Genomic DNA, 112188 nt, shown 5'->3' with positions numbered 1-112188 from the left:
GTCGAACCAGGGCCCGTCGACCAGGTCCCGCCAGCCCAGGTGGTCGTACGTCCAGGCGTGGTCGAAGCCCCACTCGTCCGCCTGCGACCAGCGGCGACGCGAGTCGGACCAACGCTGGTCGGGAAGGATCACGATGCCAATCCGCATGATCGCCAGCCTAGGCCTCGCGGCGGGGGGCGGGGCGGGCCAGGCCGTCGCCGTCCGCACGGACCTTGACCATGTATCGATGATCTGAATATGGTGTCGCCCGTGACCGCGATGCGAGAGCCGACCTTCCTGATCCTCACCGCACTCGCCGGTGGCCCTCGGCACGGCTACGGCATCATCCGCGAGGTCACCGTCCTGTCCGCGCAGCGCGTCACCCTGCTGCCGGGCACCCTCTACGCCGCGCTCGACCGGTTGCACGCGCAGGGGCTCGTCGCGCCCGACCGCGAGGAGACCGTCGACGGCCGGCTCCGCCGCTACTACCGCCTCACCCCGGACGGGATCGGCGCCCTGGACGTCGAGACCGCCCGGCTGCGCCAGCTCGCGACCGCCGCCGAGACCCGGCTGCGCGCGCTCCGCCCCGGCACCGCCTGACCGTCCCGCTCACCCGCCCCCGCGCCACCGCCTCCGGGCAGCACGACCGCACCGCCGCACCCGCACCACGCTCCGGCACCACCGTCTGCCGCACCCCCCGGTGCGTACCGATCGGAAGGACAGTCATGCCGACGACCGGCGACCCGCTCGCCCGCCGCTACCGGCGGCTGCTGTTCTGCCACCCCCGCGCCTACCGGCGGGCCCGGGCCGAGGAGATGGTCGGGGTCCTGCTGGACGCGGCGCCGCCGGGCCGCACCCGGCCCACGCCGCGCGAGGCCGCCAACCTGATCCGGCACGGCCTGCGCTGCCGGCTGGGACGACCGGCCAGCCGCACCGTCGGCGTCTGGGCCGCCCTCACCGCCGTCGTCTGTGGCCTGTTCACCGCTGCCCTCGCCACCCGGGCCGCCTGGGAGACCTCTCCGCCGCAGCCCGATCGGGCCGAGACCGCCGCCGTCTTCGCCGCCGTGCTGCCCGGTCACGACCTCGGCGACGTCGACCTGGCGCCGGCGCTCTTCACCTTCTACAGCCAGCCGCTCACCGTCCGGGCGCTCGACAACCTGCTGCTCGGCGACGGCGGCGAATACCAGCAGAGCGCCGTCGTGGCCGGCACGACAGGCACACCCCCGATGCCCGCCGACGAGACGCTCGCGCTGGCGCAGCGACGCCTGCGCGAGACCGGCTGGCAGGTGTACGAGCCGATGGTCCGCAGCGACCCGGGCTGTGTCGACAAGACGTGCGCCCCGGTCATCACGATCACCGGCACCACCCTGCTCGCCCAGCGCGGCGACACGGTCCTCCAACTCCATGTCGTCTCCCCGCCCTCGCCCGACGGCAGCAGCCTGTCGCTGACCCTGAGCCGGACGGCCCCGCCGGCCGTGCTGCCGGCCGGCGTCGCCGGCAGCCTGTGGGGAGCGGTCCTCGGCTGGCTGGTCTTCGGGTGGGCCAGCCGGCGCACCGAGGCGGGACACCCCGCCCGGGGAGCGGTCAGCGTCCTGCTCGCGATCACCCTGTTCCTCTGGTGGACGCCCGTACTGCTGGCCGCCCCGAGCCTGCTCCGGCACCACCGCGGCGAGCCGCACCCGACCTGGCACCCGCTGTGGGAGTGGCTGGGCCAGCCGGCGGCCTCACTGCTGTTCGTGGTGGGCGCGGCGAGCGCGCTGCTGGGGCTGGCGCTGGCCGCCCTGCCCCGGCGCAGCCCACTGCCGACGACCGCCGTCGGCTGACCGCCGGGGCATCATCCGGCGGAGCGACCGCCGTCAGTCCCACCAGAACGACCAGGAGTGCATGCCGAGGAGTTCCTCGGCATAGGCGGTCAGCGAGCCGGCGCCCTGCCAGATGTTGTCCGGACAGAAGGCGAAGTGCTCGGCCGCGACCGCCAGGGCGTGCCCGGTGGACATCGGTGGGGCGGCGACGGTGAGGTTCAGGGTGGCGAACCCGACGCCGACCACCCGTACGCCGAACCGGTCCTCCCAGCTGCGCAGCACCGCCGAGATCTCCCCGGCGTCACCGGTGTGGTTCGTCGGTCCGGACCAACCCACCACGGCCAGGGTGTCCGCGCTGCGGGTGGCCGGCACGAGCCCGAGACGCGTCCGCCCGTCCGCCAGGAACTCCGCGCACTCGTCGGCGAGCTCGTCGGGCGCCTCCGTCAGGTCGCCGGGCCTGACGAGACCGGGCCAGTTCCGGCCGTACGGGGCCCTGGCGGCCGACGTCTCGTCCTCGTCGACCGTCGTGCAGCCGGCCCACCATCGGGCCAGTAGTTCCGTGACGTCGTGGCGCTCCGGCGACGACGTGTCGGCCGGACGGACCTCGCCGTCGGCCCACGGGCGGCTCTCGTCGCTCGACAACCCGCTCAGCAGCAGCGGCCACAGCCCGGACTCCGGATGCAGCGCCCGCATCCGCGCCCACAGTCCCGGTTCGGCGGGGGCGTCGCTGAGCCAGTAGGGCGGCGGTCCGCCGTCCTCCGGCTCGACCGTGCGGCCGGGCGGCAGTGCCCCGGGCGGTAGCGAATTCAGCAACTGGGAGAGGTCCGGAGTCACGGCGAGAGCGTAGGCGGCCCGTACGACCAATCCCGGCCCTCGCGCAAGGCCCCGGACCGACCGGGGCCCGTACGGCTCGCCGCGGGAACACCCGGTCGCCGTCGATGCTCGGCGTGAACGCGGCTCCCGCCGCCGTCCGGCCGGCGGTGAATTTCGGTGGCTCAGCCCTGCCCGCAGGGGTTAGAACTTGGTCATGACCGCCGACATGGACGCCGACGAGGTCCACGCCGTCCTGGCCGCTCTCACCGATGCCGGGTGCCGGGCCTGGGTCGGCGGTGGATGGGGCGTCGACGCGCTCGTCGGACACCAGACGCGTACGCACCGCGACCTGGACCTGGCCATCGCCGCGGAGCAGGAAGCCGCGGCGATGAGGGCTCTCGGCCGGCTCGGCTACGTCGTCGAGACCGACTGGCGGCCGGTCCGCGTCGAGGTCGTCGCCGACGGGCGGGGGCGGGTCGACCTGCATCCGCTCACGTTCGACGAGGTCGGCGACGGCCACCAGGCCGGCCTCGACGGCGGCAGCTTCCGCTGGCCGAAGGGCTGCTTCACCACCGGCGCCATCGCCGGTCGCCGGGTCGACTGCATCTCGGTCGCCCAGCAACTGCTGTTCCACAGCGGCTACGAGCCGCGCGACGTGGACCGCGCCGACCTCGCCTGGCTGCACCGCCTCGCCGCGCGCCCGGCACCCGGCGACGAGCGGAGACCCTGAGCCGGCGGCCCCTCCGGACCGTGGACTTCGCCGGACCGTCCGAGGTGGTCCACCGGCTGCCCCGGCTTCGGTGTCGGGGCTGGCCGGTGCGGCTCCAGCCCGGACCCCGGTCCGCACCCGGGACCATCGACGTCGCGGAGCGGTCTGGTGCTCAGGCCGGCGTCAGGATCAGCCATCCGAAGCCGACGACGTCGCGGTAGCCGGTGAGGTATTCGACGCGCCGCTCGTCGGCGAACGCGCGCGCCTCCGGCGTGCCGAGGCGTTCGATGCCCGCACGCCAGTCGGACTCGAAGTCGTCCCACTCGGCGAGGGTGGACACGGCGACGTGCAGCGGTCGGAACCCCGCGTCCACGGCGAGCTGGGCCAGGCCGGCCAGGTCGGGCATGTCGCCGAAGGTCTCGCGGACCTGCTCGCCGGGGCTGGCCTGGTAGAGACCGTCGGCGAACAGCAGTCTGCCGCCGGGCAGGGTGAGCCGGTGCAGCGCGGCGAGGGCTCGCGCGGCGTCGCCCCAGATGTGGCCGGCCCCGACATTGACGACGAGGTGGGCGGGCCGGTCCCAGGTGGCCGCGTCAGCGCTGTGGAACGTGACCTGGTCGGAGGCTCCCCGCTCCGTCGCCCGCAGCCGGGCCTGCTCGGCGTCGCGCTCCACGCCGTCGCCGGCGATGCCGTGGGCCGCGCACAGCCGCAGGAGCAGCTCGCCGTTGCCACAGCCCAGGTCCAGGGCTCGCCAACCCGCCCCGGTGGGGGCCAGTCGCCGGACCAGGTCCGCTACCCGCTCCTCGCCGAGCGGCGAATTGAAGGTCAAATTGGCCGCGGCGGCGGCCAGGTACGTACTGCGATCCTGGCTGTTCACCGGCACACGGTACGACAGTGGGCCCGTGCCCGAGGGGCACCGAACCCGACGGTCGGCGCTCCCGTCCTGGTCAGAGCCCTCGATGTGGAGGGGAGACGGAAATCGGACCCGCGTGTGCGGCTTGGACCGCCCATCGGTCGCGACCCGGGGAGCCGGTTGCCTGGCCTCAGCGGTACGGGAGCCGGCCGCTTTCGACCGCCGACCGGTGCGCGCTCGCCTGCGGCAACGCCCACCGGGACGCCGAAGGGCCCGGATCCGCATGGTTCCGGGCCCTCGCACGGCACCGTCTTCAGCTGGCCGTGATGGTGAACGAGGTGGTGTCGTCCGCCGGGTTCACGTCGGTCAGGCTGGTGATGAAGTCCGAGTGGAACGTGTACGAGCCCGTGCCCAGTTCACCCGCCGGCGTGCCGGCCGGCGCGGTGAGGATGACGTCGAACGTGCGCGCCTCGCCCGGCACGAACCGGCCGCCCGGCACGGTGAACCAGTCCCAGGAACTCGGCATGTCCTGCGGCTCGATGTGGTCCACCACCACGCCGGCCGGCAGGTCGGCGATGACGTTCAGCCCGAACGAGGGCGCGTCGTTGCCGTACCGGACGGTCAGCGGCATGCGGCCCAGGAGGCTCCCGTCGGACAGCCGGTCGAGCCTGACCGCGTTCGCGCTCAACGAGACGTCGGTCTGGGTCGCCTGCACGTACGGACGCGGATTGGTGATCTTGCCCTTCGTGGAGCGGAAGAGGGTCGTGAACGAGGCCCGCTCGACCGGGTCCTGATCGCCGTTCCCCACCACGCCGATCCAGCTGTCGCCGACGACCATCGGGTAGTCGCGCGGGGTCGTCCGGACGTGGAACCGGACGCTGTGCGCCCGACTGGCGCCGGGTGCCAGTTCGCCGCTCCCGTTGCCGCAGTTCTGCATGGTGCGGATGCCGACCGTACCCAGCCACACGCAGGCGTCCTCGGGATAGACGCGACCATCCGCGGCTCCGGCCGGTTCGAGAAAGGACAAGCTGTAGAAGCTGGCGGTCGGGCTGTTGTTGGTGACCGTGGCGTTGAGGGTGCCGACGTAGCCCTGGTCGGTCGGCTCCAGGACCAACTGCCCCGCCGTGATGGACAGCGTGCCGGTGCTGGACTTGTGCGGCGCGGCTGCGGCCGGGGCCGTGGTGCCGATCAGGGCGACGGCCAGGCCGACCGCGACCGCGGCGATGCGGCGTCCGGTGGACAGAGTGATGGACATGCTGAGACGTATCTTCCCCCGTGTTTCATCACGCGTCGTAGTGGACGCGCGCTGGATGAGCAACATAGCCAAGCCGGTTCCGGCTGCGCTGTCCCACGGGGCAAAACGGGCGCACTCGGCTCCCGGCCGCCGTTCCACCTGCCTGCCGTTCCTCCACTGCCCCGACCGTGGCCGGATCGGGCGGCGACGGAGCAGAGGCCGGACCTGCCCGTCGGGCGCCCGGTCTGGTTGCTGGACGTGGGTGGTTTCTCCACGTGAAGCGGCCGGGCTGGCGCGGGCCACCCCCGGAAGGCCTTCATGAGTCCGGCGTCGTGGTCGTCCGCTGGCGCCGGGCACGGCTGGCTCAGCGCATACGATCACGCCCGTGGAGGGTCTGGGAGCCCTCGGCGCGGTGCTCTGCGGCGCGCTGAGTTGCCTGTTCGCATGCCTGATGCTCTGTGCCGTCGCTGCGGCTTGGGCAGCTTGGCCCACGCGCCGGTAGTGGCCACGGCCCGCCACGGACGGTGGTTCACCTCCAGGAGTCGAACTGGGCAAAGGACGCCCGCGTGTTCGCGCCGGAAGGGAGCGTCTGGCCGGATCTGTGGCTGGGAGCCCTGTTTCTCGCCGGAGCGCTGTGGCAGCACCGTCGCACCCGGCGGGCCTCCGCCTTTCCGGCCGGCGGCAAGCGGTGACCGTGCCGTCGGCACGAAGGGGCGGCTCCACCGGCCGTGGTGCGCAAGAAGCCTGCGGCCGGTGGCCGGTCTGGTTGCGTCCCGTGCCCGCCCGTGACCGCTCAGCCCTCTGGCTACTGGTCCGTGGGTGGCCCATCGGACTCAGCCTGCCGCTCGGCTTGCCAGCGGGCGTGTCCCTTCAGCAGGTATCCGGTCCAGTAGATGGCGAACAGGATCAGGAAGCACGTGAAGAACACCCCCGAGACGATGCTCGCAATGACGAGTGCTTCCCTGCCGTCAGACAGCCCGTGTGCGGCGAATCCGGCGAGACCCAGGAAGAAGAAAATGACCATGTAGATAGGCAGCGTCGCGCTGTCAGCCGGGTGAGGAACGCGAGGCAGCCATGGGGCCTGAGGGTCTTTGTCGATCACGCCCGTGAGTATCGAGGACGCTCGCGGTGGGAGCTAGCGGATCTCCTCGTCGCCCTGGGCCGCCCGATGACCGACCGGAGGTCGCCGGCAGCTGGGGATGACCAGGGCTGATGGCACACGACATGATCGTTGGCTTCGGAACGCCGAAGGCCCTGGTCGGGGCTCGCGTCCTGACCAGGGCCTCTCGCGTGGAGCGGGTGACGGGAATCGAACCCGCACTGTCAGCTTGGGAAGCTGATGTTCTGCCATTGAACTACACCCGCAGGCGGCACCACTGTACCTGAGTCGTCACGCCGGTGCACCCAGGCACCCCTCCGACACCACCCGCGCCCCGATCTTGGCAGCAAACGGCCCCCATAGGGGCCCGAACTCACCAAGATCGCCGCGCCACCGCCGCGCCGCGCCACCGTTCTGGTCCGAACCGGGACCGCGAGCCGCGTTCGCCATCGCCGCACGTCGATCATGAAACGCGTACCGCCAGGAAAAAGTTCCACCGCGGCAACATATGGGCGTTTTCAAATACCTCGATCGGTTGTAACGTCTGCCCAACGTTCCAGCCACGGCGTGACACACCCCCTGTCGCGCCGCCAGAAAGAGGTGGGCCCATGGGACTCCGTCCCAACCTGCTGACCCGGCGTACGGCCGGTGTCGCGTCGACGACCCTCGCGCTGCTGCTCAGCACCGCCGCCGTGGGCGTCGTGCCGGCCGCTTCGGCCTTCTCCGCCGCCCCGACCGAGGTCTGCGTCGAGCCGGCCGACGTCCACTCGGACGCCCGCGTCAAGCCCGGCGGCGGCGCCGAGCACGAGCCGAACGAGCTGACCCTCGCGGAGACCCGCGAGCGCGAGGCCGACCTGGCCGCCGCCCTGCGCGAGCGGGCGCGGTTCCGCGCCGGCGCCGGCGCCTCCACGATGGCCGCCACCGTCACCATTCCCGTGGTGGTGCACGTGATCCAGGAGAACAGCACCCGGGCCGGCGGCAACATCCCCGACTCGCTGATCAACTCGCAGATCAGCGTGCTGAACCAGTCGTTCAGCGGGGCGACCGGCGGCGCGTCCACCGCGTTCAGCTTCCAGCTCCAGAAGATCAACCGGGTGACGAACCCGTCGTGGTACCCGATCGTGCAGGGTTCCTCGGCGGAGCGGTCGATGAAGACCTCGCTGCGCACGGGCGGCAAGAACACCCTCAACATCTACCTGGGCGAGCTGAGCGACAGCCTGCTCGGCTGGGCGACCTTCCCGACCCGGAAGCTCAGCAGCATGGACGGCGTCGTCGTGCTGAGCGAGTCGCTGCCGGGCGGCACCGCCACCAACTACAACCAGGGCGACACGGGCACCCACGAGGTCGGCCACTGGCTGAACCTCTACCACACCTTCCAGGGCGGCTGCTCCGGCTCGGGCGACAGCGTCAGCGACACCGCCGCCGAGGCGTCGCCGGCCTCCGGCTGCCCGACCGGGCGCGACACCTGCACCGCGCCCGGCGTCGACCCGATCACCAACTTCATGGACTACAGCTACGACTCCTGCATGTACCAGTTCACCGCCGGGCAGGCCAGCCGCATGCTGACCGCCTGGAACGCCTACCGCGCGGCGTAGTTCCGCCGTACGACCGCACCGGTGCCGGCCTCGCTCGACGGGGCCGGCACCGGTGTCTGTGCGGCCGGGCACACGGGGGCGCGGCGGTGGTCACGGTGCGGCGCCCCGGAGGGGGACGGCCCGGGGCGCCGCACCGCGTCTCAGGCGGCGGGGCGGGCGGCGTGGTCGCCGGCGCACCCCGACCTGGTCTCGGGCATGAGCGCGGTGCCGGTGGCTGCCGCGTGGGGGTCGAGCCACACCTGGACGGCGGGCCGGCCGTGTCCCTCGCCGGCGCCGCCCGCGACGCCGGACTCGCGGCGGGCCAGCATCGCCACGTCGACGGTGAACTCGAAGACCCGCCAGTCGACCTGCGGCGCGGCCCGGTGGCTGTGGGCCAGCCGGGCGACCCGGGCCGGATCGGTCACCGGTTGGGCGTGGCCGGCGACGTAGGCTTCGTCGTCGCTCTCCTCCGGCGGGAAGGAGTGCAGCGCGTAGCGGCCGTCGCGCTCCAGGTCGCGCCGCTTGGGCGAGTCGACGACGAAGCAGAAGAGCCCCTCGTCGGTGATCACCGGGGAGACCGGGTGCACCCGGGGACCGCCGTCGGCGCGGACGGTGGCCAGGTAGCCGAAGCCCGGCCCGTACTGCTGCATGAGAAGGCGGATCCCGTCGGCGAGGCGGGGCTCGTCGGCGGCGAATTCGGACCAGGAAGCCATGCGGGCATTCTATCGAACAAACGTTCGAACACGCACTCCGACACGCAGGTCACCCGTGTCGCTCGCTAAGGTGTGCGGATGCTGCTCTCCGACCGCGACCTGGCCTCCGAGATCGAGGCGGGCACGCTCGCGCTGGAGCCGTTCGAGCCCGCGCTGGTGCAACCGTCCAGCATCGACGTACGCCTGGACAAGCTCTTTCGGGTCTTCAACAACCACCTCTACACCCACATCGACCCCGCGCAGCAGCAGGACGACCTGACGTCGATGGTCGAGGTGCCGGAGGGCGAGCCGTACGTGCTGCATCCGGGCGAGTTCGTGCTCGCCTCGACGCTGGAGGTGATCACGCTCGGCGACCAGCTCGCCGGCCGCCTCGAAGGGAAGAGCTCCCTGGGCCGGCTCGGCCTGCTCACCCACTCCACGGCGGGCTTCATCGACCCGGGCTTCTCCGGTCACGTGACCCTCGAACTGTCCAACGTGGCCAACCTGCCGATCACCCTCTGGCCGGGCATGAAGATCGGGCAGCTCTGCATCTTCCGGCTCTCGTCGCCGGCGCAGCACCCGTACGGCTCGGCCGTCTACGGCTCGCGCTACCAGGGGCAGCGCGGGCCGACCCCGAGCCGTTCCTGGCAGCACTGGCGCACGTGGCCGACCCGCTGACCCGGACCTAGCGGGCCTGCGGAGGGCCCCCGCCGGGCAGGGCCCCCCGCGTGCCTCAGCCGGGTCGGCCGTAGCTGTGGATCGGGCCGTCGTCGACCTTCTTCATCTTGATCGGCACCCCGGCGCGGGAGGCGTGCACCACCCAGCCCCCGCCGACGTACATGCCGACGTGGTGCAGGTCGCTGTAGTAGAAGACGAGGTCACCCGGGCGCAACTCCCCCCGGCTGACGGTCGCGGTGGCCCGGCGCTGCTGCGCGGCGTTGTGCGGCAGCGAGACCCCGGCCTTGGCCCAGGCGGCGAGCATCAGGCCGGAGCAGTCGTACGAGTTCGGACCCTCGGCGCCCCAGACGTAGGGCTTGCCGATCTGCGCGCAGGCGAACTTCACGGCGGTGCCGGCCGCGCCGCCGGGATAGCTGGCGGGGCAGGGCGCGGGGCGCAGCGGCCCGCCACCGCCGTTGCCGTAGATCCGCAGCCGCAGCTTCTGCAACCGGTCGATCTCGGCGTTGATCTGCTTCTTCTTCGCCGCGAGCTGGGCCTCGGTGCGGCTGAGCTGGACGACCATCTCGTCCAGCGGCGCCTTCCGGGCGGCCAGCCGGTCGCGCAGCTCGGCGACCTGCCGCACGTCCTGCTGCTGGTGCTGGGCGAACCGGTCGAGCAGTTCGAGTTGCCCGACCATCTCGCTCGGTGAGCGGCTGCCCAGCAGGGCGTTGACGGCGGAGACGTTCTCGCCCTTGTAGGCGCGGGCGGCCAGCGCGCCCACCTTCTCCATCGCCTGGTCGACCTGCTTCTCCAGCGGCCCGATCTGCGCGGCGAGCGCGTCGGCCTGCTTCCGCCTGGCGGCCAGGTCCTGTCGGGTGGCGTTGTGCCGTTCGATGACCGGTTCGAGCTTGTTCCAGTCCTCGTCGATCTGCCGTTCGATCTCGGCGACCGTCGGTTCGGCGTGGGCCGCCGTGGCGCCGCCGGTCAGGACGACGGCGAACGCGGCCAGGGCGGCGAGGGCGGTGGTGCAGCGGTACCAGCGTGGGCGCGGCGCAGCCGTCACCGGGTCGGCGAGGGCCGACCGGGTCGACGGTGGCCGCGGGGCATGGTGTGCCACCGGGCTTCGTACTCCTTCTTCCGGACCGCCTACCGGGTTAGCTGACGGGTTCGGGCGGGAAGGGGCGCCCTACCGCAGGATCGCGGATTCACCCCGGGGAACCTGGGTCCCCGGCTCGCTCGGGAGCGACTCGGCGGTGTCGGACCGTCACCGCCCTGGTTGGACGGATTGTCACCGGCCGACGAATGACCAGAGTAGAGACGACCGTTATCGATCCGCAACCCTGCGGACGGTGACACTCCGTGCCCACCCGCGCCGGACGAATCCGCAACCCGGGCGACGAAGATTTCCTTCCTCATGAAGTGTCTGACGGAAAGGTATTGACCGGAGGCGGCGGACGGGGCGAAGGTGACCCCACCTTTGCCCGTCCGAACTGGGGGTCTGATGCACCTGTCAGCGACATCGAGGAGCAGACGCGTCCTGCTGGCCGCCGCCATGGCCGCCGCCATGGCCGCGACGCCGCTCACCGCCGCCGGATCCGCCGCCGCAGCAGCGCCGGTGGACGACCGGCAGCAGCAGTACGCGGCCGCGGCGGCCGAGTACGGCGTGCCGGAGAGCGTCCTGCTCGGGGTCTCCTACCTGCAGTCCCGCTGGGACACCAACGCCGGCACGCCCAGCACCAGCGGCGGCTACGGACCGATGCACCTCACCGACGCCGAACACGTCGCCGCCCTGTCCGGCGGCACGCACCACGACGAGGGCACCGAGGACCCGCGCGGCGACGACTCCCGCCCGTCCCTGGCCGAGGCCCACGAGCCGCCGGCCGCTCCGCCGCCCGCCGAGGCCGCACTGCGGACCGTCGACGCCGCCGCCGACCTGACCGGCGCCAGCGAGGAGTCGCTGCGGACGGACGTCACGGCGAACATCCGGGGCGGCGCGGCGCTGCTGGCCGCGTACCAGAAGGAGATCGGCGCCCCGGTCGGCGCCGACACCGACCCGGCGGCCTGGTACGGCGCGGTGGCCCGGTACTCCGGCGCGGACAGCGCCGACGCCGCGGCGGCCTTCGCCAACGAGGTGTACGCCACCATCGCCACGGGCGACAGCCGGGTGACCGACGACGGGCAGCGGGTCACGCTGGCCGGCCGCGCGATCCAGCCCGACCGCTCCTGGCTGGACCGGCTGCGCCTGCGCAAGCTCACCCGGCCGGACGGCCTTGAGTGCCCGAGCGACATCTCCTGCGAGTGGATCCCGGCCCCCTACCAGCAGTACGGCCCCACGGTGGGCGACTACGGCAACCACGACCTGGGGAACCGGCCCGCGCAGCAGAAGATCGAGTACATCGTCATCCACGACACCGAGGGCTACTTCGGTCCCAGCGTCAACCTGGTCAAGGACCCGAAGCGGGTGGGCTGGCACTACACCCTGCGCTCGGTGGACGGGCACATCGCCCAGCACATCAAGACCAAGAACGTCGGCTGGCACGCCGGCAACTGGTACGTGAACTCCAAGTCCATCGGCCTGGAGCACGAGGGCTTCGCCGGGCACGGCACCTGGTACACCGAGGCGATGTACCGCACCTCGGCCAAGCTGGTCCGCCACCTGGCGCGGGCGTACAACATCCCGCTGGACCGCAACCACATCATCGGTCACGACAACGTCCCCGGCACCGTCGCCGCGAACGTGCGCGGCATGCACTGGGACCCGGGACCGTACTGGAACTGGTCGCACTATTTCGACCTGCTCAAGGCGCCGTTCTTCTCGACCGGCACGCACCGCACCGGGCTGGTCACCATCGACCCGGACTTCGCCACCAACCAGCCGCCCTTCACCGGCTGCAACCGGCAGCCCCCGGGCGTGCCGAACCCGCCCCCGGCGACCGCCCCCTGCCCGCTGCGCGGCTCCTCGGCGCTGTTCCTGCACAACGCGCCGAGCCACGACGCGCCGCTGCTCAACGACATCGCGCTGCGACCCGACGGCACCCCGAACACCACGTACGTCTCCGACCACGGCGCCCGGGTCTCGGCCGGACAGACGTACGCGCTGGCCGAGGTGCAGGGCGACTGGACCGCGATCTGGTACCTCGGCCAGAAGGGGTGGTTCCACAACCCCGCCGCCAAGCCGACGGCGAAATGGTCCGTCGGGCTCGTGGTGACCCCGAAGGCCGGTAAGGCCACCATCCCGGTGTACGGCCGGGCCTACCCGGAGCAGGCCGCGTACCCGGAGGGCGTCCCGTACCAGACGATCTCGCCGCTGCAGTACACCCTCTCGGCCGGCCAGCGGTACGCCGTCGGCAACCTGCTCCCCGGCGAGTACTACCGGGCCACCACGTTCGACGGCTCCGCCCCCCACGACCGGACGGTCGTCCGGGGCGACAACAGGTACGTGCAGGTCCAGTTCGGTCACCGGATCATGTACGTCAACCTGGACGACGTGAACCTGGTGCCGTCCCCGCTGGGCGCGCCCCGCTGATCCCACCCGCACGACGAGGGCCCCCGGTCGGGATCGACCGGGGGCCCTCTCGTAGCGCCGTGCGGATCAGCCGGGCCTGCGGAACCCGGCCACCGGCATGGTGTTGATGCTGGAGACGTTGACCGGCTTGCCGGCCCGGGGCGCGTGCACCATCTTGTCGTTGCCGAGGTAGAGGCCGACGTGGCTCAGGTCCGCCTTGAAGAAGACCAGGTCGCCGGGGCGTGCCTCGGAGCGCGGGATGGCCTTGCCCTCGTTCCACTGCGCGCCCGTGAAGTGCGTCAGGTGGATACCCGCCGCCTTGTAGGCGTACTGGGTCAGGCCGGAGCAGTCGAACGAGTTCGGGCCGGTGGCACCCCAGACGTACGGGTCGCCGACCTGCGCGCAGGCGGTCCGGATCGCGGTCCGGGCCGCGTCGCTGACCACGCCGTTGATGGTCGGGCACTTCTCCGTCTTGACGGTCGTCACCGGCAGCGACGCCTCGAGCTTCTTGATGTCGGTGTCGATCTGCTTCTTCTTCGCCGCCAGGTCGTTCTGCTGCTTCGTCTGGGTGGTGATGAGCGTGTCGAGCTTCTGCTTCTCCGCGTCGTACTTCTCGCGGACCTTGGTCACGCCCTCGAGCTGCCTGCGCTCCTGCGCGGCCAGCCGGTCCAGCAGGGTCAGCTGCTCGGTCAGCGTGTCGGGCTTGGCGCTGACCAGCAGCGCGCCGATCTCGTGCGACGGGCCGGAGATGTAGTAGCGGGAGGCGAGGTCGCCGACCCGGTCCATCGCCAGCTCGCTCTCCAGCGCCAACGGCTGGATCTTCTTCTGGAGGTCCTCCGACTTCTTGCGGTTGACCTTCAGTTGCGCCCGCACCTTGTTGTACTGCTCGATGGTGGGCTCGAGCTGCTCCCACTTCTTGTCGATCGCGGCCTCGATCTCGTCGACCGAGGGCTCGGCGTGGGCGGGCGCGGCCAGCATGCCGGCGCCGACCGCCGCCGCGGCGACCAGGGTGAGCAGACGGTGGGCGACCCTACGCAGGCCACCCGGACGAGCAGACCGTCCCGGTGCGTGACGATGAGGGGGCATGGTTGCCACCGGCACCGACTCCTTTTGCAACCCGGCCGCTTGGCGCCTCGCGCGAGGGAAGAGGGGCGAGACAGACGACCCACAGCGGCCGGTGCCCAACATTAGGGAAGGCCGGCAGCGGAATCAAGGCGGCCGAGCGCCACTTCACGCCTGCGCAACCGCTTGCGTACCAAGGGTGTCGGCCCGCCTGCCAACGATCGCGGTCAGTACGTCGTCGAGCGTGACCACCCCGAGAGGGCGGCGGCCGTCGCTGACCAGCACATGTGCCACCGCCGGTCAGGGGCGGAAGATCTGCCCCGCTCGCCGGCCCCGGCTACCGTCGGGGCATGGCCCCACTCACGCTCGCTCACGAACTCGTCCTGCTCGGCTACGACGACGCGGGCGTCAACCGGCTCGGCCGGCCCACGCTCGACTACGGCCTGGCCGGTGCCCTGCTGCTGGAGCTGACGCTCGCCGGTCGGGTCGAGATCGCGGACGACCGGCTGGTGGTGACCGACCCGACCCCCGTCGGGCAGCGGCAGCTCGACGACGCGCTGACCCGGATCGCCACCGATCCGAAGCGGCGCAAGCCGAGCGACTGGATCAGCCGGCTCGCCAAGGACCTGCCCGAGCAGGTGCTGGACGGGCTGGTCACCGCCGGCGTGCTCCGTCGCGACTCGGACAAGGTGCTGTGGGTCTTCCCGCGTACCCGCTACCCGTCCGCCAGCGGCGCGGAGCCGGCGATGGAGACGCAGGCACGGCAGCGGATGGTCGCCGCCGTGGCCGCGGACGGGCCGGTGGACGGGCGGACGGCCGCGCTCATCGGCCTCGCCCGGGCCGTCGGCCTGGACCGCAAGCTCTTCGCGGAGCTGCCGAAGGAGCAGGTCAAGCGGCGACTGACCGAGATCGCGGCCGGCGACTGGGCGTCCGCCGCCACGCGGAAGGCCATCGAGGAGACCCAGGCCGCCGTGCTGATCGCCACCACCACGGCGGCCACGGCCGTCATCGTGACCACCACGAACTCCTGAACGACGACGGCGGCGGCACCGGAAGGTGCCGCCGCCGTCGGGCGTCGCAGGGGGTACGCGTCAGCCGGCGACCGGCAACCGCTCGGTGTCGGTGCCGCCCGGCGCCTGCTCGGGCTTGACCGACCGGAGCAGCACGCTGGCCACGTCGACGACCTCGACCTGCTCCCCGGCGCCCTTGCCGTTCACCCCGTCGTTGAGCATCGTCGAGCAGAACGGGCAGCCGACGGCGACCGTCTTCGCCCCGGTGGACATGGCCTCCTCGACCCGGTCCACGTTGATCCGCTTGCCGATCTTCTCCTCCATCCACATCCGGGCGCCGCCGGCGCCGCAGCAGAAGGAGCGCTCGCTGTTGCGGGGCATCTCGATGAGGCCGCTGGCGCGGCCTGCGCCGGATTCGACGGCTGCACCATCCTGACCAGCACCGGCTCCGCCGGAGATGGCGGACCCCAGCACCTCGCGCGGCGGGGCGAAGACCCGGTTGTGCCGGCCCAGGTAGCAGGGGTCGTGGTAGGTGACGCCGCCGTCGACCGGCTGCACCGGGGTGAGCTTGCCGGTGGCGACCAGGTGCGCCAGGAGCTGGGTGTGGTGGACCACCTCGAACTCGCCGCCGAGCTGGCCGTACTCGTTGCCGAGGGTGTTGAAGCAGTGCGGGCAGGTGGCGACGATCTTCCGCTTGCTCTTCTCCCGGCCCTCGAACGCCTCGTTGAGGGTCTCGACGTTCTGCTGGGCGAGCATCTGGAAGACGAACTCGTTGCCGATGCGGCGGGCCGGGTCGCCGGAGCAGGTCTCGCCCTCGCCGAGGATCGCGAACTTCACGCCGGCCTCGTTGAGCAGCGTGGCGACCGCCCGGGTGGTCTTCTTGGCCCGGTCCTCGAAGGCGCCGGCGCAGCCGACCCAGAAGAGGTACTCGAAGTCGTCGACCTCGCCGACCCGCGGCACCTCGAAGTCCAGGCCCTTGGTCCAGTCCTCGCGGGTGTTCTGCGGGGCGCCCCACGGGTTGCCCTTGTTCTCCAGGTTGCGCAGCATCACGCCGGCCTCCGACGGGAAGCTGGACTCGATGAGCACCTGGTAGCGGCGCATGTCGACGATGTGGTCGACGTGCTCGATGTCGACCGGGCACTGCTCGACGCAGGCACCGCAGGTGGTGCAGGACCAGAGCACGTCCGGGTCGATGATGCCGCCTTCCTCGGCGGTGCCGATCAGCGGCTTCTCGGCCTCGGCCAGCGCCAGCACGTCCATGTGGGCGAGCTGGGCGGCGGTGGCCTTCTCCTCGCCGGTCAGGTCCTTGCCGCCGCCGGCCAGCAGGTACGGCGCCTTCGCGTACGCGTGGTCGCGCAGGCTGAGCACCAGCAGCTTCGGCGACAACGGCTTGCCGGTGTTCCAGGCCGGGCACTGTGACTGGCAGCGGCCACACTCGGTGCAGGTGCTGAAGTCCAGCAGGCCCTTCCAGGTGAACTGCTCGACCTGGGCGACGCCGAACTGGTCGGACTCGGGGTCGGCCTCCTCGAAGTCCAGCGGCTTGCCCTGGCTCGTCATCGGGCGCAGGGCGCCGAGGCCGGAGACGTTGGCGCCCGGGTCACGCTTGAAGAAGATGTTGAAGAAGGCCAGGAAGCGGTGCCAGGCGACGCCCATGGTGACGTTCAGCGCGATCACGATGAGCCAGGTCATCGAGATGACGATCTTGACGAGCGCGGCGATGCTGACGCCGGCCTCCCAGTTCGGCAGCACCGCGCCGACGGCGTGGCTGAGCGGGGCGGCCCAGACCGGGTACTCGAAGTGGTCGGTGGCGACCTTGAAGCCTCGGATGACGAAGCCCATGACCAGTACGGCGAGGATGATGCCCTCGACGAAGTAGCCCTGCCACATGGTCGAGCCGGTGAACCGGGACTTCCCGCCCGGCCGGGTGGGCCGGTTGCGGAGCCGGATCGCGATCAGCACCAGGATGCTGACGAGGCCCAGGATCGCGAGCCACTCGGTGACCAGCCCGTAGATCGCCCAGTTGCCGACCAGGGGCAGCCCGCCGGTCGGGGAGACGACCTCGAAGTACGCCTCCAGCACCAGCAGCGACAGCACGATGAAGCCGACCATCACGAACCAGTGCGCCGCACCCACCACGCTCCAGCGGAGCATGCGGGTGTGGCCGGCGGTCTCGGCCAGCATCGTCTTCGCGCGGGTGCCCTTGTCGCCGAAACGGGTCGGGTCCGGCTGACCCAGCCGGATGACGGCCACCATCTTCATGACCGCGCGTACCGCAAGCCACACCGCCACGGCGGTGATGGCGAACGCGAGGATCGTGGTGACGATCTGGACGCTGCCCATCGAGTTGGCCTCCCCGGTCTGCTGCCTGTCGAGCGGGCTCGGCGACCGGGGCCCGGGTCAGGGCACGATCGGCGAGCCGCAGCCGCCGCACCCTCGACCGGACCGGTCGATGACCTCGCTCCGCTCGGTCATGCAGTGCAGCCTACGCGCAAGGTTACCCAGGAGTAACGTGAGTCATCTCGCACCGGGCCGCGCCGCCCTGCGCACACCTTAGGGCGAACGCACCGCGACCGCCGGGTAGGGGCTCCCCGAGTGACATGGATTGCCACGCCACCGGCCCACAGACCGAACGACGTCGACGGCAAACTGATGGCGCCTGGACACCCCGCCGCCGGGCCGACGGCGGGGCGCGGCGCTCAGCGCCGGCGGGAGAGCAGGACGCTCAGCGCCAGCGGGAGAGCAGGATGAGTGAGGCGACCATGGCGCCGAAGCCCACCGCGAGGTTCCAGTAACCCCACGCCATGACCGGGTACTCCTGCTCGGAGAGGTAGTAGACCACCAGCCAGCCGATGCCGAAAACGATGAGGGCGACCGCCGAGACCGGAAGCCACACCGGGCTAGGCTTGCGCGTCGCCGCCGTCGCCGTCGGACGGACGTCCGTCGGCGGGGTGTACACCTTCTTCTTGCGGACCTGAGACTTGGGCACGACGCTCTCCAGAGGGGTTACGACCTCGTCCGGCCTGACAACCGGGCGCGGGGGCGACGGTCCATGGCCAATAATGTTCGACAGCTAGCGTAGTCCCGAAGGCCCGTCCAATCCACGAATGGGGCGAGCCCAGTGCACGGAGTGACCGAAAAAGGCGGGACTGTTCGGGTCGCCGCGGCGGCTCGCGCCTGCGCGGGCTGAACCAGACGACGGGGAAGGAACGCTCCGTGGAGTACACATCCGGCGCGGCCTCCTGGCAGAAGGTGCTCCGGCGGGCGGTCGCCGGGCTGCTGCCTCGGCGCCCACGGCAGCGACGACCAGGCTGGTCGATCGGGGTGCCGCTGATCGCCGCCGCGGCCGGGCTGCTCTTCACCACCACGGCCACCACCGCCGGCGGCACCGCCCTGCGGGAGGACCGCCGACCCCAGCTCAACCAGTTGATCGAGGACCGGCGCGCGGAGGTGGCGGCCAGCGAGCGGCGGGCGGCAGACCTGCGCGACGAGGTCGAAGGCCGCACGAGCGCCCTGGCCAGCTCCGACGGCCCGATCAGGGAGCAGCAGGACCGGGCCGCCGCCAGCCGCGACGACGCCGGCTTCACCGCGCTCTCGGGGCCCGGGGTGACGGTGGAGCTCGACGACGCGCCCCGACGCAACGACGGCACGCTGCCCGCCGGGGCCACCAACGACGACCTGGTCGTCCACCAGGGGGACGTACAGGCGGTGGTGAACGCCCTCTGGGCGGGTGGCGCGGAGGCCATGTCCATCATGAACGTCCGCGTGCTGTCGACCAGCGCGGTACGCTGCGTGGGTAACACCCTGCTGCTGCACGGCCGGGTGTACTCCCCACCATTCAAGATCGTAGCAATCGGCGATCCCGCTGCCCTGCGGCAGGCCCTCGCCGACTCACAGGGAGTCCGGTTGTTCAGGGACCTGGTCGACGACTACAAGCTCGGTTACAAGGAGACCGTCTCCACGGTGACCGTGCCGGCGTTCGAGGACTCGACCACGCTGCGCTCGGCGACGGTGCCCCGGTGAGCCGCGTGCCGGACGACCGGCCCGAGGACCGCGACGGCCGTCACCGCGACGAGGACGACGGGCCGACCGCCTTCCTGCCCAAGGTCGACCGACCCGGGCCCGCCCCGGCCCGCCCCGCCGGCGCCTGGCCGGAGCCCACGCTCCCGCCCCGCTCCCCGGCTCCCCGTCCGCCCCACGGGCCCGATCCGGCCGGCGACGGTCGCACGCCCGCCGGCCCTTCCGCCGGATGGTCGCGCGCCGCGCCCGACCCCGCCCGCCCGACGCCGGAACCCGGCCGTCCTGCGAACCCCGGCCATTTCCCGCCGCGCGCCGACCAGGCCCGCTCCGCCGGCGGCCCGACCCGGCCCACCGAGCCCGGCCGCCCCGGTCCGGCAGACTTCGGCCGTCCCTGGCCCGCCAACTTCGGCCGCCCCGGCTCCGCCGACCCCGAGCGGCGCGGCCCTGCCGACGCCGGCCAGCCCGGTCCGGCAGACTTCGGCCGCGAGGCGCCCGCGGATTTCGGCCGCCCGAGGCCCGCCGGCTTCGACCGGCAGGGGTCCGACTTCGACCGGCAGGGGTCCGACTTCGACCGGCGTGGGTCCGGCGACCTCGACCGCCCGGCGCCCTCGGGCTTCGACCGCCCCGCCGACTTCGACCGTCCCGGACCCGCCGACTCCCGCCGTTCCCGGCCCGCCGACTCCGACCGCCCGGCGCCCCCCGGCTTCGGCCGCCCCGCCGACCTCGACCGTCCTGGCTCCGCCGACTTCGACCGGCGTGGAGCCGGTGACTCCCGCCGGGCCGGCCCTGCGGGCTTCGACCGGCCGGACCCCGCCGACCTCCGCCGCCCCGGCCCGGCCGACTCCGGCCCGGCCGCCCGGCCCGGTGCCGGTGGGTCGCCGCCGTGGCCCGGCGCCGGCCCGGTCCGGCCGGCCGCCCCACCGCATCCCGCGTCGTCGTCCGACGATCTCCGGCTGCCGGGCGCGACCGGGATCACCGGTCCCGCCGGCGGGCACTCGGTCCGTCCGCCGGTCGATCGGGCCGCCGCCCGGGAAGGCCGGCCGCCCGCCGACGCGCCGACCGCCTTCATCCCCAAGGTGGGCGCGTCGGCCAACGGTCCGTCGAGCCCGGTCTCCCCGGCCGGCCCGGGCCGCGACGTCGATGCCGGGGCCACCGCCCTGATCCCGGCCGTCCCCGGGCGTACGCCGACCGCCCCTGCCGCACTCGTCGAGTCGACCGCCCTGATGGGCGCGGTACCGCGTCCCCCGAAGACGGACGAGCCGGAGGGCCCGGCCAGTCCCGCCGAGCAGCCTCGGCCACGCCGGGGCGAGCGGGTGGTCCAGCTCCGCCCGGAGCAGACCGGCGAGGGCTACAAGAGCGTCTACTCGGAGCTCACCCGGCCGTCGCTGGGCTCCCGGCTGCGTACCGGCATCCGGGTCAGCGGCGAACTGCTGATCACCTTCGGCCTGGTGGTGCTGCTCTTCGCCGGCTACGAGGTCTGGGGCAAGTCGGCGATCGTCGACGCCCACCAGAACGACCTCAGCCAGCAACTGGCGCAGGCGTGGGGCCCCGAAGGCGACCCGACGGTGGCGCCGTCGGCCAGCGCGTCGACCAAGCCGAAGCCGCCCGTGCAGGGCAAGCCCATCGCCGGGCTCTACATCCCCAAGCTCGACAAGAACTGGGTCGTCGTCGAGGGCGTCACCCAGAAGGACATCCGGTACGCGCCGGGCCACTACCCCTCCAGCGCCCTGCCGGGCCAGGTCGGCAACTTCTCCGTCGCCGGGCACCGCAACCGGGCCACCTTCTGGCGGCTCGACGAGCTGAACGACGGGGACGCCATCGTGGTGGAGGGCAAGACCGACTGGCACGTCTACAAGGTGACCCAGAGCCGCATCGTGAAGCCCACCCAGGTCGAGGTCGTGGCGCCCGTGCCGGGCAAGCCCGGGCAGAAGCCGACCAAGTCGATGCTCACCCTGACCACCTGCAACCCGAAGTTCGACAACTACCAACGCCTGATCATCCACGCCGAGCTGGCACGCAGCCAGCCGAAGTCGGCGGGGCGCCCGGCGGAACTGGGGGCCTGACGGTGTACGGCTGGATCTGGCGCAAGCTCCCCTTCGGGCTGCCCGGCAAGCTCGTCGGCAGCCTGCTGATCACCAGCGCGATGGTGGCCCTGCTCTGGTACGTGGTGTTCCCCTGGGCCGAGCCCCTGCTGCCCTTCGACGACGTGCAGGTCACCCAGAATTCCGGCGACCCCGGCGGCGACTCGGTGCCGGGCGGCGGGGAGGGCGAGGACGCCCCGCCCGGCGACGAGCACGACCTGCCGTACGACACCGACGAGAACAACACCCCGCCTTCCTCCCCGGACGAGTGAGCCCCTGATGCGTGTCCTGGTGATCGACAACTACGACTCGTTCGTCTTCAACCTCGTGCAGTACCTCGGCCAGCTCGGCGTGGACTGCGAGGTCCGGCGCAACGACGAGATCGAGGTCGCCGAGGTGGGCAGGGTCGGCGCGGCCGGCGTACTGCTCTCACCCGGCCCCGGCAGCCCCGACCGCGCCGGCATCTGTCTCGACGTCGTCCGTGCGTACGCGGGCGAGCTGCCGATCTTCGGCGTCTGCCTGGGCCACCAGGCCATCGGCGAGGCCTTCGGCGCCACTGTGACCCGCGCCCCCGAGCTGCTGCACGGCAAGACCTCCGAGGTCCGCCACCGCGACGTCGGGGTCCTCGCCGGCCTGCCGGACCCGTTCACCGCCACCCGCTACCACTCGCTCGCCGTGCTGCCCGAGACGCTGCCCGAGGAGCTGGAGGTCACCGGCTGGACGGGTTCCGGGGTGGTGATGGCGATGCGGCACCGTACGCTGCCGATCGAGGGCGTCCAGTTCCACCCGGAGTCGGTGCTGACCGAGGGCGGTCACCTGATGCTGGCGAACTGGCTCGCCGCCTGCGGTCACCCTGAGGCGCTGGAGCGGGCCCCGGCGCTTGCCGCCGAGGTCGACGCGCGCCGCCGCGCCGCCTTCGCCACCGCCTGACGGCCTCGCGGTCGGATCGTCGTCAGCACTCGTCACGGAATGCCTGAGGCCGGCATGGGGGTCCTGCGCCCGCCCGCCGCGCGGTCAGCTCTTGAGGGCGTCCTGGATCGCCGGGTCCGCAGGCGAGCTGACCGCGGGCGGCCTGCCCCGGACCGCGTCCCATGCCGCCTTGCCGCTGGCGAAGTAGTCCCGGACGGCCTTGCCGACGAGCAGGGCGGTCCCGCAGCCGGAACAGCGGGCGGCCACCCCTTCGACGTCGAGGCCGAGGTGCCGGCACAGCGTCACCGCGCGGGACAGGTGGTAGGACTGGGTCACGATCAGGGCGCGCTCGACGCCGTACACGTCGCGCGCCCGGGCGCAGGTGTCGTAGGTGTCCAGGCCGAACGGGTCCGCCACCACTCGGCGCGCATCGACGCCGAGCCGCTCGGTCAGGTGGGCCGTCATCGCCGCCGTCTCGTCGCCGGACGCGCCGCCCCCGTCGCCCGACACGAGGACGACCCGGGCCCGCCCGCTGGTCACCAGCGCGGCGGCGGTCTCCAAGCGGCCGGTGAGCCGGTCACCCGGGTGACGGCCATCCGCCGCCACGGCGGTGCCCAGGACGATCACGACGTCGGCGGCCGGCGCCTCGGCCTCGCCGTACAGGTGGCCGCGGGCGGCGGTCGTCGTCCAGAGCCAGGGAAGGCTGGCCAGGAGCAGCGCCACCAGGCCCAGGGTCGCCGCGCGGATCAGGCGGCGCCGCCGCCGACTCGTCCGCTCCGCCGCGCCTGTCGCCGGCCGATCGTTGTCGTCGCCGGCAGCCCGAGAGCGCCGCCCGGCGGCAACAGTAGGACCCTGACCGGCGGCATCCGCAGGGCGCCGCCCGGCCGTGTCCCCCGCGCTCACGGGCGGGTCAGCGCTCGGGCAGCCGGATCGGCGGAGTGGTCGGCAGCGGGAAGCCCCCGCCGCCGCCGTCACCGGGGGTTGTCGGCGTGGTGCTGGGCGTCGGGCTTCCCGAGTCGGTGGGCGTCGGCTCGGCCTGCGGCACGGTGACCACAATCGTCACGGTCTTGCCCCTGGCGAGGTTGCTGCCGGCCTGCGGGGTCTGCGAGGTGACCCGGCCGGCCTCGTCCGGCGGCACCTCGCGGCCCTGCTTGACGTCGATCCGGTAGCCCGCCTCGTCCAGCTCCTCCTTGGCGTCGTCCTCGCTGGAGCCGACCACGTTGGGCACCTTGCCGACATTGCCCCTGGAGACGGTGAGGACGACCGTGCTCTCCGCGGCGACCTGCTTGCCCTCCTCGGGCGACACGTCAAGGACGATGCCCTCCTTCTCGGCGTCGTCCTTCAGCTTCCGCTCCACCTTGAAGCCGGCTTCCTCCAGCCGCTTCTTCGCGCCCTCATAGGTAGAGCCCTTGAGGTCCGACGGGATGGCCTTCATCTCCACGCCGCCGCAGACCCGGACGACGACCTCGCGGTTGGGCTCCAGCGCGGAGTTGGCGGGCGGGGCCTGGTCGACCACCTGGCCCTTCTGGCAATCCTTGTTGAAGACCGGGTCGCCCTCCTTGGGCACCAGGTTGGCCTGCTCGATCCGGGCGAACGCCTCCTGCTGGGTCAGGCCGGTCACCGTGGGGACCGTGGCCCGGTCGTCGCCGTCGCGCTGGCTCAGCAGGGCGGCGGCGAGGGCGATCACCGCGAGGACGCCCACCGCGGCGAACGTCGCGATCAGCCAGGAGGACGCCTTACGCCGGCGCGGGTCGCCGACCCGGGCCGGCATCTGCCGGGTCTGCGGGGCGCCGGGGGCGCCCGCATAACCGGCGCCGGCCGGGGCGAGCTGCGTCGTCTCCTCCTGCGGCAGCACGGGGGTCGCCATCACCGGGCGGCCGGCGGCCGCGCGGAGCAGGTCGGCCCGCATCTCGCCGGCGCTCTGGTAGCGGTTGAGGGGGTTCTTCGACAGCGCCTTGAGCACGATCGCGTCGACCGCGGGGTTGACGTCCGGGTTGATGTCGCTCGGGGTCGGGGGCGTCTCGCGTACGTGCTGGTAGGCCACGCTGACCGGGCTGTCGCCGACGAACGGCGGATGCCCGCAGACCAGCTCGAAGAGCACACAGCCGGCGGCGTAGACGTCGGAGCGGGCGTCGACCGCCTCGCCGCGCGCCTGCTCGGGCGAGAGGTACTGCGCCGTACCGATGACCGCGCTGGTCTGGGTCATGGTGGTGGCGCCGCTGGCCAACGCCCGCGCGATGCCGAAGTCCATCACCTTGACCTGGCCGGTCTGGGTGAGCATCACGTTGCCGGGCTTGATGTCGCGGTGGATGATGCCGTGCCGGTGGCTGAACTCCAGGGCCGCGCACATGTCGGCGCAGATCTCCAGCGCCCGGCGCGGCTGGAGCCGCCCCTCGACGCCCAGCACCTCCTTGAGGGTCCGCCCGTTGACGAACTCCATCACGATGAACGGCAGGGTCTCGCCGGTGGGCGCGGTCTCCTCGCCGGTGTCGTAGACGGCGACGATCGCCGGGTGGTTGAGGGACGCGGCGTTCTGCGCCTCCCTGCGGAACCGCATCTGGAAGGTGGCGTCCCGGGCGAGGTCGGTGCGGAGCATCTTGATCGCGACGTCCCGACCGAGCCGGAGATCGCGACCGCGGTGCACCTCGGCCATACCGCCGTAGCCGAGCAGCTCGCCGACCTGGTACCTGCCACCGAGCAGGCGGGCCTGCGCTGTCATCGCGTCTGTCGTCCTTCGCTCGTCGTCTCGTCGCTGCCCGACCGGGGCAGTTCCTGTCGACGGTACGACGTTCCGGTCGGATCGTCGCGTCCGTCGGGCCACAGCGCGCCGGACGTCACCGTCCGCGAGGTGGCCGCACCCGACTTCGTGCCCTCCCGCACGCTGTAGGAAATCACGCCGGAGCAGACGAGGACCAGTACGGCCACGAGGACGGCGAGAAACACCATCCCGGACCGGGACCGCTGTCCGCCCGGCTGGTGCGCCGGCGGGACGGCGTGTCCCGCGTACGGCATCGGGCGGGCCTGCGGCACGGGCGCCGCGCCGCGCGGGTAGCCGTTCGGCGCCATCTGCGGGCGGGGCGCGACCGTGGTGGGGCGGTGCGGCGTGGCGGCCGGCCGGGGGTTCGCCGCGGGCGGCCGGTGGGCCGTCATGGGCGGACGCGGCGGCTGCGCGGCGACGTTCGGCGGCCGGTGGGGCGACACCGGCGGACGCGGCGGCGGCACCTGGGCGCGGCCGGGCGGGGCGGCCGGCGACGCCGGGGCGGCGGAGATGGGCTGGCCGGCGGCCCGGGCCTGCTGGGAGAGCTGGGCCTTCAGCTGACGGGCCACCCCCGCCAGCGTGGCGGCGCTGGGCCAGCGTGCGGCCGGGTCCTTCGCCAGGGCCCGCTCGACCACCGCCCGGACCTGCGGCGGGATGTCGGCGGGCAGCGGGCGGGGCGCCTCCCGGACGTGCCGCATGGCGATCTCGAGGGGGTTGTCACCCTCGAACGGACGCCGGCCGGCAAGGCACTGGTAGGCCACCACGCCGAGCGCGTAGACGTCGGACGCGGGCGTGGCGACCCCGCCGGTGGCCTGCTCCGGGGAGATGTACGAGGCGGTGCCGAGCACCGAGCCGGCCGCGGTGAGCTGGGCGACCAGCTCCGAGCGGGCGATGCCGAAGTCGGTGAGCACCAGGGTGCCGTTGGGCCGGACCAGCAGGTTGCCGGGCTTCACGTCCCGGTGCACGATGCCCTTCACGTGCGCCGCGTGCAGCGCGTCGGCGGCCTGGGCGACGAGCGCCATCGTGCGCGCCGGGGTGAGCCGGCCGACCCGGGCCAACGTGGCCGACAGCGCGTCGCCCTCGACGTACTCCATCACCAGGAAGGCGATCTGCTGGTCGTTGCCGAAGTCGTAGACGTCGACCACACCGGGGTGGTTGATCGTGGCCATGGTGCGGGCCTCGCCCCGGAAGCGCTCGGCGAAGTCGGGGTCGTCGAGCAGCGCGGGGAGCAGGCTCTTGACGGCGACCGTACGGCCGAGCACCTGGTCGGTGCCGCGCCAGACGTCGCCCATGCCGCCGCTGGCGATCCGCTCGTCCAGGCGGTAACGGTTGCCGAGCTGCACCCCCGGGCTGAGCATGTCAGCGGCCCCCCGGGTCGGCGATGGCGGCGCGCATGATCTGCCCGGCGATCCGGGCCGCCTCGGCGCTGCCGCCGGGGCCGGCCTGCTCCAGCACCACGCAGACCGCAGAGACCGGCGTGCCGTTCTTGTCCAGGGCGAAGCCAATGAACCAGCCGTGGTCGGGCCGGTCCGGCGCGGACTGGGCGGTGCCGGTCTTGCCGCCGACCGTGTAGCCCCTGAGCTGCGCGTTCGTGCCGGAACCGTTCTCGACCACGCTGACCATCATGTCGCGCAGGTCGTTGGCGACCTGGCCGCTGACCGGCTGCCGCAGCTCCTTGGGCTTGGCGGTGTAGTAGCTGGTGGTGCGGTCGGGGGCGAGCAGCTGGCGGACCAGGTACGGCCGCATCTGGCTGCCGCCGTTGGCGACCGTCGCGGCGATCATGGCGCCCTGGAGCGGGGTCATCCGCACGTCGCGCTGCCCGATGGAGGACTGGGCCAGCGCGGCCGGGTCGGCCCCGCCGTCGGCGTTCTGCATGCTGCCGGTCCGGCTCGCCGCCACCGGGTGGCCGCCCTCGTTGAGGTGGCCGACGGTGAGGTCCTCCTGCTCGAAGCCGAACTGCCGGGCCTTCTCCTTGATCTTGTCGGGACCGAGCCGCACGCCGAGCTGCGCGAAGCCCGTGTTGCACGACTCGGTCACCGCGTTGATCAGGGTGACCTCGTCCTCGGGGCAGATCGACGGGGCCGCGTTGCGGATCGGCGTGCCCGAGGTCGGCGGGGTCCAGCTGGGCCCGGCCGGGATCCTCGTCTGCTGACCGACGCCGTTCTCCAGCGCCGCGGCGGCGACCACGATCTTGAAGGTGGAGCCCGGGGGCAGCACCTCGCCGAGGGCCCGGTTCTTCAGCGGGCCCTCGGCGTCCTGCTCCAGCTTGTTGTGCGCGGCCGTGGCCTCGTTGGTGTTGTGGCTGACCAGCGGGTTGGGGTCGAAGCTGGGCATCGAGACCAGCGCCTGCACCGCCCCGGTACGCGGGTCGACGGCGATCGCCGCGCCCTTGGAGGCGTCGACGCGGTTGTTCCGCAACTGCTCGAACGCGGCGTTCTGGGCGCCCTTGGAGACCGTGAGCAGCACGTTTCCGCCGCCGGACTGGTCACCGGTGAACATGTCCTTGACCCGGTTGGCGATGAGCTGGTCGCTGGTGCCGGCCAGGAAGTCGTTCTCGAACTTCTCGATGCCCGTCTCGGCGAGGTTGACCGGCTTGTAGCCGAGCACGTGCGCGTACCTCGCCCCGCCCGGGTAGGCGCGCTGGAACTTCAGCTCGCCGTCGGTCTCCTTGCTGAGCGCGAAGGCGGTGCCGCCGGCCTCGATGTTGCCGCGCCGGCGCTCGTACTCGGCGACCTGGACCCGGCCGTTGTAGTCGCTGGTGCGGTACTCGTCGGCCTTGTAGGCCTGGATCCAGTTCAGGTTCGCGAAGAGCAGACCGAAGAGAACCATGACGACGATGCCGACGCGGCGCAGGGGTGCGTTCACGGCCTGATCACCTCCGTGGGGGCACCGTGCAGCTGCTCCGGCGGGCCGCCGGACGGTCGGGCGGCCTTGCCGCCACTGCCGGTGACGGGCCGGCGGGCGCCGTCGGAAATCCGGAGCAGGACCGCGATGAGCAGCCAGTTGGCCATCAGCGAGGAACCACCGGCGGAGAGGAACGGGGTGGTCTGGCCGGTCAGCGGGATGAGCTTGCTGATCCCGCCGACGATCACGAAGACCTGGAGCCCGAGGGTGAAGGCCAGGCCGCCGGCCAGCAGCTTGCCGAACGAGTCCCGCACCGCCAGCGCCGCCCGCAGCCCCCGCTCGACGATCAGCAGGTAGACCACGAGCAGCGCGGACAGGCCGAAGAGCCCGATCTCCTCACCGATGCCGGCGAAGATGAAGTCGTTCTGCACCTCGGGCAGCAGGCCCGGCTGGCCACCACCGGGCCCCGCGCCGAACAGGCCGCCCGTGCCGAGCGCGAGCAGGCCCTGCACGAGCTGGTAGCCGTCGTTGTACGGGTCGGCGAACGGGTCCAGCCAGATCTGCGCGCGCAGGTAGAAGTTGGCGAACGGCCCGCCGACCACTTCCCCGAGCACGTACGCCAGGTAGACGCCGCCGAAGAAGAGCACCAGACCGATGAGCAACCAACTGACCCGTTCGGTGGCGATGTAGAGGGTCACCACGAACATGCCGAAGTAGAGCAGCGAGGTGCCGAGGTCCTTCTCGAAGACGAGGACCAGGACGCTGATCAGCCAGACCACGACCACCGGGCCGAGGTCGCGCCCGCGGGGGAAGTCGATGCCGAGGAACCGGCGGCTCGCCAGCGACAGCACCTCGCGCTTGCGCACCAGGTAGTAGGCGAAGAAGACCAGCAGGGCCAGCTTGGCGAACTCACCCGGCTGGATGGAGAAGCCCCCGACCCGGACCCACAGCTTCGCGCCGTTGATCTCGGAGAACCGGCTGGGCAGCACCGCCGGGATCATCACCAGCACGATGCCGGCCAGCCCCAGCGTGTACGCGTAGCGGGACACCGAGCGGTGGTCGCGCATGAGGGCGAGCAGGCCGGCCGCGAGGACGACCGAGGCGAGCGTCCAGGCGAGCTGCCGGCCGCCCGTCCCGGCGAAGATGGCCAGGTCCTCCCGCTCGGCGGGCGCCGCGCTGCCCAGGTCGAGCCGGCGCAGGAAGCCCACCCCGATCCCGTTGAGCAGGGCGACCGCCGGCAGCAGGGCCGGGTCGGCGAAGGGTGCCAGGAACCGGATCACCAGGTGCAGGCCGAGGAACACGGCCGTGAGCGCGGCGGCCGGCATCCAGAAGTCGGCCGTGACGGTGTCGAGCACCTTCGCCTCGACCATCGCCCCGTACGCGGCCACCAGCACCATGGCGACCAGCAGCAACGACAGCTCGGCGTTGCGCCGGGACCGGGCCAGGCGTACGCCGGGCTGCTCGCCCGTGGTGGCGGGCGAGGATGCCGGAATGGCCGCTGCGGTCACGGAACGTCCTCGGATCGAGCCGCGCCTACTCCGGCGACCGGCACGCGGCGGGGTCGAGCGCCGGCGAGTCGGTGTCGGAGGGCGGGGCGTCGGGCGTGGTGGTCGGCGCGGCCGGCATGCTCGGCCGGCCGCTGACCGGGGCGCTCGCACTTGCGCTGACGGTCGGAGCGGGCGACACCGGGGCGGGGGTCGGCGTCGGGGCGGTGGTGGCGGCCACGGCGCTCGGGCTCGGCGGGCAGATGGGCTTGAGGTTCGGGTTCATCGGGTCGTCGCTGGTCAGCTCGGCCAGTCGACGCTCGGCGTCGGGCTCGCTCTTGGCCGGGATGCCCTGCTTGACCTGCTCCTGGGCGGCCAGCGTCAGGTCCTCCAGGTCCGCCGGGCTGGTGGAGTGCACCGTCGACAGGTCCATGCCGGCGATCTCGCCCTGGATGCCCCGGAACACCGCGACCTGGCCGTTCTCGGTCGCGCCGACGTAGTACTGCCGCTGGGTGTAGCTCCAGCCGCCGAAGACCGCGCCGCCGACGAGCACCAGCAGCGCCACCGAGATCGCGGCGGCCCGTACCGGCCGACGCCGTGGGCGCTCCGACTCGTCGTCGGCACCGGCCGCCGGCTCCTCGGGAACGGGCGGGCGGGGCGCGGAGAGGGCGGACGCGCGGGCGGCCGGCGTGGACACGTCGGCGGAGGTCGCCATGCCCCGGTCCCGGGCGGCGGCGCCGCCGACGATCGGGCTCGCCTCGACGATGTCCTGGTCGGTGGCGTCCGCGATGATCACCGTGATGTTGTCCGGGCCGCCGCCGCGCAGGGCGAGCTGCACCAACCGCTCGACGCACTGCTGCGGGTCGGTGTACTCGCGCATCGTCTCGCCGATGGTGTCGGCGCTGACCACACCCGAGAGGCCGTCGCTGCAGATCAGGTAGCGGTCGCCGGGGAGCACCTGGCGGACGCTGTATTCCGGGTCGATGTCGCGGCCGTCGAGCGCCCGGGTGAGCAGCGAGCGCTGGGGGTGGCTGCTCGCCTCCTCGGCGCTGATGCGGCCCTCGTCGACGAGCATCTGGACGTACGTGTCGTCCTTGGTGATCTGCGCGAACTCGCCGTTGCGCAGGAGGTAGGCCCGCGAGTCACCGATGTGGACCATGCCCAGCTTGCTGCCGGAGAAGAGGGTCGCGGTGAGCGTGGTGCCCATCCCCTCCAGCTGGGGGTTGGCGTCCACGGTGTCGCGGAGCTGCTGGTTGGCGGTGCCCACGGCCGAACGCAACGCGTCGACGAGGGCGTCACCGGGGACGTCCTCGTCGAGCGGCGCCATGGCACCGATGACGATGTTGCTGGCGACGTCACCGGCGGCCATGCCGCCCATGCCGTCGGCGACGGCGAGAAGCCGCGGCCCGGCGTAGACGGAATCCTGATTACCGTCTCGGATCAGACCGCGGTCGCTGTGGGCCGCATAGCGCAGGGTCAGAGTCATGGCCGTAATTCGAGAGAAGTGCGGCCGATCCGGATCGGCACGCCGAGGGGGACGGGGGTTGGTCCGGTGACCTTAGCGCGATCCAGGTAGGTGCCGTTAGTCGAGCCGAGGTCCTCGACGAACCACTGGCCGTCGCGCGGCACCAGTCGGGCGTGCCGTGCCGAGGCGTAGTCGTCGGTGATGACGAGGGTGGAATCCTCCGCCCGGCCGATGGTGATCTGCGCTTCGCCGAGGGTGATCCGGGTCCCCGCCAGCTGGCCGGCGGTCACCACGAGCTGGTGCGCCGCCCTGCCCCGCTTCGCCTTCGTCGGCTTCGCCGCCTGCCCGAGCGAGGCGCCGACGGCCCGGGGGGCGGCCACCAGCCGGCCCGACCGGGCGCCCGCGAAGAGGTCCCGGCGGATCACGCCGACCACGGTGAACACGAAGATCCACAGCAGGATGAGGAACCCGAACCGGGCGACGGTGATGACCAGTTCCGGCAAGGCGGGTCAGCCGTCCACGCGGAAGGTCAGCGTCGTGGTGCCGAGCTGGATCATGTCGCCGGGGTTGAGGGCGACGGCGGAGACCCGCTGGCCGTTGACCATGGTGCCGTTGGTCGACCCGAGATCGGTCAGCACGACCTGACCGCCGTCGAAGTCCAGCCGGGCGTGTCGCCGCGAGATCCCCACGTCGGGCAGGCGCAGGTTGGCCTGGTCGCCGCGGCCGATCACCGTCGAGCCCATCTGGAGGGGGTAGGTGCGCCCGTCGCCGGAGACCAGCCGCACGTTGCGGCCGCCGCCGTGGCCGGGCGGAGGACCGTAGCCGCCACCCTGGTCGTACGCCGGATAGGCGGGCGGGCCCGCGTCGTAGCCGGGCGCCGAGACCGGGGCGACCTCGCCGCCGGTGTAGACCTCGGCGGTGACCCGGAACATCCCGGTGTCCAGCCCCTCGCCGCGTTCGATCTCGACGATCACGTCGCCGTAGACCGTCCAGGCCTGCTCGCCGATGAACTCCGCCTGCGACTGGGCCAGCTCCTGGGCCAGCGCGGCGGCGTACGGCGCCAGACGACTGTGGTCGTAGGGCGAGAGATCGATCACGTAGCGGTTGGGCACCAACGTGCGCCCACCGGCCAGGATCGCCTTGTGCGCCTCGGCCTCCCGCTGCATGGCGTTGAGGATCTCCACGGGGTGGACCACCCCTTTGAAGACCTTGGCGAAGGCCCCCTCGACCAGGCCTTCCAGACGCTTCTCGAAGCGTTGCAGCACGCTCACCGGCTCCTCCTCGGGTCCCGAGGACATGATGGTATCCGGCCGGCGCGCGCGCAGCTCACACGCCGCTCGGCCGTCTGACGGCGGCCCGTTCGGACGGGCCGATACTGCCGTGCTACTCTTTCGTCCGCCACGAACGGTAACCGCTCCTCGGACGGTAACCGATCGTCGCAACGACCACGGACCGGCTAGGATGTCCGGGACCCGCTGGAGACAGCAGGTCCGGCACAGACTACAGTCTTCGAGGTCAGGCCACGGGGAAGTGGCGGAATGGCAGACGCGCACGGTTCAGGTCCGTGTGCCCGAAAGGGCGTGGGGGTTCAACTCCCCCCTTCCCCACCAATACGCGAGGGCTCCGCAGCGATGCGGGGCCCTCGCGCCGTATCGGGGCGTGCCGTACGTCACGCTATGCTCCGATGGTTTCTGCCTCCGATGGACCAGGAGTGGCGTGTGAGTGTCGCGTTCGTGACCGGGTCGGGCGGTCTGATCGGCTCCGAGGCGGTCCGGCACTTCGCCGGCCTCGGTCTCGAGGTCGTCGGCATCGACAACGACATGCGGCAGGAGTTCTTCGGCGCGGAGGCGTCCACCGCGTGGAACGTCCGCCGGCTGACCGACGAGCTGGGGTCCGCGTACTCGCACCACAGCATCGACATCCGCGACCGGGCCGCGCTGGCCAAGCTGTTCAAGCGGTACGGCACCGACGTCGCCGTGGTGATCCACACCGCCGCCCAGCCGTCGCACGACTGGGCGGTGCGCGACCCGTTCACCGACTTCGACGTGAACGCCGCCGGCACGCTCAACGTCCTGCAGAACGTGCGCGAGCACTGCGTCGAGGCGCCGCTCATCCACTGCTCCACCAACAAGGTCTACGGCGACCGGCCGAACAGCCTGCCGCTGGTCGAGCTGGAGTCCCGCTGGGAGATCGAGCCGGGGCACCCGTACGAGCAGGGCATCCGTGAGGACATGTCGATCGACGCCTGCCTGCACTCGATCTTCGGCGCCTCGAAGGTGGCGGCCGACGTCATGGTGCAGGAGTACGGCCGCTACTTCGGCATGCGGACGGCCTGCTTCCGGGGCGGGACGCTGACCGGTCCGGCGCACTCCGCGACGGAGCTGCACGGCTTCCTCGGTTACGTGATGCGCGCCAACATGGAACGCCGCACCTACAAGATCTTCGGCTACCAGGGCAAGCAGGTCCGCGACGCCATCCACAGCTCGGACGTGGTCTCCGCGTTCGAGGCGTTCTTCCGCAACCCGCGCTCGGCGGCGGTCTACAACCTCGGTGGCGGCCGGCACTCGAACACCTCCAACCGCGAGGCGTTCGCGCTCGCCGAGCAGATCACCGGCCAGGAGATGCTCACCGAGTACGTCGAGGCCAACCGGATCGGCGACCACAAGTGGTGGATCGGCTCGAACGAGGCCTTCCAGGCCGACTACCCCGAGTGGAAGCAGGTCTACGACGTGCCCATGATCATGCGGGAGATCTACGAGGCCAACGTGGACAAGTGGGTGCCGGGCGCATGACCGGCAGGGGCAAGCGGAACGTCCTCGGCGTCCTGGTCGACGCCACCGACTACGCCGCGGCGACCGAGCAGGTGGTGGCGGCCGCGCAGGAGCGCCGCCCGCTGGCGCTGACGGCGCTGGCCGTGCACGGCGTGATGACCGGGGTGCTCGACCCGGCGCACAACGCCCGGCTGAACTCCTTCGACGTGGTCACCCCCGACGGTCAGCCGGTGCGCTGGGCGCTCAACCTGCTGCACGGCGCGGGGCTCACCGACCGGGTCTACGGCCCCACCCTGACCCTGCACGTGCTCTCCCGGTTCGCGGACGAGGGGCTGCCGGTCTACCTCTACGGGTCGACCGAGGAGACCCTGGCCAGGCTGATCCCGGCGCTGGAGCGGATGTTCCCGGCCCTGAAGATCGCCGGGGTGGAGCCGTCCAAGTTCCGGGCGGTGCAGCCGGGCGAGGACGTGGAGATCGCCGACCGGATCCGGTCCAGCGGGGCCCGGCTCGTGCTGGTCGGGCTGGGCTGCCCGCGCCAGGAGGTCTTCACGTACGCCATGCGACCGCTGCTGGACATGCCGATGATGGCGGTCGGGGCGGCCTTCGACTACCACGCGGGGCTGCTGCGCCAGCCGCCGCCGTGGATGCAGCGGGCCGGCCTGGAGTGGTTCTGGCGCCTCGGCCTGGAGCCGAAGCGGCTCTGGCGACGCTACGTGATCCTCAATCCGGCCTACCTGACCCGGCTCGCCGGGCAGAAGACGGGGCTGTGGAAGGCGCGACCGCCGGCCCCGGCAACGGAGCGACCGGCGACCTTCGCCGTCTGATTACCGACAGACGCCGAGAGGGCCCCTTCCCACGCACGAGGCGGTGGGAAGGGGCCCTCTGCACTGCGCTAGAGGGTGAGGGTCCAGGTGTTCAGGTAGCCGGTGTCGCCCGTGTAGACGTCCCGCACCCGAAGCTGCCAGGTGCCGTTCGCCGCCTCGCTCGACAGGTTCGCCGTGTAGGTGGCGTTGATGTTGTCCGCGCCGTCGAAGAAGCTGCTGTTCTTCAGCCGGTAGGACGAGCCGTCCGGGGCGACCAGGTCGATGACGACGTCACCACGGTAGGTGTGCACGATGTTCACCGCGACGGTGGAGGCCGACGAGGCGTTACGGGCACAGCCGGAGATCACGATCGAGCTGCTGGCCGTGACGCCCGTGTCCGGGATCGCGACGTCGGTGCCGTTGGTGCCGGAGCAGCCGCCGCCACCGGCGCCGGTGACCGTCAGCGAGTAGGTGGCGGTCCTGCTGCCCGAGGCCGCGGTGCCCGTCACGGTCACCGAGTAGGTGCCGGGCGGGGTGCTCGCCGAGGTGCTGATGGTCAGCGTCGAGGAACCGCCCGAGGTGACGGTGGCCGGGCTGAACGAGGCGGTGGCCCCGGACGGGAGTCCGCTGGCCGACAGGCTCACCGACTGGGCGGAGCCGTTGGTGGTGGCGGTGGCGACCGTGGCGGTCACCGAGCCGCCCGGCGCGGTCGAGCCCGAGGTCGGCGAGACCGAGACGGAGAAGTCGTTGGTCGGCGGGGTGTCGCCGTTGACGACGTAGAGCAGCTTGTTGGGCGAGCCGGTGCCCGGGTTGGTCACCACGTTGCTGGTGGCGTTGTTGACCAGGTAGTCGCGGACCTGCTGCGGCGTCCAGGCCGGGTTGGCGCTGGCCACCAGGGCCGCGGCGCCGACCACGTGCGGGGTCGCCATCGAGGTGCCGCTGATCGTGTTGGTCGAGGTGTCGCTCGTGTGCCACGCCGAGGTGATCGACGAGCCGGGCGCGAAGATGTCCAGGCAGGTGCCGATGTTGGAGAACGACGACCGGGCGTCCGTGTTGGTCGTCGACCCGACGGTGATGCCCTCGGCGGTGCGGGCGGGCGAGGTGTTGCAGGCGTTGCCGCCGGAGTCGTTGCCGGCCGCCAGGCCGTAGCTCACGCCGGAGTTGATGGAGTTGCGCACGGCGGTGTCGAGCGAGGTGTTCGCGCCGCCGCCGAGGCTCATGTTGGCCACGGCGGGCTTGACCGCGTTGGCGGTCACCCAGTCGACGCCGCCGATGACGCCGGCGTTCGTGCCGCTGCCCTGGCAGTTCAGCACCCGTACGCCGACCAGCTGGACGCCCTTGGCCACGCCGTACGCCGAACCGCCCACGGTGCCGGCGACGTGCGTGCCGTGCCCGTTGCAGTCGTCGGCCGAGCCGCCGTCGACGGCGTCGTAGCCGGAGACGGCCCGCCCGCCGAAGTCGCTGTGGCTGAACCGGATGCCGGTGTCGATGATGTAGGCGTGCACGTTGCTCGCCGTGTTCGGGTACGTGTAGGAGCTGTTCAGCGGCAGGGCGCGCTGGTCGATCCGGTCCAGGCCCCAGGAGGGCGGGTTGGTCTGGGTGCCGCTGATGGTCACCGTGTGGTTCTGCTCGACGTACGCCACGGCGGGGTCCGCGGCGATGCGGGCGGCGGCCCTGGCGTCGACCCGGACCTCGAAGCCGCGCAGGGCGGCGCCGTAGGTGCGGGCGACCGCGCCGCCGTGCCGGCCGACCAGCCGCTGCGCGGTGTCACCGACGCTGCTGCGGGCGACCGAGCTGTCCTTGAAGACGACGATGTAGCTGTCGGCCACGGCCGTGGCGCCGCCCGCGGCGCGGATCGTGCCCACCGGTTCGGCGGCCATGGCGGGCGTGGCGGTGGCCACCATGGCCAGCGCGGCCACCCCGACGAGTACGGACCTGCGTGGAAGACCCATCTTCTACTCCCTCCGACCGGCACCGACCGTCCAACTGTTCGAGACGAGTGAATCGATGAATGCCGATCAAGCTGAGGGTAGGGCGACGCAATCAGGAATTCAAACATGTCGACTTCCCCATAACACCGGGAAGATGCCCCCTAGGGGAGGCGGCTGCGGGACGAACCGGGGACCTGCCCGGATTCACGATCGTCGAAAACGGGCAAGGCTGTCCGTCATGGAGATTCACCTGACCGTGCTGCTGTCGCTGACCGCCGTCTGGCTCGTCGCCGGCTGGCTCGCGGACGGGCTGCCCCGGCTGGACCACGCCCGGGCCCTGCGCCGGCGTACCGGATGGGTGCTCGCCCTGACGCTGACCGGCCTGGGCCTGACGGCCGCCGTGCTGGCCGCGGGGCTCTCCAGCGCCGGCGCGACCCCGGCGGACCGGGCGGCCGCCGGTCTCACCCTCGCCGCCGCCCCCGCGCTCGTGGTCGCGGCCTGCACGGTACGCCGGGTACGCCGGCTGCGGGCGGGTGCGGGCGCCCTCTCGTCGGCCCCGGGCACCCCGGCGCCGCACGGCCTGCGGGCCTCGGCCGCGCACCCGCTGATCGGGCTCCCGGTGCAGGTGACCGGGCTGGCGATCCTGCCCGCGGTGGCTGCGGCGAGCGCCCCGGAACTACTCTCCGGGCCCGGCGTGGCCGGCCCGGCGGTCACCGTGGGCGTGCTGGGCGTCGCCGCCATCGGCGTACGCCACGCGCTGCGGCACAGCAGGCTCGTCGAGCGGGCCGTGCCGGCACGGCCCGTGTCACCGCGAGCGGCCGGGCCCCTGCACGTATAGCAGTTCCAGGATCGCCCGGGTCGCCTCGAACCAGCGGTCGAGCCAGCCGGGCGGCGGGACGCTGCCCTTCGGCGGCAACTCCATCAGCAGCCCGCGCAGCAGCGGGTGGTCGACCAGCGACTCGGCCGGCTCCGCCGACCAGTTCCCGGGCGGGAACGACGGCTCGGTCAGCGGGTTGGGGTCCAGCGAGGGCAGGGAGAGCGGCGGGCCGGGCTGCTCCGGCGGGGCCGCCGGGCTCTCCCGGCCACCCATCTCGGTGTCGGTCGACACCACCTCGGTGAGGACGGTGTCCCGCCGTGCCCCCCGGTACTTGCCCCCGAACCGTTCCGGCTTACCCGGCCCGTTGGTGAGGTTGTCTGACCCGATCGTCGTCATCCGTCTCGCCTGCCTCGCTCGGTTGCCGATCCCTGCGGCGGGTTGTCGACCAGCGCCGTACCGAGGGGTACAACGACACGGGACCCGATGTGGCGACGCCGACGGCGGGACGTCTTCGCGGCCGACCCGGCGGCGGGCACGGCGATGCCCCCGCCCGGCCTCGTCGCCGGACGGGGGCATCCCGTCACGTACCGGTCCGTCAGCCCTTGTCGAACACACCGCCCCTGGCGCCGGCGACGAAGGCGTGCCAGCCACCCGGGGCAAAGACCAGGGCCGGGCCCGTCTTGTCCTTCGAGTCCCGCACGCCGACCGCCCCCGTCACGTACGCCACCTCCACGCAGTTGTCACAGTTCGGCCCGCTCTTCGAGCTCTTGAACCACGTCGCCTGCGTCAGGTCCACGGGGAACCCATTGGTCGCCATTTCCACAACGGCTCCTCTGCCAGTTTCGCGATGTGTGCGATGGACTCCTCCGGACGTATGGCCGCCGCTCGGATGTGATCGAAGATGAAGCTGTACTTCTGCAGTTCGTCACTCTTCTCCAGGAAGAGCCCACCCGTGGCATTCTCCGCGTACACGACATCCGGATCACCGGGCTCAGGGAAGCTGAGGATCGTGAAGGTGCCGTCCATGCCGGCGTGCGCCCCTACCGTGAAAGGCAGGATCTGGAGCGTCACGTTCGGCAGTTCCGCCACCTCGACCAGGCGTTTGAGCTGGTCACGCATTACCTCGTCCCCGCCCACCGGACGGCTTACCACCGCCTCATCGAGCACCACCCACAGATCGACCGGATCATCCTGCGTCAACAACGACTGACGGCCCAGACGGACACGCACCCGTTGCCGCACCTGTTCGGGAGTGAAGTCGGGCCGGGCGGCCCGGATCATCGCGCCCGCGTAGTCCTCCGTCTCCAGCAGCCCGGGCACCACCTGCTGCTCGTACGCCCGGATCGAGCTGGCCGCCGCCTCCAGCCCGACGTACGCGCCGACCAGCACCGTGCTGTAGGGGTGCCACCAGCCCTTCTGCCGCGCCTCCCGGGCGATCTGCACCAGCTCGTCGCTCTCGGCACCCACCACGCCGTAGATCCGCAGCATGTCCCGCACGTCGCGTGGCGTCGCCGTGGTGTGGCCGGTCTCGATCCGCGAGACCTTCGACGCCGAGCACTCCAGCTGCTCGGCGACCGCCTCTATGGTGATGCCGGCCGTCTCCCGCTGCCGACGTAGTTCGGCGCCGAGGCGACGCCGCCGGATGGTGGGGCTGCGCCGCTCGCTCACGACACGACCCCGCCCGCTGGTCGGGACCACCGCCTGTCAGGCCTCACCCGGTCCACCTCCGCCTCGCCGTGCGCCACTGTCGTCACCCGCCAGGGGCGCGACCCTCGTACGGCGGGCGTCGTTCGCGGCGTGGGGTGGTGCCGGTCATCGGCCGGCCGCGACGGGCGAAACCGGCTCCCAGTGTGCCGGGCATACGTGAACGGCTTCAAGCGCTGCTTTGCACGAGCCGCTCACGTATCGGCAAAAGTCGACGTGCAACTTGCATGAAGCACGTCGCTGATGCACTCTGTCCGTATGGCACGGGTTACTCACCGTCTTCGTCCGCTTCCTCGCCGTGGTGACCCCACGGGCTGCGGGACGCGCGACGGTGGGACCGCCCGACAGTCGACAACCAGACCTGCCCCGGGTTGATGACCTCGCCGCTGCACGCCAGTTGGCTGCGGCGGCGGGAGCGGTACCCGGAGCAGCCGGGTGTTGGTCGGGTGGCGGTTCGCCACCAGCGGGTACGGCCCGACCATCACCGCCCGCACCACCGGTCCACGAGGCACGACCCCGCCACCGGGCCATCGACGTCCCCCGACCCACACCGCCGGCCCGTCGGCCGGCCGACCCTTCCCAGGAGCCCATGTGCTTCCCCGCTCCGGTGACGTACTGCACGTGACTCGCGCGGCGAGTGTCCAGTTCCTCAGGCCCATCATGTTCCGGGTCATCCGGGTGCTCGACTGGCCGACCTACGACGGCTGGATCTGGCTCGAAGGCTACGAGTTGAACGCATCGGGGGACGCGGTCAGCCGGCGGTCGATCTTCGTCCAGCGGGAGGGGCTGCGCCACCTGCGGTCGGCCCCCGAGCCGCGGCCGCACACCGTGCGCGCGCCGCGCCGGCCCGTCGCCCGCACCCCGGTCCGGGTGGGCTGACCTGCGCGATCGGCAGCCGGGGGGCGTGCCGTCGCCATAGGATGAGGTACGCCCACCCCGGCACGTTCCACCCCGCGCGTCCAGGACCCCGAACCTGGGATGGCCATGGTCAATCAGCCCGCCGCGCGGCGGCACCACCGCTCCCGTATCGCCTACGCCTTCGGACTACTGGCGCTGCTCGGCGCCGCCACCACGCTGGTGGTCGTGGTCCGCGATCCCGCCCTCTCGTCCACCACGCGGCTGACCACCCCGGTCCCGGCACCGGAGATCACCGTGGTGGACGAGGACCCGCCCGACGGCGACGACGGGCCGGACGCCCTCGACGCCCCGTACGCACTGGTCGGACCGGACGAACCGGACGCGCTCGGCGCCGCTGACGAGTCCGGGCCCGCCGCCGGGGCCGACGTTCCCGCGAACTCCCCGAGCGGCGCGGCACACGCCGCCCGCCCCGCGCCCGACGACGTCCGCCGTTCCCTCTTCTGGTCCGGCATCTTCGGACTGGCCATCTCGCTGGCCGGGCTCGGCATGGTCGGGACGAGACGACGCATGTGGTGACGCGGCGGCGCGGGTGGTGACGCGGCGGCGTCCCGGACGGCGGCGAGGTCAGCGGCTCACCGGGTGGCGGTCGGTTCGACCGACGGCGTGACGCCGCCGGTCGGCGAGGCCGCGTCGCGGGCCACCACCAGCGTGACCTCCTCGTCCTCCGGCACCAGCTCCCCCGCCTCCGGCTCGGTGCGGATCACCGTGCCGGCCGGCCGGTCCGACGTCTCGTACTCCACCCGGTGGTCCAGCCCGACGTCGTCCAGGATGGCCTGCGCCGTCTCCAGCGGCAGGTTCACCACCGGCGGCATCGGCAGTTCGGCCGGCACCGAGGGCGACGGGGAGGCCGAGGGCGACGAGCTGGTGGGGGCGGCCGAGGTCGGCGCGGCGGTGGTCGGCGACGCGCGGGTCACCGACGGCGACGGCGACGGCTCCGGCCCGCTGGGATCGTCGTCCGCCGACTGGAGGGCCAGCCACAGCCCGGCGCCGAGCAGGCCGAGCAGCAGCAGCACGAGCACGCCCCACAGGATCGGCAGCCACCAGCGCCGCGCGTCCTGCTCCTCGGCGTACCACTCGGCCTCCGGTTGGTCGGCCGGCCCGCCGGGGCGCACCTCCGCCCGGCCGGACCACGCCGCCGGCCCGGACCGCTCCGGCGGCCCGGCGGCCGTACGGTCCAGGGGAGCGGTGCCGTCGACGGGCATCGGTCGGGTGGCGTCGCCGGCGTCCGGGGCACTCCGGTCGGGGCGGGGCAGCGGCTGCGTACGGTCGGGTTCCGGCCCGGCCGGGGAGCCGCCCGGCGGAGGCAGCGGGCGGGTCCGGTCGTCGTGTTCCCCGGCGGGCGGTTCCTGGCGGTCGTCGCTCATGCCGGCACTCCGCTGCGCTGCGTGCCGACCTGAGACACCACCACACTGTGCCGACGATTCGCTCGCTGACGCTCACTCATGGCACGTCCTCTCCCGGCCCGGGGCGGGCGTCGCGGGCCCCTGACCGCCAACCTAGCGGTCCCGGAGGCCATCGGCCGGGATCAGCGTGCCGGACGCTCCGTCACGGCGTCGGGGAGGGCGAACCGTCGTCCTCCGGCGCGTCGCCGCACCAGATCGACACCTGGTCGTTCCACCGGCCCGCGCCGTCGCCGGCCGGGTCCTGGCGGCTGACCTTGCCGGTCTTGCCGGTCCGGTACTGCGGGTAGAAGCCCTCGTCGACGAGCTCGTCCGCCGCGTCGTCGCAGTCGTCGCCCACCACGTCCGGCACGGTGGCGGCCGGCGCCGGGCCGCTCACGTAGAGCGTCACGGTACGTCCGGGCTGCACCTCGGTACCCACCTCCGGGGAGGTGCGCTCCACCGTCGTTCCCGTGCCCCGACCGAAGACGAGCCGCCAGCCCAGCCGCTTCTCGCGCAGTTCGTCGCGGGCGTCCGTGAACTCCTCGCCGACGACCGCCGGGACCGTCAACCCGGCGGAGCGGCTCGGGGCGGTCGTCCGGGGAGCCTGTGGCGCGGACCGGCCCGGGGTCGGCCGGGCCGCGCCCGGGGTGCCGGTGGAGGGCAGACTTTCCGCCGCCGCCGTCGGCGGGGCCGGTGGGTCGTCCTCACCGGCCAGGAGCCAGCCGCCGGTCGCGCCGACGGCAGCGAGCAGCACGACGGCCAGCCCGCCCCTGAGCAGCAACGCCGACCGGTCCGGCCCGGCGTCGTCCCGCGCGCCCGTGTCCCCGTCCGTCATACGCCCACCCCGCCTCGATCACCGGCGACCGTACCCGCTCCCATCGACGCCGGCGTCATCGCGGTCGCCCCGGGCCGGACCGCCACGACTCGCCGCGCCGACCACGGGACGTTACGCTCCCCGGCATGGCCAGACGGGGCTGGGGAGGATCGATCGCGACCGCGGTCGGCGTCGCTGCCGGCGCGGGCGCGGCCCAACTGGGCTTCGGCTACGGGCTGGGCATCATCAACTGGGCACCGGCGGATGCGACCGCCGGCGCGACCGCCTGGGTGGCGGGCCTGATCTGGGCCACCTGGATCGCGGCCACCTCCACGGTCTTCGGCGCGGTCTGCGCGCAGCGGCTGCGCGACCGCGCCCAGGCACCGGACACCGACCCCGCCGACCCGGCGCCGGCCGGACCGGGTGGGGGCGCCCTCGGTTCCGTCGCGCTCGCCGTGGCCGCCGGGGTGGGCGCGCTGATCACCGTGCTGCTGGTGGCCGTACCGGCCCGGGAGGCGGTGACGGTGGCGGACACCGGCTCGCCCCGGAACGTCGCGGCGGCCTACGCGGCGGTCGGCGTGCTGGTCGGGGTGCTGACGGCGGTCTGGGCGCTGCGTTCGCGGGCCGTCGCGAACAACGTGATCGCCACCGTCGGCTGGCTCTGGCTGCTCGCCGTGATCGCCGTCGTGGACGGCGTACTGGCCGGGCGCGGTCTCACCAGCGCCCAGCTCGGCATCTGGCAGCTCGGCCCCGACGACGCGCGGTACTGGATCCGGGACTACTTCTACTGGCCGGGGGCGCTGCTGTCCCTCGGCTCCGCGCTGGTGATCGGTGCCCTCGCGGCCCGCCGGGACGCCCGAGATCCCGACCACCGGGTCGGGGCGACCGCCTCGGGTGCGGCCGGGCCGCTGCTCGTCGCGACCGCGTACTTCCTGGCGGTGCCGAGGCTGACCGCGATCAGCCCGGAGCAGGTGTCGGCGCACCTGATCGCGCCGTACGCGGTGATCATCGGGGTCGGCGGCGCCGTCCTGGTCACCGCCCTCGCCCAGCGGACCGCCCGACGGGCCGCGGCCCGGGGAACGGTGCGGGTGCCCCGCCAACGCACCGGCGAACCCGCCGACCACCCGGGCGCCCCCGCGCCGGGGCGGCACACCCCTCCGGTCGGCGGCCCCGACGGCGACGCCCGGGCGACGCCCGACGGCAGCGGCACCCTCACGACGCCGGGCGGTGGCGCCTTCCCAGGGCCGGGCGGCAGCTACACCTCCACCGCGCCGGACGGCGACGACACCTCCAGCACGCCGGGCGGCACCGCGCCGGACGGGGACGCCGTCGCGGCGGGCGGAGGAGCGCTCCCGGCTCCCCCCGCCGACCGCGAACCCGCGCCGGACCCGGCCGACCCCGAACCCACGCCGGTGCCCGCCGCCGCGAGGCCCGCGACCACGTCCGGCACACCGGCCGGGGAGCCGACCGCCCCGGCCACCGGGGACGGCACGCCGACGCCGGCGACGACCGGGGAGCCACCCGTGCCGGCAGCCGACGATCCGACGGAACCGCAGGCCACCGGCCGCCGACCCCGCTCCGGCCGCCGCACACGCTGAACCCTGCGGTGCCGCCGAGGCGACCCGCCCCGCTGGCGGTCGGCCGCGCCGAACGACGAGGAGTGACGCCGGCCGGGGCGCCACCGCCGCGGAGCACCCGGGATAGGACGGGTGCGACCGGAGCGTCAGGGGCCAGAAGCCCGGGCGGTCGCGTGCCGGGACTCGCGCCGGCCCGGATCGGCGCCGCCCCTGCGGAGCGCCGGACGCGGGTCAGCTGCGGAGCACCGGGACGCGGGTCAGTCGACGGGCCAGGTGTGCACGGGCTCGTTGCTGCGTTGCAGCTCGGCGTAGCGCTGCACCATGTGGTGCAGGGCGGCGTCCCGGTCCATGCCGCGGTGCCGCTCGGCCGCCCAGACCGCCTCGGTCTGCCAGACCGCGCCGTTGCGGCCCGTACGGCAGCGCTGCTCGATGATGCCGAGCAGCCGGTCGCGTTCGGCCGGGGACACCCCGAACCGGTCGAGCCCGGCGGCAGCCTTGGGCAGCAGGACGTCCAGGACCAGCTTGGTCACCGGCACCTCGCCGAGGCGGGGCCAGTGCAGGACGGCGTCCATGCCGCGCCGGGCGGCGGCGTGGAAGTTCTCCTCCGCCGAGCTGAAGGTGAGCTGGCTCCAGATGGGCCGGTCGGACTCCGCCAGCCCGCGCGCGAGCCCGAAGTAGAAGGCGGCGTTGGCCAGCATGTCGACCACGGTCGGGCCGGCCGGCAGGACGCGGTTCTCCACGCGCAGGTGCGGGCGGCCGTTCATGATGTCGTAGACCGGCCGGTTCCAGCGGTAGACGGTGCCGTTGTGCAGGCGCAGCTCGCCCAGCTCCGGTACGCCGCCGCTGTGCAGGACCTCGACCGGGTCCTCGTCCTCGCAGATCGGCAGCAGCGGCGGGAAGTAGCGGACGTTCTCCTCGAAGAGGTCGAAGATCGAGGTGATCCAGCGTTCGCCGAACCAGACCCGGGGTCGTACGCCCTGCGCCTTCAGCTCGTCCGGCCGGGTGTCGGTGGCCTGCTCGAACAGGGCGATGCGGGTCTCCGCCCAGAGCTGCCGCCCGTAGAGGAAGGGCGAGTTGGCCCCCACGGCCACCTGCACCCCGGCGATGGCCTGGGAGGCGTTCCAGTAGTCCGCGAAGCTGTCCGGGGCGACCTGGAGGTGGAACTGGAGGCTGGTGCAGGCGGCCTCGGGGGCGATCGAGTCGGTGTGGGTCTGGAGGCGTTCGACGCCTCGGATGTCGAGCTCGATGTCCTCGCCCCGGGCGCCGACGATCTGGTCGTTGAGCACCCGGTACCGCTCGTTGGTGGAGAGGTTGTCCTCGACCAGGTGCCGCTCGGTGAGGGTGGGCAGGATGCCGACCAGGACGATCTTCGCATCCGACTTGGCGGCCCGCTCGTCGGCGCGGGAGAGGCTGCCGCGCAGGTCCTGCTCGTAGTCGGCGAACCCGCTGCCCTCGATCAGCCGGGGCGGCGCGTTCAGCTCCAGGTTGAACTGGCCCAGCTCGGTCTGGAAGAGCGGATCGGCGATGTCGGCGAGGATCTGGTCGTTGCGCATCGCCGGCTCGGCCGCCGAGTCGACCAGGTTCAGCTCGATCTCCAGCCCGGTCATCGGCCGGTCGGCGTCGAAGCCGAAGTCGTCCAGCATCAGGGCGAAGACGTCCAGGCACCGCCGGACCTTCTGTCGGTAGCGGACCCGGTCCTCCCGGGAGAAGGCGCCCTGCTCGACGTCCCTGCCCATGTTTCCTCCCGGCGCGAGGCGCAGTCGGACCGTACCGGCCCGGTAAGCGCGTGGTGAACCCTCCACGTTAGGAGTGTCGGCATCGTCGGGACCAGAGGAGGTCGCGGCGATCCCACGGCCGGGACGACCGTACTCCGGTCGGCGGACGCGCTCCCGGCGGCATCTCTACCCAGCCGGTGCCGGCCAGCACCGGATCGAACCGCGAATGAGTCGTGACAAATCGCACCCGGCCGGACGCCCTCACCCTGCGTACGCGCGTCGGGCCCGCGCCGTGACGCGGCGCGGGCCCGGAAGCGGTACGGCGGATCAGGCCTGGCGGACGGCCTCGCCCTCGATCTCGATCTTGATCTTCTTGCCGACCAGCACGCCCCCGGTCTCCAGGGCGACGTTCCAGGTCAGGCCGAAGTCCTCGCGGTCGATCTCGGTGGACGCGGAGAAGCCGAAGATGTCCTGCCCGAACGGGCTGCGGCCGACGCCCTCGAACTCGACCTCCAGGTCGACCGGGCGGGTGACGCCCTTGATGGTCAGCTCGCCGGAGAGGACGAACTCGTTGCCGTCGCGGGACTTCACGGCCGTGCTGCGGAACTCCAGGGTCGGGAAGGCCTCGGCGTCGAGGAACTCGGGGCTGCGCAGGTGCGCGTCCCGGTCGGCCTGGTTGGTGTTGATGGTGGCCGCCTGGATGGTGGCGCTGACCGCGGACTGCATCGGGTCCTCGGCGACGGTGATGGTGGCGCTCGCGTCGGCGAACTCACCGCGTACCTTGCTGACCATCATGTGCCGGGCGACGAAGCCCACGCGCTTGTGCGCCGCGTCCAGCAGGTAGGTGCCGGCGGCCGGGATGGTGAGGCCGTCCCAGTCGCGGGTGACCGGTGCGGTGCTGCTGGTCATGAAGCTGCCCTCCGTGGGGAAAATTGTTTAGTAGCCCAACGACTGCCGCAGCAACTATAGGCATAGCAATATTCCTTGTGTCAAGTACTGCTACGATGGATGCGTGGACCAGAACGTGTTCGACGACCCCCGGATCACCGCCGTCGGCCTGCTCGTCGAGGCGCACGCCGGGCTCTCGGCCCGGTTCGCCGCCCAGTTCGAGGAGCACGGCCTCTCACCGGTCGAGTTCGAGGTGCTGACCAGACTCGCCCGCTCACCCGGCAACCAGTTGCGGATGACCGATCTCGCCGCCCAGACCTCGCTCTCGACGAGCGGCGTCACCCGTGTGGTGGACCGGATGGAACGCGACGGGCTGCTCACCCGCCGCGCCTGTCCCTCGGACCGGCGCAGTTCGTTCGCCGTGGTCACCGCCTCCGGCCTGCAACGCCTCGACGAGACCCTGCCCGGGCACCTACGGATCATCGAGCAGTGGTTCACCGGCCAGCTCGACCCGGAGGCCCTGGCCGCCCTGCTCGACGGGCTGCGCCGGGTCCGGGACGCGGTGCATCCCGGCGCCACCGCCGGAAGCACCGGGTCCGCTGCCGACTGTGACGGGACGCTCCCGCCCTCCTGACCCGTTCCCGGACCCGCCCGCCCGGCACCGGCAGAAAGAGCGGCAGAACTGCCGTACCCACGGGACGATAGGCGTTCAAACCGGACGGAGCCGCGTGCGGGCGGTGGCTAGTCTTCGGGCAGTGGGGACGCACCGGGGGGTGACGGCGCGGGCGACGAGCGAGGGGTAGCAAGAGGGGCTTCGTCGTCCGCGTCCCCCCGGTCGCTCTGCGGAACGCCCACCACGTCACGACCCTGACGCCGGCACGGCCGGTCTGCCCGGGTCACCCGCTCCGGCTCGCGGCCCACGGGCGCAACTGCTCCTCCTCGTGCGGCAGCAGCCGCACACCACTCTGCCGGAAGGCCCGGTCGAGGCGGTCCAGCACGGCGGGATCGCCCGAGCTGGCGGCCAATCCCACCAGCGCCTCCACCACGTCACGCCGGTCCTGACCGCCGGCACCGGCTTCCGCCGCCGCGGCGAACCACTCCGCCGCCAGCTCACGATCGCCCCGGTGCAGCGCCAGGTTCCCCTCGATCAGCGCGCAGATCCCGTCCTCCGGGCGCACCCCGGGCGTCGGCGCACCCGGCAGGCGCCCGGGCGACCAGACCTCCTCGGGGCGGGGCACCGGCGGCCCCGGGGGCGGGCGCAGCTCGGCCAGCACCTCGGCCGCCTCGGCGGACCGGCCCTCGCGGGCCAGCGCCAGCCCCACGGTGCCGAGCACCCGGCGACGGTGGCCCGGGTCGCCGAGGTCCGCCAGCGCCGCCACCACCCGCCGGCCCTGGTCGACGGCGTCCGCGTACCGGCCATCGAGGCGGGACACCTCGGCGAGGTTGGCCCGCGCGAGCACCCGCAGCCGCTGCTCCCCGCCCCGCGCGGCGAGCCGGTCGACCGTCGCCAGCCGGCGCCGGGCAGCCGCCAGGTCACCGACCCGGATGTCGTGCCAGGCGAGGTTGTTCTGCGCCACCGCCATGTCCCGGACCCGCCCGTGCCGGACGGCCAGCGCGAGCACCGCCTCGGCCTGCGTCCGCGCCTCGTCGTGCTCGCCGAGGGCGACCAGAAGCGCGCAGAGCACCGAACGCGCCTCCAACTCCCCGGTGATGTCGCCCGCGTCCCGGAACGCGGCCAGCGCCCTCCGCGCGGCCGGCAACTCCTCGGCCCCGGCGCCGTGCTCGGCGGCGAGCCGGGCCACCCCGAGGAACGCCCACGCGCGCAGCACCGGGTCGACATCGGCGGTACGCGGATCCGCCAGCAGGCGCCGGAGCCACTGCCTGCCGGGGACGTCGCGCCCCCGGAACCGCCACCACCGGGACAGCGCCGCGGCCAACCGCAGCGCGGTCAGCGGATCGTCGACGGCGGCGTGCGCCAGGGCGGAGCTGATGTCGCCGGTCACCTCGTCCAGGCGGTGCACCGCCGCCGGCAGGTTGGCCCCGGCCAGCTCGGGTGCGGTCCGCGCCACCAGCCGGGCCACGACCTGCGCGTGCCGGCGCCGGATCGCGGTCAGCTCGCCGGCGCCCGTCGCCTGCTCGGCGGCGAAGTCCCGCACGGCGTCGAGCAGGCGGAACCGGAACGGCCCGGCGCCCCGCACGCTCAACAGACCGAGTTCGACGAGCCGGTCGAGCAGCGGCACCGGGTCCACGACCACCGTTCCGTCCCGGTCGGCGGGGTCGGCGAGCATCTCCTCGGCCAGCTCGACCGACCAGCGGTTGCCGAACGCGGCGAGCCGGCGCAACGCGGCCCGCTCGTCGGGGGCGAGGAGGCGGTAGCTGACGGCCACCGCGTCCCGTAGGGTCTCCGCCACCGCCGCCCGCGGGCTCTCCGGACGACCCGGCTCCGTGCTGTCCCAGCCCGGCCGCCCGGCCGCCCCCGACGAGGTGGTCAAATCGAGGACGCGGTCGCCGTACCGGTCGAGCAGCTCGTTGAGATCGAGGATCCGGCCCCTGGCCGCCATCAGCTCGATGGCGAGCGGGAGCCCGCCCAGGCGCCGCACCAGGGCGGCGAGGGCGGGCAGCTCGGCGGGACCGGGCGGCTCCCGGCGGACCTGGGCGAGCCGGGCGGTGAAGAGGGCCACGGCGGGGTAGCCGGCCAGCGCCGTCGGGCCCTCCCGCCCGCTGCCCGGCGGCGGTACGTCGAGCGGGGCGACCGGCCACACCCGCTCCCCGGGCAGGCCGACCGGGTGCCGGCCGGTGACCAGCACCCGCAGCGACGGCACCGCCCCGGCGAGCCGGTGCACCGTCTCGGCGACCGCGTCGGGTGCCCGCTCGGCCGCGTCCACGAGCAGCAGCGCCGGCCGGCCGTCGAGGCGGGCGGTCAGCTCGGGCAGCCGGGCGACGCCGAAGACGGCGACCGAGGCGGAGAGCACGTCGGCCGCGTCCGAGCCCTCGCCGATGAGCACGCCGGCCGCCCCGCCGGGATGGTCGTCGGCGACCGCGTGGGCCACCGAGAGGGCCAGCGCGGTCTTGCCCACGCCGGCCAGCCCGACCAGGCTGACCAGCCGGGGCACGCGCCCGTCGGTGAGCAACCCGGCCAGCTCGGCCAGGTCGCGGTCCCGGCCGACCAGCGCGACCGGGGGCGGGAGCGCGGCGGGCGTACCGGCGTGGTGGTCGAGGTCGACGCGGGCCGGCGGGGCGCCTCCGGGGGCGACCGGCGGGGCGGCCGGGACCGGCCCCCGGGCGGCGGCCAGGAACGCCGACCGGACGGCTCCGGTCAGCTCCAGCGCGCCGGCGAGCAGCTCGACAGTGGTGCGCTGCGGCCGGGACGAGTGGCCCCGCTCCAGGTCGCGGACGGTCCGGACGCCCACGCCGGCCCGGCCCGCCAGCTCGGCCTGGGTCAGGCCGGCGGCGCGCCGGTGCCCGCGCAACAGCTCCGGCAGCCCGGTACGACCGCCCGGATGCGGCGAACGATCATGATCCGGCGTCATGGGCAGGAAGGGTACGGACGGGGTACGACCGCCGGCAGCCGAGCGTCGCCCTGCCGACGCCCCGGTGCGGATATCCGACAGCGGAACGGTCGGACGGCGACGCGGAACGGACCCGGCGGCACGAAACGGGCCGGCGACAGGAAACGGGCCGGTCACGCCGAGCGGGTCCGGCGGCGCGGAGGCGGCTGCCCCGACCCCACCGGACCCGTCGTCGTCACATGCCCAGATCGCGGGCGATGATCATGCGCTGCACCTCGGACGTGCCCTCGCCGATCTCCAGGATCTTGGAGTCGCGCCAGAACCGGGCCACCGGGTACTCGTTCATGAAGCCGTAGCCACCGTGGATCTGGGTGGCCTCGCGGGCGTTGTCCACCGCGATGGTGCTGGCGTGCAGCTTGGCGATGGCGGCCTGCCGCTTGAACGGCTCACCGGCGAGCATCCGCGCCGCCGCGTCGTAGTAGGCCAGCCGGGCGGTGTGGGCCTTCATCTCCATGTCGGCGATCTTGAACTGGATCGCCTGGTAGTTGCCGATCGGCTGGCCGAACGCCTGGCGCTCCTTCGCGTAGCTGACCGACTCGTCGACGCAGCCCTGCGCGAGGCCGACGGCCAGCGCGGCGATGGCGATCCGCCCCTCGTCGAGGATGCGCAGGAACTGGGCGAAGCCCCGGCCGCGCTCGCCGAGCAGGTTCGCCGCCGGCACCCGGCAGTCGTCGAAGGTCAGCTCGTGGGTGTCCGAGGCGTTCCAGCCGACCTTGGAGTAGCCCGGCGCGACGGTGAAGCCCGGCGTGCCCGAGGGGACGATGATGGTGGACAGCTCCTTGGCGCCGTCCGGGCGGGTGCCGGTGACCGCGGTGACGGTGACCAGCGCCGTGATGTCGGTACCCGAGTTGGTGATGAAGGCCTTGGAGCCGTTGATCACCCACTCGTCCGTGGACTCGTCGAGCACCGCGCGGGTCTGGGTGCCGCCGGCGTCCGAGCCGGTGCCCGGCTCGGTCAGCCCGAAGCCGGCCAGCGCCTCGCCGCTGAGCAGCTTCGGCAGCCACGTCGCCTTCTGCTCGTCGGTGCCGAAGCGGTAGATCGGCATGGCACCGAGCGAGACCGCCGCCTCCAGGGTGATGGCGACGCTCGAGTCGACCCGGGCCAGCTCCTCCAGCGCGAGGCAGAGCGCGAAGTAGTCGCCGCCCATGCCGCCGTGCTCCTCGGCGAAGGGCAGGCCGAACAGGCCCATCTTGCCCATCTGCCGGATCACCTCGTACGGGAAGGTGTGCTTCTCGTAGTGCTCCGCGATGACCGGGGCGACCACCTCGCGCGCGAATTCCCGCACGCTCTCCCGCAGCGCCTCTTGCTCCTCGGTGAGCCGGAAGTCCATGGAATCCTCCTGTGTGGATGGGCCGCCGGGCGCTCGTGACGCCGGGAACGGACGGGTCGCTGGGCCCGCGCCGGCCGGGTGGGCCGGCGGCGGGATCAGACCGGGGTGACGCCGTGCCGGCGCCGGGAGAAGTGCCGCTCCTTCGTGCGGGCGGCGGCGAACCGGCGGACCAGCTCGGCGCGCAGCTCGTGCGGCTCGACGATCGCGTCGATGACCAGCTCGCTGGCGAGCCGGACCACGTCGATGTCGCGCTCGTACTCCTCGCGCTTCGCGGCGACGAACGCGGCCCGCTCGGCCTCGTCCTCGATCGCGGCGATCTTGTTCGCGTAGACCGCGTTTACCGCCGCCTCCGCGCCCATCACGGCGATCTTTGCGGTGGGCAGCGCGATCGTGGCGTCCGGCTCGAAGCCGGGACCGGCCATCGCGTAGAGGCCGGCGCCGTACGCCTTGCGGACCACCACGCAGATCTTCGGTACGGTCGCCTCGGAGATCGCGGTGATCATCTTGGCGCCGTGCCGGATGATGCCCTGCTTCTCCACCGCGCTGCCGACCATGAACCCGGGCACGTCGGAGAGGAAGAGCAGCGGCACGTTGAACGCGTCGCAGAGCTGCACGAAGCGGGTCGCCTTGTCGGCCGAGTCGACGAAGAGCACGCCGCCCTTGAACATCGAGTTGTTGCCGACCACGCCGACGACCTCGCCGTTGAGCCGGCCGAAGCCGATGGTCAGCTCCTTGGCCCAGAGCGCCTGGATCTCGAAGAAGGAGCCGTCGTCGAGCAGGCCCTTGACGTACCGCCGCATGTCGAACGCCTGCCGCTCGCTCGCCGGCACCAGCGCGGCCAGGTCGGCCTTCTCCGGCGCCTCGACGGCGGGCGCGGCCGGCGGCTGCTGCGTCCAGTTCGCCGGCAGGTACGACAGGTAGCGACGCACCACGTCGAGCGCGTCGGCCTCGGTCTTGCAGAGGAAGTGCCCGACGCCCGACTCGGCGCAGTGCACCTTGGCGCCGCCCATCGCCTCCAGCGTGGTCTTCTCGCCGGTGACCATCTCGACCATCCGGTCGGAGCCGAGGTACATGCTGGCGTTGCCGTCGACCATGGCGACCACGTCGCAGAACGCCGGGATGTACGCCCCGCCGGCCGCGCTCGGCCCGAACAGCGCGCAGACCTGCGGGATGGAACCGGAGGCGCGGACCTGGTTCCAGAAGATCTTGCCGGCGCCGCGGCGGCCGGGGAAGAGGTCGACCTGGTCGGTGATCCGGGCGCCGGCCGAGTCGACCAGGTAGACCATCGGCACGCTGGTGGAGTAGGCCCGCTCGATGATCCGGATGATCTTCTCGACGGTGCGGGCGCCCCAGCTGCCGGCCTTGACCGTGGAGTCGTTCGCCATCAGGCAGACGGGTCGGCCGTCGATGGTGGCGGTGCCGGTCACCACGCCGTCGGCCGGGAGGCCCTCGGCCATCGCGTTGGCATAGAGGCCGTCCTCGACGAAGGAGCCCTCGTCGACCAGGAGCGCGACCCGCTCCCGGGCGAAGAGCTTGCCCTTGGCGGCGTTCGCCGCGTGGTACTTGTCCGCACCGCCGGCCCGGGCCCGCTTGCGCAGCTGCTCCAGTGCCTCACCGTCGAGCGTCACGCCGACTCCCTCGCCACCTGAGCCGGTCACCTCGCGGGCGGACCGACTGACCTGAACGATCGTTAGGCTAGCGCATCCCCCCGCCCCCCGGCGACCCACGGACGGCGGGGGCGGCATCACCCGCCCGCACCCCTCCGCAAGGCATTGAAAATCATGAATTTCTAGGGCTACGCTCCGGACACCCCTCCTTCCGGATTGGAGTCAGCGATGACCTCACGACTCAACCGGCTCGCGGTCGCGTTCGTCGCGACGGCACTCGCCACCCTCGGCGTCACGGTCGCCAACCCGACACCCGCCTCCGCCGCCATGACCATCTGCTACAACACCAGCCAGGCGGGGAGCTTCGCCGGCACCGCCAACCAGGCCGCCTCGATCTGGAACAACGCCACGTCGAACCTGACGCTCACGGCGAACTGCGGCTCCAACCTGCGCATCTACCAGATCACCGGCGGCGGCTCGTACGCCGTCCGGACCAGCCTCGGCAACGGGCGGGTCTACATCGACACCCAGCAGGCCCAGCAGTACAGCCCGCTGCGGATCATGACCCACGAGATCGGGCACATCCTCGGCCTGCCCGACAACTACAACGGCAACTGCGCGCTGCTGATGTCCGGCGGCAGCGCCGGCACCAGCTGCACCAACCCGTACCCGAGCACCACCGAGGCGAACCGGGTCACCAACCTCTTCGCCGGCACCCGCAGCACGGACCGCGCCGGGTCCGAGATCTTCCGCGACAGCTGGCCGAGCATGCTCACCACGGTGGGCTGACCGACCGGGCACGTCGGAGGGGCCGGCACGACGCCGGCCCCTCCCCGCGTCCGCGGAGCGCTCAGCCCGGCAGCGGCGTCAGCCGGGTACGCGGGCCCGCGCGGAGCACCCCCGACGGGAGCCGCTTGCCGACCAGTTCCTCGGCCAGCTCGGCCACCTCGACCAGGGCGTCCAGGTCGATGCCGGTGTCGACGCCCATGTCGTGCAGCATGTGCACCGCCTCCTCGGTGGCCAGGTTGCCGCTGGCCCCGGGCGCGTACGGGCAGCCGCCGAGGCCGCCGACGCTGGCGTCGAACTCGGTCACGCCCAGCTCCAGCGCGGTCAGCATGTTGGCCAGCGCGGTGCCCCGGGTGTTGTGGAAGTGCAGCAGCACGGGGACGTGCGCGTTGCGGTCGCGTACCGCCGTCAGCAGCTCGCGCACCCGCCGGGGCGTACCCATGCCGGTGGTGTCACCGAAGGCCACCCGGTCGGCGCCGTCGCGGACCACCCGATCCACGATGGCGGCCACCCGGGCCGGGTCGGTGTCCCCCTCGTACGGGCAGCCGAAGCTGGTCGCCACGATCACCTCGGCCTGCGCGCCGGCGCCGTGCAGCAGGTCGATCAGCTCGGCGATGTCGTCCAGCGACTCCTCGGTGGAGCGGTTCACGTTGCGCCGGTTGTGCGTGTCGCTGGCCGAGACCACCACCTCGATCTCGGTGAAGCCGGCGGCCAGGGCCCGCTGCGCGCCCCGGGTGTTCGGCACCAGCGCCGAGTAGCGCACGCCGTCGGCCTTCGCGGCCCGCTGCCACACCTCGTCGGCGTCGGCCATCTGCGGGATCGCCTTTGGGTGCACGAACGAGACGGCCTCGATCCGCTGCACGCCGGTGCCGGAGAGGGCGTCGAGCAGCCGCACCTTGGCCTCGGTCGGGATCGGGTCCTCGTTCTGGAGCCCGTCGCGCGGCCCGACCTCCCGGATCGACACGGAGTCCGGCATTTCCGCCATAAGGGGTCACCTCACTGTGACGCAGTGCTTGTGCTGGGTCCCCCCAGCCTCCCACCCACCCCGCCCGTTGCGCACCCAGCCGGGGGTGGGGCCGGTCAGCGCATGCGGGAGACGATGCCCGTGTCGTAGTCGCCCGAGAGGAACTCCTCGTTCTCCAGGAGTTCGGCGAAGAAGGGGAGGTTGTTCTTTGGCCCGACCAGCTCGAACGCGGCCACCGCCGCCCGCGCCCGCTCGACCGCCTCGGCCCGGGTCGCGCCGCTGACGATCAGCTTGGCCATCAGGCTGTCGTAGAACGGGGTGACGGTGTTGCCCTCGACGTAGCCCGAGTCCACCCGGACGCCCTCGCCGCCCGGCTCCACCCAGGTCCTGATCACGCCGGGGCCGGGCAGGAAGCGCTTCGGGTCCTCGGCGTTGATCCGCAGCTCGATGGCGTGCCCGCGCGGGGCGAGCGCGTCCGGGTCGAAGGTGGGCGCCAGGCCGGCGGCCACCCGCAACTGCTCCTCGACCAGGTCGACGCCGTAGACCAGCTCGGTGACCGGGTGCTCCACCTGGAGCCGCGTGTTCATCTCCAGGAAGAAGAACTCTTCGGAGTCGGGGCCGTCACCCCTGGCGTCCCGCTGGCGCGGGACCAGCAGACACTCGACCGTGCCCGCGTTGCGGTAGCCCACCGCCTCGCCGGCGCGCACGGCGGCGGCCAGAAAGCGCTCGCGCAGCTCCGGGGAGACCGCCGGCGACGGCGACTCCTCGACCAGCTTCTGGTTGCGCCGCTGCACCGAGCACTCCCGCTCGCCGAGGGCGACCACCCGGCCGTCGGCCAGGCCGAGGATCTGCACCTCGACGTGGCGCACCCGGGGGAAGTACCGCTCGATCAGCACCGAGCCGTCGCCGAACATCCGCTCGGCGAAGGAGCGCACCTTGTCGTACTCGGTGCGCAGCGCGGCCTCGTCGGTCGCGACGCCCATGCCCATGCCGCCGCCACCGGCCGCCGCCTTGACCATCACCGGGTAGCCGATCTCCGCCGCCGCGGCGACCGCCGCGTCGAGGTCGGCCGCCGGATCGGTCGTGCCGGGCGCGACCGGCACGCCGGCCGCCGCCATCAGGTTCCGGGCGTTGATCTTGTCGCCCATCGCGGTGATCGCGTCCGCGCCGGGCCCGACCCAGATCAGCCCGCTCGCCTCGACGGTACGGGCGAAGTCGGCGTTCTCCGACAGGAAGCCGTAGCCGGGGTGGATGGCCTGCGCACCGGTCGACTTGGCGGCGGCGAGCACGGCCTCGACGTTGCGGTAGCTCTGGGCCGGGTTGGCCGGTCCCACGCACACCGCCTCGTCGGCCTCGGTGACGAACGGCAGGCCGGCGTCGGCCTCCGAGTGCACCGCGATCGCGCGGACGCCGAGCCGCCTGGCGGTCCGGATGATCCGGCGGGCGATCTCGCCCCGGTTGGCGACCAGCAGCGACTCGATCATGTTTCCTCCCAGCGTCCAGGGTCGGGACGGTGCTAGGGAACCACGGCCGGGAGGTTACCGACGAGTTGGGGCCGGCGTCAGGATCCGGGGTGGGCCAGGAGGGCGGCCAGGGTGGCGGCGCGGAGCAGCTCGGCCCGGCGGCGTCGGTCCACCTCGCCGCCCAGGAACGGCGTCGAGTTCATCAGGCCGAACGCGGCGTGGGCCAGCACCCGCGCCTCGCCGTCCGGCATGCCCGGATGCAGCGTGGTCAGCACCGTCACCCACTGTTCGACGTAGAGCCGCTGGAGCCGGCGGATCCGGCGTCGGGGCTCGTCGGGGAGGCGGTCCAGCTCGTGCAGGTGCAGGGCGATCACCGCCGGGTTGGCCAGCGCGAAGTCGACGTGGAAGTCGATCAGCGACTCCAGCGCGCCGCGCGGGTCGTCGGGGTGGCCGGCGGAGCGCTCCTGGCCGCCGGCCAGCAGCTCCTCGCTGACCGGGATCAGCGCGGCGACCAGCATGGCCTCCTTGCCCGCGAAGTGGTGGTAGAGCGCCGGGCCGGTCACCCCGGCGGCCGCGCCGATGTCGTCCATCGAGACGCCGTGGTAGCCCCGGGAGGCGAAGAGGCCGACCGCGATCTCCAGGATCTCGTCCTTGCGGGACCGGCGCCGGCCCGCCCCCGCGGCACCGTTAGCCCTGCCCCGTGCCTGCTGCTCCACCGTCACCGGGCAAGCGTAGACCTCGACCGGCCCGGCGTGGAGCCTCCGCTACCCGTCGGTTGGCTCACGTCCGGACCGGTACCCGACACGTCGGGTACCGGTGTCCGACCCGTCCCGGCCCTTGACCCTCGACCCGGTCGAGCCCCGAGGGTCGCCGGCATGACCGCACCCCGGCTCGGCCGCGACTACCGGCTGCTCTGGTCCGCCGCCGTGTCCTCGCGGCTCGGCGACGCCGTGCGTACGCCGGCACTGGCGCTGCTGGCCGCGACGCTGACCCGCGACCCCCGGGTGATCGCGGCGGTGACCGTGGCCGGGCAGCTCCCGCCGCTGCTGTTCGGCCTGCTCGGCGGCGTGTACGCGGACCGCTGGGACCGCCGCCGGACGATGGCGGTGGTGGACGGGCTGCGCGCCGCCGTGGTCGGGGGGCTCGCCCTCGCGGTCGCCCTGGACCGGGCCGGCGTCGCCGCGCTGGTGACGGTGGCGTTCCTGCTCGCCGCGCTCGGCACCCTCTTCGACGCCGCCTCGTTCGCGATGCTGCCCTCCGTGGTGCCGCCGGCGGCGCTGGCCCGGGCCAACGGCCGCCTCCAGGCCGGCTCGGCGGTGGCGGGCGGCTTCGTCGGCGCTCCCGCCGCCGGCGTGCTCTTCGCCCTGGCCGCCCCGCTGCCGTTCGCCGTGGACGCCGTCACCTTCCTCTGCGCCGCCCCTGCTGACCCTCGCCCTCCGTACGGCCCCGCCGCGCCCCCGCTCCCACCCCGGGCGGCCGCGATCGGTGTGGCGGGAGGGCGTCGAGGGGGCGCGGTGGGTGCGCGGGGACGCGATGCTGTGGCGGCTTACCGTGGCGACAGCCGGGAGCAACCTGGCGATCAGCGGCCTGATGGCGGTGCTGGTGCTCTACGCGCTCGACGTGCTGCGGGTGCCACCGGCCGGGTACGGCCTCTTCGCCGCCGGGGCGGTCCTCGGCGGGCTGGCCGGTGGGCTCGGGGCGGGACGGTTGGCCGCCCGGCTCGGCACGGTGCCCGCGCTGCGTGTCGTGCTCGCCGGTCAGGCCGTCGCGCTGACCGGGCTCGCGCTCGCCCGGCACCCGGTGCCCGGCGGGCTGGCGCTGGCCGTGTTCGCGGCCGGCACCACGGTGTGGAACGGCCTGTGGGCCTCGTACGGGCAGCGCCACGTGCCGCCCGCCCTGCTCGGGCGGGTGGGTGCCGCCCAGCGGATGGTCGGCCTGCTCACCGCGCCGTTCGGGGCGGCCCTCGCGGGCGTGGCCGGAGCGGCGTACGGGGTGGGGCCGGTGGCGGCGGCGGTGGCCGGGGTCTTCGTGCTGGTCACCCTCGCGGCGTGGCGGGCGCTGCGACCGGCCGCGCCGGCACCGGCCGCCGGGCCCACCAGCGCCGGGACAGCAGGCCGGCCGGGGCGGCGCCCGTCGCGTTGAGCAGCACGCCACCCCAGTCACGCCGCACCTGGCCACCGGGGCAGCCTAGCCGCGCGGCCCGTCGCGCCGGTCCAGCCCGGAGAGGCGCATCGCGATCCGGTGCCGGGCCGGCGGCACGGCGTCGAGCAGGCGGAACAGCAGGTTGCGGGCCGGTCGGGCGGCCGGCGGCAGGGTGGCGAGCCGGGTCAGGCGGGCGGCGAGGGCCACCACCTCCTCGGCCATCGGCCGGCGCCGTGCCGCGTACCCGTCGAGCAGGGTGTCGGGCGCGCCGCCCAGCACGTCGGCGAGCGTCTCACCGAGGTCGACCGCGTCCACGATGCCCAGATTCATGCCCTGGCCGCCGGCGGGGCTGTGCACGTGCCCGGCGTCGCCGGCGAGCAGCACCCGGCCGCGGCGGAAGGTGTCGGCGATCCGGTGGTGGATCCGGAACCGGGAGCCCCAGAGCACCTCCACCACGCGGTCGGGGCGGCTCGCCGGCCCGCGCTCGTCGAGCAGCGCCTGGAGGTAGGCCCGGTCGGGGGCGGCGGGAGCCTCCGCCACCGCGGCGACCAGCCGGACCGCCCCGTCGGGCAGCGGCGCCCAGACCAGCGGGCCGGAGCGGGCCAGGAAGAGGGACACCCGGTCGCGGGGCAGCGCGCTCTCCACCCGGACGTCGGCCAGGGCGAACGACTCCCCGCCGCCGGCCGGGCCGGCGAAGCCGATCCCGGCGTGCTCCCGCACCGTGCTGTGCATCCCGTCGGCGCCGACGAGGTAGCGGGTCCGGACCGTCGCGCCGCCCGCGAAGGTGGCGAGCACGCCGGCCTCGTCGGCGGCCAGCCCGGTCAGCGCGTACGGACGCAGCACCGGGACGCCGAGCGCGGCGAGTTGCCCGGCGAGCACCTCCTCGGTGACCGCCTGGGACACCAGCAGCGCGTAGGCGTGCCGGGACGGCAACGCGCGGAACGGCACGGTGAGCAGCACCCGGTCGCGGTCGCGGACGGTGAAGCCCGGCGACCGCAGCCCGCGGGCCACCAGCGGGGCGCCGGCGCCGATCCGGTCCAGCGTCTCCAGGGTGTAGGCGTGCACGACCGCCGCCCGGGAGGTCTGCGGCGGCCGGTCCAGCCGGTCGACCACGGTCACGTCGATCCCGCGCCGGGCCAGGGTCAGCGCGGTGGTCAGCCCCGTCGGGCCGGCACCCACCACCAGGACGTCCGTGTTCGTGGGCAGCATCGCCGGCCTCCGTCCCGCAATGCCAACGGATGTTGGCAAACGCTTGTTGGCAACGTTAGGCCTGCCGGCAATGGAGTGTCAACAGGCGTTGGCATACGGTCGTGGGCATGACCGACGCCGCGCCGACCCGCGCCCGCCGCTCCGACACCACCCGGGCGGCGATCCTCAGGGCCGCCCGGGAACGCTTCGCCGCCGACGGCTACGACCGGGCGACCATCCGGGCCATCGCGGCCGACGCGCGGATCGACCCGTCGATGGTGATGCGCTACTACGGCAGCAAGGAGGGGCTCTTCGCGGCGGCGGCCGAGTTCGACCTGCGGCTGCCCGAGCTGGTCGACATGCCACCCGACCGGCTCGGCGAGCTGCTGGTCCGGCACTTCGTCGACCGGTGGGAGACCGACGGGACGATGGCCGCGCTGCTGCGTACCGCCGCCACGAATCCGGCGGCGGCAGAGCGGATGCGCGGCATCTTCGCCGACCAGCTCACGACGGCGGTGACCCGGGTCGTGCCCGACCCGGTGGAGGCCCCCCGGCGGGCCGGGCTGGTCGCCAGCCAGATGCTCGGCGTGGCGCTGACCCGGTACGTGCTCCGGCTGCCCCCGATGGTCGACGCCGACCCGGCCGAGCTGGTCGCCTGGGTCGCGCCGACCGTCCAGCGCTACCTGCGCGGCACGCCCGACGCCTGACCGCGCCGACCACCGGCCGCAGCATCCACGCCGGCCGCCGCCGCACCCGGCACCGCCGCTGCCCGGCACCGGCGCGGCGAGCAGCCGGCGACCCGCCCAACCTTTCCGGACCCCGGTGCGTCTACGTGGTGACGCGAACGCACGACGGCCAACCGGAGGGAGGGCGGATGGGACCGCCGACGATCGACGACGGGCGGGACGGCTACGTCACCTTCGTCGAGTGCCACCAGCACCGGCTGCTGCGCGCGGCCTATCTGTTCTGCGGCAACCGGCACCAGGCCGAGGATCTGCTCCAGGAGGCCCTGCTCAAGCTCGCCCTGCGCTGGCCCTCGGTGCGGCACGGCGACCCGGCCGCGTACGTGCGGACCATCCTCTACCGCGACGCCGTCTCCTGGTGGCGCCGACGCCGCCGGGAGTGGCTGAGCGCGTACCCGCCCGAGGGGACCACGAGCGAGGGCGACGGGGAACTGCGGCTCGCGCTGCGCGACGCCCTCGGGCACCTGCCGCCCCGGCAGCGGGCCGTGCTGGTGCTGCGCTACTTCGAGGACCTCACCGAGACCGCCACCGCCGAGGCGCTCGGCGTCACCGTGGGCACCGTCAAGAGCCAGTGCCACGCGGCGCTGCGCCGGCTGCGGGAGGTCGCGCCGGATCTGGGCCGCGACGAGGGACGACCAGACGGCGGCCTGGTCACCAGGATGGAGGTGAACCCGTGAGGGAAGAGGAACTGCACCGGCTGCTCACCGTCGCCGCCGAGGACGTCCGGCCGACACATCCGGCGGTGACTGGCTGGGAACGGGCCCGCCGGGTGCGTCGCACCCGCCGCGCCGCCGGCGCCACGGTGCTCGCGGTCGTCCTGCTCACCGGCGGTACGGCACTGGCGCTGCGCCCCGCCGCGCCGCCGCCACCGGCCACCACCGCGACGCCGGAGGAGAGCCGGGCCCCGCACCCCGTGCCCGTGCAGACGCCCCCGGCCGACCTGGCCTATCCCGGTCACCCGCTGGGCCGACTCGGCGACCCCGTCGGCGCGACGCTCTCCGACCGGCCGGTAGGCCGGGCGCTGGCGCTGCACCAGCCGATCGACCCGGCGACCGGCGTCGCCGGCCGGATCCGGGTGCTCGGCGACGACGGCCTCGTCCGGGACCTCGATGTGGTCACCCCCGCCCCGACCCGCGACGCCTGGGGCAACGAGGCGGTGCCGCTGAAGAGCGGGAGCCTCTCCCCGGACGGGCGGACGGCCGCCTTCGCCCAGACCGACGAGGTGATCGTGGTCGACCTGACCACCGCCGCCGTACGCCGCCACCCGCTCAAGGGCTACCTGGAGCAGGTCGTCTGGTCCGGCGACCGGCTGCTCGTCGGCGGCGACGACGCCACGTACGAGCTGGACCGGGCCACCGGCACCGCCCGGAAGGTGCCGGTGTCGCCCTGGGACGTGGTCACGCCCGACCCGACGGCCCCGCCGAACGTCCTGCTCGAACTGGGCGGCACGCCGCCGAACCTGACGGCGGTCCGGTGGAGCGACGACGAGACGCACCGCAGCTACGGCAAGGTCGACTTCCGCGCGCTACCGCCCGGTCACCGGGTCGACGAGTTATACGGGCGGGGCTGGCAGCGCGGCGACCGGGTGGCCCGCGCCGGCTGGATCACCACCGGCACCATGAGCGGGCTGGAGGGCGTCGCGCTGGTGAACGCCCGGACGCGCGTGGTGACCCACCTGCTCGACCTGGGCCGGGACCGCTGGAAGGGCTGCTGCGAGGTGCTCGGCTGGGACTCCGACGGCGCGGTGCTGCTGCGTCACAACCCGGGCGGGCTGCTGCGCTGGCGGCCGGAGACCCGCGAGGTCACGGGCGTGACGCGGAACCTCTTCGGGGCGGTGTCGCTCTCTGCAGGTTGAGTCGCCGCCGGTTGAGCGGGTCGGCCCTGCCGTCGTACCACCGCAGGGGCCGGTCCCCGCGCGACCGCTGCGGGCGCGCGGGACCGGCCGTCGCGTCAGCCCGCCAGGCCGCCGGGCTGGTCGCCCTTGACGACGGGGGCCCGGACCAGGTTGCCCCACTCGGTCCACGAGCCGTCGTAGTTGCGCACCTGCGGGTAGCCCAGCAGGTGCCGCAGCACGAACCAGGTGTGGCTCGACCGCTCGCCGATGCGGCAGTAGGCCACGATGTCGTCGTCCGGGCTGAGCCCGAGCTGGTCGGCGTAGATCGCGCGCAGCTCGTCCGCCGCCTTGAAGGTGCCGTCGTCGTTGGCGGCGGACTTCCACGGCTTGCTGACCGCGCCCGGGATGTGCCCGCCGCGCAGCGCGCCCTCCTGCGGATAGTCCGGCATGTGCAGCATCTCGCCGGTGTACTCGCCCGGCGACCGGACGTCCACCAGCGGGCGGCCCGCCGCCACGTGCGCCATCACCTGCTCGCGGTACGCCCGCACCGGCGCGTCGCTGCGCTGCGGCACCGGATAGTCGGCGTGCGGCCGGGCCGGCTTGTCCCGGGTCAGTTCGCGGCCCTCGGCGACCCACTTCTGCCGGCCGCCGTCGAGCAGCCGCACGTCCGGGTGGCCGAAGAGGGTGAACACCCACAGGGCGTACGCGGCCCACCAGTTGAAGTTGTCGCCGTAGAAGACGACGGTGTCGCCCCGGCCGATGCCCTTGGCGGCGCACAGCTCGGCGAAGCTCTTCGCGTCGAGGTAGTCGCGGGTCACCTGGTCGTTGAGTTCGGTGTGCCAGTCCACCTTGACGGCACCCGGGATGTGGCCGGTGTCGTAGAGCAGCACGTCCTCGTCGCACTCGACCACGACGAGGCCCTCGTCGCCCAGGTGCTCGGCCAGCCACCCGGTGGTGACCAACCGCTGCGGGTCCGCGTACGACTGGAGTCGGGGATCGGGATCGCTCGGCACAGACATGATCCCCAAGGTACGCCGCATCGCGGGCCGGCGGCCGGCCATCGGGAACGGCGTCACTGGACGGTCAGGCGCGGCGGTGGGCGATCCGGCCGGCGACCACGGTCACCAGGCAGACGCAGTCGGCGTCGAGGACCGCCAGGTCGGCGCGACCGCCGGGTGCCAGCGTCGGCCGGGCCGCGGCGGGCAGCACCAGCAGGTCGCTCCGCTCCACGGCGGCCCGCAGCGCCGGATCGGTCAGGTGGCCGGCCAGCACGGCGGTCACCCCGAGGCGCAGCAGCGCGTGCACCCGCTCGCGGGGAGTGTCGGCGGCCGGCAGCGGCCCGTCGTGCACCAGCCCCGGCCCGAGCGTGCCGGGCCAGCGGCGGATCCGGGCCCCGGCGTACGCCTCGGTCAGCTCGGCCAGCGGTCCGACCGCGACGATCCGGTCGGCCCGGACCGCGACGGCGGCCCCCGGGCTGGGCGGGGCGTCGGGCGCGGTCCGCAGCAGCGGCGCGGTGTGCAGGGTGAGCACGACTCAGCCGGCGCTCGGGCCGGGCGAGCCGGCCGACCCGGTCACACGCGGCACCGGTCGGGGCGGAGGACGGTTTCGCACAAACATGATCTCCACGGTACGCCGGGTCGCCACGTTCGGCGTCGGTGACGAAACCGGCCCACCACCCGTGTGCAGGTGGTGGGCCGGATCAGCGGGTCGTCAGCCCTGCACCACGAACCAGTGGTAGGTCACGTCCGACCGGTTGCCCGCCGCGTCCACGGCGAAGACCGAGAGCGGGTACCAGCGCGCCTCGGTGGGCGTCAGCGTGACCGAGGCCGTGCCGTCCGGACCCGCCGGCACGGTCACCTCCGGGCCGTTGTCGAACTGGTAGACGTACCTGTCCACGTTCGGCATGCGCGGGGTGAAGGTGAAGACGCCCGGCACACCCACCCCGCCGGAGGTCTCACCGTGCGGGTAGGTGTTCGAGCCGACCGTCGGCGAGGTGCTCACCGTGAAGACGTACGTCGCCGCCGGAGACAGCTCCCCGGACGCCGACCGGCTGCGCACCGTGAGGGTGTTCCGGAAGCCCCGGTCGGGGGTGACGGTCAGGTCGGCCGCCGTCCCGTCGGTCACGGCGACGGTCTGCTCCGGCCCGTCGTTGAGCTGGTAGACGAACTCCACCGTGCTCGGCAGCTCCGAGCTGAACCGGAAACCGCCCGGGACGCCGATGCCGCCCATCGGGTCGTACTCGTAGTACAGGTACGAGGTGATGGAGGGCTTCGGTTCCCGCACCGAGAAGCCGTACTCACGGTTCTGGGTGACCGTGCCGTCGCCGGTGACGCCCCGCACGGTCAGCTGGTGCCAGCCGGACCGGCTCGGGGTCCAGTCGATCGAGGCGGTGCCGTCCGGAGCCGCCGCGACGATCTTCTCCTCCTCGTCGCGGAAGGTGTAGTGGTAGGTCACCACGTCCGGCCGTTGCAGTCGGAAGGTGAAAACTCCGGGCGCGCCGGGCAAACCGCTGTTGGCCTCCCTCGGGTAGTCCGCCGACTCCACCAGCGGCGCGTCGTTCACCTCGAAGGTGTACGTCCGGACGGGCGACACCGTGCCGTCCGCGGAGACCTCCTTGGCGTCGAACTTCGCGAGTTCGATCACCGCACCCTGGTAGCGAGTGATGTCGAAGGTGAAGTAGGCCCGGGCGGTGTGCGGGCGTCCACGGTCGTCGGCCCAGGACCCGACCGGCACGTCGCCGGCCTGGTCGATGTAGACCTTCGTGGGCCGGTGCGTGTCGGTATACGCCCAGGAGATGTTCTTCTCGTACCGCACGTCGTACGCGGCGGCCGGTGCGGCGTCGACGGCGACCACTCCTGCGGCGACGTCATCGACAGCGCCGCAGCCAGCAGTGACCGCCCGGATCTTCTGGACCTTGTCGTACCAGGCATGAGGGCCATCCCTCATCCACCTTTCCCCATGTCCCCGCAACCCGTCGGCGGGGGCAGCGGATGCTATCCGGGAAGGCGGACACACGGCGATCCCGAAGCAGATATCGGGCACACCGGTCAACAGGCACGTCGCAGTGTCCAGGCACCCCGGCGGGCCCGGGGCGGCTGTCAGTCGGCGATCGGGCCGAGCAACGGACGCTTGGCGGTGACGGTGTCGCCGGAGGAGCGGCCGGTGAGCCGGCGCTTGATCCACGGCGCCAGGTGCCGCCCGGCCCAGCGCAGGTCGGCGGCGCGGGCGGCCAGCCAGGGCGTCGGCGCCGGGTGCGGCGGCACCATCAGCCATTCCTCGTCGCAGCCGACGCCCAGCGCGTTGAGCACCTGCGCGGCGACCCGCCGGTGCCCGGCGGCCGACAGGTGCAGCCGGTCGGTGCTCCAGAGCATCGGGTTGAGGTACGCGTCGTCGGCGTACAGGTCGACCAGGATGGCGCCGTGTCGCTCGGCGGTCTCGCCGACGGCCCGGTTGAGCAGTTGCACCCGGGGCGCGACGAGGCGCTGACCGGGCAGCCGGGCCATCACGTCGGCGAACCGGAAGAGGACCACGTCGGCGCCGCCGGAACGCAGCCTCCGCACCACGTCGTCGAAGCGGGTGACCAGGGCGTCCGGGTCGAAGGTGCGGCGGAGCACGTCGTTGCCGCCGGCCGCGAAGCTGATCAGGTCGGGCTTCATGGCGAGCGCGGCGGGCACCTGCTCGGCCACCACGCCAGGGAAGAGACGACCCCGGATGGCCAGGTTCGCGTACCGGAAGTCGGGGCCGGCCTCGGCGGCCAGCCGGGTCGCCACCAGGTCCGCCCAGCCCCGGTAGCTGCCGTCCGGGTACGCGTCGTCCATGCCCTCGGTGAAGCTGTCCCCGACCGCCACGAAACTGCGCCAGCGCACCTGATCATCCCTCCGACATGCGGCAGGAAAGGGCGCCTCGTCGTCGCTTCCGGTGGAGGAAGGGTCCCTTCCCGACGCGGGACAGTCTTCACCAGGAGGGCCGGCGGCGGGGGTGGCCGACGGACAAACGTGGCGGAGGTCATCGTGGACAGCCGGGGCCTGATCTTCGCTCCGCTCGGGGTCAAGGAGTTCGATGGCGCTGTCGGCCATCCGTCGGAGCGTTCCACTTGCGGGGACTGCCGGCCGGTCGACACGGTCCGGTCAGGTGGATGGCGACGCCAGCAGGTGCGCCGCGGCCCCCCGTGTGCGAGCCTCGTCCAAGCCCTTTTCACGAGGTCGTAACACCTGTCACCGCCGGGTCGCCCTCTGCTGAGCAGACGGCGACGCCGCCCGTAAGTTCTGGGAGAAACACCGTGCCGAACCTCGACATGGCACTGAAAACCGCGATGAGCATCGACGGCGCGATCGGCGCCGCACTCGTCGACTACAACAGCGGGATGACGCTGGGCGTGGCCGGAGGAACCGGGGAGATCGACCTCACCGTCGCCGCCGCCGGCAACACCGATGTCGTCCGCGCCAAGCTGCGCACCATCGAGATGCTCAAGCTGAACGACGAGATCGAGGACATCCTCATCACGCTCGGCACCCAGTACCACCTGATCCGCCCGGTGACCAGCCGCACCGGCAAGGGGCTCTTCCTCTACCTGATGGTGAGCAAGAGCCGCGCCAACCTGGCGATGGCACGCCACCAGCTGCGCAGCATCGAGGAGAGCCTGGAGTTGTGAGCGGGATCGACGACACCGAGACCCCCCTTCCCCGCCGCAGCGCACGTACGGGCACCCTGCCGCCACCCCGGCCGTTGCCCCCGTCGCTGGCCGGGAACACGTCGCTGCCGTACCCGGCGATCGGGCACGAGCTGTCGGAGCTGCGCCTCCAGATCCCGGGGGTGCACGGCTGCGTCCTCGGCGGCGTGGACGGCCTGCTCATCACCCACAACCTGCAGACCGACGTCGACCCGAACGACCTGGCGGCGCTCGCCGCCACCACGTACGGACTGGGCCGGCAGGTCGGGCTGCGGCTGGGGCAGGGCGCCTTCCAGCAGTCCACCGTCCGCAACGCCGGCGGCTACCTGAGCGTCTACGCGGTCAGCCCGCAGGCGCTGCTCGCGGTGGTCGGCGAGGACAGCATCAACGTGGCCCGGCTGCACCTGCACGCTCCGCCGGTGGCCGAGCGGCTCGCCGCCCTGCTGGATCAGTCCGTCCACGCCGGCCGAGAGTCCTGAGGGCAGGCCCTGTTCCGGTGGTGGACAGGGCTGCCGCCGCCGGGAGGGAACTCCCCGCCGACGGTCGGGCGGAACGCGGGTCCGCCCCGCTCCGCCCGACCGGCCCCGGCAGATCGTCGGCCGGGGTGCGGGCCGGGTCGACCGGTCAGGCCGCCGACGACCGCTGCCCCGCGCGAAGGCGGACGGCGAGCAGCGCCAGGGTGGCGCCGGCCAGCGCCGCCCCGGCCAGGAACGTGCCGCGCGTCGAGGTGGCCGCCTGGACCGACCCGAACAGCAGCGGTGAGACGAACAGGCCGGCGAAGGTGGCGCTGGCCAGCAGCGCGGTGGCCTGGCCGCGCCGGGCGGGCGGTGAGTGTTCGGCCACCAGCACGGTCAGCGCCGGCACGGCCAGCCCCATGCCGATCCCGAACACGGCCGGCGCGACGAGCATCAGCGCCGGCGAACCGGTCAGCCCGAGGGTGACCAGCGCGACCGCGAAGACGGCGAGGGTGACCGCGAGCAGCCGCGCCTGCCCCAGGCGGGCCCGGGCCCGCGCGTAGCCGAGACCGACGACGCTCATGGCCAGCGACGGGGCGCCCGTGAACAGCGCCACGGCGGCCGTCTGGGTGATGCCGACCTCGGCCAGCCGCTGCGGCAGGAACACCAGCACCCCGTACAGCAGCAGGCTGGTCACCGCCTGGAGGCCGTAGATCCCGACGAGCGCGGGATGGTCGCGGAGCAGGTTCCACAGCGATCCCGACCGGCCGGGTGGCGCGCCGGAGCCGGTGGCGGCGCAACGACCCGGGAGCACCCGGAGCGTGACCAGGCCGAGGGGTACCCCGACCAGGTAGACGCCGAAGGGGGCGTGCCAGGAGAGCCCGCCCAGCACGCCGCCCAGCAGCGGGAACAGCACCCCGCCGAGGCTGATCGCGGTGGACCGCCAGCCCATCGCCCGGTCGCGGGCCGCCCCCGCGTAGAGGTCGAGCAGCCCGAGCGTGGTCCCCGCGAAGACCAGTGCCGCGCCGACGCCGAACAGCAGGCGGGTGGCGATCAGCAGGGGATAGTTGTCGGTGACCAGACCCGCGCCGCCGGCGAGCCCGTACAGGGCCAGCCCGAGGGCCAGGGGGGTGCGCACCCCCCACCGGTCGATGGCGCGGCCGACCAGCGGGCCGGCGAGGGCGAGGGAGAGTCCGTGCGCGGTGAGGACGAGCCCGGCGGCGGTGCCGGTGAGCCGGAGTTCGCCCCGGATCAACTCGACCACCGGGGTCAGCACCGCGCCCGCGAGCACGGTCAGCAGGGAGCCGGCGAGCAGGACGGCCGCCGCCGCCCGGCGACCGGCGACGGAGGCCGTGGCGGCGGGAGCCGCGGCGACGCCGGTCACGAGTGGGCCGCCTGTTCCGCCCACCGCCGCATCGCGGCCAGGCTGCGTTCCTGGTGCGCTCCGGGGGTCGGGCGTTCCCCGGTGAGATCGGTGGGCAGGGACAGCCCGACGGCGGTACGCACTCCGGCGACCCGGACCTCCGCCAGCACCAGGCGCAGCGCCTCGACGGCCCGCCAGCCCCCGGTCACGCCGTACCCGACGAAGCCGGCCGCCTTGTGGTGCCACTCGGCGCACAGGTGGTCGATCGCGTTCCTGCCGGCGGCCGAGGCCACCGCCCTGCCCCGCCGTCCGGGGCGCGTCGGCCCCACGACGATTCCGATCCGTGTCGGCTCCATGACGCGAGTCTTCAACCTCGACCATGGTCGAGGTCAAGCCGTTAGCATGCCGACATGGCGATCCTCCCGCCCCACCACACCGAACTGACCGTCGGCCAGGTCGCGGCCCGCACCGGCGTCGCCGTCACGGCCCTGCACTTCTACGAGGCCAAGGGGCTGATCCACAGCCGACGCACCAGCGGTGGACAGCGCCGCTACCCCCGCGACGTGATCCGGCGGGTGTCCTTCATCCGGGTCGCCCAACGGGTCGGCATCCCGCTCCGGCTCGTCGCCGAGGCGTTGGCCGGTCTGCCGGACGGGCGTACCCCGACCCGGGAGGACTGGGCCTTGCTCTCCACCACCTGGCAGACCGAACTCGACCAGCGCATCGCCCAACTCCAGCACCTGCGCGACGACCTGACCGACTGCATCGGGTGCGGCTGCCTCTCCATCGACCGCTGCCTGCTACGCAATGCCGACGACCACCTCGGCGCGACCGGTCAGGGCCCGCGTCGCCTGCTCGGCCCCGTCCCGGCGACCCCGCCCGGCCCGGAACCCGGCTGACCGCCGTATCCGAAATGGATCGTCGCCCCGCCGCCGCCCGCCGTACGCTGCGCCAATGCTGCTACGCATGTCGACCCTGCTGCTCCGGACCCTGCGCGAGGACCCGGCGGACGCGGAGGTGCCGAGCCACCGGCTCCTGCTGCGCGCCGGCTACATCCGTCGCGCCGCACCGGGCGGCTACACCTGGCTGCCGCTGGGCAAGCTGGTGCTGGACCGGGTCACCAAGGTGGTCCGGCAGGAGATGACGGCGATCGGCGACCAGGAGGTGCACTTCCCGGCGCTGCTGCCGGCCGAGCCCTACCGGACCAGCGGCCGGTGGACGGAGTACGGCGACGACATCTTCACCCTCGCCGACCGGCGCGGCGCGGAGCACCTGCTCGCGCCCACCCACGAGGAACTGGCCGCACTGCTGGTCAAGGACCTGTTCAGCTCGTACCGGGACTTCCCGGTGACGCTCTTCCAGATCCAGACGAAGTTCCGGGACGAGGCCCGGCCGCGCGCCGGACTGCTGCGCGGGCGCGAGTTCCTGATGAAGGACGCCTACTCGTTCGACCTCGACGAGGCGGGCCTCGCGGCGGCGTACGAGCGGCACCGCGGGGCGTACCGGCGGATCTTCGACCGGCTCGGGCTGGAGCACACCGTCGTACGGGCGACCTCCGGGGCGATGGGCGGTTCGGCGTCGGAGGAGTTCCTGGCGGCGACGCCCGTCGGCGAGGACACGTTCGTCGGCTGCACCGCCTGCGACTACGCGGCCAACACCGAGGCGGTGACCACGCCCGCCCCGCGGGCCGGCGACCCGGACGCGCAGCCGGCGGCCGAGGTGCACGACACCCCCGACACCCCGACCATCGCCAGCCTGGTCGAGCTGGCCAACGCCCGACGCCTGGGCGGGCGGGACGACTGGACCGCCGCCGACACCCTGAAGAACGTGGTGCTCGCCCTGCGCCGCCCCGGCGCGGAAGAGGCCGAGCTGCTGGTGGTCGGGCTGCCCGGCGACCGCGAGGTCGACCTGAAGCGACTCGGCGCGGCGGTCGCCCCGGCCACCGTGGACGTCTTCGACGGCTGGGACGCCCACCCGGAGCTGGTCCGTGGCTACATCGGCCCGCAGGTCATGGCGAAGCTGGGCATCCGCTGCCTGGCCGATCCCCGGGTGGTGGCGGGCAGCGCGTGGCTGACCGGCGCCAACGAGCCGGGCCGGCACGCGACGGGGGTGGTCTGCGGCCGGGACTTCGTGCCGGACGGCACGGTCGAGGCCGCCGAGGTGCGGCCCGGTGACCCCTGCCCGGCCTGCGGCACGGGCGAGCTGACCATGCGGCGGGGCATCGAGATCGGACACATCTTCCAGCTCGGTCGCCGCTACACCGACGCCTTCGCCGTCGACGTGCTCGGCCCCGCCGGCAAGCCCGTCCGGCCCACCATGGGCTGCTACGGGATCGGGGTGTCCCGCGCGGTCGCCGCGATCGCCGAGCAGCACCACGACGAGCGGGGACTGGTCTGGCCGGAGGCGGTCGCGCCCTGCGACGTACACCTGGTGGCCGCCGGGAAGGGGCCGCAGCTGGACGCGGCGCTGGAGCTCGGCGGGCGGCTCGCCGCCGCCGGCCTGCGGGTGCTCGTCGACGACCGGACGCACGTCTCCGCCGGGGTGAAGTTCACCGACGCCGAGCTGATCGGCATCCCGCGCGCCGTCGTGGTCGGCCGCCGTCTCGCCGAGGGGTACGTGGAACTGCGCGACCGGGCGTCCGGCGAGCGCGTCGAACTGCCGGTCGACGGGGTGGCGGACCGGCTCGTCGAACGGGTACACCGGGAGCGCGGGAACGTGGTGTAGCGAATGTGTCACGGGGTACCGCAGTCCGATCGACTGAATGCGTTCTGGAGGCTCTCATGACCGGTTACCGGGTCAGCGACGTGATGACGAAGCAGGTCATCTACCTGCCCGCCGAGACCACCCTGGATGAGGCGGCCAGGGTGATGAAGGAGGCGGACATCGGCGACGTGGTGGTCACCGACGGCGCCACCCTCGCCGGCATGCTCACCGACCGCGACATCGTCGTCCGGGCGGTGGCCGAGCGCAGCGACCCGGCCACCACCACGATCGGCTCGATCATCACCCGCGAGGTGGTGATGATCGAGCAGCACTCGACCGCCGCCGAGGCGGCCGCCCTGATGCGGGAGCGGGGCATCCGGCGAGTGCTGGTCTGCGACGCCGAACGCAAGCTGGTCGGCATCGTCTCCCTCGGCGACCTCGCGATGCAGCTCGACCCCAACTCGGCGTTGAGCGAGATCAGCGAGCAGGCGCCCACCGTCTGAGATCCGCGGGAGGGCCCTTCCTGACGTCCGTGGCGCGGGAGGGGTCCCCCTCCGACGGCGGTAGCCTCGGAGTCATGTCATCCATGCCGGCCAGGCTTTCCGAGATCGTCGACGAGTTCGCCGCCGCGCCCCGCGACGTGGTGCTGGAGATGCTGCTGGAGTACGCCGACGTCATCCCGCCGCTGCCCGCCGACGCCGCCGGCCGGGAGGGCATGGAGCAGGTGCCGGAGTGCCAGACGGCGTTCTTCCTGCGCGCCCGGGTGACTCCGGAGAAGACGGTGGAGACGCTCTTCGACTGCCCGCCGGAGGCGCCCACCACGCGCGCGTTCGCCGGCATCCTCGCCGAGGGGCTGGCCGGGGCGAGCGCGGACGAGGTGCTCGCCGTGCCCGACGACCTCTACCAGCGGATGGGGCTGGCCCAGGCGATCAGCCCGCTGCGGGTGCGCGGCGGCACGGCCATCCTGGCCCGGCTCAAGCGGCAGGTCCGGGAACAGACCAGCTAGACGGAGGGTTGTCACCCGACATGGAGATCGAGATCTACGCCGACGTCGTGTGCCCCTGGTGCTACATCGGCAAGCGTCGGCTGGAGCAGGCCCTGGAGTCGTACGACGGCGAGGTGACCGTCCGCTACCGGCCGTTCCAGCTCGATCCGTCGCCGGTGCCGGAGCCGCGCCCGCTGGTCGACGCGATGGCCGCGAAGTTCGGCGGGCCGGACCGCGTGCGGCAGATGTTCGGTCAGGTGACGGAGGTGGCGGGCCAGGTCGGCCTGAAGCTCGACTTCGACCGCGCGGTCGCGGCGAACACCTTCGACGCGCACCGCCTGGTCGCCTGGGCCACCGACCGGGGACGCGCCGCCGAGATGGTCGACGCGCTCTACCGTGCCCACTTCACCGACGGCGTCGACGTCGGCTCCCGGGACGCGCTCGCCGCGCTCGCCGCCGAGGTGGGTCTGGACGCGGCCGAGGCGCGCCGCTTCCTCGACTCGGGCGAGCGGGTGACGGAACTCTCCGAGGAGCTGACCACCGCCCGGCAGATCGGGGTGACCAGCGTGCCCACCTTCGTGCTGGCCGGCAGGTACGCGGTCACCGGCGCCCAGGAGCCGGAGACGCTGCTCGCCGCCCTGGCCGAGGTGAACCGCCGCGAGGCCGAGGCCGACTGACCCGAGGGCCCGACGACGGCGGTGGGGCGGACCCTCCCGACGACGGACATCGATGGGCGTGATGTTTCACGTGCAACGGCATCGATATCCGTGATCGGTCAGGCCGGCCTGGCCAGCCCTTCCACCACGCGTGCGCCGGGCAACGCGCCGAGCGCCGGCCCGGGCAGCGCGATCTTGCTGTGCCGTACGCCCGAGCCGATGATCACGTGCGGGGCGGCGATCACCCGCGCGTCGACCAGGATCGGCCACTGCTCCGGCAGGCCGATCGGGGTGATGCCGCCGTACTCCATGCCGGTCAGCTCCACCGCGTCGGCCATCGGCGCGAAGCTCGCCTTCCGCACGTCGAGCGCACGGCGGGCCACCCCGTTGACGTCGACGCGGGTGGTGGCGAGCACGACGCAGGCCGCGTAGCGCACGACCCCCTCACGCTTGCCGGCCACCACCACGCAGTTGGCCGACTCGTCCAGCCCCACCTCGTACGCGGCACAGAAGGCGGCGGTGTCGGCGAGCCCGGCGTCGATCGGCGCCACCAGCACGTCGTCGACGTCCACCGGCGCCTCGGCAGGCCACTGCCCGACGGCGGCGGCGACCGGCGGAGCGAGCAGGTCGAGCCGACTGCGGGCGGGTTCGGTCTTCAGCGTCCCCATCACGCCTGCGATCCTCGCACCCGCCCACGCCCGGGGTTCCACCACACCACCAGCGACCCGAACCGTCGTCGACAGGGGTCACCCCTATCGATCCGGAGACGGGTCCCTGCGGCGTGTGGAAGCGGGTGATGCCGGGTACCGGCGATCGGCATGAGTGAACTTCCGCTGCACATCCTGACCGACGCAGGCTTCACCACCGACGAGGCGAACTCCATCGTCGATCACCTCCTCAAGGGTGTCGACACCCACGACGGGAGGAGCGAGACCGACCGGATCGACGTCGAGGCGCTCCCGGAGGAGAAGAAGGCGGCCATCGACAAGTTCAACCTGGCCGTGGCCGCCGACTTCTAGTCACCCGGACCACCGGTCCCGTCCCGGAGTATCGGTTCCGCCCCCGGACCGCCGGGACGGGCCGGCCGGGACGGGAGGCCCGGGGGACGGCCGGGACGGGACCGGTCAGTTGCCGGTGAGGAAGCCGTTGTCGCGGAGCAGCGCGCGGTCCCGGACGGAGGCCAGTTCCTCCGCGCGCTCGGCCTGGACCCGGCGCACCTCCATCTCCTCCAGGGCGTGGCGGATGGCGAGCCGGATCACGCCGTAGAGGAAGACGAAACCGGCGACGTACAGGATGACGGTGGCGACCATGGCGAACATGGCGTCACGGTAGGCCGGACGTGAATGCGCGGGCCGTTCATCTTGCGCCGGTTCCCCCGTACGTGTCGGCGAGGTGGTCGGCCCAGGTCCGGACGCCCCTCGGGGTCGCCCCGGTGACCAGGCCGCCCGAGCGCAGGGCGCGGCCGAGCCCGCCCGGTATCCGGACCGGGAGCAGCGGGCGACGGGATCGCCGGGCGGCCGTCCACGCGCGGGCCGCGTCGTCGAAGCGGAGCACCTCCGGGCCGCCGTACTCCTCGATGCCGCGCAGCGGGCCGGCGGTGAGCCGCCGGACGAGGCGGTCCGCGACCTCGCCCGGATCGACCGGCTGGGCGAGTACGGCCGGGTCGCCGATCACCGGACCGAGGCGGCTCGTCCCGCGCAGCATCCCGTCGAGGAACTCCGGGAACTGGGTCGCCCGCAGCACCGTCCACGGCACCGTCCCGGCCGCCACGACCTGCTCGGCGGCGAGCTTGTGCCGGTAGTAGGGGATCGGCACCCGGTCCACCCCGACGATCGAGACGTAGACCAGGTGCCGTACGCCCGCCCGGCCGGCGGCGACGACCAGCCGGCGGGTGCCGAGCACGTCGACCCGGTGGGTCTGCCGCCCCCGGTTCGGTGCCGAGGCCAGGTGCAGTACGGCGTCCACGCCGGCCACCGCCTCGACCACCCCCTCCCCGGTGGCCAGGTCGGCGACCGCCCACCGCACCTCCGAGCCGGTACGCGCCCGCCGGCTCGTCGCCCGGACGTCCCAGCCCTCGGCGCGCAGCCGGGGCAGCACCACCCACCCGAGCCGGCCGCTCGCCCCGGTGACCAGCACCCTCATGGTTCCCTCCCTCTCCGGCCGTCGCGCGCCCGCCGCGCGACAGTGGTGGTGACGGCGTCCGGCCCACGCGTGTGACCGGCTGTGCGTCGGCTCACCGGAGCAGGCCGGCCCACCGCGACAGGCGGGCCCACCGTGACAGGCCGGCTCACCGCAGCAGGTCGGCCGCCGTCAGGACCACGAAGAACCCGATGACGATCTCGCTGACCACCCAGGAGTGCCGTCCGGCCCAGTCCCGGATCCGGGGCAACACGGCCTCGGCCCGGTGACCGAGCAGCAGCAGCGCCAGCAGCGGCAGGGCCAGCAACGCCAGGGTGAGCAGGACGAACGGCAGCAGGTGCCACCAGGACAGGTCGTGCCGGGCGGCGCTCGCCCCGACGGTGAGCATGGTGATGTCGTCCGTCGGCATGGCCAGGAAGAGCAGCACGCCGAGCCGCAGCGCGTACGCCGGGCTCGCCCGCTGGAGGCCGCTCATCCACTTCGGCGGGCCGGCGGTGTGCCGGCGCAGGAGGACGACCACCGCCAGGACGACCAGCAACGCCAGCACGACCACGTCGATCCGGCTCTCGACCGCGCGCCGCCCGGGCCCGGCACCGACGTCGACCTTCACGGCCCGGGTGACCAGCCAACTCACCGTCACCCCGCCCGCCACCACGAGCCCCGCCCCGCTCAGGTAGCCCAGCGACGCGGCACGCGGCCGGTCCGCCGAGGCGAGGAAGACCGCCGCGACCAGCTGCGTCCCGGCGACCATCACCACGGCCATCGGCAGGATGGTCAGGAAGTTCATCGCCCGCCCATCCTCCCGGGCCGGCGGTCGCCACCGGACCGAATCGGCGCATCGCCGCCCGCCGGGCCGGAATCCCGGCGGCCGGTCAGCCGGGTCGGGGCCGGGCGGTCAGCCGGATTCGGGGCCCCGGCGGGCGGTCAGCCGGCGCGGATCCCGGTCGCGCCGGGCACCACCCGGCCGGCGAGCACGACACCCAGCAGGGCCAGCCCGCAGGCCACCGCGAGGGTGCCGGCGTAGCTGGCCGGTCCCGGGGCCGCACCGGCGGCGAGCACCGCGCCGGTGAGCGCCAGCACGGTCGCCGCGAAGAGCGAGTCGCCCAGTTGCAGCGAGGAGCTGTTGCGGCCCTGCTCACCGGGGGCGGACAGCTCCAGCGTGAGCACCGACAACGAGGGGTAGAGCAGCCCCATGCCGAGGCCCGCGCCGGCCCAGCCCAGCACGCCGACCCAGACCGGCACCGCCGGCGCGACCGCGAGCGTGACCACGGCCGTACCGGCGGCGATGCAGGTCAGCCCCGCCCTCGGCAGGGTGGCCCGGGAGCGCGGCGCCGGCATCCGCCCCTGCAACCAGGAGCCCGCCGACCAGGCGAGCGCGCCCGTGGTCAGGACCAGACCGGCGGCGGTCGGCGACAGTCCCCGCTCCCGGGAGAGCATCAGCGGGATCACCACCTCCGCGCCGACGAACGCGGCCGAGGCGAGACCGCGCAGCCCGACCACGGTGGGCAGGCCCCGGCCGGCGCGCAGGAACCCGGCCGGCAGCAGCCGGGGCGCGCAGACCAGCAGCCCGACCAGCGCCAGGGCCACCAGCCCGACGGCGGCGGCGCCGCGCTGCTGCCCCCCGATGTGCAACAGTGCGGCGCTCACCCCCGCCCCGCAGGCCCAGCCGATCCGGGCCGCCGCGCCGGACGGCAACCCGGTGACCGTGCCCGCGCCGATCGTCCGCAGGCCGGGGTGGATCAGCAGCACCGCCGGCACCGCCACCACCGGCACCGCCAGGAAGACCCAGCGCCAGCCGAGGTGCTCCACGATGAGGCCGGCCAGCGCCGGCCCGACCAGCGACGGTACGACCCACGCGGCGGCGAACGCCGCGAAGATCCGCCGGTGCAGCGCCTCCGGGTACGCCTGCCCGACGATCACGTAGAGCGCCACCGAGAGCAGGCCGGAGCCGAAGCCCTGCACGATCCGGCCCGCGACCAGGACGCCCATGGTGGTGGCACCGCCGGCGAGCACCAGCCCCAGCACGAACCAGCCGAGCCCGTGCCACATCGGCGCCCGGGGGCCCCGGGAGTCGCACCAGATGCCGGAGGCGACCATGGCCAGCACGCCGGCGGCGAACGGGCCCCCGAAGGCGATCCCGTAGAGGGCCAGTCCGTCGAGGCTGCGGGCGACGGTCGGCATGGCGGTGCCCACCGCCAGCGCCTCGAAGGCGAGCAGCGAGATCAGCGCGACGCTGCCCACCGTCATCGCGCGCAACCGCGGCGCGAAGAGCCCGGCCTCGTCGGCGACCGGGGCGGCCGGCGCCGCCGTCCCGGTCACCTCCGGTCCGCCGGGCGCGGCAGCCACAGCGGTCGGTGGCCGAGGCGGGCCCGTGGGTCGGACGGACCCGCCTCGTGGCGGAGCAGTTCGATCAGCATGCGACCAGCCTCGGACCTCAACCCGGATTGAGGTCAAGGGTGACCCGACTCTCTCCGGCCCACCCGGGGAACTTCCGCCGCTCGAAGCGCATGACGGACGATCAGCCGGGAAGGCAGGCCGCCGGAGCGCAGGCGTGGGAGGCGAGATGGCGTACGGCGGCAGCAGCGGCAGCGAGGGGCCTGACCGGCGCCCGTCCGGTCGTACGCCTCGATGATCTCGCTGGTCCGCACCGCCGGCCGGCTCCTTCCGCCGGTCACGGTGCCGCCGGTCGTCGGTGAGGCGTCCCGGAACGTCGGTGCCGTCGCGGCCCGGCTGGCGCGGGCGGCCGGGCTGAGCCGCCGCCGGGTCTGGTCCCGCCCCGGCCGGCACCACATCGAGGTGCTCGGGGTCTGCCAGGACGGCGGCGACGTCCTCGCGCGTCAGGTCGAGGCGGCGCTGGAGCGGATGCCCGGCGTCCAGTGGGCGCGGGTCAACGCCCCGTCCGGCCGGGTGGTCGTCGCCGTCGGTACGCCGGAGCCGGCCCTGCGGGACCTCATCGCGACCGTCGCCCGCACCGAACGCACCTGCCCGCACGAGCCGGACCCGCAGATCCCGCCGCCGCACCCGCCCGAGGAGGGGCCGCGCACGCCGCGCACCCTCGGCGCGTTGGCCTCCGACGCCCTCGGCCTGACCCTCTCCGCCGCCACCCGGGTCCTGCCGTTCACGCCGGTGCCCGGGGAGGTCGCCGGGCTGCTCGGCGCGGTCGACCTGCACCCGAGGCTGCACGCGCTGGCCGACCGGGGGCTACGCGCCGACCCCCGCGCCGATCTGCTGTTCCCGCTCGCCGAGGCGGTGGTGCAGGGCCTCACGGGCAGCTGGACCGGGCTCGTGCTCGACGGCGCGCACCGGGTGGTGCAGTGGGGCGAGGCGCGCGCCCAGCTCCGCGCGTGGGCAAAGGCCGAACCCCGGCTGACCGGACATCCGGAGCGGGCCGCCGCCCCCGCGCCGAAGATCGAGCGCCCCCGGCCGAAGCCGGACGGCCCCGTCGAGAAGTACGTGTCCCGGACGCTCGACGCGGGCGCCGTCGCGGTGGCCGCCGCGACGCCGGTCGTGGGTTGGAAGCGGGCCGCCGCGCTGGGTCTCTCCGCGCTGCCGAAGGCCCCCGGCAGCGGACGCGAGGGGTACGCCGCGCAGCTCGGCTGGATCCTCGCCCGGCGCGGGGTGATCGCGATGGACCGCAACGTGCTGCGCGAACTCGACCGGATCGACACCCTGGTGCTGGACGCCGCCGTGCTCGGCTCCGACCGGGGCGTGCTGGCGGACCTGGCGCCGCTGGCCGGGGCGGACACCGGGCGGGTGGCGGCGCGCGCCTTCGCCCTCTTCGACCCTGCCGCGCCCCGGGAGCTGCGGCACGCCGACGGCTGGCGGCTCGGGCCGCTGGACGCGCTGGACGTCGAGGACCCGGGCGACACCGCCGACAGCCGGCGGCTGCGCGACGCGGGCGGACCCCTGCTCGGCCTGGCCGACGGCGGCACCCTCGCCGCCGTACTGCGGGTCGAGCCGGAGCCGGCTCCGGGCGTCGACGCCCTGCCGGCCGCCGCCCGCCAGGCCGGTCTGCGGCTGGTCGTGGCCGGCGACGACGAGCGGCGGTACGACTTCGCCGACGCCCACCTGCCCGGGCGCGACCGGCTGGCCGGGTCGGTGCGGGAGCTGCAACGCGGCGGGGCCGTGGTGATGGTGGTCTCCGGGGACCGTGCCGCGCTCGGCGCCGCCGACTGCGGGCTGGGGCTCTCCGCCGACGAGGACCTGCCACCCTGGGGCGCGCACCTGCTGGTCGGCGCCGACCTGCGGGTGGCGGCGCTGGTGGTCGAGGCGGCCGGGGTGGCCCGCCGGATGGCACGGCAGAACATCGGCCTGGCCATGGCCGGCACCGGCCTCGGCGTCCTGGGGGCGCTCACCGCCTCGCCCGCGCGGCTGCCCGGCCGCGCCGTCGCGGCCGTCAACGGGGCGGCGGCGCTGGCCTTCGCCCACGGCGTCCTGCGGGCGCACCGGCTGCCCGGCCCGGCGGACTCCCCGGCGCCGGCCATCACCGCGTGGCACCTGATGCCGTCCTCGACCGTGCTGGACCAGCTCGACACCGGCCCGGACGGGCTCCCCACCGACGAGGCCGAGCGCCGCCGGGGCGACGGGAGCGTACGGCCCTCGGGGCCGACGGGGCTGCTCCGCGCCTTCGTCGACGAGCTGACCAACCCGCTCACCCCGGTGCTGGCCGCCGGGGCGGTGCTCTCCGCCACCCTCGGCTCGCCCGTCGACGCCGCCCTGGTCGGCGGCGTGGTCGGCGGGTCGGCGCTGCTCGGGGCGGTGCACCAGCACAACACCGAGCGGTCGCTCGCCGAGCTGCTGTCCCGCTCGGCGGTGACGGCCCGGGTACGCCGCGACGGCGCGGAGCGGATCCTGCCGGCCGAGGACCTGGTGCCCGGGGACGTCATCGTCCTCGAATCGGGGGACGCCGTGCCGGCCGACTGCCGGGTGCTGGAGTCGGCCGGGCTGGAGATGGACGAGTCCTCGCTCACCGGCGAGTCGCTGCCGGTCGGCAAGACCGATCAGCCGGTGGTCGCCGCCGCCGTCGCCGACCGGCGCTCGATGCTCTACGAGGGCACCAGCGTCGCCGCCGGCCACGGGACGGCGGTGGTGGTGGCGACCGGCGCGGGCACCGAGGCGGGGCGGAGCCTGGCGATGGCCCGGCAGGCCCCCCCGGCGAGCGGGGTGGAGGCGCGGCTGGGCGGATTGACCCGGGCGGCGATCCCGCTGGCCGCCGGCTCGGCGGTGGCGGTGGCCGGCGCGGGGCTGCTGCGGGGCGTACCCCTGGCCCAGACCGCCGCGACCGCCGCAAACCTGGCCGTCGCGTCCGTGCCGGAAGGGCTGCCCTTCCTGGTCAGCGCCGCACAGCTCGCCGCCGCGCGGCGGCTGGCGGAGCACGGCGCGCTGGTCCGCAACCCACGCACCATCGAGGCGCTCGGGCGGGTGGACGTGCTCTGCTTCGACAAGACCGGCACCCTAACCGAGGGGCAGCTGATGCTCGCCGGGGTCGGCGACGACGGCCGGTACGCACCGGTGGACCGCCTCGACGACGGCCTTCGGCTCACCCTCTCGACCGCGCTGCGCGCCACCCCGAGCGCCGACGGCCCCCACGACCTGGCCCAGCAGACCGACCGGGCGGTCCGGTCCGGCGCGCAGGCCGCCGGGGTCACCGAGCAGACCGGCGCCCAGGGATGGGAGCCGGTGGGTGGGCTGCCGTTCGAGCCGTCCCGTGGCTACCACGCCACCGTCGGCCGGGCCGGGGACCGGCTGCTGCTCAGCGTGAAGGGGGCACCGGAGTCGGTGCTGCCCCGGTGCTCGGGCTGGCGTACGCCGGGGGGACGCGACGAGCCGCTCGACGACTCGGGCCGCGACGGGCTGCACGCCATGCTCGCCGACCGGGCGGGGGCGGGACACCGGATCCTCGCCGTGGCAGAGTGCCGGGTCTCCTCTCCCGGCGTCACGGACGAGCAGGTGCACGACCTGACCTTCGTCGGCTTCCTGGCCCTCGCCGACGGGGTACGCGAGAGCGCCGCCCCCGCCGTGCGCCGGATCCGTCAGGCCGGCGTGCACACCATCATGATCACCGGTGACCATCCGGCGACCGCCGAGGCCATCGCGGCCACCATCAGCGACCACGAGGACCAGCGGGTGGTCACCGCGACGGAACTCGACCAGCTCGACGACGAGGCCCTCGCCGCGCGGCTCGCCGTCACGGACGTGGTGGCCCGGTGCACCCCGGCGCACAAGGTCCGGATCATCCAGGCGTTGCAGAGGTGCGGACGTACGGTGGCGATGACCGGCGACGGCGCCAACGACGCCGCGGCGATCCGGCTGGCCGACGTGGGCATCGCCCTCGGTCAGCGGGGCACCCCGGCGGCCCGGGCGGCGGCCGACCTGGTGGTCACCGACGACCGGCTGGAGACCATCATCGCCACCCTGGTCGAGGGCCGGGCGATGTGGTCCTCGGTACGCCACGCGCTCAGCATCCTGGTCGGCGGGAACCTCGGCGAGATCGCGTTCAGCGTGCTGACCGCCGCCGCGACCGGCCGATCGGCGCTCACCGGCCGGCAACTGCTCCTGGTCAACCTGCTCACCGACCTGGCGCCGGCGTTGGCGATCGCCGTCCGGCCGCCCGGCGCGGACCATGCCGACGGCCTGCTCAGGGAGGGCCCCGACACCTCGCTGGGCGAGACGATGACCCGGGAGATCGGGCTGCGCGCCGCCGCCACGACGCTGGGCGCCACCGCCGGCTGGACGTTGGCCCGCTACACCGGGCGACGCAGGCGGGCGGGCACCGTCGCGCTGGTCTCGCTGGTCGGCACCCAGCTCGGACAGACGGTGTTGGCCGGCGGCACCAGCCCGGCCGTACTGGCCTCCACCGCCGCGTCGCTCGGGGTGCTGGTGGTGGTCGTTCAGACGCCGGGGGTCAGCCACTTCTTCGGCTGCACGCCGCTCGGCCCGGTCGGCTGGACCATCGCGACGGGCTCCGCGCTCGGCGCCACCTTCGCGAACGGCGCGCTCACCCGCCTGGTGGAACGCCTGCCCCAGTCGGGGTCCCCGCCGGCGGACCGCCCGGACCCCGACGGGCGAACCTCGGCCGACGGGCCGGCGCGGGCGTGACCGCCGCCGATCGGCATGACCGTGCCGATCACGGGTACGGCTGCGGGCGGAGGTACGCATGTTGACGACGCAGCCGGAGGTCACGTTCATCGGCACCGCCACCACGGTGCTGCGGATCGGCGGGTTCACCCTGCTCACCGACCCGAACTTCCTGCACCGGGGCCAACGCGCGTACCTGGGCAAGGGGCTCTGGTCGCGGCGGCGCACCGACCCCGCGTTGCGGATCGCCCAACTGCCGTCGCTGGACGCGGTCGTCCTCTCCCACCTGCACGGCGACCACTTCGACCGCGTGGCCCGCCGGGAACTCGACCGGGAGCTGCCGATCGTCACCACTCCCGCCGCCGAACGGAAGCTGCGCCGCTGGGGCTTCCGGGCCGCCGAAGGGCTGCCCACCTGGAACTCCCGGGAGCTGCGCCGCGACGGCGAGACGCTGCGGCTGACCTCGATGCCGGGAAGGCACGGGCCGGGCGCGCTGGACGTGCTGATGCCCGACGTGATGGGCACGATGATCGACCTGGAACGCGGGGGCAGCCGCCAGTTCCGCCTCTACGTCACCGGCGACACGCTGAACCGGCCGATGCTCGCCGACATCCCCGAGCGGTACCCGGACATCGACGCGATGCTGATCCACCTCGGCGGCACCCGGATCGCCGGCATCCTGCTCACCATGGACGCGCGGCAGGGCGCCGACCTGGTGGAGCTGGTCCGGCCGAAGCTGACCGTGCCGATCCACTACGACGACTACCCGGTGTTCCGCTCGCCGCTGGGCCACTTCGTGGCGGAGGTGCGGCGGCGCGGCCTCGCCGGGAGCATCCGCACCATCGCCCGGGGCGAGACCGTCCCGCTGACGCCCCCGGACTGAGCCGCCACCCCGTCCGATCCCCGCCGGGCGCGGGCCCGCGTACGCCGATCGCCGCCTCCCGGCCGGAGCCGGAGGGCGGCGATCGGTCGTGACGTGCGGTCAGGCGCGCTCGGAGATGGCCTCGATGAGGTCGCCCACCGGGCGCTCGGGCAGGGAGCGGGCCACGTCGGCGACGGCCACGATGCCGACGAGCTCGTGCCCGTCGATCACCGGCAGCCGGCGCACCTTGTGCTGGCTCATGGTCCGCAGGATCTCCGCCGCGTCGTCGTCCGCGCCGATCGTCACCGCCTCGCCCTGGGCGAGTTCACCGGCGGTGACGCGGCCCGGGTCGCGGCCCTCGGCGAGGACCTTCACCACGATGTCACGGTCGGTCAGCATTCCCTTGAGCCGGTTGTCGTCCCCGCAGATCGGCAGCGAGCCGACGCCCAGCTGGGCCATCTGCTTGGCGGCCGTCTTGAGGTCGTCCTGCTCACGGATGCAGGTCACATCGTTCGTCATGATCTCGCGTGCGGTCGGCATTGGCTGACACCTCACTTCCAGGGGGTTGTTGACGTTTCTCCTACCCCCGTCCTCCCCGCCCATGCACCCGGAAGGTGGGACCGCCGACGCGCCGTCGCCGAGCTGGGCCGCGTCCCGTCGCCGAGCCGGGTGGCCGCCCCGCCCCCGCCTCACCCCGCCGGATGCCAGGTGGCGGCGGCGCGGCGCAGCCGGTCGTTGACCGCCCGGCCGACGCCCACCTCGGGCACCGGCTCGACGAGGATCTCGCCGACCCCGGCCGCGTCCAGCTCGTGCAGCGCGTCGAACAGCCGCGCGGCGGCCTCGGTCAGGTCGCCGGCGGCGGAGAGCACCTGCACGGCCGCCCAGTCGCCCGCCGGCCGGTCGCGGAAGGCCAGGAAGCCGCGCCGGACCCCGTCGGCCGCCGGCGGCTCGCCGCCCGGGACCAACCGCAGCGGCGTACGCGGGGCGTAGTGCGCCGCCAGCGTGCCGGGCGCGACGGGCTGCCCCGAGCTGCCCGGTCGTACGGTCACCGGGCCGGCCGCCTCCTCCAGCGCCTCGACCGGCAGCGCGCCGAGGCGCAGCACCACCGGCCGCCCGCCCCGGGCGTCCACGATGGTCGACTCGATGCCGCACCGCGTCGGCCCGCCGTCGAGCACCACGTCCACGGCGGCGCCCAGGCCCCGCACCACGTGCTCGGCCCGCGTCGGGCTGAGCTGGCCGAACCGGTTCGCGCTCGGCGCCGCCACCGGCACCCCGGCCTCGGCGATGAGCGCCCGCGCGTACGCGTTGTCCGGCACGCGGACCGCCATCGTCGCCAGTCCGGAGGTGACGATCGGCGGGATCGCCGCCGGCCGGTCCACGATCAGCGTGAGCGGCCCGGGCCAGAAGCGCCCGGCCAACGCCGCCACCGCCGCCGGCACCGCCCCGACCAGCTTCTCCAGCTCGGCCGCGTCCGTGAGGTGCGTGATCAGCGGGTCGAAGCTGGGCCGCGCCTTCGCCTCGAAGATCCGGGCGGCGGCCCGGGCGTCCAGCGCGTTCGCGCCGAGCCCGTAGACGGTCTCGGTGGGAAAGGCCACCAACCCGCCGGTACGCAGGACGGAGGCCGCCTCGGCGATGCCGCTGTCGGCCGGTAGCACGCGTGGGGATCCGGTGGTCACACCTGCGACGCTAACCTGCCCGGAACGGCGTCGGCTCCGCGGTGGCCCGGTTCCGATCTGTGCCGCGCGGCCTAGGATCGGGCCATGTCCCTGACGGCGGACGACGTCGAGCGGTTCGAGGCCGCCAGGCCCCGCCTGGAAGCCATCGCCTACCGTCTCCTCGGCTCCGCCACCGAGGCCGAGGACGCCGTGCAGGAGACGTTCCTGCGCTGGCAGGCCGCCGACGTCGAGCGCATCGGGGTCCCCGAGGCCTGGCTGACGAAGGTCCTCACCAACCTGTGCCTCAACCAGCTCGCCTCCGCACGGGCGCGCCGGGAGACCTACCCGGGCCAGTGGCTTCCCGAGCCGCTGCTCGCCGGGGACCCGATGCTCGGCCCGGCCGAAACCGCCGAGCAGCGCGAATCGGTCTCGTACGCGGTCCTCACCCTCCTGGAGCGTCTCTCCCCGGGCGAGCGGGCGGTGTACGTGCTGCGGGAGGCCTTCGACTACCCGCACCGCGAGATCGCCGCGATCCTCGACATCACCGAGGCCGCCAGCCAGCAGATCCTCCACCGCGCCAAGAAGCACGTCGCGGACGGCAGGGCCCGTGCCGAGATCGACGAGGCCGCCGCCCGGCGGGTCGTGGAGGAGTTCCTGGCGGCCGCCACCGGCGGCCGGATGGAGCCGCTCCTGCGCCTGCTCACCGAGGACGTCGTCGCGATCGGCGACGGCGGCGGGAAGGTCCCGGCCCGCGCCAAGGCGTTCGAGGGCGCGGTCGCGGTCGCGAAGTTCCTGTGGGGCCTGTTCAGGCCCGGCAAGGCCAAGCGCGCCCTGGTCGGTGGCACGCCCGAGGTCCACACCTGGACCGCCAACGGCCGCCCCGCCGTCGTGGCCGTCGTGGACGGCCGGGTCGTCGGCGTCATGTGCCTGGAGGTCACCGCCGAGGGCATCGCCGCGTTCCGTAGCCAGGGCAACCCGGACAAGCTCGAACGGGCGACGGTGCAGTGGGCTGCCACCGACCACGGCGAACCCCTGTTCCACGCCTTCTGACCGTCATGTGACGTGCTTCACGAGCGGTTCCTGTCAGGAAACGGCGGGCCACCCGGTTCAGGTGGCAACCCGCGCGAGACAGGAGCATGGACATGCAGCACCGCATCATCGTCCTCGGAGCCGGATACACCGGAGCCATCGCCGCCGGCCGCCTCGCCAGACGGCTCCACCGGGAGGATGTCTCCATCACCGTCGTCAACGAAGGGGCCGACTTCGTCGAACGCGTCCGCATGCACCAACTGGCGGCCGGTCAGGACCTCAAGCCCCGGCCGTTGCGGGAGATGTTCGCGGGCACCGGCGTCGGGCTGCGGCTCGCGAGGGTCACCGGCGTCGACGTCGACCGCAGGACCGTCGCCGTCGTCGACGCGAACGGCGCCGAGGAACTCGCCTACGACACGCTCGTCTACGCCCTCGGCAGCGGCTGGGACCCACGGGACGTCCCGGGGGCAGCCGAGTACGCCCACGAGATCTCCAGCCGCCCCGGAGCACTCCGGCTACGCGAGCGCCTGGCACGCCTCGACGCCGGGCAGACCGTGCTCGTCGTCGGGGGCGGCCTCACCGGCCTGGAGGCCGTGACCGAGATCGCCGAGGCCCGCCCGGACCTCGACGTCGCCCTCGCCGCCCGTGGCGGTCTCGGCGACTGGCTCTCCCCCAGGAGCCGCGAGCACCTGCGGAAGGTGTTCGACAAGCTCGGCATCACCGCGTACGAGCACACCACCGTCACCGGCGTCGAAGCCGACCGCGTCGCCACCGCCGAGGGCGGGACCATCCCGGCGGCGGTCACCGTGTGGACCACCGGCTTCGCGGTCCACCCGATCGCGCGGGCGACCGCTCTGGAGGTCACCGGCGCCGGCCAGATCGTGGTCGACGGGACCATGCGGTCGGTCTCGCACCCGGACGTGTACGCCGTCGGCGACGCCGCCATGGTGATGGGTCCCGGGGACAAGCCGCTACGGATGTCGTGCGCCTCGGGAGTGCCGACCGCCTGGCAGGCCGCCGACGCGATCGCGGCGCACCTGGCCGGGGGCAGGCTACCGGCCGGCCGGATCCGCTACTTCAACCAGTGCATCTCGCTCGGCCGCAGCGAGGGCCTGATCCAGTACGTCACCGCCGACGACCGCGCCGTGCGGGCCGCCCTGACCGGACGCCTCGCGGCCGTCTACAAGGAGTTGGTCTGCAGGGGTGCCGCCTGGGGCGTCGCCAACCCGACGCTCGGGCTGCCCACCCGGCGCCGCCGCGTCACGCGGACGACGGCGGACTCGACCGTCGACGCGCTGGCGTAGGGCAACCGTTCCGGGCAGCCCGACCACGGCGAGGGGTCCTGCGGTCACGATCACCGGGCCGCGGGGCCCTCTCGTTTCCCGTCCCGGTGCGCGAGGATGACGGGCATGCTTCGTACCCCTCGGGCTCTCCTGCTGGACTTCGGCGGCGTCCTGGCCGACGCGCCACCCCAACCGCCGGCCCCGCCGGGGCTGGTGCGGCGCCTCGCCGAACTCGTCGACGGCGCGGTGCCGGACGACCAGATCGCCCGGGACCTGGGCGAGGGCGCGCGGGCGTACGCCCTGTGGCGCGACGAGGTGGGCAGGGCGGGCGACCCGGTCGAGCTGCCGCACGGCCAGGTGTGGGCCGACTTCGTGACCCGGTCCTGGCCGCGGGAGACCCGCGCCGCCGTCGAGCGGGAGGCGACCCCGCTGGCGTACGCCTGGACCTGGCGCCAGGAGTGGGCCGTGCGCCCCGGCATCCCCGAGGCCCTGCGGCACGCCGCCGACGCCGGCCTGCCGATGGCGGTCGTCAGCAACACGCTCTGCGGCGCCGCCCACCGGGACTTCCTCGCCGCCGCGGGGCTCTCCGGGCTGTTCGGGGCCGAGTTCTACAGCGACGAGGCGGGGCCCCGGAAGCCGAACCCGGAACTGGCGCTGCTGGCGGCCCGCGCCGTCGCGGTGCCGATCGGTGACTGCTGGTTCGTCGGCGACACCGTGAATCGCGACGTCGTCTGCGCCCGCCGCGCCGGCACCGCCGCCGCGATCCTCATGCGCTCGCCCCGCACCGACCGGGAGGCGGCGCTGCCAGGGGTCGAACCGGACGCGCGGATCGAGGACGGCCACGGGCTCCTCGCGCTGCTGCGGGAGCACGCCCGCCCGTGACCGTCCGGACCGACTGGCAGGCGTGGCACGAGCCCTACGCCGACGCGAACTCCCCGCTGTCACGCCGGCTGCGGCTGGTGCAGCGGCACATCGCCTCGTGGCTCGACGAGCGCTCCGAGGAACGGCTGACGGTGGTCAGCGCCTGCGCGGGGCAGGGCCACGACCTCATCGGCGTCCTGGCCACACGACCCGACGCCCGACGCCTGCACGTGACCCTGATCGAGTACGACGCCGGCAACGTGGCCGCCGCGCGGGCCGCCGCCGACCTGGCCGGGCTCTCCCACCTCGTGATCAGGCAGGCGGACGCGGGCCGGCCCTCCTCCTACGCCGGGGCGGTTCCGGCGGATCTGGTGCTCATGGTCGGAGTCTTCGGCAACATCTCGGACGCCGACGTGGAGCGGACGGTCGCCGCCCTGCCCCAGTTCTGCGCAGCGGGTGCCACTGTGATCTGGACCCGGGCGCGGCGCACGCCGGACCTGACGCCGGCCGTACGGAGATGGCTGAGCGACGCCGGCTTCGTGGAGGAGGCGTTCCACGCTCCGGACGACGTGCGGTTCTCCGTCGGCGTCCACCGGTTCGAAGGCACCCCGCGACCCCTGGACGCCACGGGAACGCTCTTCACCTTCCTGCGCTGACCGGTGCCGCTGCTGCGTGCCGAGATCAACCGAAGGTGGTGTTGGTGGAGCCCAGGGGACTCGAACCCCTAACCCCTGCCTTGCAAAGGCAGTGCTCTGCCAGTTGAGCTAGGGCCCCCGGGGCGGACGACGCCGCCGGTGCCGGCAGTGCCAGCGGGATCAGCGCAGGTCGGGCGCGGTGGTCGCCTCGTGCCACAGGGCGCGCTCGTCGTTGGAAGCCTTGACCTTCCTGGCCACCACGGCTGCCACACCGACGACGCCGGCCAGGATCAGAAGCTTCTTGAACATGGGGCCTACCCTCGCGCTCGACTGCCGTCGGACGATGTGCGGTGGGGCTAGCTGGAATCGAACCAGCGACCTCAGAGTTATCAGCTCTGCGCTCTAACCGACTGAGCTATAGCCCCGCGTGGCGACGAGCAAGGTTAACCCATCCGTCCGTCCGGCCCCAAATCGGGGCCGCCGCCACGTCCGGGCGTTGCCGTCGCCTCTGAACCTACCGGAGGCTCCGCACCCGGCCCACCCGATTACGCCGCCCGTGCGGCCCCGGTGACCTGCCTCGACATGCACGGAAGCCGGGGCTCCGCGCTCGGCGGTGCCCCGGCTTCCGAGGTGGTTCAGTCGCGCTCGGCGAGGGTCAGCTCGATGCCGCCGACCAGGTCCGCGCAGACGTTGTAGACGAACGCCCCGAGCGTGGCGAGCGCCGTGAACAGCACGACGTTGACCAGGCCGATCAGCGCCGAGCTGAGGATCACGCCCTTGGCGGTGATCTGGAAGCCGCTGGTGCTCTGGCCGCCGCCCGCGCTGACCAGATCGGTCAGGCTGTCGTTGACGCTGGTGAACACGCCCATCGCGTCGAGGGCCAGGTAGAGCACCGAGGTGGCCACCACCACGACGATGAAGAGCACCACCGAGACCGCGAACGCGAACTTCATGACGGACCAGGGATCGATCCGCTTGAGGTTCAGCCGGGCCCGGCGCGGCCCGCGCGACGCGGCCGAACTGACCGACGTACGCGCGGCGCGTACCGCGTCACCCACGCGGGCCGCCCCGACGGCGGCGGCGCCGCTGATCCCCGGCGGCAGGCCGCCCCCGCTGGCGGGGCGGCCGGCGGCGGTCGGGCGCGCGCCGTCCGACTGCGGCTTCGCGGTGCCCGTGACGCGGGGCTGGGTGCCGGTGGCGCCCGTGATCCGCGGCTGTGTCCCGGTGGTGCCGGTCGACTGGCCCGCACCGACCTTCAGCGGCTGCGTCGTCGTCGGTGTGGCGGCGGCCGGCTTGGCGGCGGGGGCCGGCTTGTCGACCCCCACCGTCTCGGTCCGCTCCGGCGCGTCCCCGTCCTCCGAGGGCTTGTCCGGAGGCGGTGTCATTCCGGGAGCCCGGGTGAATTTCGGGGCAGGCGCGTCGGCGGGGACGGTGGCCCGACCCACGGCCGCGCGGCCGGTCGCTGGTGTGCCGCTCTTCGCGGCCTCCTCGTCGACCGGGGTGGCCGAGGTCCCCGTGTTCCCCGACTTCGCCTGTGTCTCCGTCATTCAACTAGTCCTGTTCGTCAGGCTCGTCGGCATTGCGAGCAATCGCCACGATAGTCACGCCATCCGGAAGGTCCATCAGCTTGACCCCCATTGTGTTCCGGTCACGCGTACGGCGTACAGGCTTCACCGGAGTCCGGATGACACCACCGTTGCTGGTGATCGCGAACAGCTCGTCGTCCGGGTCGATCACCACCGCGCCGACCAGACCACCGCGCCGCTCGGTGATCTTCGCAGTCAGCACGCCCTTACCTCCCCGGCCCTGCACGGGGTATTCCTCGATCGGGGTGCGTTTCGCGAATCCCCCGTTCGTGGCCACCAGGACGTCCAGCCCCTCGCGGACCACCTCCATGGCCAGCAGGACGTCGTCCTCGCTGAAGCGCATGCCGATGACGCCCGAGGTGGCCCGCCCCATCGGGCGCAGCGCCTCGTCGCTCGCGTTGAACCGGATCGCCTGCGCGTTCTTCGAGACCAGCAGCAGATCCTCCTCGGGCGCGACCAGCGCCGCCCCGACCAGCTCGTCCTCGTCGCGCAGGTTGATCGCGATGATGCCGCCGGACCGGGGGGAGTCGAACTCCTCGAGCCGAGTCTTCTTCACCAGGCCGTTCTTCGTGGCAAGTACCAGGTAGGGGGCCACCTGGTAGTTCGGAATCTCGATGATCTGCGCGATCTGCTCGTCGGGCTGGAACGCGAGCAGGTTGGCCACGTGCTGGCCCTTGGCCACCCTACTGGCCTCGGGAAGCTCGTACGCCTTCGCCCGGTAGACGCGCCCCTTGTTGGTGAAGAAGAGCATCCAGTCGTGCGTCGAGCATACGAAGAAGTGGCTGACGATGTCGTCCTGCCGGAGCGTCGCCCCGCTGACACCCTTGCCGCCGCGGCGCTGGGACCGGTAGAGGTCGACCTTGGTCCGCTTCGCGTAACCCGTGCGGGTGATCGTGACGACCACGTCCTCGCGGGCGATGAGGTCCTCCATGGAGACCTCGCCCTCGAACGGCACGATCTTGGTGCGCCGCTCGTCGCCCCACTTGGCGACGATCTCGCCAAGCTCCTCCGAGACGATCCTGCGCTGCCGCTCGGGCTTGGCGAGGATGTCCTTGAGGTCGGCGATCTCCAGCTCCAGCTTGGCCAGGTCGTCGAGGATCCGCTGCCGCTCCAGCGCGGCGAGCCGGCGCAGCTGCATGTCGAGGATCGCGGTCGCCTGGATCTCGTCGATCTCCAGCAGCCGGATCAGGCCCTGCCGGGCGTCCTCGACGGTGGGCGAGCGCCGGATCAGGGCGATCACCTCGTCGAGGGCGTCCAGTGCCTTGGACAGGCCGCGCAGGATGTGCGCCCGCTCCTCCGCCTTGCGCAGCCGGAACGCCGTCCGCCGGCGGATCACGTCGATCTGGTGCTCGACGTAGTAGCGGATGAACTGGGCCAGATTGAGCGTGCGCGGCACCCCGTCGACCAGCGCCAGCATGTTGGCGCCGAAGGTCTCCTGGAGCTGGGTGTGCTTGTAGAGGTTGTTCAGCACCACCTTGGCGACCGCGTCGCGCTTGAGTACGAGCACGATCCGCATGCCCGTACGCCCGGAGGACTCGTCGCGGATGTCGGCGATGCCGGCGAGCTTGCCCTCCTTGATCAGCTCGGCGATCCGCTCGGCCAGGTTGTCCGGGTTCACCTGGTAGGGCAGCTCGCTGACGACCAGGCAGGGGCGGCCCCGCTTGTCCTCCTCGACCTCCACCACGGCGCGCATCCGGATCGACCCGCGCCCGGTGCGGTACGCGTCCTGGATCGCCTGCGTGCCCACGATCAGGCCGTGGGTGGGGAAATCAGGCCCCTTGACGATCTCCAGCAGCGCGTCGAGGGTGGTGGCCTCGTCCTCCTCCGGGTGCTCCAGGCACCACTGCACGGCCGCGCCGATCTCGCGCAGGTTGTGCGGCGGGATCTTGGTGGCCATGCCGACCGCGATGCCCTCGGAGCCGTTGACGAGGAGGTTCGGGATCCTCGACGGCAGGATGGTGGGCTCCTTGGCCCGGCCGTCGTAGTTGTCCTGGAGATCGACGGTGTCCTCGTCGATGTCCCGCAGCATCTCCATGGCCAGCGGGTCGAGCTTGCACTCGGTGTTGTGGCTGACGAAGCCGTCCGAGACGAACGAGTGGTCGTCGGTGTCCACCCGGATGCTGTAGACCGGCCGGACCCCGGCGTCGGCGACGCTGGCGACCTCCGCGTAGTAGAACCGACCGTCGACCAGCGGCTCGACCACGTCGAGCACCTCGGTCTCGGTGATCCGCGCGGCGATCTCGTCGCGGTCCCGCTCCCAGCGCTCGATCCGGTCGACGTTGTGCCGGCGCAGCCAGTCCCGCTCGGTCCAGCGCGTCGCGCCGTGCTCCCGGATGAAGTCACTCACCAGCGGAACGTGGTCGCCGGAGAGCGCGGTGCTGGTCGCCGGGACCGACGCCAGCTCGGAGTCCAGCTTGGCCTGCTTGCGGCCGAGGAAGCCGACGTGGGCGGCGAAGATCCGCGCATCGCGGCGGTTGGTCACCACGACCTTGATCTCGCCGTTGTCGTACCGGCACTGCTTGCTGACCACGCCGAACTCCAGCAGCAGCTGCTGGACCTCGCGGGCCAGCCGCTCGCTGCGGGTCGAGTACGAGACCTGGATGCTGTTGCGCGGCAGCAGCGACGAGGAGCCGTCGCCCTCGAAGAGTGCCTGGAGGAAGGCCCGCTTGACCGCCGCAGGCCCCTGCCAGACGAACTCGGGCACGAACTTGGCGGCGCTGCGCGCCCCGACCAGCTCGCCGAGAAGGCTCTTCCGCAGGGCCGAGAGGTCCTGGACGTCGAGTTCGTGCAGCAGGCTGCCGGAGGCGATGGTGCGCTGGCTGACGTACCGCGGGCCGCCCACCGCCAGGTCGTAGGCAGCGAGGACCCGTACGAAGAACTCGCGGTCGACGTTGTTGAAGCCCGCCCGCCCCTCCGAGACCCAGCCTTCGCTGACGAAGGCGCCGGCCAGGACGGCCGCCTCGACGTGCTCCAGCATCGGGTAGCCGATCTCGTCGGGCACCGTGCGCTGGAGGACCACCCGGTCGCCCGGGGAGATCTCGGCGAGCAGCTTCCACAGCAGGGTCGGCACGCCGGCCACGTCCACCAGGCAGAGCACCGGGTGGTTGTGGGTGCCGGTCAGCTCGTACCCCTCGCGGGTGCGCAGCTTCAGCGTCGGGTGCTCGCCGGAGTGGAAGAACTTCGAGGCGCGGACCAGGTCGCCGTTGCGGTCGCGGACCTTGAGATCGATGTCCGTCTCGCTGCTCGGTGCCGCGCCGGGCACGATCTCACCGATCCGGACCGAACCATCGGCGGTACGGATCCGCGCGTCCCCGGTGAGGCAGTAGCGCATCGCGGCAGCAGGATCGTTGCCCGGCGAGCCGAAGTTGCCGTTGCCGTCGACCAGCGGGTAGCGCAGCGACCAGGGCTGCGCCATCCGGACCAGCGCGTCGTAGATCGCCGAGTCGCCGTGCGGGTGGAACTGGCCCATCACGTCGCCGACCACGCGGGAGCACTTCACGTAGCCCCGGTCCGGCCGGTAGCCGGAGTCGAACATGGCGTAGAGGATCTTGCGGTGGACCGGCTTGAGCCCGTCCCGGACGTCCGGCAGTGCCCGCCCGACGATGACGCTCATCGCGTAGTCGAGGTAGGAGCGCTGCATCTCCACCTCGAGCCCGACCGGTTCGATGCGGTCGTGCGCGACGACGGCGGCGACGGTCTCGGGGAGCTCGGGCTCGTTGGGTGTGGACTCGGGGATATCGGTCACTGTTAACCCTTATCAGACTCAGAGTCGTTTTCGTGCTGTGGATAACGGCTGTGGATACCGGCCGCTCTGTGGATAACTCTGTGGATCGGCGGGCTGGCCGGTGGACGACCGGCCAGCCCGCCGAAACCCGTCAGATGTCCAGGAACCGGACGTCCTTGGCGTTGCGCTGGATGAACGAGCGGCGCGCCTCGACGTCCTCACCCATCAGCACGCTGAACAACTCGTCGGCGGTGGCCGCGTCGTCGAGCGTGACCTGACGCAGCGTACGCGTCGCCGGGTTCATCGTGGTCTCCCACAATTCGGGGTAGTTCATCTCGCCGAGGCCCTTGAACCGCTGGATGTCGTCCGGCTTCGCGTTCGGCTTCTTCTGCTGGCGCAGCGCGATCAGGCCGTCCCGCTCGCGGTCCGAGTACGCGTACTGCGCGTCGTCGCCGCGCTTGTTCCACTTGATCTTGTAGAGCGGCGGGGCGGCCAGGTAGACGTGCCCCATCTCGACCAGCGGGCGCATGAAGCGGAAGAGCAGCGTCAGCAGCAGCGTCTGGATGTGCTGGCCGTCGACGTCGGCGTCGGCCATCAGCACCACCTTGTGGTAGCGCAGCTTCTCCATGTCGAAGTCGTCGTGGATGCCGGTGCCCAGCGCGGTGATCAGCGCCTGGACCTCGTTGTTCTTCAGCACCCGGTCGATCCGGGCCTTCTCCACGTTGAGGATCTTGCCGCGGATCGGCAGGATCGCCTGGGTCCGCGGGTCGCGGCCCTGCTTGGCCGAGCCGCCGGCCGAGTCGCCCTCGACGATGAAGACCTCGGACTCGCGCGGGTCGGTGGACTGGCAGTCGGCCAGCTTGCCCGGCATCGAGCCGGACTCCAGCAGGGACTTGCGCCGGGCCAGCTTGCGCGCCTGCTGCGCGGCGATCCGGGCCCGGGCGGCCTGGGACGCCTTCTGGATGATGATCTTCGCCTCGGCCGGGTTGCGGTCGAACCAGTCGACCAGCCACTCGTTGCAGACCCGCTGCACGAAGCTCTTCACCGGGGTGTTGCCCAGCTTGGTCTTGGTCTGGCCCTCGAACTGCGGGTTGGCCAGCTTGACCGAGATGATCGCGGCCAGGCCCTCGCGAATGTCCTCGCCGGAGAGCTTCTCGTCGCCCTTGAGTAGCTTCTTGTCGGTGCCGTACCGGTTGACGACGCTGGTCAGCGCGGCCCGGAAGCCCTCTTCGTGGGTGCCGCCCTCGTGCGTGTTGATGGTGTTGGCGAAGGTGTAGACCGACTCGCCGTACGACTCGTTCCACTGCATGGCGATCTCGACCGACATGCCCTCCTCCTCGGAGCCGAACTCGACCACGGTCTTGTGGATCGGGTTCTTCGAGGCGTTGAGGTGCCGGACGAAGTCGGCGATGCCGCCCTTGTAGCAGAAGGTGACCTCGCGCGGCTTGCCCTCCTCGCCCTCCGGGACCCGCTCGTCGAGCAGGTGGATGGTGAGGCCCCGGTTGAGGAAGGCCATCTCCTGGAGCCGCCGGTAGATGGTCTGGAAGTCGAAGTCGACCGTCTCGAACACGTCGGCGTCGGGCCAGAAGGCCACCGCGGAGCCGGTGCGGTCGGTGGACTCGCCCTTCTCCAGCGGGGTCGGCTTGGAGTTGTGGTACTCCTGCCGCCAGACGAAGCCGGACTTGTGGATCTCCACCGCCATCTTCGTGGAGAGGGCGTTCACCACGGAGACGCCGACACCGTGCAGACCGCCGGAAACCGCGTACGCCTTGCCGTCGAACTTGCCGCCCGCGTGCAGCACGGTCAGCGCCACCTCGACACCCGGCTTCTTCAGCTTCGGGTGCAGGTCGACCGGGAAACCCCGGCCGTTGTCGGTGACGCGGACCCCGCCGTCGGCGAGCAGCACCACGTCGATGGTGTCGCAGTGGCCGGCCAGCGCCTCGTCCACCGCGTTGTCGACGACCTCCCACACCAGGTGGTGCAGACCGCGCTCACCGGTCGACCCGATGTACATACCGGGGCGCTTCCGGACCGCCTCCAGCCCTTCGAGAACGGTGATCGATCCGGCGCCGTACTCCTGCTTGTCCTGCGCTGCCACCCTCGGCCACTTTCTCGCGCCGTCCGCACCTGGTGGCGCGTCGGGCGCGGGTTCGGCGGACAGGACGCGACGTCGACGCGCAGACCGGCACCGGGGACAATTCCGGGATACGGGTCGAACGCGCCGGTCGCCGCGGTTGCCCGCGGATCGCGATCGGCTCGACCCGACGTGGACAATGATCGCGGGCCCCGCTCCGGGCCCGTGTCTCGTCGCTCCGCACCGGGTCTTCGTCTCAGGGTCAATCTTACTGTGCGCGGACGACAGAACCACCACTCGGCACCCCTGCGAGGGGGCTGAGACCGACGTAGCCGGCCGAACCGCGCCGCCCGCGACTCCCCCTACACGCCAGGGGGCGATCGGGGGCGCCGCCGCCTGACGATCGGTGCCGGTCGGACGGCCGGGAAGCCACCGACGCCACGCCGTCGGCCCGGCCTTGATCTTTTCGAGCCGGAACCGGACGATCGAGCCGATACGAACTACCCGTGCTCTCGAAGAGGTGACGCCAGATGGGGCTGGACAACGTCGCGGTGCAGTGGCCGCGGACCGGCCGCTTCTACGATCCGGTCGCGCCGGCCGAGTTCGTCGACTTCGGCGACATCGTCGACATGCCCCGCATCTCCGCGCCGACCGCGGCGCTGGCCGAGCTGATCGCCAAGACCGGCACCGTGCGGGCGACCGCGTACACCGAACTGGTCGACCTCCTGCTCGGCCTGGAGGGTGTGCTCTACGCCACGGACGCGGCGGCCGAGGACGAGGATCCGGTGATCGATCCGGACGGCTGCGCCTGGGTCGCCGGCGGCATCGAGCGGTTCGTGGCGGGCCACCGCCCGTACGGCGAGGCCGTCACCTTCGACTCGGTGAGCCAGGTGCTGCGGTCGCTGCTCGCCGACGGACGGTTGGCCGAGCAGCAGCTGCGCTGGCTCGACAGCCGCCTGGACGCGCTGCGCGACGAGAGCGGCGAGCCGCCGCAGTGGAACTTCACCTGCGCCGAGCTGGCGGTGCTGGCGGCCTTCTACCGGCGCTGCGCCGACCGCGGCTTCGCCGTCTACGCCGACGCCTGACCCCGCTCGGCGGCGGACCCGCCCGCGCAGTTGGCGGCGTCGATGACGCGGGTCAGCACGGCGTGCAGGTGGCGCAGGTCCTCGACCGGCATGCCGAGCCGTTCGACGATCGCGGGCGGGATCTGCTCGGCCCTCTCCCGCAGGGCCCGGCCGGCGGCGGTCAGCGTCACCGCGAGGCTCCGTTCGTCGGCCGGGTCCCGCTCGCGCCGGACGTAGCCGGCCGCCTCCAGCCGCTTGAGCAGGGGCGACAGTGTGCCCGGGTCGAGCTGGAGCAGGCGGCTGAGGTCGCGTCCGGACGCCGAGCGGGAGGCCCGGCGCGAGGGTCGCTGACCGTCAGCCGTAGGTGTCCCGCGGGCCGCGGCCACGGACCCGGCGCGGGCCCTTCGACCAGGAGGGCGCGGCGGGGCCGTGGATGTGCAGCTTGCGCACCACGTTGTGGCCGACCTCGCTGGCGATCTGCTTGAGCAGCGAGCCGGCCAGCAGCCGCAGCTGGGTGGCCCACGCGGTCGAGCGGGCCTCCACGGTCAGCTCGCCGTCCTCCAGCTTCACCGGCCGGCTGTGCTGGGCCACCTCCGGACCCACCACCCGCTCCCAGGCCCCGAACACCGTCGCCTCGGCCGCCGGCTGCTGCCAGCCACGCGCCTTGACGAGCCGGTTGAGCACCGCGCCGAGCGGCTGCGGGTCGCGCGGGTCCGGCCCCGGGCCGGAGTAGCCGCGCAGGCGCCGCTGGCCGCCCTCGCCGTCGCCGCCACCCCCGCCGGCGGTACGCCGACGCGTGCGGGCCACCGACTCCCGGCGGGCCCGCGCCGCGTCCAGCACGGCCCGCGCCAGCTCCGGGCCGCTCGCCCCCGCCGCGTCGCCGCCCGCCGCGCTGCCGCCTGTCGTGCTGCCGGAGTCACCGCCGGTCGTTCCGCCGCCACGACCCGGGCCGAGCCGGGCCGGCGGGAGCTGCTCATCCGACACGTCGCACCGTCCCCTCGGCCACGGCGTACCGGGTGCCGCGCAGGGACACCGGCACGTCCTCGTCGACCGCGCAGGTCACCAGCAGCTGGCTCGCCCCGCCGACCAGCTCCGCCAGCCGCTCGCGCCGACCGGCGTCCAGCTCGGCGAAGACGTCGTCGAGCACCAGCACCGGCTCAATGCCGTCGGAGCGGAGCAGGTCGTAGCCGGCGAGCCGCAGCGCCAGGGCGTACGACCAGGACTCGCCGTGGCTCGCGTACCCCTTGGCGGGCAGCGGGCCCAGCGTGAGCGCCAGCTCGTCGCGGTGCGGGCCGACCAGGGTGGTGCCCCGCTCCACCTCGGCGGCCCGGGACTCGACGAGCGCGGCGGTCAGCGCCGCCGCCAGTGCCTCCCGGTCGGTGGTGGGCTCCGCCAGCTCCACCGACGGCCGGTACGCGATCCCGGCGGCCCCCCGTCCCGCCGCCACCGCGTCGTACGCCTTCGTCACGTGCGGGCCCAGCGCCGCGACCAGTTCCAGCCGGCCGGCGAGCAGTTCGGCGCCGTGTCGGGCCAGATGCGTGTCCCAGACCGCCAGGGTCGACAGGTCCCCGCCCCGGGACCCGCCCGTCTTGCGGGCCAGGTACGCGGTGCGCAGCAACGCGTTGCGCTGCTTGACCACCCGCTCGTAGTCGGCCCGCACCCCGGCGTACCGGGGCTGGCGGCTGACCAGCAGGTCGTCGAGGTAGCGGCGGCGCTCGGCCGGGTCGCCCCGGACGAGTTCCAGGTCCTCCGGGGCGAACAGCACGAGCCGCAGCGCGCCGAGCACGTCCCGCGCCCGGCGGGCCGGCGACCGCCCCAGGCGGGCCCGGTTGGCCTTGCCCGGGACGATCTCCAGCTCGATCAGTAGCTCGCGTCCCTCGTGCACGACCGCGCAGCGGATCACCGCCGAGGAGGCGCCCATCCGGACGAGGGGGGCATCCGTGGCGACCCGGTGCGAATCCAGGGTCGCCACGTAGCCCAGCGCCTCGACCAGGTTCGTCTTGCCGACGCCGTTGGCGCCGGTCAGGACGTTCGCCCCCGGCTCCAGGTCCACGCCGACCCGCTCGTACGAGCGGAAGTCGACCAGTTCGAGCCGGCGGACGTACACAGGCGCGTGGATTCCGGTCAGCGCTTGCGGACGGCGTGCCCACCGAACTGCTGGCGCAGCGCGGCGACGGCCTTCATGGCGGGCGAGTCGTCCTGGCGGGAGGCGAAGCGGGCGAAGAGCGAGGCGGTGATCACGTTCAGCGGCACGGCCAGCCGGACCGCCTCGTCGACCGTCCACCGGCCCTCGCCCGTGTCCTCGGTGTAGCCGCTCAGCTCGGCCAGCTCCGGGTCCTCGTCGAGGGCCCGGTCCAGCAGGTCGAGCAGCCAGGAACGGACCACGGTGCCCTCGCGCCAGGACTTGAACACCCCCGGCACGTTGGTGACCAGCTCGGACTTGGCCATCAGCTCGTAGCCCTCGGCGTAGGCGTGCATCAGGCCGTACTCGATGCCGTTGTGCACCATCTTGGCGTAGTGCCCGGCGCCGACCGGCCCGGCGTGCACGAAGCCGAACTCGCCCTCCGGCTTCAGCGAGTCGAAGATCGGCATGAGCCGGTCGACGTGCTCCTGGGCGCCGCCGACCATCAGCGCGTAGCCGTTCTGCCGACCCCAGACGCCGCCGGAGACGCCGGCGTCGAGGTAGCCGATGCCGCGCTCGTTGAGCCGCTCGGCGCGGGGCGCGTCGTCGCTGAAGCGGGAGTTGCCACCGTCGATGATGATGTCGCCCTCGCCGAGGACGTCGGCGAGCTCGTCGATGGTCGCGTCGGTGACGCCGGCGGGGACCATGACCCAGATCGCGCGGGGCGACTCCAGCTTCTCCGCCAGCTCCGCCAGGGTCGCGACATCGCTCAGCTCCGCGTTGTGGTCGAAGCCGACCACCTCGTGCCCGGCGGCGCGCAACCGCTCGCGCATGTTGCCGCCCATCCGGCCGAGCCCTACCAGGCCGAGCTGCATGTGTTCCTACCTCCGTGCGTCGGGGTCTTCTCGGGGTGCGATCAGCGGGAGACGCGGATCGGCATGATGAGGTACCGGTACCCGGGGATGACCTCGCCATCCTCACCGGCGGGCGAAATCACCGCGGGCTTGAAGGCATCGACGAACGAGAGCACGGCGAACTGGGCCCCCAGGTTGGTCAGGCCGTCGATCAGGTACTGGGGGTTGAAGCCGATGGTCAGCGGGTCGCCGGTGAAGGTGGCCTCCATGGCCTCGCTGGCCCGCGCCTCCTCGGTGCCCCCGGCCTCGACCACCAGGCCGTCGGTGCTGAAGCTGAGCAGCACCGGGGTGGTCCGCTCGGCCACCAGGGCGACCCGCTTCACGACCTCGATCAGGGTGCTGACGGGCACCCGCGCCTCGGCGTTGTGGGTGGCCGGGAAGAGCGAGCGCACCGGCGGGTAGTTCGCCCCGTCGAGCAGGCGGCTCGTGGTGCGCCGGGTGCCGCCGGCGAAGCCGATCATCCCCTCGCCGGCCGCGCCCTGGGAGAGCGCCATGATGACCTGGCCGCCGATCGGGCCGAGGGCCTTGGCGGTGTCGTGCAGGGTCCGGGCCGGCACGAGGGCGTTGACGCTCACCTCGGGGTCGTCCGGGTTCCACTCCATCTCGCGCAGGGCCAGCCGGTAGCGGTCGGTGGCGAGCATGGCCAGCGTGCCGCCGGAGAGCTCGATGCGTACGCCGGTCATCATCGGCAGCGTCTCGTCGCGCCCGGCGGCGACGGCGACCTGCGCCACCGCGGCGGCGAAGGCGGCGGCGTCGACGGTGCCGGTGCTCTCCGGCATCTCCGGCAGGGACGGGTAGTCCTCGACCGGCATGGTGGGCAGGGTGAACCGGGCGCTTCCGCAGACCAGTTCCAGGTGGGCGCCGACGGCGGCGATGTCCACCGGCTTGGCGGGCAGCGCCTTGGTGATCTCGGCCAGCAGCCGGCCGGAGACGAGGGCGGCGCCGTCGGCGTCCCCCTGCACCTCGACGGTCACCTGGCTGGAGACCTCGTAGTCGAAGCCCGAGACCTGCAGGTGGCCGTCGGTGACGCGCAGCATCACGCCGGCGAGCACCGGTACGGACGGCCGGTTGGGCAGGCTCTTCGCGGTCCAGGCCACGGCCTCGGCGAGCGCGTCGCGCTCCACTCGGAACTTCATCAATGCCTCCGCGTCGACGTCAGCGACAACTCTCTCATGCCGACCGCTGCCTACCGACCCGCCTGTCCGTGCGGGTACCCATCGCACCTTATGGCGCGCGGGCATCGGCCGTGCGTCCGACCCCGTGGATCCAGGTGCCGGGGCGACCGCCGACGGCGGCGCACGGCCCGATCCACAGGAAGTCCAACGGTGATGATTGGTTTTTGTTCTCTTAGAAGAGATAACTCGTCATCTTCATCGCACCTGTGCAAACTGTGGAGAACCCGCGTCTGCGCAGCTCAGACACGTTATCCACCGGTGGTTTACCTGTGGAGAACCCGGGGTACAACCAGTCTCCCGGTCCACAGGCGGTCGGCGCCCCCAGGTTGTCCACCGTTGTCCACCGGTTATCCACCGGTTATCCACCGACTTTCTCCCCAGACCTGTGGACAGGCGGAAGCCGTGCGGACGGCGTCATCCCCAGAACCTTCAACAGGTTTCCCACAGGGCGACCGTCGTCGGTGGACAACCACCGGGTTGTCCCCAGGCGTCCACAGGCTCGTCCCCAGGGTTTGTCCACAACCTGTGGGTAACCGGGAGGTGGGCGGACGGTAGTTTTCCACAGGCGGTGGACAACGAGATGTGGACAACGATCCGGGCGGTGGACGGTCACGGCTCAGATGCTGTGGCCTGGACCATGTCGAGGGTCAAGCCGGGCCGGCTGTGGAGAAGGAAAAGCGCCCGACCGATGGTCCGGTCGGGCGCGTCCGTCGTCCCTGTCCGCCGCGGGCGGCAGGCCGTACGCGACGACGACTTCAGTTCGGCGCGGACGACGCCGCGCTGCGAGCTGGAGCCGTCGCTCAGGTGTTCTGCTTGATCCGGTTGGTCAGCTCCGCGATCTGGTTGTACAGCGACCGGCGCTCGGCCATCTGCTGGCGGATCTTGCGGTCGGCGTGCATCACGGTCGTGTGGTCGCGGCCGCCGAAGGCCTGCCCGATCCGGGGCAGCGACAGGTCGGTCAGCTCCCGGCACAGGTACATGGCCACCTGGCGGGCGTTCACCAGCACCCGGGAGCGGGAGTGGCCACGCAGGTCCTCCAGGCTCACCCCGAAGTAGTCGGCGGTGGAGACCATGATCTGGTCGGCGGTGATCTCCGGCCCGGCGCCGTCCGGGATGAAGTCCCGCAGCACCTCCTCGGCCAGCGCCAGCTCGACGGTGGAGCGGGTCAGGCTGGCGAACGCCGTCACCCGGATCAGCGCGCCCTCCAATTCCCGGATCGAGTTCGACACCCGCGAGGCGATGAACTCCAGCACGTCCGGCGGGGCGTAGAGGCGCTCCTGCGCCGCCTTCTTCTGCAGGATCGCGATCCGGGTCTCCAGGTCCGGCGGCTGGATGTCGGCGAGCAGTCCCCACTCGAAGCGGGTACGCAGCCGGTCCTCCAGGGTCGCGAGCTGCTTCGGCGACCGGTCGGAGGTGATCACGATCTGCTTGTTGGCGTTGTGCAGCGTGTTGAACGTGTGGAAGAACTCCTCCTGCGTGCGCTCGCGGTTCTCCAGGAACTGGATGTCGTCGATCAGCAGGATGTCGACGTCGCGGTAGCGCCGCTGGAACGCACTGGTCTTGTCGTCCCGGAGCGAGTTGATGAAGTCGTTGGTGAACTCCTCGGTCGAGACGTACCGGACCGAGCGCGCGTTGCCCAGCGTCGTGGCGTAGTGCCCGATGGCGTGCAGCAGGTGCGTCTTGCCCAGCCCTGAGCTGCCGTAGATGAACAGCGGGTTGTACGCCTTCGCCGGCGACTCGGCGACCGCGACGCTCGCCGCGTGGGCGAAGCGGTTGGACGAGCCGATGACGAACGTCTCGAACATGTACTTCGGGTTGAGCCGGTTGCCCCCGCCGTCGGCGCCGGGCATGCGGCGGTCGTCCCGGCCACCGGGCCGGTGATCCGCGCCACTGCGCCCGGGCCCGTTGTCGGTGCCGGTGTCGCGGGGCAGGGCCCGGATCACGTGCTGGTCCCGGGGGGAGACGGCGTCCTCGCGGTAGCGCGGCTCGTACCCCCGGGTGTCGGCGGCCGGCGGGTCCAGCCGGGCGGCCTGCTCGTCGTAGCCCCGGCGCTCGGACGGGTGCCGCGGCGGCGCCGACCGGTCCGGTCGCGGCGGCTCGGCGAAGGCCGTGCTGAACAGGGCCTCCTGCCCGCCACGGTCGCCCGGCCGGTGCCCGTCGTCGCCCGGCATGGGCGACGACGCGTCGGGCCGGCGCTGGGGGTGCGCCTGCTCGGGGATGAGCGGATGCTGCCCGGTGTCGTGGGCTCCGCCGTCCCGCTGACCGGCCATCCCGTCGTAGCCGGCGTCGGCGTAGCCGCGCGGCCCGCCGTCGTGGTCGGCCGGCCCCGGCTCGGGAACACTGCGGTAGACGGTCCCCGCCGGGCGGCCGGAGCCGTCCTCGGGCAGGCGTACGGTCACCGCGACCTGGATCGGCCGACCGAGCCGTCGGGTGAGCGCCTCCGTGATCGCCGGGCGCAGGCGGGATTCGATCACGTCCCGGGTGAAGGCGTCCGGGACGGAGAGCAGCGCCGTGTCCTCGACGATGGCGCGCAGCCGGGTCAGCCGCAGGTACGCCCGCTGCTGCGCGGAGATGATCTCGTCGGCGAGTTCGTCGGTCGTCGCTGTCCACACCGCGGCAAGGTCGGTCGTACCGGTCACCGTCGTGCCACCCCCCTCGCCTCTGCTCCGCCGACGCCGCCGTCTTCTCCGGTCGGCCGTCCCGGGCCCGGCGCGTACGCGCGGGTAGGAACGACACCCACCGGACGGCCGACCGGTCCTCGTCCACAAGTTATCCACAGCCTGTGTACGCACCGATTGTGGCCGCCCGCCGGACGCGGGTCGGACCTGCCCCCTGCCTGAACGGGCGCTGAAGCGGGTTCACCGTGCCGAACGATCCACTACCTTGTCCGGTCTTGCCCGCCGGCGACGACCGGACCTTTCGACGCTGACCGCAATCGGGCACGGTAACAGCGTTGTCGGCGCGCCATCAACCGCCGACGCGCGGCGGCCCTTGTCGACATCAGCGAAAACCGTCGCTTCGGTCGCCGGGAGGGCCCGGTGTCCGCCCTGCTGAGGGTGTTTGACGGTGGTTGCCGCCCTGCGTAGGCTGGAATGGCTGCTCTCTCGCCCTCTGCTAGGGTGTTAGGTGCTTGCTGTCCGCGGTCGCTTCCCCGCATCGCCGAGGTTCCGCGCCGCCGGGCAGCACCGATCGGGGGCCACCGCCGAGGTGGCCTGGACCACCACACGATCCCGGCGACCCCTCGCCCGGGGCGTACGAAAACGGAGAGCCTGACGTGAGCAAGCGCACCTACCAGCCGAACAACCGCCGGCGCGCGAAGACCCACGGCTTCCGGCTGCGCATGCGCACCCGTGCCGGCCGCGCCATCCTTTCGACCCGTCGCTCCAAGGGCCGCGCCCGCCTGTCGGCCTGAGGGCCGACCGGTCAGGTCCGGGGGACGTGGGCAGTCGTGCTGGCGGCCGCACAGCGACTGCGGCGCAGCACTGACTTCGCCGCAGCGGTCCGGGGTGGTCGACGCGCCGGCCGTGGCGCGGTCGTCGTCCACCTGAGCCTGCCGACAACCCCCGACGCCCCGACAGCAACCTCGCCGGAGCCGGCGCGGAGCAGCGGTACGGAGCAACCCTCCGCACCTGCCCGCGCCGGCTTCGTCGTGTCCAAGGCCGTCGGGAACGCCGTGGTCCGCAACCGGGTCCGGCGTCGCCTGCGACACCTGGTCCGCGAGCGGCTGGCCGGTCTGCCCCCGGGAAGCACCCTGGTCGTACGCGCGCAGCCCACCGCGGCCGACGCCTCGTACCCGCGACTCGGCGCCGACCTGGACGCGGCGATCGTCGCCGCGACGGCGCCCCGCGGGCGGCGGTCCCGGTGACCACCGGACCGGCCGGGCCCCGGCCGCCGACGATCGGTGCCCGGGTGCTGAGCGGGCCCGTCATCGCGTACCGTCGGTGGATAAGTCCGGCTCTGCCGGCCCGCTGTCGGTTCTACCCGTCGTGCAGCGCCTACGCCCTGGAGGCGGTGGCGGTGCACGGCGCGATCCGGGGAGCTGGCCTGACGGCCCGGCGGCTGTTGCGCTGCCACCCCTTTCACCCAGGTGGACACGACCCGGTGCCGAAGCCGGGCGGCCGCCGCCGCGCCGATGTGACTGGAGCCTGAGAATTGAGTCTGGACTGGATCTACTACGCGATTTCGTGGATCCTGCTGGTCTGGCACGGGGCCTGGGACTTCGTCGGGGTGCCGGATCCGGCGGTGATCGGCACCAACTGGGCCTGGATCCTCGCCATCGTCTTCCTGGTGGTCACCGTCCGGGTGATCCTCTTCCCCGTCTTCGTCAAGCAGATCAAGTCGCAGCGGGCGATGCAGGCGCTCCAGCCGCAGGTGAAGGCCCTGCAGGAGAAGCACAAGGGTGACCGGGAGACGCTCCAGAAAGAGATGATGGAGCTCTACCGGAAGGAAAAGGCCAACCCGCTCATGGGCTGCCTTCCGATGTTCCTCCAGATCCCCGTCTTCCTGGGCCTCTTCCACGTGCTCCGGCGGCTCAACCCGGACAAGAGCGAGGCCGGGAAGACCCTCTACGGCTGGACGATCAGCCAGTTCGAGAGCGCCTCGTCCGCGAAGCTCTTCACCGCCCCGATCGCCGGCAAGTTCGGCTCCACCGCCGAGGAACTGGCGCGGCTCGGCGCCAACGGCACCACCGTGAAGATCATCGCCGGCATCCTCGTCCTGGTGATGATGGGCACCACGTACCTCACCAGCCGCCAGATGATCCTGAAGACCGGCTGGGCCGAGGACCCGCAGCAGCGGATGATCCAGAAGCTGATGCTCTACGGCATCCCGCTGTCGCTGCTCATCTCCGGTGCCATCTTCCCCATCGGTGTGATCATCTACTGGGTCACGAACAACCTCTTCACCCTCGCGCAGCAGCAGTGGGTGCTGCGCAAGTTCCCGCCGCCGCCCACCATGAGCAAGCCGGGCACCTCGGCTCGCAACCCGGTGCAGCCGGCGAAGACGGGCGGCCTGCTGGGTCGCGCCAAGTCGGCCCCGCCGGCCCCGGTCAAGCCGGCCGCGCCGAAGGTCGCCGGCCCCAAGCCGGGCGCCAAGCCGGTCAACCCCAAGAAGGGCCCCGCCAAGCGGCAGGGCTGAGGACGTCCGGGCCGCCGTCGGGAGACCGGCGGCGGCCCGTTCCGCACCGCGCAGCCGCCGTACGGCCGGCGCCGGGCGGAACCGCCGCGCGCGGCGCGGCCCACGGGCGAGACTGCCCGTACGACAGACGTGCCCGTGGGCACCGGCGACCTCCCGCCGGCCCCGGGAAACCAGCGGACCCGACGGTCCGGCCGAGCGAGTACGGAGATGAGACCGTGACCGACACCAGCACCCCCCGCGCCGACGAGTCCCTGGACGAGGAGGGGATCGAGCCGACCGCGGTGAACGGCGAGACCGAGGAGACCGACGAGGAGTCGGGCACCCGGGAGAAGAAGGCCGTCGGCGAGAGCGAGCTGTTCCGGCAGAGCGAGATCGCGGCCGACTACGTCGAGGGCCTGCTCGACATCCTCGACTACGACGGCGACATCGACGAGCTGGTCTCCGGCGGCCGCCCCGTCGTCGAGGTGGTCGGCGGCCGGCTGCAGAACCTCGTCGGCCAGCGCGGCGCCACCCTGGAGGCGCTCCAGGAGCTCGCCCGGCTGGCCGTCTTCCGGCAGACCGGCACCCCGAGCCGGCTGCTGCTCGACGTCGGCGGCTACCGGGCGACCCGTCGCAAGGAACTCGCCGCCGTCGCCAAGAACGCCGTGGAGAAGGTCAAGGAGTACGGCGAGCCCGTGCGCCTGGAGCCGATGTCCGCGTTCGAGCGCAAGTGCGTGCACGACGTGGTCAACGCGATGAGCGGCGTGGAGAGCGAGTCCGAGGGCGTCGAGCCGAACCGACGCATCATCGTCCGGCCGGCGGACTGACCGGGTGACCCACGACGACACCACGGCCGGTGCCGTGGACGGCCCGGGTGGCACGCCGCCCGGGCCGTCGCCTGTCCGGCCCGAGCCGACCGTGACCCCCGACGCCGCGCCGCCGACCGACGCTTCCGAGGACGCGCCGCCCTCGGCCGTTGCCCCCGAGGACGCGCCGTCACCGACCGACGCCTCCGAGGTTGCACCGCCGTCGGTCGGCGTCCCTGAGGGCGCGTCTGCGACCGTGGCGGTGCTGCCGCCGGAGTTGGCCGGTGCGGCCCGCACCCTCTTCGGCGACCGCCTCGACCTGGCCGCCGCGTACGCCGAACTGCTTGCCACCGACGGCGTGGTCCGCGGCCTGATCGGCCCGCGCGAGGCGCCCCGGATCTGGGATCGCCACCTGCTCAACTGCGCGGCGGTGGCCGAGCGCATTCCGGAGGGCGCGACGGTGCTCGACGTCGGCTCCGGGGCCGGCCTGCCCGGCCTGGTGCTGGCCATCGCCCGACCCGACCTGACGGTGACCCTGATCGAACCGCTCTCCCGGCGCACCTCCTTCCTCATCGAGGCGGTGCAGCACCTCGGGCTGGCGAAGATGGTCCGGGTGTTCCGGGGGCGCGCCGACGAGGCGGCGACCGGGGCGACGGGCATCGGTCCGTTGAGCGGGGACGTGGTCACCGCGCGCGCCGTCGCACCGCTGGACCGGCTCTCGACGTGGTGCCTGCCGCTGGCCGTGCCCGGCGGTCGGCTGATCGCCCTGAAGGGCGCGTCCGCCGCCGAGGAGATTGCCGAGCACGCGCAGATCGTGGCCCGGCTCGGCGGCGGTGAGCCCGAGGTGCACCGCTGTGGCGAGGGAGTGATCGATCCACCCACGACGGTGGTGGAGATCGTGCGGGAACGGGTGGTCGGGCCGGCCCGGCCGAAGGCCGCGAAGAGGTCGCGCGGCGGCCGGTCCCGGCGGCGTTGAGTCCAGCGCGGGTACCCGCGCGGGATGTCCGCTTACCGGCTTCCCGGCCGGCGGTTGGTTCGTTGAACCGGTACGGGTGGACGGAAGGATGAGAACCCGACGTGGACCGGCTGCGCCCGTGAGCCGTAGGCTGGCTGCGCGTCGATAGTGTGGAGCGGGCGGCAACGGGAGGTTCACCGGCCCCGCCGCTCCCGCCGGGCCGCACGCTCCGCGGTGCGATCGCGTGCGGCCAGTTGACGGGGTGCGGACCGACCATCCGAAGCGGGCAGGGATGACAGGTGCATGACGACGGAAGGTACGACGATCCACGCGTGACCGGGTCAGCGGGCGATCCCGTTTCACGTGAAACCGACTACCCGAGCTGGTCGCCCGAAGGGCCGTCGATCCGGCCGCCGGACCGGGACGCGGCCGTCCGGCCGGGCGGCGTCGGACCGGTCGTGCCGGAGCCTCCGGCGATCCGCGCCACCCCCGACGTGCCGCGCGCCGGCAACTCGGCCGTTGGTCGGGTGATTCCCATCCGGCGCAACGCCTCGGCCTCGGCCCGGTTCGAGTCCGCCGTGCCGCAGCAGCCCACCCCGGACTCCGTGCCGGACGCGACTCCCGAACCCGTTCCCGTCACCGACCCGTCCGCGCCCCCGGCCGGCTCCCCCGGAGCCGCTGCCGCCGAGGCCGCGTACGTTTCACGTGAAACCCCGACGCGCGAAGAGGATGACCCACCGTTGGCTATGGAGGCGATGCGCGCCGTGCAGATCCTTAATCCGAGTGGCGAGGTGACGATGCCTCGGCCGGAACGGACCCGGGTCATGTGCGTCGCGAACCAGAAGGGCGGCGTGGGAAAGACCACGACCACGGTGAACCTTGCGGTGGCGCTCGCCCTGCACGGCAACCGGGTGCTGGTGGTCGACCTGGACCCGCAGGGAAACGCCTCCACCGGGCTGAACGTCCCGCACCACACCGGTGTGCCGGATGTCTATGACTGCCTCATCAACAGCGTGCCGCTGGAGGAGGTCGCCCAGGGCGTGGAGGGCATCCCCAACCTCTGGTGCGTACCGGCGACGATCGATCTCGCCGGCGCGGAGATCGAGCTGGTGTCGGTGGTCGCCCGCGAGTCCCGGCTGGCCCGGGCGATCGCCGCCTACCCCGGCCACTTCGACTACGTCTTCATCGACTGCCCGCCCTCGCTCGGCCTGCTCACGGTCAACGCGCTCGTGGCCGCGCAGGAGGTGCTCATTCCGATCCAGTGCGAGTACTACGCGTTGGAGGGGCTGAACCAGCTCATCAACAACATCAACCTGGTCCGCCAGCACCTCAACCCGAAGCTCGACGTCTCCACCATCCTGCTCACCATGTACGACCGGCGCACCCGGCTGGCCGACGCCGTCGAGCAGGACGTGCGGAACCACTTCGGCGACAAGGTGCTCCAGGCGGTCATCCCCCGCAACGTCCGCGTCTCGGAGGCACCCAGCTACGGCCAGTCGGTGATGACCTACGATCCGGGATCGCGGGGGGCGACGAGCTACTTCGAAGCCGCCCAGGAGATCGCCGAGCGTGGCGTCAAGGAGCCGGTGGGCCGGAATGCGTAGTGCGGAACAGTCGCTGGGAGGCGTGGCATGAAGAACCGTCCTCGGGGCGGTCTGGGGCGAGGCCTGGGGGCGCTCATCCCGACCGGGCCGGCGCCGACCGCCGTAGTTGAGTCGGCCACGGCCGCCGAGCCGGTGGAGACGGCAGAGACGTCGAACGGTGCCGCCGCCGGTACGCCGACGGAGGCTCTGCCCGCCGCGGCGACTCCGCCCGTGGCGGCGCAGCCCGAGCCGCAGCCCGAACTCAGCCCCGTGCCGGGGGCCCGGTTCGCCGAGATCCCGGTCGACGCGATCGTGCCGAACCCCAAGCAGCCGCGCCAGGTTTTCGACGAGGACGCCCTGGAGGAGCTGAAGACCTCGATCCAGGAGGTCGGCTTCCTCCAGCCGATCGTCGTGCGGCAGCTCGACGAGGAAAAGTACGAGCTGGTCATGGGCGAGCGGCGCTGGCGGGCCGCACAGGCCGTCGGGCGGGAGAACATCCCGGCGATCGTCCGGGACACCCGCGACGACGCCATGCTGCGCGACGCGCTGCTGGAGAACATCCACCGGGCGAACCTGAACCCGCTGGAAGAGGCGGCCGCGTACCAGCAGCTGCTCGACGAGTTCGGCGCCACCCACGAGGAACTCGCCCGGCGCATCGGGCGGAGCAGGCCGCAGATCTCGAACACGATCCGGCTGCTCAACCTGCCCGCACCGGTGCAGAAGCGGGTCGCGGCCGGCGTTCTCTCCGCCGGGCACGCCCGGGCGCTGCTGAGCCTCGACGAGCCCGAGGCGCAGGAGCGCCTTGCGCTCCGGATCGTCGCCGAGGGCCTGTCGGTACGCGCGACCGAGGAGATCGTCGCGCTGGCCCTGAGCGACGGCACGAGTAGGAAGGAAGCCGCCAAGCGCCGCCCGAAGCCGCACGCCCCGGCTCTCACGGACCTGGCCGATCGGCTCTCCGACCGGTTCGACACCCGCGTGAAGGTGGACATCGGCCGGAGCAAGGGCAAGATCACTATCGAGTTCGCGACGGTCGACGACCTGGAGCGGATCGTCGGCCTCATCGGCGTCGGCCAGGAGGAGGAACCGGAGGCCTGACCCCGCTCGACGCGGCTCGGCTCTACGGCCGGTTCTAGCGCCGATGCGTACGGCACCACCGCCGGCCGCGTGATCCCCGGATCACGCGGCCGTTCCATGTGTGGCCGGGTCGAGACTCCGGCCATTGCCCGGACGACGCGTTCAAGCAACTGAGGCAAGCGGCGGTGTTTCACGTGAAACCCGAGGCCTGGATCGGCGCGTTTCTTAGTCGCCTTGGCCGTTTCACGTGAAACCCGGCCGGTCCATCCGATCTGCGATGCGGCGCGGGTCGGCCTCCTGAGACCGGAGGGGCCTGACCGTGTTCGGCCCCTTGCCCCGCCCTCTGGGAACGCCAGCGGTGGCGGGAAGCGCCGCCGAGGGGAACCACACCCGCGTCGTTGACGCCCTCAGTGCCCGTTGAGGGCTCTGGCGATGCGAGCGGTACCCGCAGGGGTGGGACGCGCTCGCTGGGACCGCTCAGCACCGCGAGAGGCCCCGCCCCGCCGCGCCGGCGCTACCGTCCCCGGCCCGCCGCTACCCGCTGACAAGAGGCGACGCCTTGGCCACGTTTCGACCAGGTGGCGTGCTCCTGGGCGCCCGGGCCGATCCGTCGCCCTAGCCGTCTTCTTTCCTCGGCCGTTCCGTGTCTCGGCCCGTCCCGTCGTTCCAGCCGTCCTGCTGTCCGGGGCGTCCCGTCGGTCCGGCCGTCCCGTTGTCTGGCCGTCCCGGCGTTCCAGCCGTTCCCTGCCTCGGCGATTCTGTGTCCAGTTACCGGGCGGCATGGCACAAGGGTTCGGCGGGTTTCGAACTGCGAAGCGATGGACTGACGGTCCCCGTGGTTCGCACGGCGACGACGTGGAACAGCGGAGGTTCGGGAACTGAAGCCGACGGCAATCACCGCTGATGACGATGGCTGACCACCGACATCCGGCGGCGGTGCGGACGGTCGCGGCGGCGACGGGGAGAGGACCACGGGAAGCGCGAGTGGTTCTCGGTGAAGACGCCTTCGACCTTGTCTGCCGTTCTCCCTTCCGGCGCGCCTCCCTAATCACGCGATCCCAGCCCTCGGCGGTCCCCACCTCCGGGCGGCTTGCGAGCGGCCGGAGGACTCCACCGGCGGTCATCGAACGGAGACGGAATCCGTCCTACGCCGCCTCCCGGTTTCACGTGGAACCGGCGACCCGCCTCCGCGAAGAAACCGGGATCGTGCCCGAAAGTTATCCACAGGGGTTATCCACAGGCGGCCCCGTTTCACGTGAAACCCCGCGTGGAACGGGGTGACAGCCTGTGGATGACGGGGTGTGTCCGGCGTCTCATCAGCCTGTGGATGGCTGTGGATGCCTGTGGACAGAGCCGCTCACGGCTCTCCCGTCGCGACCCGAGTGGGGCCGCCCGGTCGATCGTCCGGGTAGGGACAGCGGTGCCGGAACCGGTTAGTGTCAGCGTCGTGCAGGACACCCCTCCCTCCGTTCCGGACTTCACCCAGTGGCCGTCCTTTCCCTTCGAGGGCGACCTTCGTGTCAAGCAACTCGATGACCCGGTCCCGGTCGAGCCGCCGCGCAAGGGCGAGGGACACCGGGAATGCACCGCCTGCAACGCCCCCGACGACGCCTACATCTGGGTGGGTGAGCGATGGCGGGTACGCGCCATGGACCGCCCCACCGGGCTGCCGATGGTGCTGATTCTGGAATCCCGCTCGCATCTGGACCTCGGGGACCTGCCGAACCTGCTCGCCGCCGAACTGGGGGTGATGACCGTGCGGCTGGAGCGGGCCATCCGGTCCCTCGACGGGGTCGCCCGAGTGCACGTCAACCGCTGGGGCGACGGCTCGGCGCACCTGCACATGTGGTTCCTCGCCCGGCCCTACGGTCAGCTCCAGTTGCGGGGCACCTTCCTCTCCCTGTGGGATTCGATCCTGCCGCCCATCTCCGAGGCGCGATGGCGGGAGAACCTCGCCATGGTCGCCGCCTGGCTGGCGGAGTTCGGTGGCCGCCCGCTGGCCGAGCCCCCGCGTATCCAGTGGCAGGCGCCGTCCAGCTTCACGGGGCAGCCGCCGGCGGAAGTCGAACCGACGGAGGGCGAGGCGGTGTCCGTGATCGAGTCCGCCGAGGAGACCCCGCCGGCACAGGAGCCG

The 112188-nt window shown here is 73.1% G+C and carries 102 protein-coding genes, 4 tRNA genes, 2 pseudogenes and 1 riboswitch (2 of these 109 only partly in view); of the genes and pseudogenes, 49 read left to right on the top strand and 59 right to left on the bottom strand.

The genetic code is table 11. The features are described 5' to 3' along the window. On the bottom strand, nucleotides 1-147 hold the 5' portion of the coding sequence (locus ACFHW0_RS08125; RefSeq protein WP_416606557.1) for an LLM class flavin-dependent oxidoreductase. 735 nt of this gene lie to the left of the window's left edge; 147 of the gene's 882 nt are visible here — the first part of the coding sequence; its start codon is at nucleotides 145-147; its stop codon lies off the left edge, out of view. A 111-nt stretch (nucleotides 148-258) separates the two neighbouring features. Between ACFHW0_RS08125 and ACFHW0_RS08120 the strand changes: the two genes are divergently transcribed. Together ACFHW0_RS08120 and ACFHW0_RS08115 are read left to right on the top strand one after the other, a co-directional pair. Beyond that, on the top strand, nucleotides 259-579 hold the full coding sequence (locus ACFHW0_RS08120) for a PadR family transcriptional regulator (RefSeq protein WP_416606722.1): 321 nt from the start codon (nucleotides 259-261) through the stop codon (nucleotides 577-579). 125 nt (nucleotides 580-704) lie between these two features. Further along, on the top strand, nucleotides 705-1802 hold the full coding sequence (locus tag ACFHW0_RS08115) for a hypothetical protein (protein WP_416606555.1): 1098 nt from the start codon (nucleotides 705-707) through the stop codon (nucleotides 1800-1802). A 33-nt stretch (nucleotides 1803-1835) separates the two neighbouring features. Here the strand turns inward: ACFHW0_RS08115 and ACFHW0_RS08110 are convergent, their stop codons facing one another. Then, nucleotides 1836-2615 (bottom strand): DUF4253 domain-containing protein, encoded by a 780-nt coding sequence (locus ACFHW0_RS08110; RefSeq protein WP_416606552.1) that lies wholly within the window; start codon nucleotides 2613-2615, stop codon nucleotides 1836-1838. A 193-nt stretch (nucleotides 2616-2808) separates the two neighbouring features. Here ACFHW0_RS08110 and ACFHW0_RS08105 point away from each other — a divergent pair, with 193 nt between their 5' ends. After that, a complete protein-coding gene (locus ACFHW0_RS08105; protein ID WP_416606550.1) occupies nucleotides 2809-3324 on the top strand; it encodes a nucleotidyltransferase domain-containing protein in 516 nt (171 codons plus the stop codon). Between the two features lie 151 nt (nucleotides 3325-3475). Here the strand turns inward: ACFHW0_RS08105 and ACFHW0_RS08100 are convergent, their stop codons facing one another. The 4 genes from ACFHW0_RS08100 to ACFHW0_RS08085 form a co-directional block, all read right to left on the bottom strand. After that, nucleotides 3476-4177 (bottom strand): SAM-dependent methyltransferase, encoded by a 702-nt coding sequence (locus tag ACFHW0_RS08100; protein ID WP_416606547.1) that lies wholly within the window; start codon nucleotides 4175-4177, stop codon nucleotides 3476-3478. 289 nt (nucleotides 4178-4466) lie between these two features. Then, complete coding sequence (locus ACFHW0_RS08095) at nucleotides 4467-5408, bottom strand: hypothetical protein (RefSeq protein WP_416606544.1); 942 nt, start codon at nucleotides 5406-5408, stop codon at nucleotides 4467-4469. A gap of 784 nt (nucleotides 5409-6192) precedes the next feature. Further along, a complete protein-coding gene (locus tag ACFHW0_RS08090; RefSeq protein WP_416606542.1) occupies nucleotides 6193-6489 on the bottom strand; it encodes a hypothetical protein in 297 nt (98 codons plus the stop codon). A gap of 189 nt (nucleotides 6490-6678) precedes the next feature. Next, nucleotides 6679-6752 (bottom strand) — tRNA-Gly (locus tag ACFHW0_RS08085). A 342-nt stretch (nucleotides 6753-7094) separates the two neighbouring features. On the opposite strand from ACFHW0_RS08085, the gene ACFHW0_RS08080 reads away from it, so the two are divergent. Next, complete coding sequence (locus ACFHW0_RS08080; RefSeq protein ID WP_416606540.1) at nucleotides 7095-8081, top strand: zinc metalloprotease; 987 nt, start codon at nucleotides 7095-7097, stop codon at nucleotides 8079-8081. Between the two features lie 140 nt (nucleotides 8082-8221). Here the strand turns inward: ACFHW0_RS08080 and ACFHW0_RS08075 are convergent, their stop codons facing one another. Continuing rightward, nucleotides 8222-8773, bottom strand: a complete 552-nt coding sequence (locus ACFHW0_RS08075) for a pyridoxamine 5'-phosphate oxidase family protein (RefSeq protein WP_416606538.1) — start codon at nucleotides 8771-8773, stop codon at nucleotides 8222-8224. 78 nt (nucleotides 8774-8851) lie between these two features. Between ACFHW0_RS08075 and dcd the strand changes: the two genes are divergently transcribed. Beyond that, nucleotides 8852-9430 (top strand): dCTP deaminase, encoded by a 579-nt coding sequence (gene dcd, locus ACFHW0_RS08070; protein ID WP_121397319.1) that lies wholly within the window; start codon nucleotides 8852-8854, stop codon nucleotides 9428-9430. 55 nt (nucleotides 9431-9485) lie between these two features. On the opposite strand, the gene ACFHW0_RS08065 is transcribed toward dcd, so the two are convergent. Next, the gene (locus ACFHW0_RS08065) at nucleotides 9486-10526 is read right to left on the bottom strand and encodes an NlpC/P60 family protein (RefSeq protein ID WP_416606535.1); all 1041 of its coding nucleotides are present in this window, start codon (nucleotides 10524-10526) and stop codon (nucleotides 9486-9488) included. A gap of 12 nt (nucleotides 10527-10538) precedes the next feature. Beyond that, a riboswitch (cyclic di-AMP (ydaO/yuaA leader) is annotated at nucleotides 10539-10672 on the bottom strand. Between the two features lie 238 nt (nucleotides 10673-10910). Here ACFHW0_RS08065 and ACFHW0_RS08060 point away from each other — a divergent pair. Next, nucleotides 10911-12935: an N-acetylmuramoyl-L-alanine amidase gene (locus tag ACFHW0_RS08060; RefSeq protein ID WP_416606533.1), complete on the top strand. Its 2025-nt coding sequence runs from the start codon at nucleotides 10911-10913 to the stop codon at nucleotides 12933-12935. A 66-nt stretch (nucleotides 12936-13001) separates the two neighbouring features. On the opposite strand, the gene ACFHW0_RS08055 is transcribed toward ACFHW0_RS08060, so the two are convergent. Then, entirely contained in the window at nucleotides 13002-14000 is a 999-nt protein-coding gene (locus ACFHW0_RS08055; protein ID WP_416606530.1) for an NlpC/P60 family protein, read from the bottom strand. Between the two features lie 326 nt (nucleotides 14001-14326). Between ACFHW0_RS08055 and ACFHW0_RS08050 the strand changes: the two genes are divergently transcribed. Further along, complete coding sequence (locus ACFHW0_RS08050) at nucleotides 14327-15007, top strand: GOLPH3/VPS74 family protein (protein ID WP_416606528.1); 681 nt, start codon at nucleotides 14327-14329, stop codon at nucleotides 15005-15007. Nucleotides 15008-15067: 60 nt separating this feature from the next. Here the strand turns inward: ACFHW0_RS08050 and ACFHW0_RS08045 are convergent, their stop codons facing one another. Together ACFHW0_RS08045 and ACFHW0_RS08040 are read right to left on the bottom strand one after the other, a co-directional pair. Then, nucleotides 15068-17326 carry a (Fe-S)-binding protein gene (locus ACFHW0_RS08045; protein WP_416606526.1) on the bottom strand — a complete coding sequence of 753 codons (2259 nt, stop codon included), beginning with the start codon at nucleotides 17324-17326 and terminating at the stop codon, nucleotides 15068-15070. 382 nt (nucleotides 17327-17708) lie between these two features. Then, the gene (locus ACFHW0_RS08040; protein ID WP_089002723.1) at nucleotides 17709-17972 is read right to left on the bottom strand and encodes a cell division protein CrgA; all 264 of its coding nucleotides are present in this window, start codon (nucleotides 17970-17972) and stop codon (nucleotides 17709-17711) included. A gap of 227 nt (nucleotides 17973-18199) precedes the next feature. Here ACFHW0_RS08040 and ACFHW0_RS08035 point away from each other — a divergent pair, with 227 nt between their 5' ends. Genes ACFHW0_RS08035 through ACFHW0_RS08020 form a run of 4 tightly spaced genes read left to right on the top strand, consistent with a single transcriptional unit; the run spans nucleotide 18200 to nucleotide 22014 of the window. After that, entirely contained in the window at nucleotides 18200-19006 is an 807-nt protein-coding gene (locus tag ACFHW0_RS08035; RefSeq protein ID WP_416606524.1) for a DUF881 domain-containing protein, read from the top strand. Beyond that, nucleotides 19003-21066 (top strand): class E sortase, encoded by a 2064-nt coding sequence (locus ACFHW0_RS08030; RefSeq protein ID WP_416606523.1) that lies wholly within the window; start codon nucleotides 19003-19005, stop codon nucleotides 21064-21066. Before ACFHW0_RS08035 ends, ACFHW0_RS08030 begins: the two co-directional genes overlap by 4 nt. Nucleotides 21067-21068: 2 nt before the next feature. Beyond that, nucleotides 21069-21356, top strand: coding sequence for a hypothetical protein (locus ACFHW0_RS08025; protein ID WP_416606522.1), 288 nt, complete (start codon nucleotides 21069-21071; stop codon nucleotides 21354-21356). A gap of 7 nt (nucleotides 21357-21363) precedes the next feature. Beyond that, nucleotides 21364-22014 carry an aminodeoxychorismate/anthranilate synthase component II gene (locus ACFHW0_RS08020; protein ID WP_416606521.1) on the top strand — a complete coding sequence of 217 codons (651 nt, stop codon included), beginning with the start codon at nucleotides 21364-21366 and terminating at the stop codon, nucleotides 22012-22014. A gap of 84 nt (nucleotides 22015-22098) precedes the next feature. Here the strand turns inward: ACFHW0_RS08020 and ACFHW0_RS08015 are convergent, their stop codons facing one another. The 8 genes from ACFHW0_RS08015 to ACFHW0_RS07980 form a co-directional block, all read right to left on the bottom strand. Next, nucleotides 22099-22716, bottom strand: coding sequence for a SanA/YdcF family protein (locus tag ACFHW0_RS08015; protein ID WP_416606518.1), 618 nt, complete (start codon nucleotides 22714-22716; stop codon nucleotides 22099-22101). Nucleotides 22717-22903: 187 nt separating this feature from the next. Continuing rightward, nucleotides 22904-24712 carry a Stk1 family PASTA domain-containing Ser/Thr kinase gene (gene pknB / locus ACFHW0_RS08010; RefSeq protein ID WP_416606516.1) on the bottom strand — a complete coding sequence of 603 codons (1809 nt, stop codon included), beginning with the start codon at nucleotides 24710-24712 and terminating at the stop codon, nucleotides 22904-22906. Further along, the gene (locus tag ACFHW0_RS08005; RefSeq protein WP_416606515.1) at nucleotides 24709-26109 is read right to left on the bottom strand and encodes a serine/threonine-protein kinase; all 1401 of its coding nucleotides are present in this window, start codon (nucleotides 26107-26109) and stop codon (nucleotides 24709-24711) included. The genes pknB and ACFHW0_RS08005 overlap by 4 nt, the downstream gene beginning before the upstream one ends. 1 nt (nucleotide 26110) lies before the next feature. Next, nucleotides 26111-27616, bottom strand: coding sequence for a peptidoglycan D,D-transpeptidase FtsI family protein (locus ACFHW0_RS08000; RefSeq protein ID WP_416606512.1), 1506 nt, complete (start codon nucleotides 27614-27616; stop codon nucleotides 26111-26113). Then, entirely contained in the window at nucleotides 27613-29103 is a 1491-nt protein-coding gene (locus ACFHW0_RS07995) for an FtsW/RodA/SpoVE family cell cycle protein (protein WP_416606510.1), read from the bottom strand. Before ACFHW0_RS07995 ends, ACFHW0_RS08000 begins: the two co-directional genes overlap by 4 nt. Nucleotides 29104-29128: 25 nt before the next feature. Further along, nucleotides 29129-30565 carry a PP2C family protein-serine/threonine phosphatase gene (locus ACFHW0_RS07990; protein WP_416606509.1) on the bottom strand — a complete coding sequence of 479 codons (1437 nt, stop codon included), beginning with the start codon at nucleotides 30563-30565 and terminating at the stop codon, nucleotides 29129-29131. Then, nucleotides 30562-31047, bottom strand: a complete 486-nt coding sequence (locus tag ACFHW0_RS07985; protein ID WP_121397334.1) for an FHA domain-containing protein FhaB/FipA — start codon at nucleotides 31045-31047, stop codon at nucleotides 30562-30564. The genes ACFHW0_RS07990 and ACFHW0_RS07985 overlap by 4 nt, the downstream gene beginning before the upstream one ends. 6 nt (nucleotides 31048-31053) lie before the next feature. Continuing rightward, a complete protein-coding gene (locus tag ACFHW0_RS07980) occupies nucleotides 31054-31842 on the bottom strand; it encodes an FhaA domain-containing protein (RefSeq protein ID WP_088996759.1) in 789 nt (262 codons plus the stop codon). 226 nt (nucleotides 31843-32068) lie between these two features. Between ACFHW0_RS07980 and ACFHW0_RS07975 the strand changes: the two genes are divergently transcribed. The 3 genes from ACFHW0_RS07975 (at nucleotide 32069) to ACFHW0_RS07965 (ending at nucleotide 34139) form a co-directional block, all read left to right on the top strand. After that, nucleotides 32069-32154 (top strand) — tRNA-Leu (locus ACFHW0_RS07975). A gap of 66 nt (nucleotides 32155-32220) precedes the next feature. Then, on the top strand, nucleotides 32221-33336 hold the full coding sequence (locus ACFHW0_RS07970; protein ID WP_416606507.1) for an NAD-dependent epimerase/dehydratase family protein: 1116 nt from the start codon (nucleotides 32221-32223) through the stop codon (nucleotides 33334-33336). Further along, entirely contained in the window at nucleotides 33333-34139 is an 807-nt protein-coding gene (locus ACFHW0_RS07965; RefSeq protein ID WP_416606506.1) for a WecB/TagA/CpsF family glycosyltransferase, read from the top strand. Before ACFHW0_RS07970 ends, ACFHW0_RS07965 begins: the two co-directional genes overlap by 4 nt. Nucleotides 34140-34207: 68 nt before the next feature. Here ACFHW0_RS07965 and ACFHW0_RS07960 read toward each other — a convergent pair whose 3' ends face one another. Continuing rightward, nucleotides 34208-36070: a S8 family peptidase gene (locus ACFHW0_RS07960; protein ID WP_416606504.1), complete on the bottom strand. Its 1863-nt coding sequence runs from the start codon at nucleotides 36068-36070 to the stop codon at nucleotides 34208-34210. A gap of 217 nt (nucleotides 36071-36287) precedes the next feature. On the opposite strand from ACFHW0_RS07960, the gene ACFHW0_RS07955 reads away from it, so the two are divergent. Continuing rightward, nucleotides 36288-36887, top strand: coding sequence for a hypothetical protein (locus ACFHW0_RS07955; protein WP_416606501.1), 600 nt, complete (start codon nucleotides 36288-36290; stop codon nucleotides 36885-36887). Here the strand turns inward: ACFHW0_RS07955 and ACFHW0_RS07950 are convergent. From ACFHW0_RS07950 to ACFHW0_RS07940, 3 genes are all read right to left on the bottom strand, one after another. Then, on the bottom strand, nucleotides 36855-37262 hold the full coding sequence (locus ACFHW0_RS07950) for a hypothetical protein (RefSeq protein ID WP_416606499.1): 408 nt from the start codon (nucleotides 37260-37262) through the stop codon (nucleotides 36855-36857). The genes ACFHW0_RS07955 and ACFHW0_RS07950 overlap by 33 nt on opposite strands. A gap of 199 nt (nucleotides 37263-37461) precedes the next feature. Beyond that, nucleotides 37462-37683, bottom strand: coding sequence for a DUF397 domain-containing protein (locus ACFHW0_RS07945; RefSeq protein ID WP_121397338.1), 222 nt, complete (start codon nucleotides 37681-37683; stop codon nucleotides 37462-37464). Next, the gene (locus ACFHW0_RS07940) at nucleotides 37653-38534 is read right to left on the bottom strand and encodes a helix-turn-helix domain-containing protein (protein ID WP_416606496.1); all 882 of its coding nucleotides are present in this window, start codon (nucleotides 38532-38534) and stop codon (nucleotides 37653-37655) included. Before ACFHW0_RS07940 ends, ACFHW0_RS07945 begins: the two co-directional genes overlap by 31 nt. Before the next feature lie 627 nt (nucleotides 38535-39161). Between ACFHW0_RS07940 and ACFHW0_RS07935 the strand changes: the two genes are divergently transcribed. Together ACFHW0_RS07935 and ACFHW0_RS07930 are read left to right on the top strand one after the other, a co-directional pair. Continuing rightward, complete coding sequence (locus tag ACFHW0_RS07935; protein WP_089002741.1) at nucleotides 39162-39449, top strand: hypothetical protein; 288 nt, start codon at nucleotides 39162-39164, stop codon at nucleotides 39447-39449. A gap of 99 nt (nucleotides 39450-39548) precedes the next feature. Next, nucleotides 39549-40004, top strand: coding sequence for a hypothetical protein (locus ACFHW0_RS07930; protein ID WP_416606494.1), 456 nt, complete (start codon nucleotides 39549-39551; stop codon nucleotides 40002-40004). Nucleotides 40005-40060: 56 nt separating this feature from the next. Here ACFHW0_RS07930 and ACFHW0_RS07925 read toward each other — a convergent pair whose 3' ends face one another. Continuing rightward, complete coding sequence (locus tag ACFHW0_RS07925) at nucleotides 40061-40852, bottom strand: PASTA domain-containing protein (RefSeq protein WP_416606492.1); 792 nt, start codon at nucleotides 40850-40852, stop codon at nucleotides 40061-40063. 181 nt (nucleotides 40853-41033) lie between these two features. After that, nucleotides 41034-41705 carry a PASTA domain-containing protein gene (locus ACFHW0_RS07920; RefSeq protein WP_416606489.1) on the bottom strand — a complete coding sequence of 224 codons (672 nt, stop codon included), beginning with the start codon at nucleotides 41703-41705 and terminating at the stop codon, nucleotides 41034-41036. Nucleotides 41706-41830: 125 nt separating this feature from the next. Between ACFHW0_RS07920 and ACFHW0_RS07915 the strand changes: the two genes are divergently transcribed. Next, nucleotides 41831-43282 carry a hypothetical protein gene (locus ACFHW0_RS07915; protein WP_416606486.1) on the top strand — a complete coding sequence of 484 codons (1452 nt, stop codon included), beginning with the start codon at nucleotides 41831-41833 and terminating at the stop codon, nucleotides 43280-43282. A gap of 236 nt (nucleotides 43283-43518) precedes the next feature. Here ACFHW0_RS07915 and ACFHW0_RS07910 read toward each other — a convergent pair whose 3' ends face one another. After that, a complete protein-coding gene (locus tag ACFHW0_RS07910; protein ID WP_416606484.1) occupies nucleotides 43519-44997 on the bottom strand; it encodes a glutamate--cysteine ligase in 1479 nt (492 codons plus the stop codon). A gap of 306 nt (nucleotides 44998-45303) precedes the next feature. Beyond that, a complete protein-coding gene (locus ACFHW0_RS07905; RefSeq protein ID WP_416606481.1) occupies nucleotides 45304-45885 on the bottom strand; it encodes a YceI family protein in 582 nt (193 codons plus the stop codon). Nucleotides 45886-45988: 103 nt separating this feature from the next. Between ACFHW0_RS07905 and ACFHW0_RS07900 the strand changes: the two genes are divergently transcribed. After that, nucleotides 45989-46498, top strand: coding sequence for a MarR family winged helix-turn-helix transcriptional regulator (locus tag ACFHW0_RS07900; RefSeq protein WP_416606478.1), 510 nt, complete (start codon nucleotides 45989-45991; stop codon nucleotides 46496-46498). Nucleotides 46499-46760: 262 nt separating this feature from the next. Here the strand turns inward: ACFHW0_RS07900 and ACFHW0_RS07895 are convergent, their stop codons facing one another. The 3 genes from ACFHW0_RS07895 to ACFHW0_RS07885 form a co-directional block, all read right to left on the bottom strand. Beyond that, nucleotides 46761-49394: an ATP-binding protein gene (locus tag ACFHW0_RS07895; protein ID WP_416606476.1), complete on the bottom strand. Its 2634-nt coding sequence runs from the start codon at nucleotides 49392-49394 to the stop codon at nucleotides 46761-46763. A gap of 214 nt (nucleotides 49395-49608) precedes the next feature. Beyond that, nucleotides 49609-50763 (bottom strand): acyl-CoA dehydrogenase family protein, encoded by a 1155-nt coding sequence (locus ACFHW0_RS07890; RefSeq protein WP_416606473.1) that lies wholly within the window; start codon nucleotides 50761-50763, stop codon nucleotides 49609-49611. 95 nt (nucleotides 50764-50858) lie between these two features. Then, nucleotides 50859-52391 (bottom strand): acyl-CoA carboxylase subunit beta, encoded by a 1533-nt coding sequence (locus ACFHW0_RS07885; RefSeq protein WP_416606470.1) that lies wholly within the window; start codon nucleotides 52389-52391, stop codon nucleotides 50859-50861. 207 nt (nucleotides 52392-52598) lie between these two features. On the opposite strand from ACFHW0_RS07885, the gene ACFHW0_RS07880 reads away from it, so the two are divergent. Next, nucleotides 52599-53159 (top strand): snapalysin family zinc-dependent metalloprotease, encoded by a 561-nt coding sequence (locus ACFHW0_RS07880; RefSeq protein WP_416606467.1) that lies wholly within the window; start codon nucleotides 52599-52601, stop codon nucleotides 53157-53159. A gap of 61 nt (nucleotides 53160-53220) precedes the next feature. Here the strand turns inward: ACFHW0_RS07880 and ACFHW0_RS07875 are convergent, their stop codons facing one another. From ACFHW0_RS07875 to ACFHW0_RS07865, 3 genes are all read right to left on the bottom strand, one after another. Then, nucleotides 53221-54141 carry a hydroxymethylglutaryl-CoA lyase gene (locus ACFHW0_RS07875; RefSeq protein WP_416606464.1) on the bottom strand — a complete coding sequence of 307 codons (921 nt, stop codon included), beginning with the start codon at nucleotides 54139-54141 and terminating at the stop codon, nucleotides 53221-53223. 95 nt (nucleotides 54142-54236) lie between these two features. Continuing rightward, on the bottom strand, nucleotides 54237-55604 hold the full coding sequence (locus ACFHW0_RS07870) for an acetyl-CoA carboxylase biotin carboxylase subunit (protein ID WP_416606461.1): 1368 nt from the start codon (nucleotides 55602-55604) through the stop codon (nucleotides 54237-54239). 77 nt (nucleotides 55605-55681) lie between these two features. Further along, nucleotides 55682-56305, bottom strand: a complete 624-nt coding sequence (locus ACFHW0_RS07865) for a TetR/AcrR family transcriptional regulator (RefSeq protein ID WP_416606458.1) — start codon at nucleotides 56303-56305, stop codon at nucleotides 55682-55684. A gap of 153 nt (nucleotides 56306-56458) precedes the next feature. On the opposite strand from ACFHW0_RS07865, the pseudogene ACFHW0_RS07860 reads away from it, so the two are divergent. Continuing rightward, a pseudogene (locus ACFHW0_RS07860) lies at nucleotides 56459-56944 on the top strand (MFS transporter); the annotation flags it as partial. Nucleotides 56945-57068: 124 nt separating this feature from the next. Then, nucleotides 57069-57725, top strand: a complete 657-nt coding sequence (locus ACFHW0_RS07855; protein ID WP_416606455.1) for an MFS transporter — start codon at nucleotides 57069-57071, stop codon at nucleotides 57723-57725. A gap of 45 nt (nucleotides 57726-57770) precedes the next feature. On the opposite strand, the gene ACFHW0_RS07850 is transcribed toward ACFHW0_RS07855, so the two are convergent. Continuing rightward, nucleotides 57771-58934: an FAD-dependent oxidoreductase gene (locus ACFHW0_RS07850; RefSeq protein WP_416606453.1), complete on the bottom strand. Its 1164-nt coding sequence runs from the start codon at nucleotides 58932-58934 to the stop codon at nucleotides 57771-57773. Between the two features lie 107 nt (nucleotides 58935-59041). Between ACFHW0_RS07850 and ACFHW0_RS07845 the strand changes: the two genes are divergently transcribed. The 3 genes from ACFHW0_RS07845 to ACFHW0_RS07835 all read left to right on the top strand — a co-directional run bounded on the left by ACFHW0_RS07845 (nucleotide 59042) and on the right by ACFHW0_RS07835 (nucleotide 61511). Beyond that, nucleotides 59042-59620 carry a TetR family transcriptional regulator gene (locus ACFHW0_RS07845; protein WP_416606450.1) on the top strand — a complete coding sequence of 193 codons (579 nt, stop codon included), beginning with the start codon at nucleotides 59042-59044 and terminating at the stop codon, nucleotides 59618-59620. Between the two features lie 167 nt (nucleotides 59621-59787). Beyond that, nucleotides 59788-60333 carry a SigE family RNA polymerase sigma factor gene (locus ACFHW0_RS07840; RefSeq protein WP_416606447.1) on the top strand — a complete coding sequence of 182 codons (546 nt, stop codon included), beginning with the start codon at nucleotides 59788-59790 and terminating at the stop codon, nucleotides 60331-60333. Beyond that, nucleotides 60330-61511, top strand: a complete 1182-nt coding sequence (locus ACFHW0_RS07835; RefSeq protein ID WP_416606445.1) for a hypothetical protein — start codon at nucleotides 60330-60332, stop codon at nucleotides 61509-61511. The genes ACFHW0_RS07840 and ACFHW0_RS07835 overlap by 4 nt, the downstream gene beginning before the upstream one ends. A 95-nt stretch (nucleotides 61512-61606) precedes the next feature. Here the strand turns inward: ACFHW0_RS07835 and ACFHW0_RS07830 are convergent, their stop codons facing one another. The 4 genes from ACFHW0_RS07830 to ACFHW0_RS07815 all read right to left on the bottom strand — a co-directional run bounded on the left by ACFHW0_RS07830 (nucleotide 61607) and on the right by ACFHW0_RS07815 (nucleotide 65356). Further along, nucleotides 61607-62509: a sulfurtransferase gene (locus ACFHW0_RS07830; protein ID WP_416606443.1), complete on the bottom strand. Its 903-nt coding sequence runs from the start codon at nucleotides 62507-62509 to the stop codon at nucleotides 61607-61609. 64 nt (nucleotides 62510-62573) lie between these two features. Then, a complete protein-coding gene (locus ACFHW0_RS07825; RefSeq protein ID WP_416606441.1) occupies nucleotides 62574-63020 on the bottom strand; it encodes an imidazolonepropionase-like domain-containing protein in 447 nt (148 codons plus the stop codon). Between the two features lie 180 nt (nucleotides 63021-63200). Continuing rightward, on the bottom strand, nucleotides 63201-64436 hold the full coding sequence (locus ACFHW0_RS07820; RefSeq protein WP_416606440.1) for a hypothetical protein: 1236 nt from the start codon (nucleotides 64434-64436) through the stop codon (nucleotides 63201-63203). A gap of 152 nt (nucleotides 64437-64588) precedes the next feature. Further along, the gene (locus ACFHW0_RS07815; RefSeq protein WP_121397367.1) at nucleotides 64589-65356 is read right to left on the bottom strand and encodes an SGNH/GDSL hydrolase family protein; all 768 of its coding nucleotides are present in this window, start codon (nucleotides 65354-65356) and stop codon (nucleotides 64589-64591) included. Between the two features lie 413 nt (nucleotides 65357-65769). Between ACFHW0_RS07815 and ACFHW0_RS07810 the strand changes: the two genes are divergently transcribed. Together ACFHW0_RS07810 and ACFHW0_RS07805 are read left to right on the top strand one after the other, a co-directional pair. Further along, a complete protein-coding gene (locus tag ACFHW0_RS07810; RefSeq protein ID WP_121397368.1) occupies nucleotides 65770-66141 on the top strand; it encodes a hypothetical protein in 372 nt (123 codons plus the stop codon). Further along, the gene (locus ACFHW0_RS07805) at nucleotides 66138-66638 is read left to right on the top strand and encodes a roadblock/LC7 domain-containing protein (protein ID WP_416606437.1); all 501 of its coding nucleotides are present in this window, start codon (nucleotides 66138-66140) and stop codon (nucleotides 66636-66638) included. The genes ACFHW0_RS07810 and ACFHW0_RS07805 overlap by 4 nt, the downstream gene beginning before the upstream one ends. A gap of 145 nt (nucleotides 66639-66783) precedes the next feature. On the opposite strand, the gene ACFHW0_RS07800 is transcribed toward ACFHW0_RS07805, so the two are convergent. Next, nucleotides 66784-67998: an MFS transporter gene (locus tag ACFHW0_RS07800; protein ID WP_416606435.1), complete on the bottom strand. Its 1215-nt coding sequence runs from the start codon at nucleotides 67996-67998 to the stop codon at nucleotides 66784-66786. Next, a complete protein-coding gene (locus tag ACFHW0_RS07795; protein WP_416606433.1) occupies nucleotides 67995-68333 on the bottom strand; it encodes an NADPH-dependent FMN reductase in 339 nt (112 codons plus the stop codon). The genes ACFHW0_RS07800 and ACFHW0_RS07795 overlap by 4 nt, the downstream gene beginning before the upstream one ends. 54 nt (nucleotides 68334-68387) lie before the next feature. Here ACFHW0_RS07795 and soxR point away from each other — a divergent pair, with 54 nt between their 5' ends. From soxR to ACFHW0_RS07770, 5 genes are all read left to right on the top strand, one after another. After that, nucleotides 68388-68876, top strand: coding sequence for a redox-sensitive transcriptional activator SoxR (soxR, locus tag ACFHW0_RS07790; RefSeq protein WP_416606432.1), 489 nt, complete (start codon nucleotides 68388-68390; stop codon nucleotides 68874-68876). 55 nt (nucleotides 68877-68931) lie between these two features. Next, nucleotides 68932-70701, top strand: coding sequence for a proline--tRNA ligase (locus ACFHW0_RS07785; protein ID WP_416606430.1), 1770 nt, complete (start codon nucleotides 68932-68934; stop codon nucleotides 70699-70701). A 56-nt stretch (nucleotides 70702-70757) separates the two neighbouring features. Continuing rightward, complete coding sequence (locus tag ACFHW0_RS07780; RefSeq protein ID WP_121397374.1) at nucleotides 70758-71183, top strand: CBS domain-containing protein; 426 nt, start codon at nucleotides 70758-70760, stop codon at nucleotides 71181-71183. A 74-nt stretch (nucleotides 71184-71257) separates the two neighbouring features. Further along, a complete protein-coding gene (locus tag ACFHW0_RS07775; RefSeq protein WP_416606428.1) occupies nucleotides 71258-71686 on the top strand; it encodes a SufE family protein in 429 nt (142 codons plus the stop codon). 20 nt (nucleotides 71687-71706) lie between these two features. Further along, nucleotides 71707-72342, top strand: a complete 636-nt coding sequence (locus ACFHW0_RS07770) for a DsbA family oxidoreductase (RefSeq protein WP_416606427.1) — start codon at nucleotides 71707-71709, stop codon at nucleotides 72340-72342. 98 nt (nucleotides 72343-72440) lie between these two features. On the opposite strand, the gene ACFHW0_RS07765 is transcribed toward ACFHW0_RS07770, so the two are convergent. Next, nucleotides 72441-72989 (bottom strand): YbaK/EbsC family protein, encoded by a 549-nt coding sequence (locus ACFHW0_RS07765; RefSeq protein WP_416606720.1) that lies wholly within the window; start codon nucleotides 72987-72989, stop codon nucleotides 72441-72443. A 150-nt stretch (nucleotides 72990-73139) separates the two neighbouring features. On the opposite strand from ACFHW0_RS07765, the gene ACFHW0_RS07760 reads away from it, so the two are divergent. Then, entirely contained in the window at nucleotides 73140-73340 is a 201-nt protein-coding gene (locus ACFHW0_RS07760) for a hypothetical protein (RefSeq protein WP_416606425.1), read from the top strand. Nucleotides 73341-73445: 105 nt separating this feature from the next. Here the strand turns inward: ACFHW0_RS07760 and ACFHW0_RS07755 are convergent, their stop codons facing one another. The 4 genes from ACFHW0_RS07755 to ACFHW0_RS07740 all read right to left on the bottom strand — a co-directional run bounded on the left by ACFHW0_RS07755 (nucleotide 73446) and on the right by ACFHW0_RS07740 (nucleotide 76707). Continuing rightward, nucleotides 73446-73640: a hypothetical protein gene (locus tag ACFHW0_RS07755; protein WP_121397379.1), complete on the bottom strand. Its 195-nt coding sequence runs from the start codon at nucleotides 73638-73640 to the stop codon at nucleotides 73446-73448. Nucleotides 73641-73677: 37 nt separating this feature from the next. Continuing rightward, nucleotides 73678-74463, bottom strand: a complete 786-nt coding sequence (locus tag ACFHW0_RS07750; protein WP_416606424.1) for an SDR family oxidoreductase — start codon at nucleotides 74461-74463, stop codon at nucleotides 73678-73680. A gap of 145 nt (nucleotides 74464-74608) precedes the next feature. Continuing rightward, nucleotides 74609-75247: a GAP family protein gene (locus ACFHW0_RS07745; RefSeq protein WP_416606423.1), complete on the bottom strand. Its 639-nt coding sequence runs from the start codon at nucleotides 75245-75247 to the stop codon at nucleotides 74609-74611. A gap of 137 nt (nucleotides 75248-75384) precedes the next feature. Further along, complete coding sequence (locus ACFHW0_RS07740; protein ID WP_416606718.1) at nucleotides 75385-76707, bottom strand: MFS transporter; 1323 nt, start codon at nucleotides 76705-76707, stop codon at nucleotides 75385-75387. 381 nt (nucleotides 76708-77088) lie between these two features. On the opposite strand from ACFHW0_RS07740, the gene ACFHW0_RS07735 reads away from it, so the two are divergent. After that, complete coding sequence (locus ACFHW0_RS07735; RefSeq protein ID WP_416606422.1) at nucleotides 77089-81558, top strand: HAD-IC family P-type ATPase; 4470 nt, start codon at nucleotides 77089-77091, stop codon at nucleotides 81556-81558. A 58-nt stretch (nucleotides 81559-81616) separates the two neighbouring features. Beyond that, complete coding sequence (locus ACFHW0_RS07730; RefSeq protein ID WP_416606421.1) at nucleotides 81617-82420, top strand: MBL fold metallo-hydrolase; 804 nt, start codon at nucleotides 81617-81619, stop codon at nucleotides 82418-82420. Between the two features lie 99 nt (nucleotides 82421-82519). On the opposite strand, the gene ACFHW0_RS07725 is transcribed toward ACFHW0_RS07730, so the two are convergent. Then, complete coding sequence (locus ACFHW0_RS07725; RefSeq protein ID WP_121397384.1) at nucleotides 82520-82939, bottom strand: CBS domain-containing protein; 420 nt, start codon at nucleotides 82937-82939, stop codon at nucleotides 82520-82522. Nucleotides 82940-83088: 149 nt separating this feature from the next. Further along, nucleotides 83089-84075 carry an L-threonylcarbamoyladenylate synthase gene (locus ACFHW0_RS07720; protein WP_416606420.1) on the bottom strand — a complete coding sequence of 329 codons (987 nt, stop codon included), beginning with the start codon at nucleotides 84073-84075 and terminating at the stop codon, nucleotides 83089-83091. An 84-nt stretch (nucleotides 84076-84159) separates the two neighbouring features. Between ACFHW0_RS07720 and sigJ the strand changes: the two genes are divergently transcribed. From sigJ to ACFHW0_RS07700, 4 genes are all read left to right on the top strand, one after another. Further along, nucleotides 84160-85104 (top strand): RNA polymerase sigma factor SigJ, encoded by a 945-nt coding sequence (gene sigJ / locus ACFHW0_RS07715; protein ID WP_416606419.1) that lies wholly within the window; start codon nucleotides 84160-84162, stop codon nucleotides 85102-85104. A 92-nt stretch (nucleotides 85105-85196) separates the two neighbouring features. After that, complete coding sequence (locus ACFHW0_RS07710; RefSeq protein WP_416606418.1) at nucleotides 85197-86387, top strand: NAD(P)/FAD-dependent oxidoreductase; 1191 nt, start codon at nucleotides 85197-85199, stop codon at nucleotides 86385-86387. Nucleotides 86388-86492: 105 nt separating this feature from the next. Further along, nucleotides 86493-87248 carry an HAD family hydrolase gene (locus tag ACFHW0_RS07705; protein ID WP_416606416.1) on the top strand — a complete coding sequence of 252 codons (756 nt, stop codon included), beginning with the start codon at nucleotides 86493-86495 and terminating at the stop codon, nucleotides 87246-87248. Continuing rightward, on the top strand, nucleotides 87245-87883 hold the full coding sequence (locus tag ACFHW0_RS07700; RefSeq protein WP_416606415.1) for an SAM-dependent methyltransferase: 639 nt from the start codon (nucleotides 87245-87247) through the stop codon (nucleotides 87881-87883). Before ACFHW0_RS07705 ends, ACFHW0_RS07700 begins: the two co-directional genes overlap by 4 nt. A gap of 42 nt (nucleotides 87884-87925) precedes the next feature. Here the strand turns inward: ACFHW0_RS07700 and ACFHW0_RS07695 are convergent. The 6 genes from ACFHW0_RS07695 to gyrB all read right to left on the bottom strand — a co-directional run bounded on the left by ACFHW0_RS07695 (nucleotide 87926) and on the right by gyrB (nucleotide 95270). Then, nucleotides 87926-88001: transfer RNA gene (locus ACFHW0_RS07695), tRNA-Ala, on the bottom strand. 41 nt (nucleotides 88002-88042) lie between these two features. After that, on the bottom strand, nucleotides 88043-88171 hold the full coding sequence (locus ACFHW0_RS07690; protein WP_210834795.1) for a DLW-39 family protein: 129 nt from the start codon (nucleotides 88169-88171) through the stop codon (nucleotides 88043-88045). A 42-nt stretch (nucleotides 88172-88213) separates the two neighbouring features. Then, nucleotides 88214-88287 (bottom strand) — tRNA-Ile (locus ACFHW0_RS07685). A 210-nt stretch (nucleotides 88288-88497) separates the two neighbouring features. Beyond that, on the bottom strand, nucleotides 88498-89409 hold the full coding sequence (locus ACFHW0_RS07680) for a DUF3566 domain-containing protein (protein ID WP_416606413.1): 912 nt from the start codon (nucleotides 89407-89409) through the stop codon (nucleotides 88498-88500). A gap of 4 nt (nucleotides 89410-89413) precedes the next feature. Then, on the bottom strand, nucleotides 89414-93061 hold the full coding sequence (gene gyrA / locus ACFHW0_RS07675; protein ID WP_416606717.1) for an intein-containing DNA gyrase subunit A: 3648 nt from the start codon (nucleotides 93059-93061) through the stop codon (nucleotides 89414-89416). Between the two features lie 262 nt (nucleotides 93062-93323). Continuing rightward, on the bottom strand, nucleotides 93324-95270 hold the full coding sequence (gene gyrB / locus ACFHW0_RS07670) for a DNA topoisomerase (ATP-hydrolyzing) subunit B (protein ID WP_121397392.1): 1947 nt from the start codon (nucleotides 95268-95270) through the stop codon (nucleotides 93324-93326). A 506-nt stretch (nucleotides 95271-95776) separates the two neighbouring features. Between gyrB and ACFHW0_RS07665 the strand changes: the two genes are divergently transcribed. Then, the gene (locus ACFHW0_RS07665; RefSeq protein WP_366641497.1) at nucleotides 95777-96331 is read left to right on the top strand and encodes a hypothetical protein; all 555 of its coding nucleotides are present in this window, start codon (nucleotides 95777-95779) and stop codon (nucleotides 96329-96331) included. Here ACFHW0_RS07665 and ACFHW0_RS07660 read toward each other — a convergent pair. The 6 genes from ACFHW0_RS07660 to dnaA all read right to left on the bottom strand — a co-directional run bounded on the left by ACFHW0_RS07660 (nucleotide 96316) and on the right by dnaA (nucleotide 103160). Then, complete coding sequence (locus tag ACFHW0_RS07660; RefSeq protein WP_416606410.1) at nucleotides 96316-96696, bottom strand: MarR family winged helix-turn-helix transcriptional regulator; 381 nt, start codon at nucleotides 96694-96696, stop codon at nucleotides 96316-96318. The two genes, ACFHW0_RS07665 and ACFHW0_RS07660, sit on opposite strands and share 16 nt — an antisense overlap. Next, nucleotides 96665-97294 (bottom strand): DUF721 domain-containing protein, encoded by a 630-nt coding sequence (locus tag ACFHW0_RS07655; RefSeq protein ID WP_416606409.1) that lies wholly within the window; start codon nucleotides 97292-97294, stop codon nucleotides 96665-96667. Before ACFHW0_RS07655 ends, ACFHW0_RS07660 begins: the two co-directional genes overlap by 32 nt. Next, nucleotides 97284-98417: a DNA replication/repair protein RecF gene (recF, locus tag ACFHW0_RS07650; protein ID WP_416606408.1), complete on the bottom strand. Its 1134-nt coding sequence runs from the start codon at nucleotides 98415-98417 to the stop codon at nucleotides 97284-97286. Before recF ends, ACFHW0_RS07655 begins: the two co-directional genes overlap by 11 nt. A gap of 17 nt (nucleotides 98418-98434) precedes the next feature. Then, the gene (gene gnd / locus ACFHW0_RS07645) at nucleotides 98435-99307 is read right to left on the bottom strand and encodes a phosphogluconate dehydrogenase (NAD(+)-dependent, decarboxylating) (protein WP_416606407.1); all 873 of its coding nucleotides are present in this window, start codon (nucleotides 99305-99307) and stop codon (nucleotides 98435-98437) included. Nucleotides 99308-99348: 41 nt separating this feature from the next. Then, nucleotides 99349-100482: a DNA polymerase III subunit beta gene (dnaN, locus tag ACFHW0_RS07640; protein WP_416606406.1), complete on the bottom strand. Its 1134-nt coding sequence runs from the start codon at nucleotides 100480-100482 to the stop codon at nucleotides 99349-99351. An 839-nt stretch (nucleotides 100483-101321) separates the two neighbouring features. Further along, nucleotides 101322-103160: a chromosomal replication initiator protein DnaA gene (dnaA, locus tag ACFHW0_RS07635; RefSeq protein ID WP_416606405.1), complete on the bottom strand. Its 1839-nt coding sequence runs from the start codon at nucleotides 103158-103160 to the stop codon at nucleotides 101322-101324. A 635-nt stretch (nucleotides 103161-103795) separates the two neighbouring features. Here dnaA and rpmH point away from each other — a divergent pair. From rpmH to ACFHW0_RS07590, 9 genes and pseudogenes are all read left to right on the top strand, one after another. Next, complete coding sequence (gene rpmH, locus ACFHW0_RS07630; RefSeq protein ID WP_089002791.1) at nucleotides 103796-103933, top strand: 50S ribosomal protein L34; 138 nt, start codon at nucleotides 103796-103798, stop codon at nucleotides 103931-103933. 36 nt (nucleotides 103934-103969) lie between these two features. Further along, nucleotides 103970-104386: a ribonuclease P protein component gene (gene rnpA, locus ACFHW0_RS07625; protein WP_416606404.1), complete on the top strand. Its 417-nt coding sequence runs from the start codon at nucleotides 103970-103972 to the stop codon at nucleotides 104384-104386. A 44-nt stretch (nucleotides 104387-104430) separates the two neighbouring features. Next, nucleotides 104431-104670, top strand: a complete 240-nt coding sequence (gene yidD, locus ACFHW0_RS07620) for a membrane protein insertion efficiency factor YidD (RefSeq protein ID WP_207914193.1) — start codon at nucleotides 104431-104433, stop codon at nucleotides 104668-104670. A 3-nt stretch (nucleotides 104671-104673) separates the two neighbouring features. Continuing rightward, nucleotides 104674-105657 (top strand): membrane protein insertase YidC, encoded by a 984-nt coding sequence (yidC, locus tag ACFHW0_RS07615; protein ID WP_416606403.1) that lies wholly within the window; start codon nucleotides 104674-104676, stop codon nucleotides 105655-105657. A 215-nt stretch (nucleotides 105658-105872) separates the two neighbouring features. Further along, nucleotides 105873-106463, top strand: a complete 591-nt coding sequence (locus ACFHW0_RS07610) for a protein jag (RefSeq protein ID WP_416606402.1) — start codon at nucleotides 105873-105875, stop codon at nucleotides 106461-106463. Between the two features lie 4 nt (nucleotides 106464-106467). Beyond that, nucleotides 106468-107418 (top strand): 16S rRNA (guanine(527)-N(7))-methyltransferase RsmG, encoded by a 951-nt coding sequence (rsmG, locus tag ACFHW0_RS07605; protein ID WP_416606401.1) that lies wholly within the window; start codon nucleotides 106468-106470, stop codon nucleotides 107416-107418. A 278-nt stretch (nucleotides 107419-107696) separates the two neighbouring features. Continuing rightward, nucleotides 107697-109001 carry an AAA family ATPase gene (locus ACFHW0_RS07600; RefSeq protein ID WP_416606399.1) on the top strand — a complete coding sequence of 435 codons (1305 nt, stop codon included), beginning with the start codon at nucleotides 107697-107699 and terminating at the stop codon, nucleotides 108999-109001. Nucleotides 109002-109028: 27 nt separating this feature from the next. Further along, the gene (locus tag ACFHW0_RS07595; protein ID WP_416606397.1) at nucleotides 109029-110075 is read left to right on the top strand and encodes a ParB/RepB/Spo0J family partition protein; all 1047 of its coding nucleotides are present in this window, start codon (nucleotides 109029-109031) and stop codon (nucleotides 110073-110075) included. Nucleotides 110076-111501: 1426 nt separating this feature from the next. Continuing rightward, a pseudogene (locus tag ACFHW0_RS07590) lies at nucleotides 111502-112188 on the top strand (hypothetical protein); its annotated part runs 30 nt beyond the window's last position; the annotation flags it as partial.

The organism is Micromonospora sp. LOL_025 (genome assembly GCF_048060285.1).
GTDB lineage: Bacteria > Actinomycetota > Actinomycetes > Mycobacteriales > Micromonosporaceae > Micromonospora.
Note: the sequence above shows the minus strand (reverse complement) of the source record. Positions and strands in the feature narration are given on the sequence as shown.

Bases quoted from the DNA above. Each gene is read 5' to 3' on its own strand.
- ACFHW0_RS08080 (WP_416606540.1), top strand. From the start codon at position 7,095: ATGGGACTCCGTCCCAACCTGCTGACCCGGCGTACGGCCGGTGTCGCG.
- soxR (WP_416606432.1), top strand. From the start codon at position 68,388: ATGGCGATCCTCCCGCCCCACCACACCGAACTGACCGTCGGCCAGGTC.
- ACFHW0_RS08120 (WP_416606722.1), top strand. From the start codon at position 259: ATGCGAGAGCCGACCTTCCTGATCCTCACCGCACTCGCCGGTGGCCCT.
- dcd (WP_121397319.1), top strand. From the start codon at position 8,852: ATGCTGCTCTCCGACCGCGACCTGGCCTCCGAGATCGAGGCGGGCACG.
- ACFHW0_RS07765 (WP_416606720.1), bottom strand. From the start codon at position 72,989: ATGGGGACGCTGAAGACCGAACCCGCCCGCAGTCGGCTCGACCTGCTC.
- ACFHW0_RS08020 (WP_416606521.1), top strand. From the start codon at position 21,364: ATGCGTGTCCTGGTGATCGACAACTACGACTCGTTCGTCTTCAACCTC.
- ACFHW0_RS07735 (WP_416606422.1), top strand. From the start codon at position 77,089: ATGATCTCGCTGGTCCGCACCGCCGGCCGGCTCCTTCCGCCGGTCACG.
- ACFHW0_RS08055 (WP_416606530.1), bottom strand. From the start codon at position 14,000: ATGCCCCCTCATCGTCACGCACCGGGACGGTCTGCTCGTCCGGGTGGC.
- ACFHW0_RS07775 (WP_416606428.1), top strand. From the start codon at position 71,258: ATGTCATCCATGCCGGCCAGGCTTTCCGAGATCGTCGACGAGTTCGCC.
- ACFHW0_RS07970 (WP_416606507.1), top strand. From the start codon at position 32,221: ATGCTCCGATGGTTTCTGCCTCCGATGGACCAGGAGTGGCGTGTGAGT.
- ACFHW0_RS07950 (WP_416606499.1), bottom strand. From the start codon at position 37,262: ATGACGACGATCGGGTCAGACAACCTCACCAACGGGCCGGGTAAGCCG.
- ACFHW0_RS07740 (WP_416606718.1), bottom strand. From the start codon at position 76,707: ATGACGGTGGGCAGCGTCGCGCTGATCTCGCTGCTCGCCTTCGAGGCG.
- ACFHW0_RS07785 (WP_416606430.1), top strand. From the start codon at position 68,932: ATGCTGCTACGCATGTCGACCCTGCTGCTCCGGACCCTGCGCGAGGAC.
- ACFHW0_RS07960 (WP_416606504.1), bottom strand. From the start codon at position 36,070: ATGGGTCTTCCACGCAGGTCCGTACTCGTCGGGGTGGCCGCGCTGGCC.
- ACFHW0_RS07710 (WP_416606418.1), top strand. From the start codon at position 85,197: ATGCAGCACCGCATCATCGTCCTCGGAGCCGGATACACCGGAGCCATC.
- ACFHW0_RS07880 (WP_416606467.1), top strand. From the start codon at position 52,599: ATGACCTCACGACTCAACCGGCTCGCGGTCGCGTTCGTCGCGACGGCA.
- ACFHW0_RS07770 (WP_416606427.1), top strand. From the start codon at position 71,707: ATGGAGATCGAGATCTACGCCGACGTCGTGTGCCCCTGGTGCTACATC.
- ACFHW0_RS07680 (WP_416606413.1), bottom strand. From the start codon at position 89,409: ATGACGGAGACACAGGCGAAGTCGGGGAACACGGGGACCTCGGCCACC.
- ACFHW0_RS08115 (WP_416606555.1), top strand. From the start codon at position 705: ATGCCGACGACCGGCGACCCGCTCGCCCGCCGCTACCGGCGGCTGCTG.
- ACFHW0_RS07925 (WP_416606492.1), bottom strand. From the start codon at position 40,852: ATGAGCGACGACCGCCAGGAACCGCCCGCCGGGGAACACGACGACCGG.
- gyrA (WP_416606717.1), bottom strand. From the start codon at position 93,061: ATGAGCGTCATCGTCGGGCGGGCACTGCCGGACGTCCGGGACGGGCTC.
- ACFHW0_RS07955 (WP_416606501.1), top strand. From the start codon at position 36,288: ATGGAGATTCACCTGACCGTGCTGCTGTCGCTGACCGCCGTCTGGCTC.
- ACFHW0_RS07840 (WP_416606447.1), top strand. From the start codon at position 59,788: ATGGGACCGCCGACGATCGACGACGGGCGGGACGGCTACGTCACCTTC.
- ACFHW0_RS07910 (WP_416606484.1), bottom strand. From the start codon at position 44,997: ATGGGCAGGGACGTCGAGCAGGGCGCCTTCTCCCGGGAGGACCGGGTC.
- ACFHW0_RS07930 (WP_416606494.1), top strand. From the start codon at position 39,549: ATGGCCATGGTCAATCAGCCCGCCGCGCGGCGGCACCACCGCTCCCGT.
- pknB (WP_416606516.1), bottom strand. From the start codon at position 24,712: ATGACAGCGCAGGCCCGCCTGCTCGGTGGCAGGTACCAGGTCGGCGAG.
- ACFHW0_RS07915 (WP_416606486.1), top strand. From the start codon at position 41,831: ATGGCCAGACGGGGCTGGGGAGGATCGATCGCGACCGCGGTCGGCGTC.
- ACFHW0_RS07755 (WP_121397379.1), bottom strand. From the start codon at position 73,640: ATGTTCGCCATGGTCGCCACCGTCATCCTGTACGTCGCCGGTTTCGTC.
- ACFHW0_RS07845 (WP_416606450.1), top strand. From the start codon at position 59,042: ATGACCGACGCCGCGCCGACCCGCGCCCGCCGCTCCGACACCACCCGG.
- ACFHW0_RS07820 (WP_416606440.1), bottom strand. From the start codon at position 64,436: ATGAGGGATGGCCCTCATGCCTGGTACGACAAGGTCCAGAAGATCCGG.
- ACFHW0_RS07875 (WP_416606464.1), bottom strand. From the start codon at position 54,141: ATGGCGGAAATGCCGGACTCCGTGTCGATCCGGGAGGTCGGGCCGCGC.
- ACFHW0_RS08005 (WP_416606515.1), bottom strand. From the start codon at position 26,109: ATGCTCAGCCCGGGGGTGCAGCTCGGCAACCGTTACCGCCTGGACGAG.
- ACFHW0_RS07895 (WP_416606476.1), bottom strand. From the start codon at position 49,394: ATGACGCCGGATCATGATCGTTCGCCGCATCCGGGCGGTCGTACCGGG.
- ACFHW0_RS07850 (WP_416606453.1), bottom strand. From the start codon at position 58,934: ATGCTGCCCACGAACACGGACGTCCTGGTGGTGGGTGCCGGCCCGACG.
- ACFHW0_RS08045 (WP_416606526.1), bottom strand. From the start codon at position 17,326: ATGGGCAGCGTCCAGATCGTCACCACGATCCTCGCGTTCGCCATCACC.
- sigJ (WP_416606419.1), top strand. From the start codon at position 84,160: ATGTCCCTGACGGCGGACGACGTCGAGCGGTTCGAGGCCGCCAGGCCC.
- ACFHW0_RS07750 (WP_416606424.1), bottom strand. From the start codon at position 74,463: ATGAGGGTGCTGGTCACCGGGGCGAGCGGCCGGCTCGGGTGGGTGGTG.
- ACFHW0_RS07920 (WP_416606489.1), bottom strand. From the start codon at position 41,705: ATGACGGACGGGGACACGGGCGCGCGGGACGACGCCGGGCCGGACCGG.
- ACFHW0_RS07725 (WP_121397384.1), bottom strand. From the start codon at position 82,939: ATGCCGACCGCACGCGAGATCATGACGAACGATGTGACCTGCATCCGT.
- ACFHW0_RS08060 (WP_416606533.1), top strand. From the start codon at position 10,911: ATGCACCTGTCAGCGACATCGAGGAGCAGACGCGTCCTGCTGGCCGCC.
- ACFHW0_RS07965 (WP_416606506.1), top strand. From the start codon at position 33,333: ATGACCGGCAGGGGCAAGCGGAACGTCCTCGGCGTCCTGGTCGACGCC.
- gnd (WP_416606407.1), bottom strand. From the start codon at position 99,307: ATGCAGCTCGGCCTGGTAGGGCTCGGCCGGATGGGCGGCAACATGCGC.
- ACFHW0_RS08095 (WP_416606544.1), bottom strand. From the start codon at position 5,408: ATGTCCATCACTCTGTCCACCGGACGCCGCATCGCCGCGGTCGCGGTC.
- ACFHW0_RS08050 (WP_416606528.1), top strand. From the start codon at position 14,327: ATGGCCCCACTCACGCTCGCTCACGAACTCGTCCTGCTCGGCTACGAC.
- ACFHW0_RS08105 (WP_416606550.1), top strand. From the start codon at position 2,809: ATGACCGCCGACATGGACGCCGACGAGGTCCACGCCGTCCTGGCCGCT.
- ACFHW0_RS07730 (WP_416606421.1), top strand. From the start codon at position 81,617: ATGTTGACGACGCAGCCGGAGGTCACGTTCATCGGCACCGCCACCACG.
- ACFHW0_RS07780 (WP_121397374.1), top strand. From the start codon at position 70,758: ATGACCGGTTACCGGGTCAGCGACGTGATGACGAAGCAGGTCATCTAC.
- ACFHW0_RS07760 (WP_416606425.1), top strand. From the start codon at position 73,140: ATGAGTGAACTTCCGCTGCACATCCTGACCGACGCAGGCTTCACCACC.
- ACFHW0_RS07745 (WP_416606423.1), bottom strand. From the start codon at position 75,247: ATGAACTTCCTGACCATCCTGCCGATGGCCGTGGTGATGGTCGCCGGG.
- ACFHW0_RS08075 (WP_416606538.1), bottom strand. From the start codon at position 8,773: ATGGCTTCCTGGTCCGAATTCGCCGCCGACGAGCCCCGCCTCGCCGAC.
- ACFHW0_RS07945 (WP_121397338.1), bottom strand. From the start codon at position 37,683: ATGGCGACCAATGGGTTCCCCGTGGACCTGACGCAGGCGACGTGGTTC.
- ACFHW0_RS07990 (WP_416606509.1), bottom strand. From the start codon at position 30,565: ATGACTCTGACCCTGCGCTATGCGGCCCACAGCGACCGCGGTCTGATC.
- ACFHW0_RS07980 (WP_088996759.1), bottom strand. From the start codon at position 31,842: ATGTCCTCGGGACCCGAGGAGGAGCCGGTGAGCGTGCTGCAACGCTTC.
- dnaN (WP_416606406.1), bottom strand. From the start codon at position 100,482: ATGAAGTTCCGAGTGGAGCGCGACGCGCTCGCCGAGGCCGTGGCCTGG.
- ACFHW0_RS07665 (WP_366641497.1), top strand. From the start codon at position 95,777: ATGGGGCTGGACAACGTCGCGGTGCAGTGGCCGCGGACCGGCCGCTTC.
- ACFHW0_RS07905 (WP_416606481.1), bottom strand. From the start codon at position 45,885: ATGACCAGCAGCACCGCACCGGTCACCCGCGACTGGGACGGCCTCACC.
- ACFHW0_RS07595 (WP_416606397.1), top strand. From the start codon at position 109,029: ATGAAGAACCGTCCTCGGGGCGGTCTGGGGCGAGGCCTGGGGGCGCTC.
- ACFHW0_RS07690 (WP_210834795.1), bottom strand. From the start codon at position 88,171: ATGTTCAAGAAGCTTCTGATCCTGGCCGGCGTCGTCGGTGTGGCAGCC.
- ACFHW0_RS07830 (WP_416606443.1), bottom strand. From the start codon at position 62,509: ATGTCTGTGCCGAGCGATCCCGATCCCCGACTCCAGTCGTACGCGGAC.
- ACFHW0_RS07890 (WP_416606473.1), bottom strand. From the start codon at position 50,763: ATGGACTTCCGGCTCACCGAGGAGCAAGAGGCGCTGCGGGAGAGCGTG.
- ACFHW0_RS07795 (WP_416606433.1), bottom strand. From the start codon at position 68,333: ATGGAGCCGACACGGATCGGAATCGTCGTGGGGCCGACGCGCCCCGGA.
- ACFHW0_RS07870 (WP_416606461.1), bottom strand. From the start codon at position 55,604: ATGATCGAGTCGCTGCTGGTCGCCAACCGGGGCGAGATCGCCCGCCGG.
- ACFHW0_RS07705 (WP_416606416.1), top strand. From the start codon at position 86,493: ATGCTTCGTACCCCTCGGGCTCTCCTGCTGGACTTCGGCGGCGTCCTG.